The organism is Actinoplanes palleronii, assembly GCF_016862315.1.
In the GTDB taxonomy this organism is placed as follows: domain Bacteria; phylum Actinomycetota; class Actinomycetes; order Mycobacteriales; family Micromonosporaceae; genus Actinoplanes; species Actinoplanes palleronii.
The window spans coordinates 1-108621 of sequence record NZ_BOMS01000045.1; the positions used below are offsets into that span (position 1 = coordinate 1).

The 108621-nt window shown below is 72.9% G+C and carries 116 protein-coding genes and 1 riboswitch; of the genes, 56 read left to right on the forward strand and 60 right to left on the reverse strand.

Annotated features, from left to right (window positions below; translation table 11 throughout):
* Nucleotides 1-334 precede the first annotated feature (334 nt).
* Both Apa02nite_RS16110 and Apa02nite_RS16115 read right to left on the reverse strand, forming a co-directional pair.
* Nucleotides 335-1297, reverse strand: coding sequence for a LacI family DNA-binding transcriptional regulator (locus tag Apa02nite_RS16110; protein WP_203825663.1), 963 nt, complete (start codon nucleotides 1295-1297; stop codon nucleotides 335-337).
* Between the two features lie 22 nt (nucleotides 1298-1319).
* Nucleotides 1320-2051 (reverse strand): AAA family ATPase, encoded by a 732-nt coding sequence (locus Apa02nite_RS16115; RefSeq protein ID WP_239164346.1) that lies wholly within the window; start codon nucleotides 2049-2051, stop codon nucleotides 1320-1322.
* 65 nt (nucleotides 2052-2116) lie between these two features.
* Here Apa02nite_RS16115 and Apa02nite_RS16120 point away from each other — a divergent pair, with 65 nt between their 5' ends.
* Nucleotides 2117-2512, forward strand: a complete 396-nt coding sequence (locus tag Apa02nite_RS16120) for a MarR family winged helix-turn-helix transcriptional regulator (protein ID WP_203825664.1) — start codon at nucleotides 2117-2119, stop codon at nucleotides 2510-2512.
* Between the two features lie 18 nt (nucleotides 2513-2530).
* Here the strand turns inward: Apa02nite_RS16120 and Apa02nite_RS16125 are convergent, their stop codons facing one another.
* Nucleotides 2531-3499, reverse strand: a complete 969-nt coding sequence (locus Apa02nite_RS16125; protein WP_203825665.1) for an aldo/keto reductase — start codon at nucleotides 3497-3499, stop codon at nucleotides 2531-2533.
* Between the two features lie 62 nt (nucleotides 3500-3561).
* On the opposite strand from Apa02nite_RS16125, the gene Apa02nite_RS16130 reads away from it, so the two are divergent.
* Genes Apa02nite_RS16130 through Apa02nite_RS16150 form a run of 5 tightly spaced genes read left to right on the forward strand, consistent with a single transcriptional unit; the run spans nucleotide 3562 to nucleotide 7042 of the window.
* Nucleotides 3562-4515, forward strand: a complete 954-nt coding sequence (locus tag Apa02nite_RS16130; RefSeq protein ID WP_203825666.1) for an ArsR/SmtB family transcription factor — start codon at nucleotides 3562-3564, stop codon at nucleotides 4513-4515.
* A gap of 2 nt (nucleotides 4516-4517) precedes the next feature.
* Nucleotides 4518-5204, forward strand: a complete 687-nt coding sequence (locus tag Apa02nite_RS16135; RefSeq protein ID WP_203825667.1) for a hypothetical protein — start codon at nucleotides 4518-4520, stop codon at nucleotides 5202-5204.
* Entirely contained in the window at nucleotides 5201-5782 is a 582-nt protein-coding gene (locus Apa02nite_RS16140) for a hypothetical protein (protein WP_203825668.1), read from the forward strand. The genes Apa02nite_RS16135 and Apa02nite_RS16140 overlap by 4 nt, the downstream gene beginning before the upstream one ends.
* Nucleotides 5779-6225: a DUF3995 domain-containing protein gene (locus tag Apa02nite_RS16145; RefSeq protein WP_203825669.1), complete on the forward strand. Its 447-nt coding sequence runs from the start codon at nucleotides 5779-5781 to the stop codon at nucleotides 6223-6225. Before Apa02nite_RS16140 ends, Apa02nite_RS16145 begins: the two co-directional genes overlap by 4 nt.
* Before the next feature lie 4 nt (nucleotides 6226-6229).
* Entirely contained in the window at nucleotides 6230-7042 is an 813-nt protein-coding gene (locus Apa02nite_RS16150) for a CPCC family cysteine-rich protein (RefSeq protein WP_203825670.1), read from the forward strand.
* Between the two features lie 16 nt (nucleotides 7043-7058).
* On the opposite strand, the gene Apa02nite_RS16155 is transcribed toward Apa02nite_RS16150, so the two are convergent.
* Nucleotides 7059-7370, reverse strand: a complete 312-nt coding sequence (locus tag Apa02nite_RS16155) for an EthD family reductase (protein WP_203825671.1) — start codon at nucleotides 7368-7370, stop codon at nucleotides 7059-7061.
* Between the two features lie 168 nt (nucleotides 7371-7538).
* Between Apa02nite_RS16155 and Apa02nite_RS16160 the strand changes: the two genes are divergently transcribed.
* From Apa02nite_RS16160 to Apa02nite_RS16185, 6 genes are all read left to right on the forward strand, one after another.
* Nucleotides 7539-7826 carry a winged helix-turn-helix transcriptional regulator gene (locus tag Apa02nite_RS16160; protein WP_239164347.1) on the forward strand — a complete coding sequence of 96 codons (288 nt, stop codon included), beginning with the start codon at nucleotides 7539-7541 and terminating at the stop codon, nucleotides 7824-7826.
* A 98-nt stretch (nucleotides 7827-7924) separates the two neighbouring features.
* Complete coding sequence (locus Apa02nite_RS16165) at nucleotides 7925-8488, forward strand: carboxymuconolactone decarboxylase family protein (RefSeq protein ID WP_203825673.1); 564 nt, start codon at nucleotides 7925-7927, stop codon at nucleotides 8486-8488.
* 32 nt (nucleotides 8489-8520) lie between these two features.
* Nucleotides 8521-8781, forward strand: a complete 261-nt coding sequence (locus Apa02nite_RS16170; RefSeq protein WP_157441565.1) for a hypothetical protein — start codon at nucleotides 8521-8523, stop codon at nucleotides 8779-8781.
* A 45-nt stretch (nucleotides 8782-8826) separates the two neighbouring features.
* Entirely contained in the window at nucleotides 8827-9303 is a 477-nt protein-coding gene (locus Apa02nite_RS16175; RefSeq protein ID WP_239164348.1) for a nitroreductase/quinone reductase family protein, read from the forward strand.
* Nucleotides 9304-9352: 49 nt separating this feature from the next.
* Nucleotides 9353-10198 carry an NAD-dependent epimerase/dehydratase family protein gene (locus Apa02nite_RS16180; protein WP_239164349.1) on the forward strand — a complete coding sequence of 282 codons (846 nt, stop codon included), beginning with the start codon at nucleotides 9353-9355 and terminating at the stop codon, nucleotides 10196-10198.
* Nucleotides 10199-10326: 128 nt separating this feature from the next.
* Nucleotides 10327-10500, forward strand: a complete 174-nt coding sequence (locus tag Apa02nite_RS16185; protein ID WP_203825675.1) for a hypothetical protein — start codon at nucleotides 10327-10329, stop codon at nucleotides 10498-10500.
* A 182-nt stretch (nucleotides 10501-10682) separates the two neighbouring features.
* On the opposite strand, the gene Apa02nite_RS16190 is transcribed toward Apa02nite_RS16185, so the two are convergent.
* The 4 genes from Apa02nite_RS16190 to Apa02nite_RS16205 form a co-directional block, all read right to left on the reverse strand.
* Entirely contained in the window at nucleotides 10683-11060 is a 378-nt protein-coding gene (locus tag Apa02nite_RS16190; protein ID WP_203825676.1) for a hypothetical protein, read from the reverse strand.
* A gap of 155 nt (nucleotides 11061-11215) precedes the next feature.
* Nucleotides 11216-12073 carry a PHP domain-containing protein gene (locus Apa02nite_RS16195; RefSeq protein ID WP_203825677.1) on the reverse strand — a complete coding sequence of 286 codons (858 nt, stop codon included), beginning with the start codon at nucleotides 12071-12073 and terminating at the stop codon, nucleotides 11216-11218.
* 5 nt (nucleotides 12074-12078) lie between these two features.
* A complete protein-coding gene (locus Apa02nite_RS16200) occupies nucleotides 12079-12708 on the reverse strand; it encodes a 3-oxoacid CoA-transferase subunit B (RefSeq protein WP_203825678.1) in 630 nt (209 codons plus the stop codon).
* Complete coding sequence (locus Apa02nite_RS16205; protein WP_203825679.1) at nucleotides 12705-13367, reverse strand: 3-oxoacid CoA-transferase subunit A; 663 nt, start codon at nucleotides 13365-13367, stop codon at nucleotides 12705-12707. Before Apa02nite_RS16205 ends, Apa02nite_RS16200 begins: the two co-directional genes overlap by 4 nt.
* Before the next feature lie 161 nt (nucleotides 13368-13528).
* On the opposite strand from Apa02nite_RS16205, the gene Apa02nite_RS16210 reads away from it, so the two are divergent.
* Complete coding sequence (locus Apa02nite_RS16210) at nucleotides 13529-14728, forward strand: RNA-guided endonuclease InsQ/TnpB family protein (RefSeq protein WP_203825680.1); 1200 nt, start codon at nucleotides 13529-13531, stop codon at nucleotides 14726-14728.
* On the opposite strand, the gene Apa02nite_RS16215 is transcribed toward Apa02nite_RS16210, so the two are convergent.
* Complete coding sequence (locus Apa02nite_RS16215) at nucleotides 14725-15900, reverse strand: thiolase family protein (RefSeq protein ID WP_203825681.1); 1176 nt, start codon at nucleotides 15898-15900, stop codon at nucleotides 14725-14727. The two genes, Apa02nite_RS16210 and Apa02nite_RS16215, sit on opposite strands and share 4 nt — an antisense overlap.
* Before the next feature lie 71 nt (nucleotides 15901-15971).
* On the opposite strand from Apa02nite_RS16215, the gene Apa02nite_RS16220 reads away from it, so the two are divergent.
* Nucleotides 15972-16859 (forward strand): LysR substrate-binding domain-containing protein, encoded by an 888-nt coding sequence (locus Apa02nite_RS16220; RefSeq protein WP_203825682.1) that lies wholly within the window; start codon nucleotides 15972-15974, stop codon nucleotides 16857-16859.
* 527 nt (nucleotides 16860-17386) lie between these two features.
* On the opposite strand, the gene Apa02nite_RS16225 is transcribed toward Apa02nite_RS16220, so the two are convergent.
* The 4 genes from Apa02nite_RS16225 to Apa02nite_RS16240 all read right to left on the reverse strand — a co-directional run bounded on the left by Apa02nite_RS16225 (nucleotide 17387) and on the right by Apa02nite_RS16240 (nucleotide 22461).
* Nucleotides 17387-18583, reverse strand: coding sequence for an MFS transporter (locus Apa02nite_RS16225; protein WP_203825683.1), 1197 nt, complete (start codon nucleotides 18581-18583; stop codon nucleotides 17387-17389).
* 17 nt (nucleotides 18584-18600) lie between these two features.
* Nucleotides 18601-19389, reverse strand: a complete 789-nt coding sequence (locus Apa02nite_RS16230) for a discoidin domain-containing protein (RefSeq protein ID WP_203825684.1) — start codon at nucleotides 19387-19389, stop codon at nucleotides 18601-18603.
* A 92-nt stretch (nucleotides 19390-19481) separates the two neighbouring features.
* Nucleotides 19482-21218 carry a putative bifunctional diguanylate cyclase/phosphodiesterase gene (locus Apa02nite_RS16235; protein ID WP_203825685.1) on the reverse strand — a complete coding sequence of 579 codons (1737 nt, stop codon included), beginning with the start codon at nucleotides 21216-21218 and terminating at the stop codon, nucleotides 19482-19484.
* Nucleotides 21219-21264: 46 nt separating this feature from the next.
* Nucleotides 21265-22461 (reverse strand): FIST signal transduction protein, encoded by a 1197-nt coding sequence (locus Apa02nite_RS16240; RefSeq protein ID WP_203825686.1) that lies wholly within the window; start codon nucleotides 22459-22461, stop codon nucleotides 21265-21267.
* A gap of 82 nt (nucleotides 22462-22543) precedes the next feature.
* Here Apa02nite_RS16240 and Apa02nite_RS16245 point away from each other — a divergent pair, with 82 nt between their 5' ends.
* The 4 genes from Apa02nite_RS16245 (at nucleotide 22544) to Apa02nite_RS16260 (ending at nucleotide 25377) form a co-directional block, all read left to right on the forward strand.
* Nucleotides 22544-22921: a VOC family protein gene (locus tag Apa02nite_RS16245; RefSeq protein ID WP_203825687.1), complete on the forward strand. Its 378-nt coding sequence runs from the start codon at nucleotides 22544-22546 to the stop codon at nucleotides 22919-22921.
* 360 nt (nucleotides 22922-23281) lie between these two features.
* On the forward strand, nucleotides 23282-24028 hold the full coding sequence (locus tag Apa02nite_RS16250; RefSeq protein WP_203825688.1) for a hypothetical protein: 747 nt from the start codon (nucleotides 23282-23284) through the stop codon (nucleotides 24026-24028).
* Entirely contained in the window at nucleotides 24025-24918 is an 894-nt protein-coding gene (locus Apa02nite_RS16255; protein WP_203825689.1) for an alpha/beta fold hydrolase, read from the forward strand. Before Apa02nite_RS16250 ends, Apa02nite_RS16255 begins: the two co-directional genes overlap by 4 nt.
* Nucleotides 24919-24999: 81 nt before the next feature.
* Nucleotides 25000-25377 carry a hypothetical protein gene (locus Apa02nite_RS16260; RefSeq protein ID WP_203825690.1) on the forward strand — a complete coding sequence of 126 codons (378 nt, stop codon included), beginning with the start codon at nucleotides 25000-25002 and terminating at the stop codon, nucleotides 25375-25377.
* A 302-nt stretch (nucleotides 25378-25679) separates the two neighbouring features.
* On the opposite strand, the gene Apa02nite_RS16265 is transcribed toward Apa02nite_RS16260, so the two are convergent.
* From Apa02nite_RS16265 to Apa02nite_RS16275, 3 genes are read right to left on the reverse strand one after another with little or no spacing between them, the layout of a single operon-like run.
* Complete coding sequence (locus Apa02nite_RS16265; protein ID WP_203825691.1) at nucleotides 25680-26912, reverse strand: RNA polymerase sigma factor; 1233 nt, start codon at nucleotides 26910-26912, stop codon at nucleotides 25680-25682.
* Nucleotides 26909-27262, reverse strand: coding sequence for a YciI family protein (locus Apa02nite_RS16270; protein WP_203825692.1), 354 nt, complete (start codon nucleotides 27260-27262; stop codon nucleotides 26909-26911). The genes Apa02nite_RS16265 and Apa02nite_RS16270 overlap by 4 nt, the downstream gene beginning before the upstream one ends.
* A 44-nt stretch (nucleotides 27263-27306) precedes the next feature.
* The gene (locus tag Apa02nite_RS16275) at nucleotides 27307-28194 is read right to left on the reverse strand and encodes a metallophosphoesterase (RefSeq protein WP_203825693.1); all 888 of its coding nucleotides are present in this window, start codon (nucleotides 28192-28194) and stop codon (nucleotides 27307-27309) included.
* A gap of 65 nt (nucleotides 28195-28259) precedes the next feature.
* Here Apa02nite_RS16275 and Apa02nite_RS16280 point away from each other — a divergent pair, with 65 nt between their 5' ends.
* Entirely contained in the window at nucleotides 28260-28640 is a 381-nt protein-coding gene (locus Apa02nite_RS16280) for a hypothetical protein (RefSeq protein ID WP_198170979.1), read from the forward strand.
* A gap of 9 nt (nucleotides 28641-28649) precedes the next feature.
* Here the strand turns inward: Apa02nite_RS16280 and Apa02nite_RS16285 are convergent, their stop codons facing one another.
* Nucleotides 28650-29912 (reverse strand): erythromycin esterase family protein, encoded by a 1263-nt coding sequence (locus Apa02nite_RS16285; RefSeq protein ID WP_203825694.1) that lies wholly within the window; start codon nucleotides 29910-29912, stop codon nucleotides 28650-28652.
* A gap of 348 nt (nucleotides 29913-30260) precedes the next feature.
* On the opposite strand from Apa02nite_RS16285, the gene Apa02nite_RS16290 reads away from it, so the two are divergent.
* On the forward strand, nucleotides 30261-30800 hold the full coding sequence (locus tag Apa02nite_RS16290; RefSeq protein ID WP_203825695.1) for a hypothetical protein: 540 nt from the start codon (nucleotides 30261-30263) through the stop codon (nucleotides 30798-30800).
* A 1079-nt stretch (nucleotides 30801-31879) separates the two neighbouring features.
* On the opposite strand, the gene Apa02nite_RS16295 is transcribed toward Apa02nite_RS16290, so the two are convergent.
* Nucleotides 31880-32911: an aminoglycoside phosphotransferase/kinase family protein gene (locus tag Apa02nite_RS16295; protein WP_203825696.1), complete on the reverse strand. Its 1032-nt coding sequence runs from the start codon at nucleotides 32909-32911 to the stop codon at nucleotides 31880-31882.
* 113 nt (nucleotides 32912-33024) lie between these two features.
* Here Apa02nite_RS16295 and Apa02nite_RS16300 point away from each other — a divergent pair, with 113 nt between their 5' ends.
* Both Apa02nite_RS16300 and Apa02nite_RS16305 read left to right on the forward strand, forming a co-directional pair.
* Complete coding sequence (locus Apa02nite_RS16300; RefSeq protein WP_203825697.1) at nucleotides 33025-33432, forward strand: YciI family protein; 408 nt, start codon at nucleotides 33025-33027, stop codon at nucleotides 33430-33432.
* Nucleotides 33433-33442: 10 nt separating this feature from the next.
* Nucleotides 33443-34582: an RNA polymerase sigma factor gene (locus Apa02nite_RS16305; protein ID WP_203825698.1), complete on the forward strand. Its 1140-nt coding sequence runs from the start codon at nucleotides 33443-33445 to the stop codon at nucleotides 34580-34582.
* Nucleotides 34583-34591: 9 nt separating this feature from the next.
* Here the strand turns inward: Apa02nite_RS16305 and Apa02nite_RS16310 are convergent, their stop codons facing one another.
* Nucleotides 34592-35179 (reverse strand): hypothetical protein, encoded by a 588-nt coding sequence (locus tag Apa02nite_RS16310; protein ID WP_203825699.1) that lies wholly within the window; start codon nucleotides 35177-35179, stop codon nucleotides 34592-34594.
* A 104-nt stretch (nucleotides 35180-35283) separates the two neighbouring features.
* Between Apa02nite_RS16310 and Apa02nite_RS16315 the strand changes: the two genes are divergently transcribed.
* Both Apa02nite_RS16315 and Apa02nite_RS16320 read left to right on the forward strand, forming a co-directional pair.
* Nucleotides 35284-35709 carry an Rrf2 family transcriptional regulator gene (locus tag Apa02nite_RS16315; RefSeq protein ID WP_067695088.1) on the forward strand — a complete coding sequence of 142 codons (426 nt, stop codon included), beginning with the start codon at nucleotides 35284-35286 and terminating at the stop codon, nucleotides 35707-35709.
* Complete coding sequence (locus tag Apa02nite_RS16320) at nucleotides 35706-36317, forward strand: NIPSNAP family protein (protein WP_203825700.1); 612 nt, start codon at nucleotides 35706-35708, stop codon at nucleotides 36315-36317. The genes Apa02nite_RS16315 and Apa02nite_RS16320 overlap by 4 nt, the downstream gene beginning before the upstream one ends.
* A gap of 33 nt (nucleotides 36318-36350) precedes the next feature.
* Here Apa02nite_RS16320 and Apa02nite_RS16325 read toward each other — a convergent pair whose 3' ends face one another.
* From Apa02nite_RS16325 to Apa02nite_RS16345, 5 genes are all read right to left on the reverse strand, one after another.
* Nucleotides 36351-37859, reverse strand: a complete 1509-nt coding sequence (locus tag Apa02nite_RS16325) for an FAD-dependent monooxygenase (protein WP_203825701.1) — start codon at nucleotides 37857-37859, stop codon at nucleotides 36351-36353.
* Nucleotides 37860-38011: 152 nt separating this feature from the next.
* On the reverse strand, nucleotides 38012-39148 hold the full coding sequence (locus Apa02nite_RS16330) for an alanine racemase (RefSeq protein ID WP_203825702.1): 1137 nt from the start codon (nucleotides 39146-39148) through the stop codon (nucleotides 38012-38014).
* Nucleotides 39141-40682 carry an IucA/IucC family protein gene (locus Apa02nite_RS16335; RefSeq protein WP_203825703.1) on the reverse strand — a complete coding sequence of 514 codons (1542 nt, stop codon included), beginning with the start codon at nucleotides 40680-40682 and terminating at the stop codon, nucleotides 39141-39143. The genes Apa02nite_RS16330 and Apa02nite_RS16335 overlap by 8 nt, the downstream gene beginning before the upstream one ends.
* A complete protein-coding gene (locus Apa02nite_RS16340) occupies nucleotides 40679-42052 on the reverse strand; it encodes an IucA/IucC family protein (RefSeq protein WP_239164350.1) in 1374 nt (457 codons plus the stop codon). The genes Apa02nite_RS16335 and Apa02nite_RS16340 overlap by 4 nt, the downstream gene beginning before the upstream one ends.
* Before the next feature lie 67 nt (nucleotides 42053-42119).
* Nucleotides 42120-42692, reverse strand: coding sequence for a TetR/AcrR family transcriptional regulator (locus Apa02nite_RS16345; protein WP_203825704.1), 573 nt, complete (start codon nucleotides 42690-42692; stop codon nucleotides 42120-42122).
* A gap of 83 nt (nucleotides 42693-42775) precedes the next feature.
* On the opposite strand from Apa02nite_RS16345, the gene Apa02nite_RS16350 reads away from it, so the two are divergent.
* From Apa02nite_RS16350 to Apa02nite_RS16370, 5 genes are all read left to right on the forward strand, one after another.
* Nucleotides 42776-44440 (forward strand): FAD-binding dehydrogenase, encoded by a 1665-nt coding sequence (locus Apa02nite_RS16350; protein ID WP_239164351.1) that lies wholly within the window; start codon nucleotides 42776-42778, stop codon nucleotides 44438-44440.
* 46 nt (nucleotides 44441-44486) lie between these two features.
* Nucleotides 44487-45263, forward strand: a complete 777-nt coding sequence (locus tag Apa02nite_RS16355; protein ID WP_203825706.1) for an SDR family oxidoreductase — start codon at nucleotides 44487-44489, stop codon at nucleotides 45261-45263.
* A gap of 48 nt (nucleotides 45264-45311) precedes the next feature.
* Nucleotides 45312-46265 (forward strand): aminoglycoside phosphotransferase/kinase family protein, encoded by a 954-nt coding sequence (locus Apa02nite_RS16360; protein WP_203825707.1) that lies wholly within the window; start codon nucleotides 45312-45314, stop codon nucleotides 46263-46265.
* A 45-nt stretch (nucleotides 46266-46310) separates the two neighbouring features.
* The gene (locus tag Apa02nite_RS16365; protein ID WP_203825708.1) at nucleotides 46311-47123 is read left to right on the forward strand and encodes an MBL fold metallo-hydrolase; all 813 of its coding nucleotides are present in this window, start codon (nucleotides 46311-46313) and stop codon (nucleotides 47121-47123) included.
* A gap of 214 nt (nucleotides 47124-47337) precedes the next feature.
* On the forward strand, nucleotides 47338-47697 hold the full coding sequence (locus tag Apa02nite_RS16370) for a PNPOx family protein (RefSeq protein WP_203825709.1): 360 nt from the start codon (nucleotides 47338-47340) through the stop codon (nucleotides 47695-47697).
* A 427-nt stretch (nucleotides 47698-48124) separates the two neighbouring features.
* Here Apa02nite_RS16370 and Apa02nite_RS16375 read toward each other — a convergent pair whose 3' ends face one another.
* From Apa02nite_RS16375 to Apa02nite_RS16385, 3 genes are all read right to left on the reverse strand, one after another.
* On the reverse strand, nucleotides 48125-49087 hold the full coding sequence (locus Apa02nite_RS16375; protein WP_203825710.1) for an NAD-dependent epimerase/dehydratase family protein: 963 nt from the start codon (nucleotides 49085-49087) through the stop codon (nucleotides 48125-48127).
* Nucleotides 49088-49149: 62 nt separating this feature from the next.
* A complete protein-coding gene (locus tag Apa02nite_RS16380; RefSeq protein WP_203825711.1) occupies nucleotides 49150-49623 on the reverse strand; it encodes a heme-degrading domain-containing protein in 474 nt (157 codons plus the stop codon).
* Nucleotides 49623-50384, reverse strand: coding sequence for a sulfite exporter TauE/SafE family protein (locus Apa02nite_RS16385; protein ID WP_083971635.1), 762 nt, complete (start codon nucleotides 50382-50384; stop codon nucleotides 49623-49625). The genes Apa02nite_RS16380 and Apa02nite_RS16385 overlap by 1 nt, the downstream gene beginning before the upstream one ends.
* A gap of 172 nt (nucleotides 50385-50556) precedes the next feature.
* On the opposite strand from Apa02nite_RS16385, the gene Apa02nite_RS16390 reads away from it, so the two are divergent.
* Nucleotides 50557-53805, forward strand: a complete 3249-nt coding sequence (locus Apa02nite_RS16390; protein WP_203825712.1) for a hypothetical protein — start codon at nucleotides 50557-50559, stop codon at nucleotides 53803-53805.
* 42 nt (nucleotides 53806-53847) lie between these two features.
* Nucleotides 53848-54618 carry an endonuclease/exonuclease/phosphatase family protein gene (locus Apa02nite_RS16395; RefSeq protein WP_203825713.1) on the forward strand — a complete coding sequence of 257 codons (771 nt, stop codon included), beginning with the start codon at nucleotides 53848-53850 and terminating at the stop codon, nucleotides 54616-54618.
* A 189-nt stretch (nucleotides 54619-54807) separates the two neighbouring features.
* On the opposite strand, the gene Apa02nite_RS16400 is transcribed toward Apa02nite_RS16395, so the two are convergent.
* On the reverse strand, nucleotides 54808-55305 hold the full coding sequence (locus tag Apa02nite_RS16400; RefSeq protein WP_203825714.1) for a GNAT family N-acetyltransferase: 498 nt from the start codon (nucleotides 55303-55305) through the stop codon (nucleotides 54808-54810).
* 79 nt (nucleotides 55306-55384) lie between these two features.
* Here Apa02nite_RS16400 and Apa02nite_RS16405 point away from each other — a divergent pair, with 79 nt between their 5' ends.
* Nucleotides 55385-55843, forward strand: a complete 459-nt coding sequence (locus tag Apa02nite_RS16405; protein WP_203825715.1) for a MarR family winged helix-turn-helix transcriptional regulator — start codon at nucleotides 55385-55387, stop codon at nucleotides 55841-55843.
* On the forward strand, nucleotides 55840-56259 hold the full coding sequence (locus tag Apa02nite_RS16410) for an organic hydroperoxide resistance protein (protein WP_067695030.1): 420 nt from the start codon (nucleotides 55840-55842) through the stop codon (nucleotides 56257-56259). Before Apa02nite_RS16405 ends, Apa02nite_RS16410 begins: the two co-directional genes overlap by 4 nt.
* A gap of 43 nt (nucleotides 56260-56302) precedes the next feature.
* Here the strand turns inward: Apa02nite_RS16410 and Apa02nite_RS16415 are convergent, their stop codons facing one another.
* From Apa02nite_RS16415 to Apa02nite_RS16435, 5 genes are all read right to left on the reverse strand, one after another.
* Nucleotides 56303-57244: a PH domain-containing protein gene (locus Apa02nite_RS16415; protein WP_203825716.1), complete on the reverse strand. Its 942-nt coding sequence runs from the start codon at nucleotides 57242-57244 to the stop codon at nucleotides 56303-56305.
* Nucleotides 57241-57606 (reverse strand): PadR family transcriptional regulator, encoded by a 366-nt coding sequence (locus Apa02nite_RS16420; RefSeq protein WP_203825717.1) that lies wholly within the window; start codon nucleotides 57604-57606, stop codon nucleotides 57241-57243. Before Apa02nite_RS16420 ends, Apa02nite_RS16415 begins: the two co-directional genes overlap by 4 nt.
* Nucleotides 57607-57668: 62 nt before the next feature.
* Nucleotides 57669-58373, reverse strand: coding sequence for a hypothetical protein (locus tag Apa02nite_RS16425; protein WP_203825718.1), 705 nt, complete (start codon nucleotides 58371-58373; stop codon nucleotides 57669-57671).
* Between the two features lie 118 nt (nucleotides 58374-58491).
* Nucleotides 58492-59082, reverse strand: a complete 591-nt coding sequence (locus Apa02nite_RS16430) for a MerR family transcriptional regulator (protein ID WP_067695026.1) — start codon at nucleotides 59080-59082, stop codon at nucleotides 58492-58494.
* A 70-nt stretch (nucleotides 59083-59152) separates the two neighbouring features.
* A complete protein-coding gene (locus Apa02nite_RS16435) occupies nucleotides 59153-59950 on the reverse strand; it encodes an alpha/beta hydrolase (protein ID WP_203825719.1) in 798 nt (265 codons plus the stop codon).
* Nucleotides 59951-60168: 218 nt separating this feature from the next.
* On the opposite strand from Apa02nite_RS16435, the gene Apa02nite_RS16440 reads away from it, so the two are divergent.
* The gene (locus Apa02nite_RS16440; protein WP_203825720.1) at nucleotides 60169-61080 is read left to right on the forward strand and encodes a MarR family winged helix-turn-helix transcriptional regulator; all 912 of its coding nucleotides are present in this window, start codon (nucleotides 60169-60171) and stop codon (nucleotides 61078-61080) included.
* Here the strand turns inward: Apa02nite_RS16440 and Apa02nite_RS16445 are convergent.
* Nucleotides 61025-61594, reverse strand: a complete 570-nt coding sequence (locus tag Apa02nite_RS16445) for a DUF1349 domain-containing protein (RefSeq protein ID WP_203825721.1) — start codon at nucleotides 61592-61594, stop codon at nucleotides 61025-61027. The genes Apa02nite_RS16440 and Apa02nite_RS16445 overlap by 56 nt on opposite strands.
* Before the next feature lie 36 nt (nucleotides 61595-61630).
* On the opposite strand from Apa02nite_RS16445, the gene Apa02nite_RS16450 reads away from it, so the two are divergent.
* Nucleotides 61631-62557: a phosphotransferase gene (locus tag Apa02nite_RS16450; RefSeq protein WP_239164352.1), complete on the forward strand. Its 927-nt coding sequence runs from the start codon at nucleotides 61631-61633 to the stop codon at nucleotides 62555-62557.
* 144 nt (nucleotides 62558-62701) lie between these two features.
* On the opposite strand, the gene Apa02nite_RS16455 is transcribed toward Apa02nite_RS16450, so the two are convergent.
* From Apa02nite_RS16455 to Apa02nite_RS16475, 5 genes are all read right to left on the reverse strand, one after another.
* Nucleotides 62702-66730, reverse strand: coding sequence for a serine protease (locus Apa02nite_RS16455; protein WP_203825722.1), 4029 nt, complete (start codon nucleotides 66728-66730; stop codon nucleotides 62702-62704).
* Nucleotides 66731-66734: 4 nt separating this feature from the next.
* On the reverse strand, nucleotides 66735-67124 hold the full coding sequence (locus Apa02nite_RS16460; RefSeq protein ID WP_203825723.1) for a CU044_2847 family protein: 390 nt from the start codon (nucleotides 67122-67124) through the stop codon (nucleotides 66735-66737).
* A gap of 132 nt (nucleotides 67125-67256) precedes the next feature.
* Entirely contained in the window at nucleotides 67257-67571 is a 315-nt protein-coding gene (locus Apa02nite_RS16465; RefSeq protein ID WP_203825724.1) for a hypothetical protein, read from the reverse strand.
* Between the two features lie 87 nt (nucleotides 67572-67658).
* The gene (locus Apa02nite_RS16470) at nucleotides 67659-68423 is read right to left on the reverse strand and encodes a lysophospholipid acyltransferase family protein (protein ID WP_203825725.1); all 765 of its coding nucleotides are present in this window, start codon (nucleotides 68421-68423) and stop codon (nucleotides 67659-67661) included.
* A gap of 36 nt (nucleotides 68424-68459) precedes the next feature.
* Entirely contained in the window at nucleotides 68460-69164 is a 705-nt protein-coding gene (locus tag Apa02nite_RS16475; protein WP_203825726.1) for a DinB family protein, read from the reverse strand.
* Between the two features lie 33 nt (nucleotides 69165-69197).
* Nucleotides 69198-69265: riboswitch (guanidine-III (ykkC-III) riboswitch) on the forward strand.
* A gap of 20 nt (nucleotides 69266-69285) precedes the next feature.
* Between Apa02nite_RS16475 and Apa02nite_RS16480 the strand changes: the two genes are divergently transcribed.
* Complete coding sequence (locus Apa02nite_RS16480) at nucleotides 69286-69603, forward strand: DMT family transporter (RefSeq protein ID WP_203825727.1); 318 nt, start codon at nucleotides 69286-69288, stop codon at nucleotides 69601-69603.
* Between the two features lie 138 nt (nucleotides 69604-69741).
* On the forward strand, nucleotides 69742-70290 hold the full coding sequence (locus tag Apa02nite_RS16485; protein ID WP_203825728.1) for a GNAT family N-acetyltransferase: 549 nt from the start codon (nucleotides 69742-69744) through the stop codon (nucleotides 70288-70290).
* Between the two features lie 67 nt (nucleotides 70291-70357).
* Here the strand turns inward: Apa02nite_RS16485 and Apa02nite_RS16490 are convergent, their stop codons facing one another.
* The 4 genes from Apa02nite_RS16490 to Apa02nite_RS16505 form a co-directional block, all read right to left on the reverse strand.
* On the reverse strand, nucleotides 70358-70732 hold the full coding sequence (locus Apa02nite_RS16490) for a hypothetical protein (RefSeq protein ID WP_203825729.1): 375 nt from the start codon (nucleotides 70730-70732) through the stop codon (nucleotides 70358-70360).
* Between the two features lie 21 nt (nucleotides 70733-70753).
* Nucleotides 70754-71296, reverse strand: a complete 543-nt coding sequence (locus Apa02nite_RS16495; RefSeq protein WP_203825730.1) for a GNAT family N-acetyltransferase — start codon at nucleotides 71294-71296, stop codon at nucleotides 70754-70756.
* A gap of 61 nt (nucleotides 71297-71357) precedes the next feature.
* Entirely contained in the window at nucleotides 71358-71714 is a 357-nt protein-coding gene (locus Apa02nite_RS16500; RefSeq protein WP_203825731.1) for a GntR family transcriptional regulator, read from the reverse strand.
* Entirely contained in the window at nucleotides 71714-73093 is a 1380-nt protein-coding gene (locus Apa02nite_RS16505; RefSeq protein ID WP_203825732.1) for an MFS transporter, read from the reverse strand. The genes Apa02nite_RS16500 and Apa02nite_RS16505 overlap by 1 nt, the downstream gene beginning before the upstream one ends.
* Before the next feature lie 242 nt (nucleotides 73094-73335).
* Here Apa02nite_RS16505 and Apa02nite_RS16510 point away from each other — a divergent pair, with 242 nt between their 5' ends.
* Complete coding sequence (locus tag Apa02nite_RS16510) at nucleotides 73336-73785, forward strand: hypothetical protein (RefSeq protein ID WP_203825733.1); 450 nt, start codon at nucleotides 73336-73338, stop codon at nucleotides 73783-73785.
* Nucleotides 73786-73890: 105 nt separating this feature from the next.
* On the opposite strand, the gene Apa02nite_RS16515 is transcribed toward Apa02nite_RS16510, so the two are convergent.
* Genes Apa02nite_RS16515 through Apa02nite_RS16525 form a run of 3 tightly spaced genes read right to left on the reverse strand, consistent with a single transcriptional unit; the run spans nucleotide 73891 to nucleotide 77704 of the window.
* Nucleotides 73891-74376, reverse strand: a complete 486-nt coding sequence (locus Apa02nite_RS16515) for a hypothetical protein (RefSeq protein WP_203825734.1) — start codon at nucleotides 74374-74376, stop codon at nucleotides 73891-73893.
* Nucleotides 74373-76181, reverse strand: a complete 1809-nt coding sequence (locus Apa02nite_RS16520) for a dynamin family protein (protein ID WP_203825735.1) — start codon at nucleotides 76179-76181, stop codon at nucleotides 74373-74375. Before Apa02nite_RS16520 ends, Apa02nite_RS16515 begins: the two co-directional genes overlap by 4 nt.
* Complete coding sequence (locus Apa02nite_RS16525; RefSeq protein WP_203825736.1) at nucleotides 76169-77704, reverse strand: dynamin family protein; 1536 nt, start codon at nucleotides 77702-77704, stop codon at nucleotides 76169-76171. Before Apa02nite_RS16525 ends, Apa02nite_RS16520 begins: the two co-directional genes overlap by 13 nt.
* A 176-nt stretch (nucleotides 77705-77880) precedes the next feature.
* On the opposite strand from Apa02nite_RS16525, the gene Apa02nite_RS16530 reads away from it, so the two are divergent.
* From Apa02nite_RS16530 to Apa02nite_RS16560, 7 genes are all read left to right on the forward strand, one after another.
* On the forward strand, nucleotides 77881-80388 hold the full coding sequence (locus Apa02nite_RS16530; RefSeq protein WP_203825737.1) for a LuxR C-terminal-related transcriptional regulator: 2508 nt from the start codon (nucleotides 77881-77883) through the stop codon (nucleotides 80386-80388).
* The gene (locus Apa02nite_RS16535; protein WP_067694961.1) at nucleotides 80385-80924 is read left to right on the forward strand and encodes a LuxR family transcriptional regulator; all 540 of its coding nucleotides are present in this window, start codon (nucleotides 80385-80387) and stop codon (nucleotides 80922-80924) included. Before Apa02nite_RS16530 ends, Apa02nite_RS16535 begins: the two co-directional genes overlap by 4 nt.
* Nucleotides 80925-81117: 193 nt before the next feature.
* The gene (locus Apa02nite_RS16540) at nucleotides 81118-82248 is read left to right on the forward strand and encodes an FAD-dependent oxidoreductase (RefSeq protein WP_203825738.1); all 1131 of its coding nucleotides are present in this window, start codon (nucleotides 81118-81120) and stop codon (nucleotides 82246-82248) included.
* A gap of 123 nt (nucleotides 82249-82371) precedes the next feature.
* Nucleotides 82372-82707, forward strand: coding sequence for an ArsR/SmtB family transcription factor (locus tag Apa02nite_RS16545; RefSeq protein ID WP_203825739.1), 336 nt, complete (start codon nucleotides 82372-82374; stop codon nucleotides 82705-82707).
* A complete protein-coding gene (locus tag Apa02nite_RS16550; protein WP_203825740.1) occupies nucleotides 82704-84422 on the forward strand; it encodes a SulP family inorganic anion transporter in 1719 nt (572 codons plus the stop codon). The genes Apa02nite_RS16545 and Apa02nite_RS16550 overlap by 4 nt, the downstream gene beginning before the upstream one ends.
* Nucleotides 84423-84519: 97 nt before the next feature.
* A complete protein-coding gene (locus tag Apa02nite_RS16555) occupies nucleotides 84520-85140 on the forward strand; it encodes a hypothetical protein (protein ID WP_203825741.1) in 621 nt (206 codons plus the stop codon).
* Nucleotides 85140-85370, forward strand: coding sequence for a helix-turn-helix domain-containing protein (locus Apa02nite_RS16560; protein WP_203825742.1), 231 nt, complete (start codon nucleotides 85140-85142; stop codon nucleotides 85368-85370). Before Apa02nite_RS16555 ends, Apa02nite_RS16560 begins: the two co-directional genes overlap by 1 nt.
* A gap of 63 nt (nucleotides 85371-85433) precedes the next feature.
* Here the strand turns inward: Apa02nite_RS16560 and Apa02nite_RS16565 are convergent, their stop codons facing one another.
* Nucleotides 85434-86021 carry a TetR/AcrR family transcriptional regulator gene (locus Apa02nite_RS16565; RefSeq protein WP_203825743.1) on the reverse strand — a complete coding sequence of 196 codons (588 nt, stop codon included), beginning with the start codon at nucleotides 86019-86021 and terminating at the stop codon, nucleotides 85434-85436.
* A gap of 123 nt (nucleotides 86022-86144) precedes the next feature.
* Here Apa02nite_RS16565 and Apa02nite_RS16570 point away from each other — a divergent pair, with 123 nt between their 5' ends.
* Nucleotides 86145-86879, forward strand: coding sequence for an SDR family NAD(P)-dependent oxidoreductase (locus Apa02nite_RS16570; RefSeq protein WP_203825744.1), 735 nt, complete (start codon nucleotides 86145-86147; stop codon nucleotides 86877-86879).
* Between the two features lie 38 nt (nucleotides 86880-86917).
* Nucleotides 86918-87529, forward strand: a complete 612-nt coding sequence (locus tag Apa02nite_RS16575; RefSeq protein WP_203825745.1) for an NADPH-dependent F420 reductase — start codon at nucleotides 86918-86920, stop codon at nucleotides 87527-87529.
* Between the two features lie 13 nt (nucleotides 87530-87542).
* On the opposite strand, the gene Apa02nite_RS16580 is transcribed toward Apa02nite_RS16575, so the two are convergent.
* Together Apa02nite_RS16580 and Apa02nite_RS16585 are read right to left on the reverse strand one after the other, a co-directional pair.
* On the reverse strand, nucleotides 87543-89060 hold the full coding sequence (locus Apa02nite_RS16580; RefSeq protein ID WP_203825746.1) for a carboxylesterase/lipase family protein: 1518 nt from the start codon (nucleotides 89058-89060) through the stop codon (nucleotides 87543-87545).
* Nucleotides 89057-89212 carry a hypothetical protein gene (locus Apa02nite_RS16585; RefSeq protein WP_203825747.1) on the reverse strand — a complete coding sequence of 52 codons (156 nt, stop codon included), beginning with the start codon at nucleotides 89210-89212 and terminating at the stop codon, nucleotides 89057-89059. The genes Apa02nite_RS16580 and Apa02nite_RS16585 overlap by 4 nt, the downstream gene beginning before the upstream one ends.
* Nucleotides 89213-89438: 226 nt before the next feature.
* Here Apa02nite_RS16585 and Apa02nite_RS16590 point away from each other — a divergent pair, with 226 nt between their 5' ends.
* Complete coding sequence (locus Apa02nite_RS16590) at nucleotides 89439-90128, forward strand: fibronectin type III domain-containing protein (protein WP_203825748.1); 690 nt, start codon at nucleotides 89439-89441, stop codon at nucleotides 90126-90128.
* Between the two features lie 79 nt (nucleotides 90129-90207).
* Here Apa02nite_RS16590 and Apa02nite_RS16595 read toward each other — a convergent pair whose 3' ends face one another.
* Complete coding sequence (locus Apa02nite_RS16595) at nucleotides 90208-91227, reverse strand: Glu/Leu/Phe/Val dehydrogenase family protein (RefSeq protein ID WP_203825749.1); 1020 nt, start codon at nucleotides 91225-91227, stop codon at nucleotides 90208-90210.
* 100 nt (nucleotides 91228-91327) lie between these two features.
* On the opposite strand from Apa02nite_RS16595, the gene Apa02nite_RS16600 reads away from it, so the two are divergent.
* On the forward strand, nucleotides 91328-91795 hold the full coding sequence (locus Apa02nite_RS16600) for an Lrp/AsnC family transcriptional regulator (RefSeq protein ID WP_203825796.1): 468 nt from the start codon (nucleotides 91328-91330) through the stop codon (nucleotides 91793-91795).
* A 594-nt stretch (nucleotides 91796-92389) separates the two neighbouring features.
* Here the strand turns inward: Apa02nite_RS16600 and Apa02nite_RS16605 are convergent.
* Entirely contained in the window at nucleotides 92390-93445 is a 1056-nt protein-coding gene (locus Apa02nite_RS16605) for a hypothetical protein (protein WP_203825750.1), read from the reverse strand.
* Between the two features lie 112 nt (nucleotides 93446-93557).
* On the opposite strand from Apa02nite_RS16605, the gene Apa02nite_RS16610 reads away from it, so the two are divergent.
* A complete protein-coding gene (locus Apa02nite_RS16610) occupies nucleotides 93558-94577 on the forward strand; it encodes a tyrosine-type recombinase/integrase (RefSeq protein ID WP_203825751.1) in 1020 nt (339 codons plus the stop codon).
* A gap of 68 nt (nucleotides 94578-94645) precedes the next feature.
* On the opposite strand, the gene Apa02nite_RS16615 is transcribed toward Apa02nite_RS16610, so the two are convergent.
* A complete protein-coding gene (locus tag Apa02nite_RS16615) occupies nucleotides 94646-95593 on the reverse strand; it encodes a helix-turn-helix transcriptional regulator (protein WP_203825752.1) in 948 nt (315 codons plus the stop codon).
* Between the two features lie 63 nt (nucleotides 95594-95656).
* On the opposite strand from Apa02nite_RS16615, the gene Apa02nite_RS16620 reads away from it, so the two are divergent.
* The 4 genes from Apa02nite_RS16620 (at nucleotide 95657) to Apa02nite_RS16635 (ending at nucleotide 98349) form a co-directional block, all read left to right on the forward strand.
* Nucleotides 95657-96616, forward strand: a complete 960-nt coding sequence (locus tag Apa02nite_RS16620) for an alpha/beta fold hydrolase (protein ID WP_239164353.1) — start codon at nucleotides 95657-95659, stop codon at nucleotides 96614-96616.
* Nucleotides 96617-96692: 76 nt separating this feature from the next.
* Entirely contained in the window at nucleotides 96693-97151 is a 459-nt protein-coding gene (locus Apa02nite_RS16625) for a GNAT family N-acetyltransferase (RefSeq protein ID WP_203825754.1), read from the forward strand.
* Nucleotides 97152-97164: 13 nt separating this feature from the next.
* Nucleotides 97165-97677, forward strand: coding sequence for a MarR family winged helix-turn-helix transcriptional regulator (locus Apa02nite_RS16630; RefSeq protein WP_203825755.1), 513 nt, complete (start codon nucleotides 97165-97167; stop codon nucleotides 97675-97677).
* Between the two features lie 3 nt (nucleotides 97678-97680).
* Nucleotides 97681-98349 carry a maleylpyruvate isomerase family mycothiol-dependent enzyme gene (locus Apa02nite_RS16635; RefSeq protein ID WP_203825756.1) on the forward strand — a complete coding sequence of 223 codons (669 nt, stop codon included), beginning with the start codon at nucleotides 97681-97683 and terminating at the stop codon, nucleotides 98347-98349.
* A 77-nt stretch (nucleotides 98350-98426) separates the two neighbouring features.
* On the opposite strand, the gene Apa02nite_RS16640 is transcribed toward Apa02nite_RS16635, so the two are convergent.
* Both Apa02nite_RS16640 and Apa02nite_RS16645 read right to left on the reverse strand, forming a co-directional pair.
* On the reverse strand, nucleotides 98427-99107 hold the full coding sequence (locus Apa02nite_RS16640; protein ID WP_203825757.1) for a response regulator transcription factor: 681 nt from the start codon (nucleotides 99105-99107) through the stop codon (nucleotides 98427-98429).
* The gene (locus Apa02nite_RS16645) at nucleotides 99104-100600 is read right to left on the reverse strand and encodes a sensor histidine kinase (RefSeq protein WP_239164354.1); all 1497 of its coding nucleotides are present in this window, start codon (nucleotides 100598-100600) and stop codon (nucleotides 99104-99106) included. Before Apa02nite_RS16645 ends, Apa02nite_RS16640 begins: the two co-directional genes overlap by 4 nt.
* A gap of 202 nt (nucleotides 100601-100802) precedes the next feature.
* Here Apa02nite_RS16645 and Apa02nite_RS16650 point away from each other — a divergent pair, with 202 nt between their 5' ends.
* Nucleotides 100803-101927, forward strand: coding sequence for a serine hydrolase domain-containing protein (locus Apa02nite_RS16650; protein ID WP_239164355.1), 1125 nt, complete (start codon nucleotides 100803-100805; stop codon nucleotides 101925-101927).
* Nucleotides 101928-102165: 238 nt separating this feature from the next.
* Here Apa02nite_RS16650 and Apa02nite_RS16655 read toward each other — a convergent pair whose 3' ends face one another.
* The 4 genes from Apa02nite_RS16655 to Apa02nite_RS16670 form a co-directional block, all read right to left on the reverse strand.
* Entirely contained in the window at nucleotides 102166-102906 is a 741-nt protein-coding gene (locus Apa02nite_RS16655; protein WP_203825758.1) for a VOC family protein, read from the reverse strand.
* On the reverse strand, nucleotides 102903-103820 hold the full coding sequence (locus Apa02nite_RS16660; RefSeq protein WP_203825759.1) for a quinone oxidoreductase family protein: 918 nt from the start codon (nucleotides 103818-103820) through the stop codon (nucleotides 102903-102905). The genes Apa02nite_RS16655 and Apa02nite_RS16660 overlap by 4 nt, the downstream gene beginning before the upstream one ends.
* A gap of 40 nt (nucleotides 103821-103860) precedes the next feature.
* The gene (locus Apa02nite_RS16665; RefSeq protein WP_203825760.1) at nucleotides 103861-104595 is read right to left on the reverse strand and encodes a metallophosphoesterase family protein; all 735 of its coding nucleotides are present in this window, start codon (nucleotides 104593-104595) and stop codon (nucleotides 103861-103863) included.
* A gap of 82 nt (nucleotides 104596-104677) precedes the next feature.
* On the reverse strand, nucleotides 104678-105430 hold the full coding sequence (locus Apa02nite_RS16670) for a metallophosphoesterase (protein ID WP_203825761.1): 753 nt from the start codon (nucleotides 105428-105430) through the stop codon (nucleotides 104678-104680).
* Between the two features lie 75 nt (nucleotides 105431-105505).
* Between Apa02nite_RS16670 and Apa02nite_RS16675 the strand changes: the two genes are divergently transcribed.
* Entirely contained in the window at nucleotides 105506-106099 is a 594-nt protein-coding gene (locus Apa02nite_RS16675) for a class I SAM-dependent methyltransferase (RefSeq protein WP_203825762.1), read from the forward strand.
* A 319-nt stretch (nucleotides 106100-106418) separates the two neighbouring features.
* Here the strand turns inward: Apa02nite_RS16675 and Apa02nite_RS16680 are convergent, their stop codons facing one another.
* Together Apa02nite_RS16680 and Apa02nite_RS16685 are read right to left on the reverse strand one after the other, a co-directional pair.
* Nucleotides 106419-107150: a dienelactone hydrolase family protein gene (locus tag Apa02nite_RS16680; protein ID WP_203825763.1), complete on the reverse strand. Its 732-nt coding sequence runs from the start codon at nucleotides 107148-107150 to the stop codon at nucleotides 106419-106421.
* Nucleotides 107151-107401: 251 nt separating this feature from the next.
* Complete coding sequence (locus Apa02nite_RS16685; RefSeq protein WP_203825764.1) at nucleotides 107402-108460, reverse strand: recombinase family protein; 1059 nt, start codon at nucleotides 108458-108460, stop codon at nucleotides 107402-107404.
* Nucleotides 108461-108621: the final 161 nt, after the last annotated feature.

Consider the following 108621-nt stretch of genomic DNA (forward strand, 5'->3'; position numbering starts at 1 on the left):
GAACCGTCCCCCTGGCGGCCGGGGAGGCCTGGCGGCCGGGGAGGCCTGGCGGCCGGGGAGGCCTGGCGGCCGGGGGTGAGGATGTGCGCGGGCCGGGTGGCTGGGGTGCCGGGTGTGTAGGGGAGCGGGGTGGCTGCCGCGACTCGGGGGCTGCGCGGGGTGGGGGTTTGGGTCGGGACCACCCACGGACATTGCCCTGGAGGGGCGAGCGTTTTGGACGCGCCAGCGGCCAGCTCGGCCCGGAAGGGCCCTCGGCGGGAGCGGCGGTCTGTACCCGCCGCCCACCTACGACATCACGATCTTGATTTTGATCTTGACCGAAAGAGACCACGCGTCAGCTTGATCCCCGCACGGTCAGAAGGGTCGGCAGGCGGCCCGGGGCCGGCAGGGCCGGGTCCAGCAGGTGGTGCACGGCGGCCGCGGCCTCGTCCTCGACCGGCATGTAGACCGAGGACAGGTCCGCGGCCTCGGCCAGGGCGCTGCCGTCGAAGCCGACCACCGCGACGTCCTGCGGGACCCGCCGGCCGGCCTCGCGCAGCGCCTGCAGCACGCCCATCGCGGTCACGTCGCACGACGCGAACACCGCGTCCAGCCCCGGGTCCCGGGCCAGCAGCTCCTGGGTCGCCGCATACGCCCGGGCGTGGGTGAAGTCGCCGTCGACGGAGAGCACGGCCCGGGCCACGCCGTCCATCACCCGCAGGAAACCGGCCTTGCGCTCCTGCGCGCACGGGGTGGGCGGGCCGAAGACCGCGCCGATCCGCCGGCGGCCGGTGGTGACCAGGTGCATGGCGGCCTGGTATCCGCCGCCCTCGTTGTCCGGGGCGACGAACGCGACGCCGGGCGCGGACCGGCCCAGCGCGATCGTGCGGCTCCGCCGGGCGTACGCGGCACTCGCCGGGCCCGGCATGTTGATCAGGATCTGGCCGAACGGCGGGTCGGCGTCGACGGCCGGTGCGGTGGACACCCGGCGGACCTCGAGGGAGATGTCCTGGTCGCCGATGGCCCGCAGGGCGCCGGTCAGCACCCGGCCGTAGAACGGTTTGGCGGCCATCGCGTCCGGGTCCGGGTCGACGATCAGGACCTGGACGCGTTCGCGGCGGTTCGCGCTGGTGCGGCCGGTGGCCAGGGCGCGGGCCACGGCGTGCGGCTCGAAGCCGAGCTGGGCCGCGACGGCGCGGACGTGGTCACGGACCTCTTCCGAGGTGCCGTACCGGCCGTTGATCGCCCGGGACGCGGCGGCGCGGGACACTCCGGCCACCCGGGCGACGTCGGCGAGGGTGGTACGCCGGTTCTCCATGGGGGAACGATATCGCCGGCACTCAATCGGCGAGCAGGTGGCGCAGGGTGCGTTGCGGGTCGGACAGGAAATTTCTGGTGACCTGGACCGCGTCGGCCTCGTCGTACGTGACGCGGCGCAGCCGCCCGTCGTCCTCGACCTGCAGGATCGTGGCGCCGGGCAGCGCGAGCAGGATCGGCGAGTGCGTGGCGATCAGCATCTGGGAGCCGGCCTCGGTCAGGTCGTGCAGCCGGGCCAGCGCGATCAGCAGCCCGCGCGGCGACAGCGCCGCCTCCGGCTCGTCCAGCAGGTAGAGCCCGCCGGGGTGGAAGCGGTTCGCGATCAGGTCGAGGAAGGACTCGCCGTGGGAGCGTTCGTGCAGGCTGTGGCCGCCGTAGCCGTCTGCGACGCCGAGATTGTCGATCTCGGTGACCACGTTGTAGAACGACTCGGCGCGGAAGAAGAAGTTGGAGCGTTCCCGGCGTCCGGCCTGCCGGCCCACGGTCAGGTGCCGGCCGAGCGCCGACTCGGTGGACTGGGTGGCGAACTGGAAGTTGCGGCTGCCGCCCTCGGCGTTGAAGCCGGCCGCCACCGCGATCGCCTCGACCAGCGTGGACTTGCCGGAACCGTTGTCACCGGTGAGGAACGTGACGCCCGGGGCGAGATCCAGGTGACCGGTCGCGATCAGGCCGCGCACGATCGGCAGGCGGAAGGGGTACGCCGTGGTGTCGACGTCACGGTCGACCGCGATGTCGCGCAGGAACCGGCCGGTCACCCGCCGAGTGTAGGAAGGATCCACTGGCCGGGAACGGCCGGGGCCCTCACGAGTAGGGTGAGGCGGTGAGCACGACGGACGCGCTGGTGCAGCTCTCCTTCCAGATCCAGCGGATCCTGGCCGAGGCCGGCGCCGAGCGCGACCTGTCGATCGCGCAGTTGCGCCTGCTCGGCATCCTGCGCGACCGCCAGGCCGGCATGCTCCACCTCGGCGGCCATCTCGGCCTGGACCGGTCGGCGATGGCCGGGCTGGTCTCCCGCGCCGAGGAACGCGGCCTGGTGCGCAGCCTGCCGTCCGCGCGCGATCCCCGGGTGGTCCTGGTCGAGTCGACCCCGCGGGGGCGCCGGGTCGCCGAGGAGTGCGCCCGTGAGATCGCGCGTCAGGTCGCCGAGGTTGTCGCCGGGCTGTCCGCGACCGATCAGGCCCTGCTGTCCGCGCTGGCGGCCGGCCCGCTGACCTGACCCGGCCGGGTCATCGGGTCACCAGGCCCACGCCTCCGGGGCCGGGCCGCCGGTGCCGATCGGCGGGAAGATGTCGTCGAGGGTGGCCAGCACCTCGCCGGTCAGCGGCTCCAGCGGCAGGTCCAGCTGCTCTCGGGTACGCGGCCCGAGCACCGTCGCGGTCACCTCCGGGCGGGACAGCAGCCAGCCGATCGCCACCGCGGCCGGGTCCGTGCCGAGCTCCGCGCAGAACTCCTCGAACCGCTGCAGCGCGGCCCGGTGCGGCTCCACCCGTTCCGGCGCGTGCAGCACGCTGCGGCCCGGCACCCCCTCACGCTGTTTGCGCAGCGCACCGGAGAGCGCCCCGAAGTGCAGCGGCGAGTACGGCAGGATCCCGATGCCCAGCTCCGCCGCGGCCGGCAGCACCTCCAACTCGGCGTGCCGGGTGAGCAGGTTGTACTTGCACTGCTCGGACACCACGCCGAGGAAGTTCCGCTGGTCCGCGACGTCTTGCGCCCGGGCCAGGTGCCAGCCCGCGAAATTCGACGATCCGACGTACCGGATCTTGCCTTGCGCGGTCAGGACCTCCATGGCCTGCCAGATCTCCGCCCACCCGGTGCGGCGATCCACATGATGCATCTGGAACAGATCGATCCGGTCGGTCCCGAGCCGGCGCAGCGACGCCTCGCACGAGGCGATGATGTTGCGGGCGGACAGCCCGCGGTCGTTGGGGTCGTCGGACATCGGCGCGTAGACCTTGGTGGCCAGCACGGTCCGGTCCCGGCGGCCGGACGTCGCCAGCCAGGAACCGATGAACCGCTCGCTGAGGCCGTCGCCGTCCTCGCGGCCGTACATGTTCGCGGTGTCCACGAAGGTGATGCCGATCTCGGCGGCGTGGTCGAGGATCGCGTGGCTGTCGGCCTCGCCGAGCTGCCAGCCGAAGTTCATGGTGCCGAGACAGAGGCGGCTGACGGTCAGGCCGGTCCGGCCGAGACGGGTGTATTCCATGACGTCTTTCTGCCACGCCGCCCGGATGGCCCGAAGCCGTTCGACCGTGCTCGAATGGTGGCGTGATCGCCTGGGAGTTCGGGCCGGCCGACGTGGCCGGGTTGCGGTTCGCCCACTCGCCGATGGCCGAGCTGGTGGCCAGCGTGTTCGTGTTGCGCGCCCGGTCGGCGTGGCTGCGTCCGCAGTGGTCGGCCCGGGTCGGCGCGGCCCTCGCCGGGTGGCCGACGTTCCGGGCGGTGCTGTGCGGGCCGCTCGGCTACGCGCCGGACTTCCTCACCCCGGTGCCGCCCGTCGCCCGCCCGCGCCTCGACGACGAACTCGCCCTGATCGCCGCGACCGCGCCGGACCGGGTCGTCGACCAGGTCCTCGCCGGCTGGGCCGGGCACACCGCGCCGGCCGAGATCAACCGGTTCGCGCACGCGCCGGCGGCCGCCCTGGCGGTGCTGCTCGGTGAGATCCGGGCGTACCACGCGACCGCGATCGCGCCGCTCTGGCCCCGTCTGCGTGCCGTCGCCGACGCCGAGATCGCCACCCGGGTCCGGGTCGCCGCCGACCACAGCCCGCGCCGCATGATCGACACCCTGCACCCGCGGCTGGGCTGGGACGGCGCCGCACTGCACCTCCGCTACCCGCACAAACAAGGCAGTTGGTCCGGCGGCGGGCAGGATCTGACGTTGCTGCCGACCGGCTTCGCCGGATCTGAGGTGTACGCCATGACGACCGGCCGCTCCCTCTGGTACGCCCCGGCCGGCTACGGCACCCTGTGGTCGCCGGCCCCCGCCGCACCGGCCGCCGCCCTCTCCGCCCTGCTCGGCCCGACCCGCGCGACCGTGCTGACCCTGCTCGCCGCCCCGCACAGCACCGGCGACGTCGCCACCCGGCTCGGCCTGGCCCCGGCCACCGCGTCGCACCACCTGACCACCCTGCGCGACGCCGGCCTGCTCACCGCGGAACGTTCCGGCCGACGCCTGCTCTACCACCGCACCCACCTGGGTGACCACCTCACTAACCTGTGAGCATGCGGATGCGGTTGCCCACGCCGGCCCTCGGCGTCCTGCTCGTCGCCGGGGCGGTCGCCGTCGTCGGCGCGCTGTTCTCGCTGCCCTGGCCGCTCGGCGCCGGATGGGTGGTGGCGCTGGCCGTGCTGGCGCTGCACCCGCTGCTGGCCCGCCCGGTCCTGCCCGGCCCGCCGCGCCTGCTGCTCGGCGCCGGCCTGCTCGGTCTCGCGCTCGCGGTGCTGTTGCAGGCCTGGACGTTCGCGGCGTTCCGTTCGGCGGTCGACGCGGCGACGCTGGCCGAGCTGGTCGCGCTGGACCACGACCCGGGCCAGTACCGTGCGCAAACGCTGCGCGGGCTGGCCAGCGCGGGTTGCGAGGTGCTGGCGTGCGCCGCGTTCGCCGTCGCGCTGACCAAGCTGCGGCGGCCGGTGCCCGGGCCGGTGCGCACCGGTTTCGCCACCCTGGCGGTCGTCGCGGTGGCCATGACCGGCTTCGCGATCTCGGCGTGGGCCACGACTCCGGAGCCGGTGATGACCGTGCCTGCGGACCTGCCGCCCGAGCTGGCCGCGGAGGTGGCGACCGTGGTGCCGGGCCAGATGATGAGCCTGGACCCGTTCGGCGCGGTCATCATCGGCGTCATGCTCTACGCGACGTTCCAGCTCATCGACGGCTATGCTCGGCCGCCCTTGCTACCGTCCGCCGGGTGAAGACCGATGACGAACTCCTGGAGCTGATCCGGCATGACCAGGACCTCGCCGACCTGCTGGGGCAGACGTGCGAGTTCGACCTCTCGCGCGGGGATCACGGAGCGACCGTCAGTCTGTCGTCCGGCGCTGCACTGGAAGCCGTAGCCGGGGATTTCACCGGTGGAACGTTCTTTCTTTGCGGCGAGCGCCGGCCGGCACGACCGGTGCTGTACGCCAGCTCTGAGTGCCAGGCCGGCCTGATCGGCCGTGACCTCGCCGATGCCCTGGCGATCATGATCGGGCTGCCGTCCTGGTCGGACTGCTTGGGGTTCTCCGGCGACGGTAACCTGGCCGTCATGCGGTCCGCTGCCGAATACCTACGCCGCGACGAAATTGAGAGCCGCCCGGGCGCGGATGCCGAGCGCGAGCGGCTCGCCACGGCGTTGTCACTGACTCTGGCGCCCATTCCGGTCCTGCTGGGTCGGTTGCACGAGACGGTCACCGCCACCGGGCCCGACTTCGTCCTGGCCGAAGGCCCATATGAGTACGAGTCGCTGTTCGGCCCGTTTCTGCCGAGCCGCAATCCGCTGTGGCGATGAGTCATGGCGCGCGGTTCGGGTGGGTGGCGGCGGCCTGGGCGGTCGCCTTCGCCGGGCTGCATTTCTTCTGGGGGCTCGGCGGTGACCTCGGCCTCGCGGTCTCGGCCGGGCCCGACCTGGCCGCCGAACGCCCGGCCTGGTTCGTCGCCGGCGGCCTGTGGGGTGTCGGCCTGCTCTGCCTGATCGGCGCGCTGGTCGGCCGCGCCCTCGCGCGCGGCCGGGCCGGACGTCCGATCCGGATCGCCGGCTACCTCGCCGGTCTGATCCTGCTGGTCCGGGCGGCCACCGTGGAGTTCCTGCTGCTCGGCGGCTCGACGCTGAACGACACGGTCGGCCCGGACCACCGCTTCTGGACCCTGACCGTCTGGAATCCGTGGTTCGCGCTCGGCGGCGTCAGCTTCCTGGCGGCGAGCCTCGCCTACCGGACCCGCCGCGATGCCTGACGCGATGCGCCCCATCGGGCCGGACGATCTGGCACGGGCCGTCCGAGCGCTGGGCGAGACCCTCGAACCACTGCTTGACCGCGACTGGTCAGTCCCGGCCGGCACCCTCGACTGGTCCTGCCGGCAGACCCTGGCCCACATCGGTCACGACCTGCTCGCCTACGCGCTGCAGGTGGCCGGCCAGGCCCAGCACGCCTATCTGCCGGCCGATCTGACGATCCGCGACGAGGCCACCATGGCCGAGGTGCTGACGATCGTCGAAGGCTGCGGCGCCCTGCTCGTCGCCACGCTCCGGGCCGCCGGCCCGGATGTCAGAGCCTGGCATTTCGGACCGTCCGACACCTCCGGGTTCGCCGCGCTCGGCGTCGCTGAGATCATCCTGCATCTGTACGACATCAGCCGCGGCCTGCTGGCCCCGTGGTGGCCCCCGGCGAAGTTCAGTTCGCGGGTGCTGGCCCGGCTCGCCCCGGACGCCACCGCCGAACAGCAGCTCGCGACCGGCCGGCGGCAGCATTCCACGCAGGTGCTGCTCCGCTACACCGGCCGGGTCGGCGATCCGGTCCCGTGGCGCTGGCAGGTGCCCCCGGTTCCTCCGCTGGTCGCGGCGCCGCGCTGCACCTGCCCGTGCTGCGGCCACGTCACCCTGATGGCTCGTGGCGCGTTCGAGATCTGCGACGAGTGCTGGTGGGAGGACGACGGCCAGGACGACCACAACAGCGCGGACGTCCACGGCGGCCCGAACGGCTCGTTGAGCCTGGACGAGGCCCGCCGCCAGTACGTCGCCAAGGGCCGGGGCCGGGCGCTGCGCCCGCGGTAGTGCACCGGGCCCGGGCTCAGCCGGTGCCTTCCTGCGCCGGATAGTTGATGACGACCGCACCACCGGTGGCGTAGTTGGCGACATCGGCGGACACCCGCCGGCCCTCCGGCGACGCCATCGCCGCGCCCATCGCCGCGGCGTCGGCGAACTCGGCCTCGAAGACCGCGAAGTACGGCGTCGGCCCCTGCGCCGCTGCCACGTCGAAGCTGTAACGCCACGCGAGCAGGCCGGGCAGCTGCGTGACCAGCGGGAGATGGGTGGTCACGTAGTAGTCGCGGAAGTGGTCGGGATCGGTGGGCTCGGGATACAGAACCACCAGCTTGTGCATGCCAACCTCCGTGCCAGCACTCGAGCCCGCCGGGTGCTTCGGAATTCGAATCGGTCGACTCGGAAGTTACTGTGTCGGATACCGAATCATCAAGTGGGGCGGGATGACGCGATGACGACACCCCGGCCGGGACGGCCGGTACGAGGATCGAGTACCGGCCGTCCCCTGATGGCCGCCCTCGATCTGTTCGGGCGCCGCTGGAACCTGCGCATCATCTGGGAGCTGCAGCACGGGCCGGTCGGCTTCCGCGCGTTGCAGCAGCGCTGCGACAACATGTCCTCCAGCGTGCTGCGGCAGCGGCTGACCGAACTGCTCGACGCGCACCTCGTCGCCCAGCAGCCGGACACGACCTACGGTCTCACCGAGCTCGGCCACGACGCCTGTCTGGCGCTGCGCCCGCTGGCCCGGTGGTCCGGCCGATGGGCCGGCGTCATGGCCGAGGACGGCGAGGCGTAGCAGCCCTGGTGCTTCGTAGCTGTGGTGCTTCGTAGCTCTAGTGCTTCGAAAAGAGAATCGCTATGGTGCTTCTGAATCCGAATCACCGGAGCGTGGCCATGGCTCGTCTACCCGCGTTGGAACCGCCGTTCACCACCGACGTCGCCACCCGGCTCGCCGCGATGATGCCGCCCGGCGCGCCGCCGATCGGGCTGTTCCGCACATTCGCCAAGAACCTGCCGATGACCGCCGCCATGAGCCCCTGGGGCGGCTACGAACTCAGCCGGCAGCTGTCCCTCACGCTGCGCGAGCGCGAGATCGTCATCCTCCGCACCTGCGCCCGCTGCGGCTGCGAATACGAGTGGGGTGTCCACGTGATGGTCTTCGCCGGCCGCGCCGGACTGACCCGGTCCGAGATCGCCTCGCTCACCCACGGACACGCGGACGACTCATGCTGGACCGCCGGTCGGGAACGAGCGCTCATCCAGGTGGCCGACGCCCTGCACGACGCATCGGACATCAGCGACGAGCTCTGGGACTCCGCCCGTGCGGTTCTGGACGAGCCGCAGCTGCTGGACCTCCTCATGCTCTGCGGGTGGTACCACGCCATCAGCTTCGCCGCCCGGGCCACCCGCGTCGACCTCGAGCCCGGCGCGCCGCGCTTCGCCGACGTCACGCCCTGACCGGCCGCCTACTGGTCGATAGGCTGCCGGGCGTGATGGAACCAGCGGAGCGGGCCAGGCGGGTCGGGGTTCTGACCACGATGGCGGGGACCATGCTCGCCGCGGGCGCCGACCCCGACCAGATCGCGCGGGAGCTGCTGCGGCGCACCGACTCCCCGATCTCGGCGATCAAAGCCGTCGCCGATGCCACCGGGATGGGTCTGGGTGACGCCAAGGAGGTGGTGCACCGGAACCTGGCTCCACCGGTCCGGGAGGCCGCGGAGCAGCTGTGGCGGGACCTGCTCGACTCGTAGGGCGGGTGCTTGCCGCGGCTTCCGTCGTACGGAAAAGTCTGTGTCATGGCGGATGAACGCTCACCTGGTGCCGGCAGAGCCCAGACCCTGGCCCTGCAGGGCGTCGCCAATGCGATCGTGCGGGTGTTGCTGCGGGTGCCCGTGGTGTCGCGGGGGATCGGCAAACGCCTGGTCACGCTGTATGTGGTCGGTCGCAGGTCGGGCAAGCGGTACACCGTTCCGGTCGCCTACACCCGGCACGAGGGCGCGCTGCTGATCGGGACGCCGTTCGGGTGGGGCCACAACCTGCGCACCGGGGAGCCGGTGGAGGTCCGGTTCCAGGGCCGCCGGCGGGTGGCGGACGTGGTGGTGCACACCGATGAGGACGCGGTGGTCCGGGACTACGCGGTCATCGCGCGGGACAACCGCAACTTCGCCGGCTTCAACAAGATCGGCTTCGCCGCGAACGGCGACCCGGACCCGGCCGACCTGCACCTCGCGTGGGCCGCGGGAGCCAGGTCGTTCCATCTGCGACTGCGCTGATCTCTCCTCTCTCGGTGGAGCGTTGACAATGACGGTCGGGTTGGTCGCGGTGACAGGGACTTCGGGCCGGGTCGGCGATGCCGTCGCGCGAGCCCTCGAAGCCGTCGGCTGGACGATCCGTGGCGCCGACCTCGCACCCGGCCCGCGAACCGCCATCGTCGGTGACCTGCGAGACCTGCGGGTCCGTCGCGCCCTCGTGCACGGAGCCGACCTCATGATCCACGCGGCGGCCCTGCACGCCCCGCACGTCGGCCGGGTCGCCGACGCGGAGTTCCGGTCGGTCAACGTCGACGCCACCGCCGCCCTGCTCCGTGATGCCGAAGCGGCGGGCGTGCGCCGGGTCATCTACATCAGCAGTACGAGCGTCTACGGCAACGCCTTGGTCCCGACCGACCGGGCGGTCTGGGTCGACGAGCAGCTCCCGCCGCAGCCCCGGGACATCTACGACGAGACGAAGCTCGCGGCCGAGGCGTTGGTCGCCGCGGCCTCGATGCCGTCGGTGACCCTGCGGATCGCCAGGTGTTTCCCCGAGCCGCTGCCGGTGCTGGCCACGCGTCTGCTGCACCGCGCCGTGCTGCTCACGGACGTCGCCGCCGCGGTGGTGAACGTGGCGGCCCAGGACACGGTGACCGGCGTGTTCAACATCGCCGGCCGTTATCCGTTCACCCGAGCTGATGGTGTCGCCCTGCATGACGACGCAGCGGCGGTGATCGCCGAACGCGCTCCGGAGGTCGCGGCAGAGTTCCAGGCGCGGGGCTGGCCGTTGCCCAAGACCATCGACCGCGTCTATGACTCCGGGGCGGCGATGGCCGCTTTCGGATATCAGCCCACGGAGGCCGTCCTGCGACTGCTTCGTGAGCCCAGGAACGGTGAAGCCCCCACCCCATCGCCGTAAGCAAATGAGAATGGCGCCAAATTCATCGGATCCACCGTGTCGAGCGGGGGGACTCGAGGCGGGTAGCTCGCTCCGACATCGGCTATATCGTGTCGGAGTATCAAAGCCACTGAACCAGGAGTCACCCTGTGTCCGATAGCCCTGCTCCGTGCGGCGACGACGTCCCGGACAACGTCGACAACCTCATGCTTCTCAGTCCCGAGCAATATGAGGCGTTGCTGGAGGCGCGCGAGGGACAGCAGCACGATTTGAGCCGCGCGCAGGTGGAGGCGGTACTGAAGGCCGCCAAGGAACGATCCTGAAACGGGCCGTTCCATCAGCCTCATCAGGTGAAAGAGGCGTGCGGGCTGTTCGGCGACCCGGCCCGGCGGGAAGAGACCCGGCCGGGTTTGCTCGACTTGCTCGAATCCGAGATTCCCGTGGATGACCGCGTGGACGCCCTCATCCGGTCGTACGGCGACGCGTTGTTCGAGCGCGGACGGCTTCAGCCGGAGAAGTCGAAGCCGACGTATTCGCGGCCCTCGGCCTTCATGTAGAGCTGCCACTGATCCCCGGAGGAGACGTGGGGGAGCAGGCGGTTCCAGGCGCCGCCGTCCTCCAGGTACACCCATGGGCCGCAGCGGTAATTGCGGCCCGAGCTGTACTCCAGGCACGCCTTCGCGTACGTGATGTACTCGACCTCGGTCAGTTTCATCCAGATCGAGGTGCAGCCGTCCGGCACGAAGTTCGGGGCGCCGGAGTTGCTGCGGGACGCGCCGAGATAGAGTCCGCCGGTGTTCGAGTTACTCTGGCATTCGTAGTCGCCGGGGCTGGCGGCGCTTGCCGATGATGGCACGGTCAGCGCCATTCCCATTCCGGTCACCGCGACTGCCATAGCGCTGGAAAACAGTTGTCGCATCCCCATGTCGTACCGCTCCCGATCGCCTGTTGAAGCGCCGAATTCCTAAGCGCCAACATACGGGCTACGTGTGATCGACAGGCGATTGTCACCCGTCCGGTCAAACGTCGTCACCCGGGTCAGGCGCTGCGGCGGGAGGCGCGTCCCCACAGGTCGTAGGCGGTGCGGCCGGGGCGGAAGCCGTGCGCCTCGGCCATCGCTACGGCCTCCGGGAAGCCGTTGGCGACCAGGTCGGGGCGGTGGGCGTCGCTGCCGAAGCTGACCGCGTCGCCGCCCTCCTCGTGCCACCATTTCAGGATGGTGGCGTCCATCGGGATGCGCGTGTTGATTTCCAGGGCGCGGCCGGATGCGGCGGTGGTGCTCAGGGCGTACCGAAACTCTTCTTCGAACAACGCCGGGTTGAACGGCCCGGACCGGTCGGCGGGCCAGGACCGCAGCGGATAGTCGATGTGCGCCAGAATGGCGAACGGCTCATTGCCGGCGACCATGCGCGGGATTTCGGCGAGGTATTCGCGGACCAGCTCGAAAGGGTCGCGGTGCGGGTAGAGCGCCCACGGCTCGCCGTAACCGTCGCCGTCGGGCAGGCAGTGCAGCGAGCCGAGAACGCGGTCGAACTTTCCGGCGGCCAGGATCGCCGCGACCTGCTCGGCGTGCCAGTGCGGTTCGCCGACCTCGAGGCCGCTGAGGATCCGCAGGCCGGGGAAGCGGTCCCGGCACTCGTCGACGGCGGCGAGGTAGCCGGCCACGTCGAAGGGCGGCGGGTGGACCAGGCCGTCCGGGTCGGCCGCGGCGGTCAGCTCGGCACTCATGTACGGACCGGACGTCGGCGCGGGCCAGCTGATGTGGTCGAGGTGCTCGGTGAACGCGATCACCGGCAGCCCCACCGCGACGGCGCGCTCGCACGAGCCCACCATGTCCCCGGCCGTGGTGTCCCAGGACCATTCGGTGTGGACGTGACTGTCCGCCGGTAACGCCATGCCGATCATGATAGTAGGGGCACCCCGAGCCGCTCGCGGAGCTCCTCGCGGGAGATCCCGTACGTCTCCCGCACCACCACCCCGCCCGCCGTGATCAGGAACGTCGCCAGATCGGTGTAGACCCGGTCGACGCAGCCCAGCCCGGTCAGCGGATACGTGCACTCCGGCACCAGCTTGGCCGACCCGTCCTTGGCGAACAGCGTCATCATCACGTACACGCTCTTCGCGCCGACCGCGAGATCCATCGCGCCGCCCACCGCCGGGATCGCGTCCGGCTCGCCGGTGTGCCAGTTGGCCAGGTCGCCGCGGGCCGACACCTGGAACGCGCCGAGCACGCAGACGTCCAGGTGACCGCCGCGCATCATCGCGAACGAGTCCGCGTGGTGGAAGTACGACGAGCCGGGCAGCTCGGTCACCGGCACCTTGCCGGCGTTGGTCAGATCCGGGTCGATCGCGTCGCCGGTCGCGGCCGGGCCCATGTTGAGCATGCCGTTCTCGGTGTGCAGCACGATCCCGGCGTCGGCGGGCAGGTGGTCCGCGACCAGGGTCGGCTGCCCGATGCCGAGGTTCACGTACGATCCGGGTTCGATGTCCCGGGCCACCAGGGCGGCCATCTCGTGCTTGTTCAGGCTCATGCGGCCACCACCCGGTCGACGTAGATGCTCGGGGTCACGATCACTTCGGGGTCCAGCTCGCCGGTCGGGACGATCTCGTTCACCTGGGCGATCACCAGGCCGGCCGCGGTCGCCATCACCGGCCCGAAGTTGCGGGCGGTCTTGCGGTAGACGAGGTTGCCCATCCGGTCCGCGCGGTGCGCGCCGATCAGCGCCACGTCGCCCTTGATCGGGAATTCCAGGACGTACGTCCGCCCGTCGATCTCCCGGGTCTCCTTGCCCTCGGCGAGCGGGGTGCCGGCGCCGGTCCGGGCGTAGAACGCGCCGATCCCGGCACCTGCCGCGCGCATCCGTTCGGCCAGGTTGCCCTGCGGCACGACCTCCAGTGCGATGCGCCCGGCCCGGTACAGACCGTCGAACACCCACGAGTCCGCCTGGCGCGGGAAAGAGCAGATCATTTTTCGTACGCGTCCCTTGGCCAGCAGCGCGGCCAGCCCGGTGTCACCGTTGCCGGCGTTGTTGGACACGACGGTCAAGTCGCCGGCGCCCTGCTCGATCAGCGCGTCGATCAGGTGCACCGGCATCCCGGCCATCCCGAACCCGCCGATCAGCACGGTCGAGCCGTCCCGGATCCCGGCGACCGCCTCGGCGGTGCTGTCACAGATCGTCGTGGCGCTCATGCACTTCCTTCCATGGAGGCCCTCGCCCTTGGTCGTGAGGTGAAAGTGGAACTCCTGCGCAGCAGGTCAGGTGTAACTCATCCACCATTGAATGAGGATGTCATTAGACGAGATGTCGTGCGACTAGACTTGTGCTACTGCCCCGAGGTAGCTTGTCCGGCATGTCCAACGAGACGGTGCGCTACACCTATCGCTTGCGGCCCAGCCGCATGGCGCAGACGGCGCTGCTCGCGGAATGGGGCCGCTGCCGTTGGCTGTGGAACGAGGCGGTGCACCAGCAGAGGACCGGGTGCAAGCCGACCCTGTGCAAGCTGTCGAAGCTGTTGACTACATCCCGGGGGCGAAACGCTTGGTTGCGTGAGGGATCGCAGGTCGCCCAGCAGCAGGCGCTGCGTACCTACATGAGCGCCCTGCACTCCTCGTTCACCGTCAAAGGCCGCGGTCGGCCGAAGGTCAAGAAGCTCAAGAAAGTGCTGCCGAGTTTGGAGTACACCACTCGGGGTTTCCGGATTAAGGACGGCCGGTTGTGTCTGCCGGCCAAGGTCACGATCCCGGTGGTGTGGTCGCGTGAGTTGCCGTCCGAACCGAGCAGTGTGCGGGTCTACCGGGACAACCTGGGATATTGGTACGCGTCGTTCGTGGTCAGGCGCGAGGCGGTGCTCCCGGCCGGGGCGGACGGCGCCGCGATTGGTATTGACTGGGGTGTGAAGAGCACTGCGACGACCACGGATGCCCGGTTCGATCTTCCACACCTCGGGCACCGGAAGCGCTGCGCGGCGCAGCGGGCGAAGGCGCAGCGCCGAATGGCCCGTCGTCGGCGTCCGGAGGGTTTGCCGCTGTCGAAGGGTTATCTGCGGGCGAAGCGGCAGGCGGCCCAGATCGAGAAGAAAGCCGCCCGGCAAAACAAGCACGATGCCCGGCAGTGGGCGGCCCGTGTGGTCGAGGGGCATCATCTGATCGCGGTCGAGGACTTCAAGCCGAAGTTCCTGGCCAAGACCCGGATGGCTCGCAAAGCCGCCGACGCAGCAATTGGGGCGTGCAAACGAGAGCTGATCTACATGGGTGTGCGGGCGGGCCGGACGGTGGTGCCGGTGCCGCCCGCATATACCACGATGACCTGTTCCGCGTGCGGTGCGAGAGCCAAGCAGCGCCTCGGACTGGGTATCCGTGTCTTCGTCTGCGCGGTCTGCGATTACACCGCAGACCGTGACGTCAACGCCGCGAGGACGATCCTCGTCACGGCTGAGCGTATCCGTGCCAGTGCCGACGACATCAGACATGCGATCACCTTCTTCCGAGACGGTGGATCGGGTGCAGTCCGAGCTGGGAAGCCCCCGGATTTATCCGTAGGGCGCCGTTAAGCCACGTTCTCCAGCACCACGGCGAGGGCCTGGCCGACGCCGATGCAGATCGCCGCGACGCCGTAGCGGCCCTGGGACTCGATCAGTCGCGCGGCCAGGGTGCCGAGGATCCGGCCGCCGGACGCGCCGAGCGGGTGTCCGATAGCGATCGCCCCGCCCTTGGCGTTGACGATCTCCGGGTCGATGTCCCAGGCGTCGACGCAGGCGAGCGACTGCACCGCGAACGCCTCGTTCAGCTCGACCGCGGTGACGTCGTCCCAGGTGATCCCGGCGCGGGCCAGGGCCCGGTCGGCGGCCTCGACCGGCGCGTACCCGAACATCGGCGGCTCGACCGCGGCCACCCCGCGCCCGGCGATCCGCGCCAGGGGCGCCCGGCCGATCCGGTCCGCGGCCTGCGCCGAGCCCAGCACCAGCGCCGACGCGCCGTCGTTGAGCGGCGACGCGTTCCCGGCGGTGATCGTGCCGGTGGCCCGGAACGACGGCTTCAGCCCGGCCAGCTTCTCGGCGGTGCTGCCCGGCCGGATCCCCTCGTCCCGGTCCAGGTCACCGACCGCAACGGTCAGGTCGGCGTAGAACCCCTCGTCCCACGCCTTCGCGGCCAGCACGTGCGAGCGCGCGGCGAACGCGTCCTGCCGCTCCCGGGAGATCGAGAACTTCTCGCCGAGCATCTCGTTCGCCTCGCCCAGCGAGACCGTCCACTCCTTCGGCATGTTCTCGTTGATCAGCCGCCAGCCCAGTGTGGTCGAGACCGCGGTGACGTTGCCGGCCGGGAACGCCCGCGACGGCTTCGGCAACACCCACGGCGCCCGGGTCATCGACTCGACGCCGCCGGCCACGATCACGTCGGCGTCACCGGACTCGATCGCCCGGGAACCGATCATCGCGGCGTCCAGCGACGAGCCGCACAGCCGGTTGACCGTGGTCGCCGGCACCGACACCGGCAGCCCGGCGAGCAGCACGGCCATCCGCCCGACGTTGCGGTTGTCCTCACCGGCCTGGTTCGCGCACCCCCAGACCACGTCGCCGATCGCTGCCGGGTCCAGGTCGGGGATTTTTTTCAGTACGCCCTGGAGCGCGGCCGCGGCCAGGTCGTCCGGTCGCTCCCCGGCGAGGGCGCCGCCGAAACGACCGAACGGGGTGCGCGCCGCGGCGTAGAGGTAGGCGGAGTTCATGCCGTTCACGGTAGGCCGCCCGTACCGATTGACTCCAATACTGAATCACGCGCCATTGATAACCTCAGTGCATGGAACTGCGGCACCTGCGGTCGTTCGCCGCCCTCGCCTCGGAACGGCACTTCGGCCGCGCCGCCGAACGCCTGCACATCGCCCAGCCCGCGCTCTCCCAGCAGATCAAGCAGCTGGAGCGGGAACTCGGCGTCGAACTGGTCACCCGCACCACCCGCCGGGTGGAGCTGACCGAAGCCGGTCACCGCTTCGCCGACCACGCCCGCACCGTCCTCGGCTCGGTCGACCGCGCCGCCTCGGAGATGGCCCTGGTCGCCGCCGGCCAGGCCGGCCGGGTGTCGGCCGGCTTCATCGGCACCGCCACCTACGACCTGCTGCCCCAGGCCACCCGCTCGGTCCGCCACCAGCTCCCGGACATCCGCCTGGAGCTGCACGGCGAGCTCCTGAGCCCGGTGTTGCTCGAGGGCCTGCTCACCGGCACCTACGACCTGGTGGTGCTGCGCCCGGACGGCATCACCCGCCCCGAGGTGAACGTCCGGACCCTGCGCTCGGAACCCTTGGTGGCGGTCCTGCCCGACCGTCACCCGCTGGCGGCGCGCCCGTCCATCGACCTCGCCGAGCTGTCCGCGGAACCGTTCGTGACCCACCCGTCCGGCCATCGGTCGTCCATGCACGACCACGTCCTGACCGCCTGTGCCGCCGCGGGCTTCCACCCCACGTCGATCATGGAGGTGGGGGAGACGGCGACGCTGGTCGTCTTCGTGGCGGCGGGCCTGGGGGTGGCGCTGGTCCCGGCCCCGGTGCGGAGTCTGGCCCTGGAGGGCGTCGCCTACGTCCCCCTCACCACCCCACCCACGATCGACCTGGCCCTGATGACCCGCGCCGACGAGACCTCCCCAGCAGTCCACCAGGTAGCCACCATCATCACCCAACTGAGCCACCCCTGACCCACCAGCGAGGCCCATGGACGATGACCGCTCGCCGGTGTTTGTAGCGGTCGTGAGGCGACCGTGGCCGCTCACCGGTTCGGCCGGGCGACGTGATGCCACGACACGCGCTCGCCCGCCGTGATCAGCCGGTGTCAGCAGCCCAGCTGGCCGTGACGGCCGTTATGGAGCCGGATAAGGGCCGTCACGCCCAGCTGATGCTGCCCGGCTGGGCCTGGTGGCCGTTGTGGCGGCGGATAAGGGCTGTCACGGCCAGCTGAGGTTGTTCGGCTGGTGCTGAGGGCCGTTAAAACGGCCGTGAGGGGACCGTGAGGACCAGCCGGGGCCGCAACGCGCGCTGCTACCGCCCCGGAGCGCGGCACCGCGACGTACCGTGTGCGCTCACCGCCCCCAGAAGACCCGGACCAGCCCACTTGCCGGGACCACCGCCCACGTTGCGGGACGACCGCGCCCCGGCTCGGCCGCGACCGACGTGTCAGACCGCGCCCGGCCACCGCGACTGGCGCATCAGGCCCCGGCCGCGCGCATCAGCCGAACGGGGCCTTGGCTGCCGGGGAGCGGCGCCGGACCGCCAGCCCGACCGCCAGCCCCAGGCCCACCGTGCACACCCCGGACAACAGCAGTGTCGTCCGGCCGCCCAGCACCGCCACCATCGGGCCGCCCAGCAGCGTGCCCACCGACGTCGCCGGAACGGTCAGCGCCGCCCGCGCGGCCAGCACCCGGCTCAATGCCTCCGGTGGCGTCCCCCGCTGGAACAACGCCGTGGAGATCGCCGTGTACGGCCCGTAGATCAGCCCGCCGAACGCCAGCCCGAGCATCCCCGGCAGCACCGCGTCGGTGAGCCCGAGAGGCAGCAGCGCCGCACCCCACCCCACGATGATCACGACGACGACATAGGCCGGCGGGAACCGGGACAGCAGCCCGGAACCGAGCGCCCCCACCGTCGCGCCGACGCCGAACACCGTCCAGTACAACCCGAGCAGGCCCGCCGAGCCGTGCAACTCCGTCGCCACGTGCACCGGCAGCGCCACTTCCACCGGGCCGTACAGGAAGAAGAAGATCATGGTGACCACGAGCAGGCCGAGCAGTCGCGGACGGGCCCGGACCAGCTGCCACACCCCGGTGGCCGACTCGGCGGGCGGCGCGACCTGCTGGGCGCGCCGCGACACCGACCAGGCGGCGACGGCGAGGACCGCGAAGCTGAGCGCGTCCGCGCCGATCACCCAGCCGGGGCCGGCGAGCCCTGAGACCAGACCGGCGATGGCCGGGCCGACCACGATCGAGGCTTGGGTGAACGTGGACAGCAGCGCGTTGCCGGCCACCCGCTGCTCGTCCGGCAGCAGCTCGGCGACCAGGGTGTATGCCCCGGCGCTGCCCCAGGCGTGCAGCAGCGAGGAGACCGCCAGCAGCACGACGTAGCCGACCGGGTCGAGGAGGCCGGTGATCGCGAGGGCGCTGATCGTACCCAAGCAGATGGCTCTCAACGTGGCATCGGTCGCGACCAATCGGGCGGCCCGCAAGCCACGCATGAAGCGGGACAGCAGGGCCGCGCCGATCGAGGCGGGCAGGGCGTAGGCCGCGACCGCGAGCCCGGTCCACACGCCGGCCTGCCCGGGCGGGGCGATCCGCACCGCCAGCCAGGCGACCGCGACCAGGCTCATCCCGTCGCCGAGCGCGGAGACCAGCAGGCCCGGCACGACGGGGTGCCGCAGCAGTTCACGCATCCGCTGATCGTCTCAGCTCAGCGGACCTGGAATTCCAGCAGCGAGTAGCCGTATGCGCTGAGCCGCTGCAGGCCGAACACCCGCACGTAGCGGGCGACCCGGTTCTTCGCCGGGATCGTCACGGTGCCGCCGGTGCCGTCGGCGGTGCCGTAGAGCTTGGTCCAGGTCCTGCCGTCCAGCGACGTCTCGACCCGGTAGCGCACCGCGTAGGAACGTTCCCAGCTCAGCGTGATCGTGGTCAGCTTCCAGCGGCGTTTCAGGTCGGCGCGCAGCCACTGCTTGTCGGTGAAGGCGCTGGACCAGCGGGTCGCCGGGTCGCCGTCGCACGCGTATCTCGGCAGCCACGGGTCGCCCTCGACTCCGGAGGCGGTGCAGGTGCCGGCGAGCGCGAGGTTCGTACCGGAGGGGTTGGCTTTTCCGGTCGGACTCTTGCTGGCGGCCGGAGCCTTGCTCGGCGCCTGCGCCGCCTCGGACGTCTCGGTCGCCTCAGCCGGTTCCGACGTGTCCGTGGGGGACGGGGGCGCGAGGGTGGTTGCGGTCGGCGTGGGAGTCACGGACGCGTCCGATTTTGATCGGTACGCCACGGCGCCACCCGCCGCGAGCCCCACCACGAGCAGCCCGACCAGCCAGCCCCGCCCTCGGCGCTTCCGCGCAGGCTCCGGCGCTGGCGGCGGGGGCACCGGAGTCGGTACGGGCAGCACCGGCACCCCGGACGCGCCAGGCCTCGGTGGCCGTGGCGGCATCCGGGTCAGCCGCAGATTGTCCGCTCGCGACGGCACGCGCCGCTGGTTGTCGAACTCCGCCACCCACGCCCCCTGATACTCACCTGTGGAGGCATATCTTGGCGTACGCATCGCCCGGTTCCGGAACCGGGCGATACTTATCGGTCAATGGCAGGTCAGGCGGCCAGGGGGGTCGACAGCGACGCCAGCAGATCCTCCGGGTGCACCGGCCGGCACAGGTGGTAGCCCTGACCCAGATCGCAGCCGAGCAACCGCATGGCGTTGCGCTGCGCCTCGGTCTCGATCCCCTCGATCACGGTCCGCAGCCGCAGCGTGCGGGCCAGCTCGACGATGGTCCGGATCACCGCGAGGTCCGCGGTGGTCGGTTGCCCCTTGCTGATGAACGCCCGGTCGATCTTCAACTCGTCGACCGGCAGCCGCTGCAGGTACGACAGCGACGAGTACCCGGTCCCGAAGTCGTCGATGGACACGTCCACCCCGAGGTCCTGCAGGTCGCGCAGGCAGGCGATCGCCGTGCGCGGGTCGCTCATCAGCACCGACTCGGTCAGTTCCAGGGTGACCGCCTGCGGTGGCAGCCGGGTGTCGTTGAGCATCCGCTCCACGTCCGAGGCGAACTGCGGGTCGGTCAACTGCCGCCCGGACACGTTCACGTTGATCCCGAGGTCCGGCCGGATCCGCCGCCACAGCGCGGCCTGACGTCCCGCGGTGTTCAGCACCCACCGCCCGAGGTCGCTGATCAGGCCGGTCTCCTCGGCCATCGGCACGAAGTCGGCGGGGGAGACGTAGCCGCGTTCCGGGTTCTGCCAGCGGACCAGCGCCTCGACCCCGACCGGCTCGCCGGTGTCCAGGGAGATCAGCGGCTGGTACTGCAGCCGGAACTCGCCGAGCGTGAGCGCCCGCTGCAGGTCGCCGTTGAGGGTCAGCCGGGCCAGCGCCTCGGCGTGCATCTGCGGCTCGAACAGCACGACCCGGCCCGGGCCCTCCTGCTTGGCCCGGTACATCGCCACGTCCGCGTTGCCCAGCACCTCGCCCGGCGCCGGACCGGGACCGGCCGCGATGCCGATGCTGGCGCCGATGAACACCTCCTGGCCGCCGACCACGAACGGCTGCTTGATCGCGTCGATCAGCCGCTGCGCGACCGGGACCGCCTGGTCGGCCGGGCACGTGTCGAGCAGGATGGCGAACTCGTCGCCGCCGATCCGGGCCGCCGTGTCGGCCGGGCGCAGGCAGGCGCGGACCCGTCCGGCGACCAGGCCGAGCAGTTCGTCGCCGGCCCGGTGCCCGAGGCTGTCGTTGACCGCCTTGAACCGGTCCAGGTCGATGAAGAGCACGCTGGTCGGGTCGTCGCCGGCGAGCTTCTCGGCGAGCATCTCCAGGAACAGCACCCGGGTCGGCAGGCCGGTCAGCGAGTCGTGCCGGGCCTCGCGCAACGAGTCGATCAGGGCGAGGCGTTCGGTGGCCTCCCGTTCGCGTTCCTCGCGCAGCCGCCGCTCGGCGGTGAGCAGACCGATGTTGGCCAGGGCCAGCCCGATGGTCTGCGCCATCGCCTGCAGCAGCTGGCGCTCCTCCGGGTCGAGAGGATCGCCGGCCCGGGCGACCAGCAGCGCCCCGTTCGGGTCGCCGCTGAACCGGGCGCTCGTCACGTGCAGCTCGTCCAGTCCGGGCACGGTCAGCGTGGCCGGGCGCTGGTCGCCGGCCAACAGGGTGTCGAGCTGCTCCCGGCCCAGGCCCCAGGCGACCTGGACCCGGCCGTCGCGCAGCACCGCGCCGATCTCGGTCTCCAGCACCTCGGCGGCCCGTTCGACGGCGACCATGACGGCGGAGAGCTCCTCCTGCGGCCCGCAGACCGCGGCGAAGAACTCGGTGAGCTGATGGGTGGTCCAGTGGTTCATGCCGCTTCCCCCGCTTTTTCCTCGCGCCGGTTCAATGGGGGCGCCCTCAGGCCAATGCCAGCGTGACGAGCGTGAAGTGGTGCATGCCGAGCGCGCCGCGGACCCGGGCGATCTCGCCGGTGCTGTAGAAGCCGCCGTACGGCACCCCGTCGAGCCGCTTGCCGAACTCGGCGTTCTCCTGCTCCACCCCGGCCGGGCCCAGCTTGATCCACCGGCCGGCGCAGTCGAAGACCAGCATGCCCAGCGCGGGCGCGCCGCCGAGCGCGTCGAGCGCCTGCCCGGACGCGTCGGCCGCCCCGTTGATCAGTGACTCCTGATCCGTCTCCATCAGCCAGATCAGGGCGCCCTGCGGCACGTCGGCGAGGCAGAACAGCGACCTGTCGCCCCGGTCCCCGTCGTGGATCACCCGGATGTCCTCACCGCTGCGCCGGGACAGCCCCAGCGGATGGTGGAACGCCAGGTCCCGGAACGCGGTGATGTCGTCGAGCGCCGAGTCGTCGACACCGAGCCGGCGCAGGAACACGTCGAGGGCCGGCTCGCCGTCGAGCTCCAGGATCCGCCCGCCGTTGCTGCTGGTGACGACGAGGGCGTCACCCTCCTTGCGCCAGCCGTGCGCGATGCCGACGCCCATCGGCCCGTCCGACCCGATCGCGATCCCGATCACCGCGTCCGACATGATCTCCACGCCGTCGCGGCCGCCGTGGAACTGGTAGGTGCGCACGTAGGTCAGGTCGTCGCCGGCGTACCCGCCGACCAGCGGGATCGCGGCACCGACCACCGAGAACGCGCCCCGGACGATCTCGTGCTGGGTTCCGGTCAGCCCGTCGCCGATCATCAGCAGCGCCTTGTGCTCGCCGTCGAGGCCGGCCAGGCAGGCCGCTGCTTCGGCGCCGGCTTCGCGGAGGCGACCGGTCACTGCACGAGCGATTTTCGTACGCACGGTGAAGCCCGCCCCGCCCCACGCCGTGATCGCGACCCCGGCCCGGCTGACCCGGCCGTCGGCGAGCTGCCCCGACGTGGTGCAGCCGACGATCACGGTGTCCGCGCCGGCCTGGGCCCGCAGCGCGTCGAACAGCTCCGGCACGTGGTACCCGACGGAGCAGAACACGAACACCACGGCCGCGTCCCGCCCGGCCAGCGCCGCACCGGCCGCCTCGGCACCGGCGGCGGCGGGGTCGGTCAGGGTGCTGTGGCCGGTGCCGAACCAGCGGGTGGCCGTCCCGGTGCTGCTGACGTGACTCATGCCCGTGGTCATCGGCCGCCGACCCGCCGAGTTGAGCTCCGACGCCGCGATCGGCCCCGCATCGACCGCTATCGTGCGACGGGTGACCGCCTTCATCCGCAACGTCTCGTTCGACGCCGCCGACCCGTATGTGCTCGCGGTCTTCTGGAGTGAGGTGGTCGGGCATCCGGTGCACCCGGACTGTGCGCCCGGCGACCACGAGGTGGTCATCGAGCCGCCCGGCGGGCCGCGCCTCTACTTCCAGGCGGTGCTGGAGTCGAAATCGGTCAAGAACCGGGTGCACGTCTGCCTGCAGCCGGCCGACCTGTCCCGGGACGCCGAGATCGACCGGCTGCTCGCGGCCGGCGCGACCCTGTTCGCCGACCACCGCACCCCGGACGGCGCCGGCTGGGCGGTCCTGCAGGACCCGGCCGGCAACGAGTTCTGCGTGACCCGCGCCGACTCCGAACGCCACCCGTGACCCGGCGCCCCCGCCGGGCGCCACCCGTGATCCGGCGCCCCCGCCGGGTCCCACGCTTGACCCGCGCTGGCGCTGAACCCCGCGCCTGACCTGCGGGCGGACGGCCGCGACGCGCGTCACCGTCCTCGGCTGGTTGTCAGGGGTGCCTCCGGCCTCTCGAGACACCCCTGACAACCAGCCGACTGCCGTGAGCTGGCTGCCAGCGGTGTCTCCGGCGTGCGGAGGCACCCCTGACGGCCAGCCGGGGATCCGCGGCTGGTGCCGGCGGTGGTGTCGGCGGGGTTGAGGCTGCCGTGCGGGCCAGCTGGAGTGGGGACGGCGTTGCTGTCCGGGTTTGATCGTGGTCGATAGGCTGCGGGGGTGTCTGCTCGTGCTGCTGCGCTCTGGGCCATCCCGTTCGCGATCGTGGGTCTGCTGCTGCGGGTGGCCGCCCACCTGACCGACTTCACCCTGCTGGTCGATCCGTTTCCGGCCGGGATTCTGCTGGAGCTGCTGGCGTTCGGGCTCAGCGTCGGGCTGCCGCTGGCCGCCTACCTCCTGCTGACCCGCCGGGACCGGGTGGCGCCCGCGACCTGGGTGCTCGACCCGGCCGGACGCCGGATCGTCGCCGGGCTCGCGCCGCGGCCGGCCGGGCTGACGCTGATCGGCGTCGCGCTCTGGGCGCCCCTGGTCCTGGACACCGAACGGGTGGCGGGCGAGAGCTACCGGCAGTTCGCCGGGTTCGACCCGCTGGCCGTGGTCAGCCTGATCGGCGCCGCGCTGCTGTTCACCGCGCTCGCGGTCTCCGTGGCGACCGGCCGGCCGTGGGTGGCGCTGGACCGGGACGGCATCGTCCGGCAGGACCTGTTCCGGCGGGACCGGGTCGGCTGGGACGAGCTGACCGCGGACCAGCCGACGTGGTGGACCCGGCTGCGGACCAGGGCGCTGCAGGTCGGCCGGATCAAGCTGCCGGTCTCGTCGCTGCACATCGACCCGACCCTGATGGCCTTCACGATCCGCAACTACCGCCGGGTGCCCGAGCTCCGCGAGCAGATCGGCACCGCCGAGAGCCTGGCGCTGCTGCACGATGCGTACCGCAGCAGTTTTGTTGATACACTTGCACCATGAAGAACGTTGACGGCATCAGCGCCTTCACCACCGACGAGGCCGAGCGTCGCTTCGCCGCGGCCTATCGGCAGGGGTTCGCCGACCTCTGGCCGGAGCCGGCCGTGCCCATCCCGGTCGCCACCAGTTATGGCGAGGCGGTCGCCTATCGTCTCGGCCCGGCCGAGGGGGTGCCGATCGTGCTCCTGCCCGGCTCGGGTGGCAACGCGCTGACCTGGTATCGCTATGTCGAGGCGCTCGCCGACCGGCATCCGGTGATCGCGCTCGACCCGATCGGCGAGCCCGGCGGCGCGACGCAGACCCGGCCGATCCGCGACGCCGGCGACGTGGCGGCCGCGCTCGAGGAGACCCTGGCCGGGCTCGGCGTCGAGCGCGCCCACCTGGTCGGCATGTCCTATGGCGGCTGGGCACTGCTGCGCCACGAGCTGGCCTTCCCGGGGCGCGCGGCGAGCCTGACCCTGCTCGATCCGGGCGGTCTCGGCCGCCTCGGCGCGCGGTTCTGGATCTGGTTGGTGGGCGGTGCGGTCGCCGGTCTCACTCCCGGCCCGCTGAGGCGGCGGCTTTCCCATCTCGTACGCAACGCGGTGCTCCGTGACGACGCCCTGATGGTGTTCCTGCCCCTGATCATGAAGTTCCGCCGCCGTCAGCCGATGCCGGACGCGCTGACCGACGCGGATCTCGCGGCGCTCACCGTGCCGACGCTGATCATGATGGGGGAGCACAGCGCGCTCTACCGTCCCGAGGCGGTCGCCGAGCGGCTGCGGCGTGTCCTGCCCGCCGCCCGGGTGGAGATCGTGCCGGGCGCGTCGCACGACCTGCCGGCGCACTCGCCCTACGTGGTCGCGGCCCGGATAGCCGAGATGGTTTCGCCTGCTCAGCGCCGGGGTAATTGATCACCATACCTCCGGTTTGGGACGACACTGCGGCATCGCCGTGTCGTGTCGGCCCGTCCCGCGGAGGTAACAATGCACAGCATGGTTCCGCTCGCCCTGATGGCGACGACGATCGGGTTCGCACCGACCGCCCAGGTGTACGACGCACGGATCTACGACCGGGACAGCCGGCTGCTCGCCGAAGCGCGCTTCGACGCCGCCGGTGACACGTTCACGGTGACGAAGCGGTCCGCCGACGGCGGCCGGGCCTATCTGGAGTTCCGCTACGTCCGCGTGGACGGCACGGTGCAGACCGGCAGGCATCAGGGCCCGGCCACGGCCGACGCGAGTGTCAGTTTCGGTCACGATTTCGGCGAGGGCCGCCGGCTCACGTTCCGGGTGTGTGTCACCGAGGAGCACGGCTTCAACCCGTGCAGCGGCACAGCCGACGGCGAGAACTGGACCGTCGCCTACGCCTGACCAGCGGGGGTGCCCATGCGACCGGCCGGGCCCGCGCGGGCCGTGCTCCGTGTGACTGGCCTGGCCGCGCCTGGCCGCGCCTGGCCGCGCCTGGCCGCGCCTGGCCGCGCCTGGCCGCGCCTGGCCGCGCCGGGCCCCGCCGCGCCGCGCCGGCCCCGCCTGGCCGACCCGCAGCCAGGGGCCGGGCAGGTCGTTCGTCACCGGGCCAGAACGGTCCGGCCGGCCGCGCCCGGCAGCCGGTCTCCGTCCGGGCCGGTCTCCGTTGGTCCCATCCGCGCATTCGGGCAGCTCGCGGCCGTCGCCTAGGCCCGGCCGCGCACCTCGGCCAGCCGGTCCAGCAGGAACGTCCGCTCCCGGTGGTTGCCGGTCAGGGTCAGGGCTTCCTCGTACGCCGACGCCGCCTCGGTCCACCGCTCCAGCCGGCGCAGGAAGTCGGCGCGGGCCGCGCTCAGGTACGCGTACGTCGCCAGCGCCGGGTCACCGAGCAGCGGGTCCAGCGCGGTCAGCCCCGCGGCCGGCCCGTCGCGCAGGCCGATCGCCGCCGCGCGGTTCAGCCGTACCACCGGCGAGCCCGGCCACAGCCGGTCGAGCACCCCGTAGAGCGCGACGATCTCACCCCAGTCCGTCTGCTCCCAGCGGGGCGCCTCGGCGTGCACCGCGGCGATGGCCGCTTCCACCGCGTACCGTGTCGGCGGCCTCCTCCGCAGCGCGTCGGTGAGCAGACCGGTTCCCTCGGCGATCTTGCCCGCATCCCACCGTGACCGGTCCTGGTCAGCGAGCAGCAGCATCCGCCCGTCCGCGCCGACCCGGCTCGCGGATCGCGCGTCGATCAGCAGGAGCAGCGCGAGCAGCGCGCCGACCTCGGCGTCGGCCGGCATCAGCAGGTGCAGCAGCCGGGCCAGGCCGATCGCGCAGCCGGTCAGGTCGGTCCGGATCAGGTCATCGCCGGCCGCCGCGGTGTGCCCGGTCGTGAAGATCAGATGCACCACCGGGAGCACCGCGCCGACCCGCTCGCCGAGTTGGTCCGGCCCCGGCACCCGGTACGGGATCCGCGCCGTGGCGATCTTGCGTTTGGCCCGGGTGATCCGCGCCGCCATGGTCGGCTCCGGCACCAGGAACGCCCGGGCCACCTCGGCCGTCGACAGCCCGCAGACCAGCCGCAGGGTGAGCGCCACCTGGGTCTCGCGGGCCAGCGCCGGATGGCAGCAGGTGAAGATCAGCCGGAGCCGGTCGTCGGTGACCTCGTCCGGCCCGGGCGCCACCTCGTCCGCGACCAGCAGCGGCAACCGCCGGCGCAGCGCCGACTCACGGCGCAGCACGTCGAGGGCCCGGTTGCGGGCCACCCGGGTGAGCCAGGCGCCGGGCCGCTCCGGGACACCGGAGCGCGCCCAGACCTCGAGGGCCTGGGCGTACGCGTCCTGGGTGCACTCCTCGGCCAGCCCCAGGTCCCGGGTCAGTCGCGCGGTGGCGGCCAGCACCCGGGCCCAGTCGCGGCGGTGCGCGGCCGCCACCGCCGCGCCGGCCTCCCCGGTCATCCGCGGGTCACGACCGGGCGGATCTCCACACCGCTGTGCGACGCGTGCACCTCGGGCAGCAGATCGACCAGCTTGAGCACCTCGTCGAGGTCAGCGGCCTCGATCAGGTAGAAACCGCCGAGCACCTCCTTGGTCTCCAGGAACGGCCCGTCGGTGATCAGCTGAGTGTCCGATCCCGATCGGACGGTGGTCGCCGTCGAGGACGCCTCGAGCTGCTCGCCGCCGAGCACGCGCGCGCCGGCGGCGTCGTTGAAGGCCTGGTGGGCGGCGCCGTGCGCGGCCCACTCCGCCGGGGTCATCGCGTCCCAGCGCGCCTCGTCGCCGTGGATCAGGAGCATGAACTTCGCCATCGTGTCGTCCCTCTCGCCTCCGGCCCGGAGCCGGGCCACTGAACCTACGACGAACGGCGGCCGTACCGGATCGACAACTCAGCGATCCGATCCGCGCCGACGTCGTACGCGGGCTGCCCGGCCCGTGGATCCCGGGCGTGCAGGGTGTGCAGCACGGGGGAGTGCGGCCCGCCGAGGTCGACCAGGCTCGCCGACGCGCCGCGGACCGCGCGCACGGTGTCCGGCGCGGCGGTCAGGTCGATCCGGTTGACCACACCCGGCGTCACCCACACCGGCACGCCGGCCAGGAACCCGGACACCTGCGAGTGAAAGTGTCCGCAAAGGATCAAGCCGACGTCGGTCCCGGCGATCACCGCGGCGAGGTCGTCACCGTCGCGGAGGCCCATGGCCTCCTGCGCCAGCACCCCCGGGACGGCGAGAGGTGGGTGGTGGAAGGCGAGAATGCTTCGGTACGGCGTGCGCGCCAGCACCCCACGTAGCCAGTCCCGTTGCACGGGGCTGATCCACCCGTACGGCTCGCCCGGCACCAGCGAGTCCAACGTGATGATCCGGTACCCGCCGACGACCGTCACGGCAGCGCGCTCCCCGCCGGCCGAGCGCAGCCACTCCACCGCGCCGTCCCGGCCGTCCGCGCCCAGGTGGCCGCTGCCCAGCACCTCGGTGAACGCACCCCGCTCGTCGTGGTTCCCGGTCGTGAAGACCACCGGCACCCGCCGCTCCCGCGCGAACCCGCCGACCATCGCCAGCACGTCCCGGTACGCCGTCACCGACCCGTCGTCGGCGACGTCCCCGGTCACCAGGACCACGTCGAGGCCGGGGACCTCGGCGCAGTCGAGCAGCATCCCGCGCAGCGCCTCCCGGGCGTCGATCCCGTCCCGGTTCACCCCGGCGGCCGCGGTGACGTGCGTGTCCGACAGGTGCAGGATCCGCATCCCGACACGCTATCGGCTGACTCCGCCGGTAGCCGCCCGCCGTCCGCCTTTGCCACAATCGTCGCGTGACAGCCGATGAGCTCGTGACGATCGAACTGACCGAAGAGGAACGACAGGTGCTCTCCCGGGCTCTGCACGAATGGGCCGGCCCGGCGCACTGCACCGAGGCACTCGCCGTCGCGATGGGCTTCGGTGGCGTCGCCGACCTGCTCGCCGAGGGAAGCAGGATGCGCCCCCTGATCCGCGCCGGCGAGCCGCTCAGCCGCCGCGACTGGCGCCGGGCACTGATCTCCGCCGAGATCGTCTTCGCCAGCGACGTGTTCGGCTCGGGCATCGACTGGTCGATCGCCACCGGCCTGAGCGACGAGGAGACCATCCAGATCCTCCGCCCGCTCCAGCGCAAGATCGCCCGGGTCGCCCGGATCCACCAGCTCAGCGAGGCCTGACCGCCGCGGTCAGGTGAGTTCGGGCAGGACGGTGACCAGGTCGAACGCGTCCGCGACCGGCAGGTCCAGGTAGCCGTCCAGGTTGCGGTAGCGCTGCGGGCCGCCGGCGCCCCGCAATGGCCGCAGGTCGGTGACCCGGGGCGCGCCCGGCGCCGTGAGGAACGCCTCGACGCTGCCCGGGACCGGTGCGGTCAGGTCGACGGTGAGGACCTCGACGCCGGTCTCGGTGCCGGGCGCCGCCCGCCGGGTCGGGGTCCGTCCGCCGGTGCAGGTCAGAGCAATGCAGACGTACGCGTCGGCCAGCTCCGCGGCCAGGTGACTGCCCATGACCGGGACCTCGGCGGTGCCACCGAGCAGGATCGGTATCCGCTGCAGGTGGGTGTTGGCCGCCGAGATCACCAGCTTGCGGCCGTCGCGGAGCAGGTGCCGGGCGGTCTCCGCCATCGCCGCGTCCCGCACGTTCACCGCGGTGTGGATGCCGGAACCGCGCACGGCGTGCAACTGGGCGCGCAGCATCTGGTCGAGCAGCACCGCCAGGCGCAGCTCGTGGCGCGCGGTGGCGTACCCGTCGGCGCCACCGCCGTGCCGGTCGGGCCCGGTGTGCCCGGCCGCGCCGCCGTGCCGGGCGTACTGCGGGCGCAGGACGTCGACCCGGGCGGCCAGCTCGGCCAGCAGGACGGTCAGCGCGTCACGGTCGGTGGCCGGCGCCGCCGCGTAGGCCCGGAACGCCGGCATGGTGTGCGGGCTCGCCCACTTCCCGGCGTACGTCCGAATCTGATCGATGATCTGACCCGCCTCCGGATCGACTGCGGTGAGATAACCGGCGACCCCGTCCACCGCCGGCAGCAGCGAGCCGAGCTGGGCCGGCAGGTCCAGCCCGGCGAAGCGCACGTCCCCGCCGCGCCGGTGCTGGTCCCGCAGCCAGCCGAGCCAGCGCCGGGTCTCGGCGGTGTGACCGAATCCGTAGGTCAGGCCCCGCTCGGCGATCTCCGCGACGTCGCCGGGCTCCTCGCCCCGCACCCACCGGCCGACGGTCAGGCCCTCGCTGAAGCCGGACTCCAGGGCCACCGCGGAGAATCCCATCCGCTCCACGAGGAACCGGGTCATCCGGTTCCTGACCTGCTGGTATTCGCGGACGTTGTGTGCCGACTCGCCGATCCCGACCACCTGCGCGTCCCCGAGGAGCTGCCGCAGCGGTTCCAGGTCGTCCAGCCCGGCATCCGGGTCCAGCGTCGCCATCGTGAACGCGTCAAGCTCGGTCGCTTTGATCACCGGTGATCCTCCGTGTCCGATTCAGGCAGGGACCGCCACCTTAGCGGACACCCCGGGCTCCTAGAGTCCTAGGACGCTCGAGGGGTTGCGGTCGCAGCCACGCCGACTTTCGCCGGGGCTGATCGACGATCCCGGCCCGGTGCAGCGCCGCCGGGCTCGGTGCCCGCAGGCCGGGTCGTGCTCGGTGGACCGCGTCCGCGGGTCGTGCTCGGTGGACCGCGTCCGCGGGTCGTGCTCGGTGGACCGCGTCCGCGAGGGGAAGGACCTGGCTGACCGGCAGACGGGCGTGGGTAGGCTCGCCCATGCTGATCACGCACGTCAGCGGTGTGCCCGTGGCAGGGGGAGTTCGTGGAGTTCTCGGAGGCGGTCGCGAGCGGCGCGGGGATGTTCGGGCTGTGGTCGCCGCCGGCGTTTCGCGGGGTGGTCGACTACGGGACGTGGGAGGCGGAGCTGCTGGAGGACCAGGACATCGACCGGCACATCCGGTCCGGCGCGTTCGTCCCGATCAACATTCACAGCGACGGCGAGTTCCAGTTCCTGGTTCGCATCGGGTCCGCGGGCCTTCCGGCGGCTCTGACCGTACGGGAGCGGGCCTACCTGGTCGTCGCCTCGGAGCCGTACCTGTTCGTCGCGACGGACGGCGCCCTGCTCAGCGGCATCGAACACGCCGGCGCCAAGCCCGGACCGGCCCTGCGCGTGCCACTGCCACCCGGCCGCTGGCAGGTGTGCATCTTCCTGCTCGACTGGACCGCCGAACCCGGCCACCAGGACCGGGAGGGCGCCCCGCTGCCAGGAGCCCTCCCGGATTTCACCCTGCTGCTCAACCCGGCACCCCCGACCGCCGTCTTCCGCACCAGCATCGAAACCTTCCCCCGCGCCATGCGCTGACCAGCAGGTTCCGCACCAGCGGCCACCCGCGCTCCCGCGCACCAGCGGTCACCCGCGCTTCCGCGCACCAGCGGTCACCCGCGCTTCCGCGCACCAGGGGTCACCCGCGCTTCCGCGCTTCCGCGCTTCCGGGCTCCCGGGCTCCCGGGCTCCCGGGCTCCCGGGCTCCCGGGCTCCAACGGTCACCTGCGTACCCGCGTGCTCTCCGGCCGAGGGGCCTTGCGGTGCGCGTTGTCGCCACCGCAAGGGCGGTAGCAGTCCGCGGTGCCGCGACGCGTGCGCGGACCGCCCCCCTGAGGGCTGCAATCGCCCGCGATCGGCCATTGCGGACCCGCACCGCCCTCTTCTCACCCCTTACCCGCCCCGAAACCCTCGCCCGCTGCCGCAGAGCGACGCTTTGGTCCCGGCCGTCCAGCCCAGCCCGGCACCTTCCAGCCCGGCCCGGCATCGCTGGCCCGCCACTTCACCTCACCCGGACCGCCAAACCACCCACAGCCGGCCCGACCCGAGCCGCTCGCCGACCCTCACCCCGCAGTCACAGGAATTCGGCAAGCACAAGCGGCCGGCTGGTCCTGGGGGGTGTCAAACGGCGTCGGAGGCACCCCTGACCGCCAGCTGGGCGCGGCCGGCTGGTCCTGAGATGTGCAAAAACGTGCCGGAGGCACCCCTGACGGCCAGCCGGGCGCGGCGGGCTGGCCCTGGGGGGTGGGGGGTCAACCGTCCGGAGGCACCCCTCACCGCCAGGCGGGCGCGGCCGGCTGGTCCTGGGAGGTGCCAATCGCGCCGGAGGACACCCCTCGCCGCCAGCTGGGCGCGGCGGGCTGGTCCTGGAGGGTGTCAAACGGCGTCGGAGGCACCCCTGACCGCCAGCCGGGCTCGTGGGGCTGGTGCTGGCCGCTGTGTCAGCGGCCTTGACACGACCCTCAGCGCCAGCCGCGTGCGGTGGCCGCCCCGCTGGGTGGAACAGCGTGGGGACATGAGCCGCGCACTGCCCCTCACCGCCAGGGCCGGTCCGCCTGCCGGGAGCTCCGGCTACCTGATGAGACAGACCCGCCGTCGCGATCCCCGCAGGCGCTGCGTTACGCGCTCTCGGCCCACTCCGCGACCACCTCGAAGATCGGGGCGCGCCCGGCGAACCGTTCCGCCATGTCCCGGCCGTCGTAGCTGTACCCGTTGGTGCCCGCCGCCGTGCCCGCCGCGGCCACCATCCGGGGCGCGAACCAGAAGAACCGCGCCGCGCCCGTCACCCGGATCGCCCGGCGCACCACGTCGGGAGCCACCGCGCCGCGCATGCCCCGCACATACGCCGAGGTGACCGTCTCCAGGACCTCGTCCAGCAGTTTCACGTCGAGCAGGCCGTCGAAGAACGCGTCCAGCGCCATGTTCGCGGCGTCGCCGCCGATCGCGCCCGGGCCGACGAACGTCCAGTCCAGCAGCACCGGCCCGCGGTCGGCGTCGATCAGGTTCATCGCCCACAGGTCGTGGTGGCACATGGTCTGCGGCAGTGCCCGGGCCGCCGCGAGCACCTCGAAGCGCCGCTCCCACAGCCGCCGTAATCCGGTCCGCAACCGCGGTGACCAGGCCGCGGTCACCACCGGGTGATCCCAGTCGAGGTGGTCCGGCACCGGCTGGGCCAGGGTCGCGTCGGCCAGGAAATCCCGGGGCAGCCAGGCCGCTTCCAGGTGCGGGCGGGTGGTCCATCCGGCTTGGGCAAGACCGATTTTGTACGCGAGGTCGCCCATCTCGGCCGGTCCCCACGTCGAGCCGGGTGTGCCCGCGACGTCCTCGAGCCACATCGCGACCGAGCCGTCCGCGCGGTCGTGCGTCGACAGGCACTCCGGCGCGGAGAGGCCGCCCTCGGCGAACAGGGTGGCCGGGACTCCTGCCTCGTACGCTGAAGGCTCTCGCCTCCAGTAGTTGAAGTGACCTGGATCCGCGCTCGCGGCCATGTGTGCCGCGGCCCCCGCGCGCCGGGGTGTAGCGATCTTGAGGATCGCGGTCCGGTCGTCGCGGCGGACCCGCCACACGCCGCCGGTGGTCTCGTTCGCCGACCCGTGTTCGAGCTCCTCGGCGACCCACCCGTCCCGCACGAGATCGATCGGCACCGTCATGATCCAAACGTACCGAAAAAAGTTCTGGCGATGATGTCGAGAACGGGCGGGCGGCTCCGTCCCCGTGGCGAAGGTGACGACAATGGGTCGCACCGGAACCGAGGAGAATCATCATGGCGAAGTATCTGCTGCTCAAGCACTACCGTGGCGGCCCGGCTCCGTGCAACGACGTGCCGATGGACAAGTGGACGCCGGAGGAGGTCACCGCGCACATCCAGTACATGAACGACTTCGCGGCGCGGCTCGAGGAGACCGGCGAGTTCGTCGACGGGCAGGCCCTGGCGCCGGAGGGTGAGTGGGTCCGGTACGACGGTGAGGGCCGCCCGCCGATCACCGACGGGCCGTTCGCTGAGACCAAGGACCTGATCGCCGGCTGGATGATCATCGACGTGGACAGTTACGAGCGGGCGGTCGCGCTGACCGGGGAGCTGTCGGCCGCGCCCGGCGCCGGTGGCGAGCCGATCCACGAGTGGATCGAGCTGCGGCCGTTCCTGGCTCACCCGCCGACGATCACGGAGTGACCTGCTGACCATGGATGACGCGCTGCTCCGGAGCCTCACCCCGGGCGTGCTCGGTGTTCTCGTCCGCCGCGGAGCCGACTTCGCGGCGGCCGAGGACGCCGTCCAGGACGCGCTGGTCGAGGCGGTCCGCACCTGGCCGGCCGACCCGCCGCGGGACCCGAAGGGCTGGCTGGTCGCGGTCGCCTGGCGCCGGTTCCTGGACGCGACCCGGGCCGACGCGGCCCGCCGCCGGCGCGAGGACCTGGTCGACGACGAGCCGGCGCCACCGCCGGTGTCCGGGCTGGACGACACGCTGCACCTGTACTTCCTGTGCGCGCACCCGTCGCTGACCCCGTCGTCGGCGGTGGCGCTCACGCTGCGGGCGGTCGGCGGGCTGACCACGCGGCAGATCGCCCAGGCGTACCTGGTGCCGGAGGCGACGATGGCGCAGCGGATCAGCCGGGCCAAGCGGACGGTCGCGGGGGTCCGGTTCGACCAGCCCGGCGACGTCGGCACCGTGCTGCGTGTGCTCTACCTGGTGTTCAACGAGGGCTATTCCGGTGACGTCGACCTGGTGGCCGAGGCGATCCGGCTGACCCGGCAGCTGGCGGCGGCGATCGACCATCCGGAGGTGGCCGGGCTGCTGGCCCTGATGCTGCTGCACCACGCCCGCCGGGCGTCACGGACCGCGCCGGACGGCAGCCTGGTGCCGCTCGCCGAGCAGGACCGGACCCGCTGGGACACCGCGGCGATCGCCGAGGGGGTGGGGATCCTGCAGATCGCGCTGTCCCGGGACCGGCTGGGTCAGTTCCAGGCGCAGGCCGCTGTCGCGGCACTGCACGCCGACGCGCCGACCGCCGAACAGACCGATTGGGTCCAGATCGTCGAATGGTACGACGCGCTGGTGCTCCTGACCGACAGCCCGGTGGTACGACTGAACCGCGCGGTGGCGGTCGGCGAGGCGGACGGCGCCCGGGCCGGTCTGGCGGTGCTGGCCACCCTGGACGACACGGTGCCCCGCTACGCGGCGGTGGCGGCGTACCTCCACGAGCGCGACGGCGACCCGGCCACGGCGGCGCGGCTCTACGCGGAGGCGGCCCGCAAGGCCCCGAACGCGGCCGAACGTGATCACCTGACCCGCCAGGCGGCCCGCCTGAACACCGGTCGGTGACGGCTCCGGTCAGCCGGCGGGCCCCGGCCGGCTCGCCTCGGCGATCAGGCGCAGGACCCAGCGGGAGCCGATTTCAGCGCCCGGGCCGGCGAACCGGAGCTGGAGGCGCCGCTGCTCCTGCCGCCCGGCGGCGTCGAGGTGCCCGCCGCCAGCCAGGCAGGTGGCCGCCAGCCGCACCACCTCGGGGTCGGCGTCCGCACCCCGAATGGGCCGGCCCTTCGCCCGCAGCCGGAGCAGGTAGCCGAGGGCGGTCAGTGCCGCGGCGCGGCTGTCGCCGTACCAATGGGCGGGTTTCATCGGGAAGCGCCCGGAGGCGGACGGCGTGCGGTGACCGAGGCGTTTCGCCGTGCTGCGCCGGGTCGCATAGGCGCGGACCTCGGCCAGCCACCGCTCCCGGCTGGCCGAGAGCAGGTCGACGGCCCGCAGCAGCGCCGCCTCGTCGTGGCGGAACGGCCCGGCCACCTGTTCCAGATGGACGAACGTCGCCTTGAAGCCGACCGGTTGGTAGTGCTGCACGCAGCCCGCGAGGGCGGAGACCCGTCGCCCGTACGGGAGCGCGGGGTCGCGCACCCGGCGCGCGTAGGTCCCGAAACTCATCCGGGCAGGCTAGTGCCTTGTGGTCGCTTGCCTTCCGTATGCTCGCCGGTTCACGTTCATGTTCGGGTTGCGAAGCGCGGCGGGTTGTAATAGGAATGGTTACGATGGCATCGAACAGCAGAGTGACGATCGCGGCGCACGCGCTGGCCTGGCTGGAGCTGGCCCGGCGGCGCGGGCAGGGCTCGCTGACCTCCGACGAGGTGGCCGCGAGTGTCAATACGAACCCGGTGATCCTGCGGCGCAGTCTCGGCGACCTGAAACGCGCCGGCCTGGTCACCGCCCGGCGCGGCACCCGGGCCGGTTTCTCGCTGGCCCGCCCGGCCGAGGAGATCACCATGTACGACGTGTGGATGGCCGTCGCGGCGGAACCGCTGCTGGCCCTGCACCGCTCGGAGCCGAACAAGGAGTGCCCGGTCGGCAACGGCATCCAGCCGGTCCTGACCGATGTGTACGACGAGGCGTCGTCCGCGTTCGGCACCGCGCTGTCCCGGCGCACCATCGCCGACATGCTCGACCGGATCCTCAAGTGATCGTCGAGCTGCGGCGGTACACGCTGCGCCCGGGCCGCCGCGACGAGCTGATCGAGCTGTTCGACCGGGAGTTCATCGCGTCGCAGGAGGCGCTCGGGATGGCCGTGCTGGGCCAGTTCCGCGACCTGGACCGGCCCGACATGTTCGTCTGGTTCCGCGGCTTCCCCGACATGGCGGCGCGCTCGCGCGGGCTGCGGGAGTTCTACGGCGGCCCGGTCTGGAAGCAGCACGGCCCGGCGGCGAACGCCACCATGCTCGACTCCGACGACGTCCTGCTGCTGCGCGCGACCGTGCCGCCGCCGGTGTCACCCCGCGACGGCGACGGTCGGCGCGAGGCCGCGGTGGTGACGGCGACCATCTGGTACGCCGATCGGCCGTTCGACGACACGTTCGCCCAGTGGTTCGCCGGCCAGGATTCCGGGGCGGTGGCGGTGCTGTCCACGGAGTATGCGGAGAACGACTTCCCGGCCTTGCCGGTCCGCGAGGGCGAGCACGCGTTCGTCTGGCTGACCCGCGACGGCCGCGAGATCGACGTGCCCGCCCGGTTCGCGGTGACCCGCACCGAGCGGCTGCGCCTGACCCCGACCACCCGGTCCGCCCTGTACTGAGAACGGACGCGGGTGGCGGTCGCCCGGGTGGGGTCAGTCGGTGGGCCGGCCGAACCAGCGGGTCAGGTGGGTGTCGAGGTCGTGCTGGTCGTCGCCGATCCAAGCCACGTGGCCGTCCGGGCGTAGCAGGAGGGCCGGAGCGTCCAGGGCCGCGGCCGGATCGCCGAGCTGGTCGACCCGGTCCGCCCAGCCGCCGACGGTCAGGTGCTCGGTGCGGTCCAGCAGCAGGGCGCGGCCGTCGTGCAGCTGGTCGTACAGATGACCGGTTTTGATTTCCAGGTCGGGCAGGCGGCGGCCGAGTAGATCCGGGCCCGGGCCGAAGTCGTAGCGGATCCCGATCGCGGTGATCTTCTCGAGCAGGCGCCGGTTCACCTCGTCGAAGTCCATCAGCTCGATGAGCAGCCGGCGCACCGCCTGCGGGCCCGGGCCGGCCGAGAGCAGCTCGGCCTGGGCGCGGGTGTTGTCCAGCACGTCGGCGGCGACCGGGTGGCGTTCGGCGTGGTAGCTGTCCAGGAGGGTGTCCGGGGCCCAGCCGTGGACCTGCGCGGCCAGTTTCCAGCCGAGGTTGACGGCGTCCTGGATGCCGAGGTTGAGGCCCTGGCCGCCGATCGGCGGGTGGATGTGCGCGGCGTCGCCGGCCAGCAGGACCCGCCCGACCCGGTAGTTCTCGGCCAGCCGGGTGGCGTCGCCGAACCGGGACATCCAGCGCGGCGAGTGCACCCCGAAATCCGTGCCGGCGACGGCCAGCAGCTGCCGCCGAAAATCATCGAGAGTGGGCGGCGCGGCGCGATGACCGGCTTCCGCGCGGCCGTCGGCTTCCGGTTGATGACCGGCTCCCGCGCGGTCGGGGAAAGCAGGCTCGGGGGAAGCCGGCTCAGGGAAGGGCGCGTCGGGGACGACGATGCGGTAGGCGCCGGGGCCGAAGGGTTGCACGCTGAACCGCTTGTCGGTCCGGTGGATCTCGCGCACGACGGTGGCCACCTCCTCGGGTGGCACCCCCACCGCCATCTCGCCCATCAGCGTGGCGTTGCGGGACGGCTCGCCGGGGAAGCCGACCCCGAGCAGTTTGCGCACCGTGCTGCGGGCGCCGTCGCAGCCGACCAGATAGCGCGCCCGCAGCCGCTCCCCGTCGGCCAGTTCGACGGTCACCCCGTCGTCGTCCTGCTCGACACCGGTCACCGCCACGCCGCGCCGGACCTGCGCGCCCCGGTCGATCGCGTGCTGCTCGAGCTGCTGGACGACGACCGGCTGCGGGATGCCCAGCAGGTAGGCGTGCGCGGAGTCCAGGCCGGCCGGTGCGGGTTTGTCGATGGCGGCGAAGTAGCTGCCTGCCGGCCGCTGCCGCCCGCGGTCGCGGAGGCGGTCGAGCAGGCCGCGCATGGCCATCAGCTCGAGGGTGCGGATGTGCAGACCGACGATGCGGACGATCGACGTGGGCTCGGTGTCCTTCTCCAGGACGAGTACGCGTACGTCGTGCAGCCGCAACTCGGCGGCCAGCATCGCACCGGTCGGCCCGCAGCCGGCAATGATCACGTCAAACATGGTGAAACCTCTCGGGAGTATGGGGCACTCCCGGCGACGCCTACGTCAGTCGCCCGCCCGTGACGGCAGGGGGAGCACCCACTTCGCTGCAACAGTCATGGGTCTCACCTCCTCGGGCCGTGTCACGGTCTAGCGGCAAACTACACGTCCGGTCACAGGATGACGAACGCGGGTGGCTCGTGGCGGAGGAAGTCGTGGTGCGAGATGTCCCAGCCGTACGCGCCGGTGCGGGCGAACACCAGCAGGTCGCCGACGCGCAGCCGGTCCACGTGCCGGCCGCGGGTGAGCACGTCGCGCGGGGTGCACAGCTCGCCGACCGCGTCGACCGGAGTGCCGGTGACCTGCGGGCGCGGGTACGGGCGGTCCCACGTGTCGACCGGCAGGACGGTGAACGGGTGGCTGTAGCCCCACGCGGCGGGCAGCCGGAAGTGGTGGGTGCCGCCGCGCAGCACCGCGAACGTGCGTCCGTGCGTGGTCTTGAGGTCGATCACCTCGGCGGCGTAGTGCCCGGCGTCGGCGGCCAGGTAGCGGCCCGGCTCGACGATCAGTTCGACGCCGTCCGGGACGGTCACGGCGGCGAGCGGTGCCACGTCCATCGACGCGTCCGACAGGTAGTCGACGCCGAGCCCGCCGCCGGCGTTGACGATCCGCAGCGGCACGCCGTACCGGAGACTGGTTTTGATCGACCAACTGATCGCGTCGGTGAGGAACGCGGCGTGGGCGGCGCCGTCGAGATTGTTGGAGACCGCGTGCAGGTGGAAGCCGAGCACGGTGAGGCCGGCCGGCAGGGCGGCGAGGACGTCGCCGAGCTGGGACTCGTCGATACCGAACGGGGTGGGTGTGCCGGTCATCGCGTGGCTGCCGGTGACGCCGACGCTGGCGCGGTTGACCCGCAGGCAGATGCCGGCGCGCAGGCCGAGGGCGGCGAGCCGGTGCGCCTCGAACAGGCTCTCCACGTTGATCAGGGCGCCGGCCCGGACCGCGGCGGCCAGCTCGGTGTCGGTCTTGGCGGGGCCGCCGAAGACGATCCGGCGGGCGCCGGCGGTGACGGCGAGGGCCAGTTCGCCACCGGAGGCGACCTCGAGGCCGTCGCACGCGTCGGCGAGAGCCTGGACGACGGCGGGGTGGCCGTTGGCTTTCACTGCGTACACCATCGTGGTTCTCGGGGGGAGGGCGGCCCGCAGCGTGGCGGCTCTCGTGCGCAGCGCGGTCGTGTCGTAGACGTAGGCGCACGCCGGCGTCGGCAGTGCGCGCAACGCGGCGGCGACGGGCGCGGGGACCTCAGCCATGCAGGGGATTCTCCACCGGGAGGTAGATGTCGCCGTCGCCGGCCAGCCGCATCCGGACCAGGGCTTTGTGCGGAACGGCCGGTGCGGTGAACGCGGCGTGGTCCTCGGCGGCGGCGGGCGACGTCAGGGTCGCGTAGGTCTCGTCGACGACGTCCCGGACGATCCGCCACGCCGCGGATTCATCGAGGGGCAGGTGCAGGACGATCTCGCCGAGGTGGGCCTGGAACGCGGTGTAGCCGAGCTTGGCGCGCATCACCGCCGGATCGTCGGTGCCGACGACCGATCCTGGCCACAGGTCGACGTGGTGTCCGGCGGCGGCCAGCCGGGGCAGGTGCAGGCGCAGGCCGGCGAAGTCGCGCAGCGCGAGGCGGTGGGGCCGGCCGTCGACGAAGGTGGGCAGGCAGTTCTGCAGGTGCGCTTCGAGGGCGACACCCTGGACGGCCAGGCGCAGTAACGGCGGCAGGATCAACCGGCTGTAGTCGTGCAGCCAGGCGGCCGGGTCACCGCCGTGCCGGCTCAGCAGCTCCGGCAGCCGGTACGGCAGGGCGCTGCCCGGGATCGCCTCCTCACCGGGTGCGAGCCGCCCGGTCAGCCCCTCGCGCAGGATCGCGGAGAAGTCGCGCCCGGACCCGGCGGGCACGGCGGCGCCCGCGGTCTCGGCCATCAGCAGCAGCGACGGCTCGTCGGCGGCGAGGCGGTGCAGCAGCGTGGAGACCGCCGGGCCGTTGCGGGTGCTGGCCACGCTGATGCTGCGCCGGGTCGAGGTGACCTGGATGTCCAGGGCGACCTTGAGGTAGTGCCGGGTGCCGTCGGCGGCCGCGGGCAGCAGCAGGGTGCGCAGCGCGGCGGTGGGGATCGCGTCCAGATGCCCGTCCAGGTGACGCAGGGTTCCGTCGGCGAAGAGGTGTGCGTAGCGCTGGGTGACCATGTCGTGCTGCCAGGCATGCAGAGGTTGCGCGCGGTAACCGGCGGGCGTTACCGGCACATCGATGAACGCCGCAAGATCATCGCCGAGGTGGGCGGCGTCGCGTACCGCCACGAACCGGATCTGCGTGCCCCCGGACTCCAGGTCGTGCTCCAGGACGTCGCCGGTGTCCCAGCCCAGCCGGGTCCGCCCGCACGGATGCAGGTTGTGACCGGAAATGGCCAGCCGCTCCCCGGCGATCGCGGCCTGATCGGCGTCCCCGCCGGGCACCGGGCCGGGCCGGGCCAGCGCGATCGCCAGGTTGATCACCGCGTTGCGCAGCTCGGCCGCGAACGCCGGCGCGTCGATCCCGGCCAGCAGCTCCACCGGGTCGGCGACCCCGGAGCGGGCGAACTCGACCCGGTGGAAGGCGTGCCGGGTCCCGCCGGCCCGGTCGTCGGAGAGCCCCTCGCGGGCCAGGGCACCGCGCAGTCGCCGCCCGACCGTGTCGGCGGCCTGCGGCAGCCGGTCGAGGAAACCCTCGACCAGCTGCGGCGCGTGCACGGCCAGGGCGGCCTGGGTGTGCGCGACCGCCGCGGCGAGCCGGCCGGTGGTGAGACTGGAAGTCATGCGTGCACCGCCATCGGGTTGGGCTGATGGGTCCAGATGTCGTCGAGCGGGTCGGCGGCGAGGCGCATCGCGGTGGTCGCCTTGATCGGCAGCGGTGCGGTGAGCAGCCGCGGTTCGGCGCGCAACCCGGCCGCGACGATCGCCCACAGCCGGTCCGGTTCCGCGCCGTGCCGCTCGGCGAACCCGTCGACGAGCTGGGTGGCGACCGTGCCGAGCGCGGCCGCCGCGACCTTGACGCGCAGCACGTCCGGGTCGTCGGTGGGCAGGTCGCCGTGCAGGTCGAGGCCGAGGCGCCGGTCGACCCGGACGCCGCCGAGGTCGCGGTAGAGGGTCCGGACCGGGTGACCGTCGCGGAGCACGACGAGGGTGTTCTGCCCGTGCGCCTCGAGCGCGACACCGCGGCCGAGCACGGTGGTCAGCGGCGCGAACAGGACCGCGGTGAGTTCCTCGAGCCATCGGTACGGGTCGTCGACCGTGCCCAGCAGCGTCGACGCGAAGACCCCGAGGGGCACGGCCTGCTCGCCGGGTGCCAGCCGGGGCGCGCGCCGGACCAGGTGGGCCAGCCGCCGGTCCGGCCCGTGCTCGGTGATCACCGCGCCGGCCTCGGTCTCGGCGAGGACGTCGATCGGCAGGTCCGCGGTGAGCCGGGTGAGGAACGCCGACAGGATCGGGCCGTTGTGCACCGCGGCGGGGGAGACGGTGCGCACCGCCGAGGTCATCTGCACGTCGACCGCGGTCTTGAGGTGCGGCCCGCCGCTGACCGGGGCGACCGTGCGCAGCGACATCAGCGGGCGCATCGGCCGGGTCGGGCCGGCGTCGGTCAGCCACGGGTACTCGCGCAGCAGCCGGGCGGCCTGCCACGGGTGCGCGTACAGGACCGGCTGGGCGGTGCCGTGCCAGCGCTCGGGCGGCACCCGCAGCCGGCGCAGGCGGATCACCGGGCGGTGCTCCGGGGCGTACGCGAGCACGTCGGCGACGGTCATCCCGGCGCGGGTCCGGCAGCACGGGTGCAGCGGGTGCCCGTCGGTCTCCCACTGCTCGATCCGGCCGAGATCGGTCTCGGTCACGGTGGGGGCGACGGCGTTCGCACGGGCCAGGGCGAGGTTGGCGACGCTGTTGGCGACCTCGGTGACGAACGCGGTGCCGGGCCAGAGCTTCGCGGTCAACTCGATCGGGTCCGGGCCTGCGATCTCTTCGCCGAGCTCGACGCCGGGCAGTGGCTCTCTGGACAGAGCCAGCCGCAGCCGGCGCAACACGGCCGCGCGGGCTCCCGGCAGCGCTGCGTCGTAGCGTTCGACCAGGTCAGGCCGGAGGTTTTCGAGATCGATCCGGGTCTGCGCCGGGTCGGCGGTGGGAGTCGGCAGCGGCACCCCACCATTGTCGCGTTGATCCGCGGCAGTGTCCTTTCAGGGCGTGCCGGGGCGAGAAGGGCCACATTCACCGTACGAGCAGGGCGTTCAGCAGCTGGGTGAGCCAGGTCCGGGCGGCATGCGCGTCGGCGTCAAGCAGTAACTGGACAGTCACGCCGTCGTACGCGGCGATCACGGCGCGGGCCGCGGCCGGGACGTCCGGCAGCGCGGCCGGCAGTGCGAGCGGGGTGCTGGCCAGCCGCTGCTCGATGGCCTCGCGCAGCCGGGCGCGGTGCTCGGCGAGCCGGCCGGCGACGTCCGGGTGGCGCGCGGCGTGCAGCAGGAAGTCCGTTTTGATCAGCAGCCAGTCGCGGTCGAGCAGCAGGGTCGACGCGGCCCGCTCGACGGCGTGGTGGAACGACGGGTCGGGGTCGGCCAGCGCCGCGGTGACCTGGGTCGCGATCAGGTCGGCGCGTTCGTCGTAGAGCGCGAAGAACAGCTCGTCGAGGCTGTCGAAGTTCGAGTAGAACGCGCCGCGGGTGTACCCGGCCGCGTCGCAGATCTCCTCGATCCGCACCTGGCCCCAGCCCTTGGCGGCGAAGACGCGCAGGGCGGCGTCGAGGAGCCGGCCACGGGTCTCGGCTCGGCGGCGGGTGACCATGGGGCGAGCATAGCCTTTGCATACATTCGTGTATCGGATACATTCGTGTATCGGAGTGGTGCAGGTCACCGTTGGAGGTAGCTGTGGACGTCATCGTGGTGGGCGCCGGACTGGCCGGTCTGGCCGCGGCCCATGAGGTCACCAGCGCCGGCAAGCGGGTGATCCTGATCGACCAGGAGAACGCGGCGAACCTCGGCGGGCAGGCCTGGTGGTCGTTCGGCGGGCTGTTCTTCGTCGACAGCCCCGAGCAACGCCGGGCCCGGATCCGCGACAGCGTCGAGCTGGCCTGGAGCGACTGGCGCGGCTCGGCCGGGTTCGACCGGATCGGCGACGAGGACTCCTGGGCGGTCAAGTGGGCCCGGGCGTACGTCGAATTCGCCGCCGGCGAGAAGCGGTCCTGGCTGGCCGGGATGGGGTTGAGCTGGCTGCCGTTCGCCGGCTGGGCCGAGCGCGGCGACCTGCGCGCCGGCGGGCACGGCAACTCGGTGCCGCGCTTCCACATCACCTGGGGCACCGGCACCGGCGTGGTCGAGCCGTTCGCGGCGTCCGCGCAGCGTGCTTTCAGTGATGGACTTCTCGAGTTCCGGCACCGGCATCGGGTCGACGAGCTGATCGTCGAAGGCGGTGTGGTGGTCGGCGTCCGCGGCCGGGTTCTGGCCGATGACGACGCCGCGCGCGGCGTGTCCTCCAACCGCGAGGAGGTTCGCGATTTCGAGGTACGCGCGCAGGCCGTGATCGTCACGACCGGCGGCATCGGCGCCAACCACGAGCTGGTCCGGCAGTACTGGCCGGCCCGGCTCGGCACCGCCCCGAAGGAGATGATCACCGGGGTGCCCGCCTACGTGGACGGGCGGATGCTCGGCATCGCCGAGGAGGCCGGCGCGCGCCTGGTCAACCGGGACCGGATGTGGCACTACACCGAGGGCATCCGCAACTGGGACCCGATTTGGCCGTCGCACGGCATCCGGATCCTGTCCGCGCCGTCACCGATGTGGTTCGACGCGCTCGGCCGCCGGCTGCCGCAGCCGTACTACCCGAGCTACGACACCCTCGGCACGCTGCGCTACCTGCGCACCACCCCGGAACTGGCCGAGCACGACCACTCCTGGTTCATCCTCACCCAGAAGATGATCGAGAAGGAGTTCGCGCTGTCCGGCTCCGAGCAGAACCCGGACCTGACCGCGAAGGATCGCAAGGCGTTCCTGCGTGACCGGCTGGTGGGCAAGGGCGCGCCCGGCCCGGTCGAGGCGTTCAAGCAGCACGGCGCGGACTTCGTGGTGGCGTCCACCCTCGAGGAACTGGTCGCCGGGATGAACAAGCTGACCGACTCGCCGCTGCTCGACCCGGCACACGTGCGCGGCCAGATCGAGGCGCGCGACCGGCAGCTGGCCAACAAGGTCACCAAGGACGCGCAGATCCAGGGGATCTACAACTCGCGGCGCTACATCGGCGACAAGATCGGGCGTACGTCGACGCCGCACCGGATCCTGGACCCGGCGGCCGGCCCGCTGATCGGCGTCAAGCTGCACATCCTGACCCGCAAAACCCTCGGCGGCATCCAGACTGATCTGGATTCCCGCGTCATCGGTACGGAAGGGCAGGTCCTGCCGGGGCTCTACGCCGCCGGCGAGGTCGCCGGGTTCGGCGGCGGCGGGGTGCACGGCTACAACGCCCTGGAGGGCACGTTCCTGGGCGGCTGCCTGTTCAGCGGCCGCGCGGCCGGCAGGCACGCGGCCGCGGCGGTCTGATCTTTTTGCCGGGTTTCCGAGAGCCGGGCAGTCCGGGAGGTAGCGGGTGGCAACGGTTCTGATCACCGGGGTCGGGCGGCAGCGCTCGATCGGCGCCACCCTCGCCGTCGGCCTGGCCGCAGACGGCTGGGACCTGGCGCTGAGCTACTGGTCGCCCTACGACGAGCGGATCGGCCTGGAACGCGGCGGCCACGACCCGGAGGACGTCGCCGAGCGGTGCCGGGCCCTGGGCCGCCGCGTCGACCTGCTGCCCGCCGACCTGACCAGCGTCACCGAGCCGGGCCGGCTGGTCGCGGCGGCCGCGGCCCACGGTTACCTGCGCGGGCTGGTGCTGTCGCACGCCGAGAGCACCGACAGCTCCGTGCTGGACACCACCGTGGAGAGCTGGGACCGGCATTTCGCGGTCAACGCCCGCGCGTCCTGGCTGCTGATCAAGGCATTCGCCGAGCAGTTGCCGCCCGCCTCTCCGGCCGCCTCCCCGGCCGGCGCGGTCACCGGGCGGATCGTCGCGCTGACCAGCGACCACACCGCGCACAACCTGCCGTACGGCGCGAGCAAGGGCGCCCTGGACCGGCTCGTGGTGGCCGCGGCGGTCGAGCTCGGGGCGCGCGGCGTGCGGGCCAACGTGGTCAATCCCGGCCCGATCGACACCGGCTGGATGACCCCGGAGATCCGCGAGTCCGGGATCCGGCAGACCCCGGCCGGCCGGCTGGGCACCGCGGACGACACCACCGACCTGGTCCGCTTCCTGATGTCCGACGCCGGCGGCTGGATCACCGGCCAGCTGCTGCACAGCAACGGCGGCTTCAAGACCAGCGGCTGACCGTTATCCGCTTCTCGCCAGGCGACCCGGATTGTTAGCGTTCCGTGCATGCTGTCCGATCCGGCCCAGGAGCTGGCCACCGCGTTCGCCGCCGGCTCGGCGACCGGGCCGCTGACCCCGGTCGCCGGTGGCATCTCGCACGAGCTGTTCGAGCTGCGTACGACCACCGGCCGCTACGCCGCCAAACGCCTCCACGAGGTGCCGGAACGGTGGTGGTGGGACGAGTACCACGCCGCGGCCCGGATCGAACAGGCCGCCGCCGCGGCCGGGGTGCGCCTGCCCGCCCGGCACGCCCCGCTGGTCGTGGCGCTCGACTCCGGCGCTGGTCCGCGGCACTGGCAGCTGCACGACTGGTGCGACGGGCACCACCCGACCGGCCCTGGTGACGAGGTCGCCGACTGGACCGGCGCCACCCTCGCCCTGTTGCACCAGCGCCCCGGCGGCGACCTGCCCGCCCTGGCCGCCCTGCACCCGGTCGACGCCTGGCACGACTGGCTGGCCGGCCACGAGACCGCCTTCGCCCAGCAGGTCCGCGAGCAGTTGCCGACCGTCGCCGCGGTACTGGCCTACGTCGCCGAACCCGGGCCGCCGCTGACCGCGGTCGCCTCACACCGCGATGTCAAACCCGACAACGTGCTGATCACGGCCACCGGTCCGGTCCTGCTCGACTGGGACAGCGCCGGCCCGGAGACCGCGGAACACGAGGTCCTGCGGTCGGCTCTGGCCATGGGCTTCCTCGAAAAACACCATTTCGTACGGACGATCGCGGCCTACCGACGAGCCGGCGGTCGTGCCCTCCCGGCGGACCCGGCCCTGTTCCACGGCATCGTGGAAGCGCAACTGCGCACCGCGGAGTGGCTGCTGTGGCGCGCTCTCGGGCACCGCGACGACGACGCGCCCACCCGCGCCCGGTCCGCAATCGCATGCCTGGCCCGGCTCCGCGGCGCCGCCAAGAACCTGCGGCTCATCCCGGAGTGGGCCGGCTGGCTCAAGGGCACCTGAAAGTGCCTTCTGTCCGGTCGGGACACGCCGCCATAACGTCGGATCATGACCGAACACCGGATCCACACGTACACCGCGGCCGAGGCGGGACTGTTCGTCAACAGCTACCTGGTCGAGACCGCCGGCGGGGTCGTCCTGGTCGACGCGAGCCTGTTGTTGTCCGACGCCCGCGCGCTCGCCGACCGGATCACGGCGTTGCGCAAGCCGCTGCTCGGCGTGTTCGTCACGCACGCGCACCCGGACCACTTCAACGGGCTGCCGACCGTGGCCGGCCCGGACGTCCCGGTGTACGCGGCCGCCGAGGTGGCCGCCACGATCGCCCGGATCGCCGACGAGAAACGCGCCCAGTGGCAGCCGGTCTACGGCGACGAGTGGCCCGACCGGCACCGGGTCCCGGAGCACCGGCTCGCCGACGGGGAGGCGGTGGAGCTGGGCGGGCTGCGGTTCGTCGTGCACACCGTCGGCGCGGCGGAGAGTCACGCGGACTCGTACGTCGTACTGGAAAATCGGGTCTTCCTCGGCGATCTGGCCTTCAACGGTGTCCATCCGTATACCGCTGACGGGCACACCGGCGCGTGGCTCGCCGGCCTGGACACGCTCACGGCCGCCCTCGACGGTCGCGAGCTGCTGCCCGGGCACGGCGCGCCGGGTGACGTCGGCATGCTGCGCGATCAACAGCGCTACCTGCTGAAATACCGCGAGACGGTCACCGACCTGGCCGCCGGCGCATCGACCGTGACCGACGACCAGCGCGAGCAGCTGACCAAGGTGATGACCGGCTACCTGCCCGACGCCCCGCTGACCTGGATGATCGGGCTGGGCGCCGACGCGGTCGCCGCCGAGCTCGCCACCCGCTGACGCCACCGCCCGGCTGGTGCTCACGGCTGTTTCGGCGGCCGTGAGACGGCCGTCAGCGCCAGCCGGGGCCTGCTGTCGCCGGTTCGTTCGTTCGCTCGTTCGCTCGTTCGTTCGTTCGCTCGTTCGCTCGTTCGCTCGTTCGGGAGTGAGGCAAATTTCGGCGGGCTGTTCCACTTCGGTGGAGCGGGGCCGGTGGGTCACTACCGTGCGGATCATGAAGCAGGGATTGTCACGGTTGCGGTTCGTCCAGCTGGTCAACCGGGGTGTCACCCGGTTGACCCTGTCGCCTCGATGGGGGCGGCTGGTCGGCCGGGGCATCGCGATGCTGACCTACACCGGGCGCAGGTCCGGGCGGACCTTCACCATCCCGATCGGGTACCGCCGCACCACCGGCGGCATCCTCATCGCGGTGGCGCTGCCGGACGCCAAGACCTGGTGGCGCAACTTCCTCGGCGACGGCGGCCCGCTCTCGGTCAAGCTGGACGGCGTCGACCGCGCGGGGCACGCGACCGCCCACCGCGACGACCGCGGCCGGGTCACGGTCGCCGTGCGCCTCACCGACGTCCCGGGGTAGGTGGGCACGGCCACCCCGCCGCTCCCGGCCGTCCCGACCCCCGATGCCGCACATCCCCGGGTACGCCGCAGCGCGCGCTCCTCCCCGCTCCCGGGCGACAAAAATAGGCACCCGCCGCAGCCGGGCTGGCGCTCACGGCCCCCTCAAGTGCCCCGAGGCAGCCGTCAGTACCAGCCGGACGAGTCGCACCGCGCCCAGCCGCCGGGTCCCGGCTGGCTACCAGGGGTGTCTCAGGTACCCGGAAGCACCTCTGCTGCCCAGCCGGCCCGCGCTGGCTGGGCGGCAGAGGTGTGTCGAGCGTTCGGACACACCCCTGGCGCCCAGCCGCCCCGTGCGGGCTGGCTGCCAGGGGTGCCTCGAGCGCCGCGACACACCCCTGACGACCAGCCGGGACCGGGACCGGGACCGGGGGCTGTTGGGGGTGGGGCTAGGGCAGCAGCAGCTTTTCCTCTGCTGCGGGTTCGAGGCCCACCGACGGCCGGTCGGTGCGCTGCGGGGCCGCGCCCGGCAGGGACGACAACCACGCCCACGTGTCCGCCACCGTCTCCCGCACCGGGCGGCACCGCAGGCCCGCCGCCAGGGCCTTGCTCACATCGGCGCGGTGCATGAAGTCGTGGCTGTCGCCCGGCGGGAGCCAGATCGGCAGGTCGGTCCAGGGTTCGACGCCGGCGGCCAGGATCCGGTCCGGGTCGGTCCAGCGCAGGTCCGCGTGGTCGCCGGTGACCTCGTTCGCGGTGTCCAGCAGGGAACCCATCGTGGCGTGGCCGGACTCGCTGACCACGTTGAACGCGCCGGTCACCCCGACGTTGGCCAGGAGGAACCGGGCCAGGTCGCGGGCATCGACGTATTGCAGGGGCAGGTCGCGCGGGCCGGGGGCCAGGGTCGGGCCGCCGCGGTGCAGGCGGTGCAGCCACCACGGGAGCCGGCCGACGTCCTCATGCGGGCCGAGAATCAGGCCGGCCCGGGCGAACAGCACCGGGCCGCCGAACGCCGCGGTCGCCTGCTCGCCGCGCAGCTTGTCGCCGGCGTAACCGGGGTCGTCGAGGTCGGTGAGCGGGGCGTCCTCGGTGAGCACGTCGGTGGACAGCCAGCGGTAGACCGAGCGGCTGGAGACGTACGCGAAATGGCCCGCACGGCCCGCCAGCAGCGCCGCGGCCGTGCCCACCGCGGACGCCTGCGCCGACCAGGTGTCGACGACCGCGTCCCAGGTGCCGGTCGCGAGCGCGGCCAGACCGCCGTCGGTGAGCCGGTCACCGAGCAGCGTGGTGGTGCCCGGCACCGGATCGCGCTGACCGCGGTTGAACACTGTCACGTCGTGGCCGGCCGCGAGCGCCTCATGAGCGAGCGCACGACCGACGAAACCGCTGCCGCCGAGGATCAGAATCCGCATGGGCCGAGCCTGCCCCGAGGAACCGGCCCGGCCCACAAAGATCTGCTGACGGCAGAGAGAAATCAGCTGCCCAGGAACGTCGAGATCGCCTCGACCACCAGCGCGTGGTCCTCCGCCTGCGGCAGGCCGGAAACGGTCACCACCCCGACCACCCCGACCCCTGCGATCCGCACCGGGAACGCGCCACCGTGCGCCGCGAACAGCGTCGGGTCGACCCCCATGGCCGGCCCCAGCTCCCGGCCCTTGGCCGCCAGTTGCCGCCCGATCAGGAACGACGAACTCGCGAACCGGTACACCACCCGGACCTTGCGCTCGATCCACGCGTCGTTGTCGGCGGTCGAGCCGGCCAGCCCGGCGTGGAAGAGTTGCTGCTCGCCGCGGCGGATGTCGACCGCGACCGGGAGGTTCCGCTCGGTGGCCAGCGTCACCAGCAGGGACCCGAGGGCCCACGCGTCGGCCTCGTCGAAGTGCGGGAAGACCAGCCGCTTCTCCTGGTCCTCGATCTCGGCGATCAGTTGCTGCGCTTCGTCGCTCATCACATCATTCTGAACTGATCGACGCCGAGCTTGATGATCAGGGCGAGGACAACGATCAAGAGCACTATGCGTACGAACCCGGAGCCCTTGCGCAGCGCCATCCGCGCACCGACCACCGCGCCGGCGACGTTGCAGACCGCCATCCCGGCGCCGAGCAGCCACGCCACGTGCCCGGTCGCGGCGAACACGATCAGCGCGCCCAGGTTCGTGCCGGTGTTGACGAGTTTCGCCATCGCGGAGCCGTGCACGAAGTCCGCGCCGACGATCGTGGTGAACGCGAGCACCAGGAACGTGCCGGTGCCCGGCCCGATCAGCCCGTCGTACGTGGCGACCAGCCCACCGGCGACCGCCACGGCCAGCCCCCGCCGCAGCGTGGTGCGTTTCTCCGCGTGCTCGGTCAGGCCCATCGCCGGGCGCACCGTCACGAACACCGCGACCGCGATCAGCACCGCGAGCACCACCGGCCGGTACGCGCTCGCCGGGATCTGCCCGGCCAGCAGCGCTCCGCACCCGGCGCAGAGCAGCGCGAGTCCCGCGGACGGCCCGGCCACCGCCCAGTCGATCTTCGTGCGGCGCGCGTAGGTGACCGCGGCCGTGCTGGTGCCGCAGATCGCGGCGAGCTTGTTGGTGCCGAGCGCGGTCGGCAGCGGCAGTTGCGGCGCGGCGACCAGCAGCGCCGGCAGCAGCAGGAGCCCGCCCCCGCCGACGACCGCGTCCACCCACCCGGCGGCCGCGGCCGCGATCAGGAGCGTGACGATCACTTCCGGCCACGGTGCTTCTGCAGCCACATCCCGAACATCGCGACGGCGATGAACACCATCATCGTGCAGCAGAGCGCCTTGGTGAACATCCACACGTCCCGTCGATAGCCGCGTCCGTACCGGTGGAGGCTACCTGCCCGGCCGCGTTGACCTTGTGCGGCACAATCCCCGGGTGCTGTCCGACGCGCTCGACCAGGTGCCCTACCCACAACGGATCTCCACCCTGCTGCGTCTGCTGCGCGCGCAGGACGATCCCGGTGCGCGGATCGCCGAGCTCGCGACCGGCGGACCCTACGAGCGGCACCTGGCGGTGGTCGCGGCCGCCGCGTTCGACTTACGACCGATGGTGGTCACTGCCCTGCACGATCCAGATCCTTCGGTACGGGCGGAAGCGACCCGGCAGGCGCTCCGGCTGGGCTGGGCGACCGGGAGTGAGGTGCTGGCCGAGGCTCCGCCCGTACTCCGGAAGTTGATCCTGAAGTTGCTGCGGCAGCGACCCGGCAGCGGTGACGCGGTGATCGGTCTGGTCCGCAGCCGTCACGGCGACCACGAGGCGGCGGCCCTGCTCGCGGCGTGCACCCCGGAGACGGCCGCGCGGCTGCTCCCGGACCTGGCGCCGTCGATCGCCGGGTGGAAGGTCCTCGCCCGGCGGCACAGCGGTGTGGTCCTGGACTGGGTGGACGCCCGGCTGACCGCGACACCGGACTGGGCGGCGGTGCTGGCCCCGGTCCGGGCATGTCTGCACGCTGAGCCGGCCCGGGTGCTCGACCTGCTGGAACGCCACGCCCTGGGCACCCTGCCGGAGGTGGACCTGGCCCCGCTCGCCGCCCGGTTCCCGGCTCGGGTGCTGACCCTGCTGACCACCCGGGACCTGGGCGGTCACGCCTACCGGTACGTGACGCCCCGGGTGCGCCGGCACCTGAGCGCCGGGCTGGGCCTCGACGGCCTGGTCGTCGTCGATGCGCTCGACTACCAGTTCCTGCGGATGTTGCCGCCGGCCCGGCGCGACGAGGTCTTCGCCGCGGCGCCGCAGGCGGAGCTGCCGTGGGAGGGCCGGATCGAGGTGCTGCCGGAGCGCACCCGGGTGCGGGAGGTGCGCCGGGTGCTGGCGCTGCCGCAGATCGCCGCGGACCCGCACGCCACGCTGCGGTGGAGCCGCTACCTGCCGGCCGCCGAGGCGCTGCCGCTGCTCGACGGGCAGTTGAGCTCCGCCGACGCCCACGATCGGGGTCAGGCGTACGACTGGATGGTCGGGGTCGCCTGCCGGGAGCCGGCCGCGCAGCCCGAGGTGATGCGGCGGCTGCTCCGGATGCGCAACGAGCGCGAGGCGGTCTGGCGCCCCATGCTGGAGGAGCTGTCCTTGCTGATCCCGCACCTGGTGCCGGCCGTGGTGCCGGCGCTGACCGAGCTCACCGACGCGGTGCTCGAGGCCCGGGACCTGTCCTCGCGCACCCGGACCGTGCTGGCCGAGCTGGCCTACGGGGCGCTGACCGACCCGCTTCCCGGCGCCGAGGTGACCGGATGGGTGCTCGGCATGATCGCCCGGCTGCCGATCGAGTCCTGGGTCGACCGGCCGCTGCGACCCGGCGCCGAGCACCTGCTCACCGCGACGCTGCGTAAACGGATCACCGCCGACCCGGCCGAGCTGTTCCGCCTGGTCGACCTGCTGCAGACCCGGGCCCGGCACGTGCCCGAGCTGCAGGACCTGCTGCGCCGTGCGGCGGCGCCCACGTCCCCGCCGGAGATCCGCGCGGAGGCCGTGAAGTGGTGGCTGGACGATCCGCACACCCGCGCCGCCCGGGTCGCCGAGCTGCTGCGCGAGGACCCCGCGGCGATCCGGTTCGCCCCGGTGTGGCGGGAGGTGACCGGCTACAGCACCACGCTGCTCGACCCTTTGGTGACCGGCCCGCCCACGCACGTCCGCCGGTGGACGCCCCGGCAGCAGCGGGTTTATGCCACGGCGTCGGCGGCCGTCGCCGCCGACACGGATCTGCAGGTGGGCCCGCGCGTCGCGGCGCTGAAGCACCTGGCCCGGGTGCCGGTGGCCGGCCGTGAGCTGCTGGCCGGTTTCCTGGACGCGCCCGATGTGCCGATCGCGGAGGCGGCGCTGGGTGCGCTGCCGTGGACGGATCGGCCTGACGAGGCGCTGCCGGTGCTGCTCGGTTATGCGGGCGGCCCCCGGGCCCGGGTGGCACTGCCGGCCGCCGAGCGCGCGGCCCGGTTCGTGAGCGCCCCGACGCTGCTCGCGCTGCTGCGCGGCGTCCTGCTCGCGCCACAACCCGATACTTCGGTCGTGCCGCAGGCCGGGCCGGTCGGGGTGACCAGCCGGAAGGCCGCGATCCGGATCCTCGCCCGGTATGGCCCGCCGGAGGCCACCGGCCTGCTCGCCGAGGTGTGGCACGCACCCGGCGCCCACCCGGACGTGCGGGCCGTGGTCCTCACCGCCCTGCGGACCGCGACGCCGATCCCCTGGGAGATCTTCACGGAGGCGGCGCACGCCACGGTCCCCGTCGAGGTGCGGGCGCTGCTCGCGGTCACCCCGGCGGAGCTGACCGAAACCGATCGGCCCCGGTTCGCGGCGCTCGTCGTCGCGGTCTGCGCGAGCCCGGACCGGCAGATCTCCCGGGCGGGGTTCGACAAGCTCGGGCAGTGGCTCCGCTGGGCGCCCGGGGCGACCGCCCGGATCGTCGACGTGCTCGGCGATCCGGATCGGACCGGTCCGCAGGCGTCCTGGTACGGCGACGGCCCGAAGTCGCTGGTCGAGGCGCTGCTGGACGTCCCGCAGGACCCGGAGTACAGCGCGCTGGAGACCGTCGTCGACCGGCTGGCCGCCCGCGACCGGCAGGACCCGGAGCCGGGCACCTGGGATCACGACCGCCCGGCCCGCCGCTGCGTGATCCGCATCGTCGCCGACGTGTCGACCTGGGCGCAGGCCCACCGCCCGGCGCGGGACCAGGCCGCGGCGCGGGGCCACGGCCCGGCGCACGCCGCGGGCGAGCGCGGCCCGGCCGGCTTCGCGTCGCTGCGTGCTGTCGCGCGCCGGCTCGCGTCGCACCCCGGGTTCCTGGGTGAGGGCGCCGAGCTGCTGCTCACCCTGGCCGACCTGGACCCGGCCCGGCTCGCCGAGGTCGCCGACCTGGCCGCCGCCCGCCCCACCCTCGCGGTCCGGCTGGCCGCGCAGCTCGCCGGCACCCGCCCGGAGCGCGCCCACGCGGACGAGCACCTGGCCACCGCCCGGCAGCTCGCCGACCGTGGCGACCTGGCCGGTGGTCTGTTCGCGCTGACCCTGGTCACCACGCTGGGTGAGACGTCCACGCCGTCCCGCTGGAACGACGCGTGCCAGCGGGAGATGCGGCACCTGCGCGGCCGCCCGCACCCGGAGGTCGCCGAGGCGGCGCTGCGCCAGGCCATGGTCCGGTAGGCCGGGCGGCCCGGCCGTGCCCGTGTTGACTAGGGTCGGCGTGTGCGTCTGGCCACCTTCAATCTGTTGCACGGCAGGTCGCTGTCCGACGGCGTGGTGCACGCCGACCGGATCCGGGCCGCGGTCGCCGACCTCGACGCCGACGTGCTCGGTCTGCAGGAGGTCGACCGGGCCCAGCCGCGCTCCGGCAACCTCGACCTGACCGCGCTGGCCGCCGAGGCCCTCGGTGCGTCCGTGCACCGGTTCGCCGCCGCGGTGGTCGGCACCCCCGGCGAGATCTGGCAGCCCTGGCACGCCGAGGCCGACACCGCCCACCCGCAGTACGGGATCGCCCTGGTCACCCGCTATCCGGTGCAGCGCTGGCAGATCACCCAGCTGCCGGCCGCGCCGGTGCGGTCGCCGGTGCTCACCCCGCAGGGTCTGCTGCTGCTCAAGGACGAACCGCGGGTGCTGCTCGCCGCGGTCCTGGAGACTCCGCACGGGCTGCTCAGCGTCGGCACCACGCACCTGTCGTTCGTGCCCGGCTGGAACGTGCGCCAGCTGCGCCACGCGGTCCGCGCCCTGCGTGCCCTGCCGGCGCCGCGGATCCTGCTCGGCGACCTGAACATGCCGTCCGGCCCGGTGCGCGCGTTCACCGGCTGGCGGCCGCTGGCCCGCGCGGCGACGTTCCCGAGCCCGTTCCCGCGCACCCAGCTCGACCACGTGCTGGCCGACCCGCGCGGCAACAAGGCGCTGGGCCGGGTGGTCCAGGTCCGCACCCCGCACCCGGCGGTCTCCGACCACCGCCCGCTGGTCGTCAGCCTCGACCGCTGACCGCCGCCAGGTTCCCGGCTGGTTCTGAGGGGTCCTTCGGTACGGGTGAGGCACCCCTGGGAGCCAGCCGGCGCGCGGGAGGCGCGCCGCGGTCCGGAGTGGCAGCGGTGTCGCGCGGCCTCACGGGCGGGACGTGGCTCGTAGCCTACGGACGGGCGCTCCGTATGCGTACCACATAGGGGTTGGCGGTCAGGGGCGGAGATAAACGTCTTCGAGGCCGTCCTCCGGGTCCCACTGCTCGCCGATCTTGCGGAAGCCGAGGCCGCGGATGGTGGCGCGGGAGCCGGCGTTGTCCGGGCGGATGCTGGCGCGGACGCCGGTGACGCGGGGATCGGCGTCGGCGCGGTCGAGCAGGGCCCGCAGGATCGCGCGGGCGTAACCCCGGCGGCGGTGTTCCGGATCGACCGAGTAGGCGACCTCGACGATGCCGTCGGCGTCCGGGGGACCGTGGAAACCGCCGTGGCCGACGACGACACCCTCCGGGTCGGCGAGCACGGCGCGGGCGATCCAGTCGGCGGCTTCCGGGTCGGCGTGGATGTCGTCCAGGCGGATGCGCCACAGCCAGTTCTCGTCGACCAGGAACTGACTCAGCGGCGTCTCGGCGGCTTTGCTCGCGGCGTCCAGGTCGCCGTCGATGAGAGCGGTCAGGACAGCGGGCGAGAGCTTCAGGAAGCGGATGACCGGCATCTCGCGATGATCACATGGGGTGGTGGCCCACGCCACCATTCAGTTGTGCACAACTGAATTGCGCGCTACTGTTCTGGGCATGGCGGAGAGCACGGCACTGGACGAGATGATCTGCTTCCAGCTCTATGCGGCCAGCCGATCCATGACCGGGCTGTATCGGCCGCTGCTGGACCCGCACGGCCTGACGTATCCGCAGTACCTGGTGTTGCGGGTGCTCTGGCACGACGGTTCGACCACGGTCCGTGACCTCGGCCGCACGCTCCAGCTCGACAGCGGCACCCTCTCGCCGCTGCTGAAACGCCTCGAGGCGCAGGGCCACCTGGTCCGCACCCGGGGCGCCGACGACGAGCGCACCGTCCTGATCACCCTCACCGGCGCCGGCCAGGCGCTGCGCGACGAGATCGGTGACCTCACCCAGGCTCTGCTCTGCTCGATCAACCTCACGGTCGACGAGCTGACCCAGCTGAACCAGCTGTTGCTCCGCGCCCGCGGAACCTCGGCGCTCGACGAATCCCCTAGAAAGGTGACCCCCGCATGACCGCGATCTACACCGCCTCTGCCACCGCTACCGGTGACGGCCGCAACGGTCACGTCCGCTCCAGCGACGGCGTGCTCGAGTTCGACCTGGCCATCCCGAAGGAGATGGGTGGCCCCGGCGGTGCGCTGACCAACCCGGAGCAGCTGTTCGCGGCCGGTTACGCCGCCTGTTTCCACAGCGCCCTCAAGCGGGTCGCCAGCGCGCAGAAGGTCACCCTGACCGACACCGCGATCACCGTCGACGTCGGCATCGGCCAGCTGCCCAGCGGCGGTTTCGGCCTGTCGGTCGAGATCGAGGCCGAGCTGCCCGGGCTGAGCGAGGAGCAGGCGACCGCGGTGCTCGAGGCCGCGCACCAGCTGTGCCCGTACTCGAACGCGACCCGCGGCAACGTCGAGGTCAAGCTCACCGTCGCCTGAGACGTGTCTGTGGCCCGGAGCCCCTGGGGGTTCCGGGCTGTTCTCATTCGTCGAGTTCTTCGGGGTCGTCGTCCTCGTCGAGGTCGAGCAGCGCCGCGAGGGCCTTCAGCTGTCGCTCCGGGAGGTGCTCGAGGTGGTCGATCAGCCGTTGCCGCAGCTCGGCGGGCGCTTCGTCGATTCCCAGCCGAGCCTCGACGGCGGCCGGCTCATACATCTCCTCTACCACACGCAGGTAGATTTCCGACGGGTTCGGAATGTCCTTGACCGACCGCATCCCGCGGCCCCGCCCGGCGGACTCCAGGGTGAACGTGCCGTAGTCGAGCAGGCGTCCGGTCATCGACTGGGTGTATTTCATGTCGGTGACCCGCAGCAGCGGGAGCATCGACACTCGTCGGCTGAGCACGCCCGACGTCACCATCAGCCGCTTGTTCGTGATGACGAACCGGGCGAAACGCCAGTCCAGCACCCGGTGGCCGGCCCGCAGGACGAAGAGCACCGGGATCACGGTGACCGCGACCGTCTCGAGCGTTCCGTCCCACTGCCGGAATGCCGCCACGACAGCCAGCGTGGCGATGGCGGCAGCGGCCGCGATGCTCTTCACCGGGCGGATCCAGTGATGTGTCCACTCGCCGCGGTAGCGCTCGGTGGGGAAGAGCCGCATCGCCACCAGATCGCTCGGGTCGACCTCGTCGGCGTCCTCCGCATACGGCTGCACGGTCAGCTCACGCCGCAGCCAGGCGGGGATGGCCCTGACCAGAAAGCCAAGCGCGGTGATCAGCTTGAGCAGCTTGCCCGGCCGGTCGTCGGTGACCAGCGCCTGCAGCTCCTCGGCGCGGACCTCGGCGCGCGGGGTGTCGCCGTACCGCAGGTGCGCCGACTTGCGGATCACCACCCGGGCCAGCCACGGCGAGACATCGGACATCTCGTTGATCGCGAGGCCGGAGATCAGGCCGAGCACGGCCACCGTGATCCCGTTCCCGCTCATCGCGACCCGCCGCCGAACGCCGGTGACCAGCGGGACAACCCCAGCCGGGTGAGCACGGCGTGGATGCCGGAGGCTGCCGGGCGCCGCTCGGCGATCAGCCGGGCCGCCTCGATCCGGCCGTTGGGCGTCAGCCGGTACAGCCGCCGCCGGGGCCGGCCCGGAGCGGAATCCGGATCCCACTCGCCGGTGATCCACTCGGCGGTCTCGATCCGGTCGAGGACACCGTAGACGGTGGGACCGGACCGCTTCGTCTCTTTCATGATCGCCCAGCCGTGGACGCCGCGGTCGTCGTCCTGCCAGGCGCTCAGGAACACTTCCAGGACGTCCAGCAGCGGGCTCGTGACCCTCGTCGACGCTGCCATGGCGCTTATCTTAGCTATATCGGATAACGCCACGCCACGATTCGATCACTCAAGGTAGTTGATCACGTCGTGGCGGGCGGCCATCCAGGTCCGCGATTGTTCGGTACGGCGGGGGAGCCGCGGTCGGCGACCTGCCGGCGCGCCTCGCCGGCCAGGTGCGGGTAGGTGGCAGCGATCACCGCGTAAACGGTGTCGCGGATCGCGGCGGTGGCCTCGGCCCGGCCCACCCGGGCGTAGAGCCCGTCGAGCACCGCGTCGTAGACCGTGGTCTCCTGGCGCAGGTAGTCGACCATCCAGCGGTGCAGGGTGGCCGGCTCGACGGTGTCCGCGGTCGCCGGATCGGGGGCCTGGCCGAGGTCCGCCGACCGTTGCCGGTCGAGCCGGTTGCGGTGGGCGACCGCCAGCCGGGCCAGTTTCGCGGTGTCCAGGATCGGCACCCGGATGTCGAGCGCGGCGACCTCGGCCAGCAGCGCGGCCCGGCGGCCCTCGGTGATCGCCCGGCCGCGGGCGGCGCGCAGCACCGACTGCTCGCGCCATCGCCGCCACTGCTCGGTCTCCTCGGCCGCGACCACCCGGGCCAGATCGAACAACAGCATCGGGGCCGGGCGGAACACCGGGCCCGGCTCGGTGAGGTCGGGTGCGCCGAGGAACCGGCGGATCGCCGCCACGGTCCAGCCCCGCTCGGCGAGACCGCCCGCGCTGACGTAGTCGTCGTCGTCCGTCACCGGCGGGGGCGCCGGACGTCGTGGGGCATGCCGCAACTGCATGCCCGTCATCTTGTCGTCGGTCAATGCCGCCCTGCCAGACAGCTGGTCCGTCTGGGTGCTCCGGAACACCCGGACGGACCAGCCACGGCCGGTGCGGCACTCGGCCGGCCCGCGGCTCTCAGCCGGTCGGCGGCAGGTGGCGGGCGCGCTGTGCCTGCATCGCCTCGACCTGCTCCGGCGTCATCGCGGCCAGCGCCGCCGAGCGCCGTTCCCGCATGGCGGTCAGCTCCTGCGGGGTCAGCGTGGCGGCGTACTCCTGCCGCCGGCGCTGCATCTCGGCGAGCTGTTCCGGGGTGAGTGGCTGATCCATGGTGACCATCTCCTCGATCAACTGGACGAACTCGGACGTCGACGGCTCGGCCATCCGGTCGAGCGCGCCGAGCACCCCGTGCAGGCGGGCCCGCAGGCTCATCCCGCGCCGGATCCGTTCCTCGGTCTCGGCGAGCTGCCGGCGCAGCAACCCGACCGGGTCACCGGACGCCGCGCCGAGCGTGTCGCGGATCTCGGCCAGGCTCAGCCCGAACCCGCGCAGCGCCAGGATCACGTGCAACCGGCGCACGTCCGCGCCGGTGTAGCAGCGATGCCCGCCCGCGGTGCGGGCCGACGGCACGAGCAGACCGAGCCGGTCGTAGTGGTGCAGCGCCCGGACCGTCACACGGGTGGCCCGGGCCAGCTCACCGACCCGCCATTGGCGTGGGGACTCGTCCACCGAACCCTCCTTTCCGGGGTACGCCGTCGACGGTATGACCTGACGCGACGTCGGGTTCAAGCCCGGTTCGTCACGACGCCAGGAAACCCTCCGCGCTGAGCCAGGCCGCGCAGTTCTCCGCCCAGCGCGCGGTGTGCGGAATGTGGATCTCGCCGTGGTCGCCGTACGCGACACCGTTCGCCAGGCCCAGTCCGTGCTGCCCGTGCGGGTAGATGTGCAGCTCCACCGGGATGTCGGCGGCGAACAGGGCGGACGCGTAGGCCAGGGCGTTGGGGAACCCGGGCGGGTCCTCGGCGGTCGCCCAGAGGAACGTCGGGCAGGTCGCGGCGTCGATGTTCCGGGCCGGGGAGAGCTCGTCGCGCAACGCCATCCGCCCGTCCAGCACGAACGAGACCGGCGCGTCCGGCAGCAGGTGCAGATCCGCCACCGCGTAGGCGAGGATCGCGAAGTCCGGCCGCGGCGGCGCGGCGTCGAGCCGTTCCGCGGACATCACCGTGCCGGTCGCCAGCAGCCCGGCGATGTGCCCGCCGGCGCTGGAGCCGATCACACCGACGTGCTCGCCGACGTCGAGGCCGTGCTCGCCGGCCCGGATCCAGTCCAGGGCGGCGCGGCCGGCCTCCAGCGGCGCGGGGAAGCGGTGGTCGGTCATCAGCGGGTACCGCAGCACGAACGCGTGCAGTCCGATCCCGCTCAGCCAGCGGGCGTAGCCCTCGCCCTCGTGCTCGGCGTGGAACCGGTACCCGCCGCCCGGGAACACCAGCACGGCCGGGCGTGGCCCGGTGAAGCGCCGGTCGGCGGGGTAGGTGGTGATGTCGAGCGCACCGTCGGCGTGGTCCCGCCGGGCGGTGCTGGTGGTGTTGATGGTCATGCATTCCTCTCGTCGTCAGTGCGGACGACGGAGGCGGCAACAGCCCGGATACCAGCGCGGTGGGGAATGGGAGGCACAGAAATCCGGATAGGACCGACCGAGAGCGCAGCGCTCAGCGGTGGCGTGAAGTTGCCGCCTCCATCGTGTCGGCCCATCCGGGGCTCGCCGACACGGTAACACGCGGATTTCTCTGACCTGAGTCAACTATCGTGGGGCGGGTGGACGAGATCGAGCGGATCCGCGCCTTCAACCGCTTCTACACCCAGCACCTCGGCCTGCTCACCGACCGCTACCTGGACCAGGACCGCCCGCTCGGGCCGGCCCGGCTGCTCTACGAGATCGGGGACCGGGCCGACCTGCGGGACCTGCGCGCCCGGCTCGGTCTGGACGCCGGGTACCTGAGCCGGCTGCTGCGTACCCTCGAGGACCACAACCTGGTGCGGGTCGGCCCGCACCCGGCGGACGGCCGCGCCCGGGTCGCCGCACTGACCGAGACCGGCCGCCGGGAACGCGCTGACCTGGACGAACGATCCCGCCGGGCGGTCACCGACGCGCTCGGGAACCTCACCGCGGAGCAGCGGGCCGAGCTGGTCGCCGCCCAGGCGACGGTCCACCGGCTGCTGCGGCTGGCCGGCACGGTGATCGCTCCGGTCGATCCGGCCGCCACTCAGGCCCGCACAAGCCTGCTCCGGTACGCGGTGGAGCTCGCCGAACGGTTCCCGGAGGGCTATGACCCGGCGACGCTGACCGCGCCCGGCGACGTCGACGGCACGATGCTGCTGGCGACCGAGAACGATCACACGATCGGCTGTGGTCTGTGGACCCGGCTGGCCCCGGGGACCGCCGAGCTGCGCCACCTGTGGGTCGCCGCCGAGGCGCGCGGGCTCGGGCTCGGTCGTCGGCTGCTGGCAGCCCTCGAGGCGGATGCCGCGGCGCACGGGATCACCGCGGTGCGGCTGGGTACCCACGCGGCGCTGACCGAGGCGATCGCGCTGTACCGCGGGGCCGGTTACCTGCCGATCGACGACTACAGCGACTCGCCGTACAACCAGCTCGCCTTCGAGAAGGTGCTGATCACTCCAGGTTGGCGCGGGGGATCGGCGGGCCGATCCGGAAGTCGCGGAACATGACCTCGAGCCCGGCGCGCTCGGGTGAGCAGCACATGACGCCGACGTCGAGGGTTTCCGGCAGGTCCAGGTGTCCGAGACGGATCAGCTGCCAGATGCCGTCGGGTGCGGCTCGGTGCACGCAGACCGCGGAGCCGAAGCGGGTCAGGCGCAGGGCGAGCTCGTCGCGGTGCTCGGGCACCGGCACGACCGACAGGTCGGAGTCGTCGCGGGTCAGCACGGTGCTCAGCTGCACGGCGCCGGAGGTGACCTCGAGACCGGTCTTCAGCCAGGTGCGCTCGTCGGCGCGCAGCATCAGCCCGGCCTGGTCGAACAGCGCGGAGTGCCCGGCGGAGACCACCACCTCGGCGGTGAAGTCACCGGTGACCGGGCGGTGGTAGAAGTGCCCGTTGTCGGTGACGTAGCCGTAGAAGGTGCGGCGCCAGAAGTCCGTCTTCAACCCGGTGACGACGCGGATCACGCCGGCCTCGTCGGACCAGGACGGCGGTTCGTTGAGCCAGGACATGCGGTTCGGCATCGCGTCAGCTTATGGGCGTCCATACCATCTCGTCTCGTGCGGGACAGGCCGGTGGGGTTGGACGAGCGCGATCTGACGGCGGCGCTGCTCGACGGGTGGGGCATCACGGCCGGTGACCTCGCGTACCTGCCGGTGGGCGCGGGGAGCTATCACTGGGCGGCCGGTCCGTGGTTCGTGAAGGTCGACGATCTGGGCGTGGACTCGCCGTCGCGGGTGTTCGAGGATTTGCGCCGGTCGTTGACCGTGGCGCTGCGGCTGGGGCTCGCGTGTGTGGTCGCGCCGGTCGTGGCGGTGGACGGGTCGGTGGTACGGCGGCTCGGTGATCGTTTTGCGGTGGCGGTGTTTCCGCTGGTGGCCGGGGTGGCGGGGGAGTTCGGGCCGCACCGGGCGGAGGATCTGGGCGAGGTGGCCCGGGTGCTGGCGCAGGTGCACGGGGCGACGCCGGCGGTGGTGGATCTCGCGCCGCGTGCGGATCTGCGGCTGCCGGGGCGGGGTGGACTGGAGGAGGCGCTGCGGGTGGTCGAGGTGCCGTGGACCGGCGGGCCGTATGCGGAGCGGGGGCGGGCGGTGTTGCGTCGTCATGCCGGGCTGGTCCGGGACTGGCTGGCCGAGTTCGATCAGCTGGTGGCCGGGGTGCGGGGGACGTCGGCGGGGTGGGTGGTGACCCATGGCGAGCCGCATCCGGGGAACGTGCTGCGGACGGCGGACGGGTTGCGGCTGATCGACTGGACGACGGTGCAGATCGCGCCGGCGGAGCGGGATCTGTGGATGCTGGGCGAGGGGCTCGAGGAGTACACGGCGGTGACCGGTCAGGTGGTGTCGCCGGTGGGGATCGCTCTGTATCGGCGGTGGTGGGTGCTCGCCGATGTCGCCGCTTTCACCGCTGACCTTCGCGGGCCGCACGGTGCCGGGCGGGACTCGGCAGCGGCGTTGCGGTATCTCAGCGGTTATTTCGAAAGGTGAGGCGCTAAAAGGACGGTGCGGTTACATCCTAGAATCCTAGGATGGCCTAGGGGCAGTGCGGCGAGCCGCACCAACAGCAGAACGACGGCTTCGCCGACAGGCCGGACAATTGGTTTTGCGGGCCGCTGACCTGTCGCCGGCCCACTAGGTGTTGATCAGCGTGAGCAGCCGGGCGCACTCGGACCGGCCCGCGATGCGGGCGATCGCCTTGCGGTAGAGCAGCACGTCGGCCAGCACGTCGAAGCGGCTGCCGCGGGCGTGTTCGGTCAGCCACCGGTCGATCAGGGTCCACGTCTGATCGTCGCTCAGCTCGTCGAGGCGGCACGACAGATGCCCCCAGGCGTGTCCGCGCAGGGTCGCGGTGCCGAGGTTGCGGTGCACCTGCGCCGCCCACTCGACGATCTCCGACGGGTCGAGGAGGTAGAGCAGGTCGCGGATGAGCGGCCGGACGTCGGGGGCGAGGAGGCGGACGAGGAACGGGGTCCACCCGTCGGCGCTGCCGGCCAGCCAAGGGCTGTCCGGCGGGAACGGGTACACCGAACCGCGCTGCGACGCGATCTCGCGCAGCCGGCCGATCCGGGTCTGAATCTCGGCCAGCGCGGCGTCGCGGTGATCGCCGGGCGGCCGGCGGGTGACGGTGGCGAGCTGGCAGAGGGCGAACCACGGCCCGGATCCCGATCCGGGCTCCAGCCGGGGGCCGCCTGGCGGGTACCGGCGTTCCCCGCCGGGCGGCGAGGCTCCCCAGTACGCGGCGGTCCACCACGCGGTCAGCGGCGGCTGATCCGGCGGCTCGTCGAGGTGTTCCGCCGGAAGGTAGGTGTTCAGCAGCCAGCCCAGCTCGCCGGACACCTCGGAGGTGCGGCCGCCGTGGACCTCTTCGAGCACCACCTCCGCCTCCCGTGGGCTGGTGGCCGCCCGGCGGGCCAGCAGTTCCTTGCGGGCCCGATGGAATGTGGCGGCCGCGGCGATCGGCATGAGGTCGCGGGCCTGCTCGAGGGTGAGGTGCTCCGCGGCGGCGGCGACGAGCCAGGTCTCCGCGCCGGTGCGTTCGATCAGGTCGACGATCAGGTCGACGCAGCCCGCGCGGACCATCGCCGGCACGGCCGGTATCAGCTGGTTGAGACTGTCGGTGAAGGCCTTGAGATCCTGCGGCGCGGCTCCGGCGATCTCGGCGGCGGTGTCCTGCCGGGCCGGTGGGTCGAGCAGCGGGAGCAGCTGCGCGAGGCAGCACAGCCGATTCGCGCCGGTCAGCTCCGCGCGGACCCAGGTGGCGACCTCGTCGGCGTCGGCGGCGGGCAGCACGCTGAGCAGCCCGTCGTAGTTGATGCCCGGCAGGAGTGCCTGCTCCTGTTCGTACCGGCTCATTCTCGCCGCCGGATCGGGGCCGAGCCGATCGAAGAGCACCCATCGGATGATCGCGCTGACCTGGTCCTGCGGCATCCAGGGCGCGGCTGCGACGAATGCGTGGTGCTGCAGGTGGTTCAGGTAGACGAAGGGGGTGTCGCCGTACCCTTGCTGGCGGTACCGGTCCAGCGCGTCGATCAGGAAGGCCGCCGGCTCGGTGAGGCCGAGCCGTTCGGCGCGCTGCGGGTGCAGCGTCGCGGTGAGATGACCGATCGCGTACGTGTCGTCGTGCTCCTGATCCGACTCGGTGATCTCCCGGACCACCGTGGCGAGCGCGCCGGCGGCCAGGTCGTCGGGCATCCTCGCGATCAGTTCGGTCAGCGTCCAGATCGCGACGTACCGGCGGGAGTCGTGACCGTCGGGCAGTCGGAACGCCGCTTGCAGGGCTTCCGCGACGTGGCCGAGCTCGTGCAGGCGTACCGCCCAGGCGGAGATCGCGGCGGCGAGCTCCTCGGAGTACGTGTTGCGTTGTGCCTCGTCGAGCAGCTGTTCCAGCGCGGGCAGGTCCTCGACGGGGATGACCGGCGCGAGGGCGGCCACCCCGTACGCCCGATCGGAGAGCCCCGGGTGGGTGGTGGTCGCGAGGTAGCCGAGGGCTCGGCCGGGCCGCCACAGCCCGTGGCGGACCAGTGCGGCGGCGAGCCCCGCGGACATGCCGGTGCCGAGGGCGCGCTGTTCGGCGGCGATCTCGGCGGCGCAGATCACCCGTTCCGGAAGTAGCCGGGGTTGCTCGCCGCGGGTGCGGCGCTGCTGGTCGAGGCGGCGGGCGTGACTCGCGACCGTCTCCACGTCGGCGCGGAACGCCCCGATGTCGTCGCCGGCGGCGTCCTTGACCCGCCGCCACAGCGGACCGGCCAGCTGCGGCGCGTACGGATGGAAGGTGTCCTGCGACGTCAGGTGGCCGGCCAGGTGCCGGGCCAGGTAGGTGGGCACCTCGCCGGGGGACACCTCGCCGGTGTGCAACCGGTCGAGGGTGTCGACGCCCCACGACACGAACGCCTGCCGGTACTCCGTGGTGGAGCCGTCCTTCTCGAGACGGTCCCGGAGCATGTCGGTGATCACCTGGTGGGCGACGACCACGGTGCCACCGGTCCGGCCGGGGAGCACGAACCTGCTCAGCACGGTGAGGGCCGCGTCGACGCGTACCGCGTCCAGGGGTTGCCGCAGGCGGCCCGCGAGGGTGAGCAGGTCCGCGCGGGTGAGCGGCCCTTCGGCGATGACGAGGATGCGCAGCAGCCGCTCGGCGTCGTCGACGCGGCTCTCACCGTGCCCGGACCAGAGTGTGCGCTGTTCCTTCCACCAGGCGGCGAAGAAGCCGGCGAGCCCCGGCGGGGTCCGGGCGGCGTTCGCGGTCCAGGCGGCGAGCTGGCCGCCCGGCTCGGCGGGGAGCGCCTGCAGGTGCAGGGCGACGGTGACCGGCTCGCCGTCGGTGAGCGACCACAGCCGGGCCGCGGCCGCGTCGAGGTCGGCGGCCGGCGCGTCCGGCAGTGCCTGGCGCAGCAGCCCGGCCATGGCGGGCGCGCCGAGGCGGGACAGGGTGGTGGTGCGCGCGGCGGGCAGGCCGAGCTCACCGGTCCAGGCGGCAGCGTTCGGGTGTTCACCGGTGTGCCGGGCGGACAGCAGCAGCCGGACCCCGGCGCCGGGGTGCTGCGGGAAGAGCCGGGGCCCCGGTGTCCAGCCGGCCGCCTCGTCGAGCGCGTCGACGATCACCACGATCCGGGTGCCGGGCGGCGCGGGCCGGCTGAGCAGGGCACGGACGCTCTGGCGGGCGTCGGCGGCGCTCATGGTCCGGTCGTAGCTCTCCTGGTGCACCCGGCTGAGCCGGTGCACCAGCGCGAGCAGCGTCTCGCGGGCCTCGTTCGTCTCGTACCGGACGCTGATCGGGACCAGCACGACGTGCAGGTCGCGGCGGGCGGCGATCCGAGCGGCCCAGCGCACCAGCAGGGTGCTCTTGCCGATCCCGGCGGGTCCGCTCACCAGGTGGTGCGGCGGCGCGTCCGGCTCGGCGAGCCATCCGTCCAGGGCGGCGAGGTCGTCGTCGCGCCCGGCGAACGGCAGATCACCGCCGGGGCCGCGCAGCTGGGCCGTGACGAAGTCCTCCACCGCGAGCCGGGACGGGGCCTGCAGGTCACCGGCGAGGTCGAGCGCCGGTGCCGAGACCGGTCGCAGCGCCGGCCAGCGGGCGGTGATGTCGCTGACGCGGGTGGCGTAGACGACACCGCCGACCGCGGTCTCCGGGTCGTCGTCGGACTCCTGCATCCAGCGGGCGACGCCGACGGCGACCGGGCCGGCGGGGGTGCGGGCCAGCGCCGGTGCACCGCTGAACCCGCGGGGCCGGACCCCGCCGATCAGCTGGTCGGCGTAGAGCTGCAGCACCGTGGTGCCGGCGCCGATGACGCTCTGCTGTTCGACCCGGCATGGCAGGGTCCGCGCGGCCACCGCGGTGATCCGGTCCAGCGGCCAGCCGGTGACGTCCACCGCGGCCTCACGCGGGGCGTCGTCGTCGCGTCCCAGCGCCACCGGTGACCAGCCGGCGGGCAGCCGGAACGGCGGCCGGAAACCGAGCAGCGCCACGTCGGTGACCTCGTCGTCCTGCAGCAGGACGACGGGGGCGGTGAGGTCCGGCGCGAACCTGACGGTGATCGGGGCCCCGGCGGGCCGGTCTCGGACACAGTGCCGGCAGGTCAGCAGCAGGTCGTCGGTGACCACGAACGCGGTGCCGCGCGCGCGGCCGCTGATCCGCAGTTCACCGATGGCGGGCCCGGCCACGACGTCACGCCCTCGCGGTCCATTGGATGGCCACTTTGAACGCGGCGGCGGTCTTGCCCTTGCAGACCACGATGCCGGTCTCGGCCTCCAGGTTCAGGCCGAATTCCATGCTGACCTGCGACATCTCCCAGCGGCCCGGTTCCGGCGCCGGCGGGGTGTCGCGTTCCAGGGCGGCGCGCAACCGCTCGGCCATGCCGGCGACGGCGGCGCCGATCTCGTCGGCCCGAGTGCTGAAGCGTTCGAGGACGTCGACGGCGCCGATCTCGCCGCGCCGGTCGGGGCTCGCCTCGACCTCGATGCGGACCAGCTCCAGGGACTGCCCGCCGTCACCGGCGTCCGCAGTGCCGACGGCGGCGTCGGCGAGGATGCGGCGATAGTTGATCGGATCTGACATGTCGGCCACGGTTGTCAGCTATACCGCAGCCACCGTCCGTGTCCTAGCAGGAATGCGTCACCGTGCGCGGCGGGGCGATCCGCAGGCGGGCGCGGCCGGACCTGGGCGGTGTGCGGTGGCGGGGCGCGGGTGTCACGGGCCCCAGTCGAGCTGGGCTTCCGGGACGCCGACGGACCGGCCGTACGAGATGGTTTTTCGGCGGGCGGCGGTGTCGCCCACCGCGTACTGGAAGACGCGGCCGGCGAAGACCACGACGTGCCCGGTGCCGGAGCGGAAATCCGCATACCACCCGCCGTCGGCGGCGAGGCCGGCGCTGAGCGCCGCGGCCAGTTCCTCGGCGCGCTCGTCGGGTGCGGTGACGTCGAGCAGGGTCCAGACCGGTGGCTGGGCGGGGCCGGGCTCGGTGACGCTGACCCGGGAGACCCTGGTCAGTTCGAGGCCCGGCACCGCCAGCGCGGCGCCGGGACGAAGGCTTTTCGGCGATGATGCGTCCCTTGACCATGCCGTGGATCCTGCCACCGGGGTACGACGGTTTCAGGGGCGTGGCCGGACCCGGGAGGTGTCCGGGGGACGGGTCGTGTCGACGTACCTCGGGATCTGCATTTCGCCGGTGCGCAGCGGCGCGAGAGCCGCGTCGATCCCCTCCATGATCAGCCGCGTGGCGTGCATGGCCTGGGCGCCGGGCGTGCCGGTGGTCGCGGTGAGGTCCACCGGGGTGCCGAAGTGGACCTGGACCATCGGCCGGCGCAGCAGGGCGCGCAGCAGGGCGCGGCCCATGCCGGTCGGTGCCGCGTAGGGGAGCACCGCGTGGGCGCCCCATTGGGCGACCGGCAGGACCGGCGCGTCGGTCATCGCGGCCATCCGGGCGGCGCCGGTCTTGCCGCGTTCCGGCCACATCCACGGGTCGAGGCCGATCCGGCCCTCGGGGTAGACCAGCACCGTCGCGCCGTCCTTGAGGGCCTGCGCGGCGGCCGGGAGGGCGTCGGCGGCCCGGCTGTCGCCGCGGTCGACCCGGATGTGCTGGCAGGCGCGCATGGCGGCGCCGACGATCGGGGTGTCGAACACCCCGCCGGTGATCATGATGCGCGGGGCGATGCCGATCTTGTGGCAGGCGGCCACCATGATCAGCGGGTCGAACGGGCTGACGTGGTTGGCGGCCAGCAGGACCGGGCCGGCGCGTAACTCGGCCGGCACGGTCCCGGTGACCCGCAGGCGGCACAGTGGGAGGATCACCACGCGGGACAGGGCGAGCAGGAAGCGCCACAGCAGCGGCGGTCGCCAGGTTGTTGACGTCTCCATAGGCGGGCCATGATGGCACGCCGGTGCCACGGTCAGCTATCGGCCGGTCAGCGCGTCCAGGTCGCGTTCGGCGAACAGGCGGTGCTCCCATTCCTCGCTGAGGATGGCGCCCAGGCAGCGGGTGATCGGGTAGCCGGCCGGGTCGGGGTAGCCGGGGGCGTCCACCGGGGTGGTGGTGGCGCTGAGGTCCAGTGCGGGGTCGTCGAGAACCCGCCGGACGGTGGCCATCCGGTCGGCGCGCAGTGCGAGGATCTCGTCGAGGGTGGGCCGGGCGCCGGGGTCGACCGGGACGGTGCCGGCCGGCATCTCGTCGTGCGGCAGGCCGAGCGGGGACCACGGGGCCGGCTGGCCGAGGACGGCGCGCAGCACCCAGGCGTCGGTGGCGAACACCAGGTGGCGCAGTGTCTCGATGAACGACCATTCGCCGTCGACGCGTTCGTCGAGCAGTTCCGGGCGCAGGGTGCGGGCGCGCTCGACGGTGCCGGCCCAGAGTCGTTCCAGGATGGTCCAGGCCTCGCGGTAGCCGGCCGGGTCGGTGGGGGACATTTTGGCGCGGTCCGGGTAGCGGCGGTTGAGTTCCGCCTCGACCAGCGGCGCGACCTCGACACCGTTGACGGTCAGGCCGGTGATGTAGCCGTCGATGTCGGTGTTTTCGAGCACCGCGCCGCGGATCAGCGCGCCGCTGAGATCGACGTTGCGGAACCGGGCGTTCTGAAGGTTTTCATTGATGAACTCGATCACCTCGTCATCCTGCCGGTGGTGCTACCTTTTGTCACGGCGCCGCGACGCGGCTGCTCCGGACGAGTTGCGTGTCGTACCCGGCCTGACAAGACGACCGCCTTTTCATCGAGGTGAGTCAGTCATGGCATGGATGGTGCTCGTCGTCTCCGGTGTGCTGGAGACCGTGTGGGCGATCGCTCTGGACCGCAGCGCCGGGTTCTCCCGCCCGGCGCCGACCGCGGTGTTCGGCGTCGCGATCGTGCTGAGCATGCTGGGCCTGGGGTATGCGTTGCGGACGATCCCGGTCGGTACCGGCTATGCGGTCTGGGTCGGTATCGGGGTGGTCGGCACCGCGCTGATCGGGATGGTCGCGCTCGGTGAGAGTGTGTCGCTGCTGCGTGTCGTCTGCTTGCTGCTGCTGGTGGTCGCCGGCGTGGTGGGATTGAAGTACGCCCACTGACCGCTGTCCGATCTCGTCCTAGAATCCTAGGACGCTCTAGAGGTAGTGCGGCGAGCCGCACCGAGCAAACCCCACCCAAAGGACGGCTTCGCCGACATCCATAAAGATTTTGTTTTCGTACGGAGGTCAGGAGCCCCCATGTCGTTCACCCATCGCCTCGCCACCCGTGCCGACCTGCCGGACCTGCTCGTGGTGATCGAAGCGTCGATAGCGGAACTGCAGAAGGAGTTCCTGGACGTCGCGGAGATCACCGCCAGCCGGGCGATCATGGGGTTGGACACGGCGCTGATCGACGACCGGACGTATTTCGTGGTCGAGTCCGCGGGCCGGATCGCCGGCTGCGGCGGGTGGAGCCGGCGGGCGACGCTCTACGGCGGTGATCACTCGGCCGGGCGGGACGCGGCGCTGCTCGAGCCGGGCCGGGATCCGGCGAAGGTGCGGGCGATGTACACCCACCCGGACTTCGCGCGCCGGGGTGTGGGGCGGCTGGTGCTCGGGCTGAGCGAGGCGGCGGCCGCGGCGGAGGGGTTCACCGTCCTCGAACTGATGGCGACGTTGTCGGGTGAGCCGTTGTATCGGGCGGCCGGGTTCGTGCCGGTCGAGCGCCTGGTCGACGATGCCGGTGGCGCCGCGGTGCCGCTGGTCCGGATGCGCAAGCCGATCTCCGCGGATCTGCGCCGGGTGTGAGGTCGCTGCCGGGCCGCGCGTTGCGTTCGACCCGGTGGACGGTGCGTCCTCGCAGCAGCAGGACCGGTCACCAGTCGCGCCAGCTGTCGGTGAGCTCGGCGCGGTCGATCCCGCGGCGGGTGGCCAGGGCGGTGACGTCGATGCCGGCTCTGTCGAGGACGTGGTCGAGGTATTCGGCGAGCTCCTCGCGCTCGATGGTGTCGATGCCCTCGTCGGCCTGGTTGAGGGCGGTGACGACGTGCTCGACGGTGGCCCAGATCTGCTCGTCGGTGGCGGCCGGGGTGAGGGCGCGGACCTCGGCCTCGTAGCCGGCCAGGGCCTGGTCGACGGCGGCGATGAAGGCCGGGTCGATGTCGACGGCGTAGGACTCGCCGGGGCGCACACCGGCGGCCTCGGCCGCGGTTTTCGCGTTCTGCCAGGTCTGGCTGGGGCGTTCGGTCATGCCGGGAACCCTAGCGGTGCCCTACGACATTTCCGGTCGGCCGGGGATCAGGGCGGCGGTGTCCGGCCAGGCCATGCGCAGCACCTGCGGGGTGCCCTGCAGCACGCCGGCCGGGGCGCCGTCGAAGCGGGTGGTCTCCACGACCGTGGCGCCCATCGCCCGGTAGAAGCTTTGCGCGGGCTGGTTGACGGCGAACACCCACAGGTACAGCGGGCTGCCCGCGCCGATCGCGGTGGCGGCGCGGGTCAGCAGTTCCCGGCCGAGGCCGTGGCGTTGCCGGTCGTGCGCGATGTGGATCTCGTCGATCTCGGCGCCCCACTGCGGGTCGGAGCCGGCGACGAAGTGGACGAACCCGGCGAGGTGGCCGTGGTCGTCGGCGACGATGGTGCGGCGCGGGCCGGGGACGCTGAGCCGGCGGGCCCAGACCGGCAGGCGGTCGGCGAGCGGGTCGCCGTCGAGGAACGTGTCGGTGAAGCAGCCGCGGAAGTGGCGTTGCCAGCTGTCGGCGTGCAGGGCCGCGATCGCTGCCGCGTCGTCCGGTCCGGCGGGGCGATAGATCGTCATGAGGGGACCCTATCGGCTGTTTTCCGCTGTATGTCACCCGCGTCCGTTTGGCGGTGGCGGTTCAGATCCCCAGGGCCGCTTTGACCAGGGCGAGCGCGGTGTCCGGCGGGATGCCCAGGGCGCGGGTGCTTTCCGCGTACGCGATGGCGGCGGCCTGGGCCCGCCGCGACGTCCCGGTGGCGCGGGCGGTGACCACCGTGCCGAGCCGGCCTCGGGTTTCGACGAGGCCGGCCTGTTCGAGTTCCTTGTAGGCGCGGGCGACGGTGTTGGCGGCCAGCCCGAGTGTGGTGGCGAGGTGGCGTACCGGCGGCAGTTTGGTGCCGGCGGCCAGGGTGCCGTCGGCGGCGAGTGCCGCGATCTGGGTGCGGACCTGCTCGTAGGGCGGGTCGGCTGCGTCCGGGTCGATGGTGAGGTTCATCAGACCAGTGTCGGCGGGGTGTTGCCGGCCGCGACGATGGCGCGCCGGATCGGGACCAGGGCCAGCAGGACGCCGCCGACGAGGAAGAACACCACGAGCGAGACGATGCCGAGGCGGTAGCTGTCGGTGAGCTGGAAGACCAGGCCGAACAGCAGCGGGCCGAGCCAGCTGGTGCCCTTGTCGCTGATCTCGTAGAAGCCGTAGTACTCGCCTTCGCGGCCGTCCGGGATGAGCTGGGAGAACAGGCTGCGGCTCAGGGCCTGGCTGCCGCCGAGGACCAGGCCGATCCCGGCGCCGAGGATCATGAAGGGGATCGGGGCGCCGGCCGGGAGCCAGAACGCGGCGATGACCACGCCGAGCCACAGGGCGAGGCTGATCAGGATGGTGTTGCGGGCGCCGATGCGGGTGGCGAGCGCGCCGAGCAGCAGGGCGCCGCCGAACGCCAGGAACTGCACGATCAGGATCGTGATGATCAGGGTGGACTGTTCGAGTTTGAGTTCTTCGGTGCCGAACTGGCTGGCCAGGGTGATCACGGTCTGGATGCCGTCGTTGTAGATCAGGTATGCGCCGAGGAAGGCCAGGGTCAGCGGGTAGGTGCGCATGTGCCGGATGGTGTGCCCGAGCTGTTTGAACCCGTCGGTGAGTACGTTGGCGCCGGGGCTGGTGGCGGCGTCGGCGCCGGGGCGTTCGCGCAGCCAGAGCAGCGGCAGGACGGTGAACGCGGCCCACCACACGCCGGCCGAGACGATCGACCAGCGGGCCAGGTCGAGGGTGCGTTGCGGGTTGCCCTCCTCGCTGAGCGCGGTGACGGCGACGAGGTTGAGCAGCAGCAGCAGGCCGCCGCCGAGGTAGCCGATGGCCCAGCCCTTGCTGGAGACCCGGTCGCGCTGGTCGGGTTCGGCCAGGTGCGGCAGGAACGAGTTGTAGACCACGACGGCGGCGCCGAACGCGATGTTCGCGATCAGGAACAGGATCCCGCCGAGCAGGTAGCGCTGGCCGGTGACGAACCCCATGGCGATGGTGGCGGCGGCGCCGACGAACGCGGCGCCGGCCAGCAGCGGTTTCTTGCGCGGCGCCCGGTCGCAGATCGCGCCCATCACCGGCAGCACGAACACCGTCAGCAGTACGGACAGCGACACGACGTACGGGTAGAAGCTGCCCGCGGCCACGGTGAGCCCGAGCGGGTGCACCACGGCGTTGCAGTCGTCGGCGTCGATCGCGCAGCCGGCGGCCTGTTCGGTGACCGTGGTCAGGAACGGGCCGAGGAACACGGTGATGACGGTGGTCTGGAACGCCGAGTTCGCCCAGTCGTAGAGGTACCAGCCGTGCCGCTCGCGTTTACCGGCGGGTACGGGTGTCGGCGTGCCGGTGACGGCCATCGTGTGCGCTCCTGGGTGTGGGTCGGTGCGCGCACATGATGCCATCCGCGCGCCCGTGAGGGGACCCATGACGTGGTGCGGAATTCCCTAACGGATGCTCAGGTGCCTGGAATTCAGGCGGCGTTCACCGCCCGGTGGAACGTGCCCGTCGCATCGAAGGCCCTTGCGTGCAGCATTGCTCAATGACAAGGTGTCGTTAAGGCAGTGGCGCTGCGACTAGTCACGGAAGGGTGGGGTGGAACATGAAGGTCACCCGGATCGCCTATTCCCATCACCTGAACACCGGCAAGTACCTGGCACTGTCCGAGCAAGCCCGGCGCCTTGGACGGGTCCGTTCCGAGGTGTGGCAGCGGTACGGGTCGTTGGCGGGACTGGGGCGGACCGATCGTCAGATCCGCGACCAGTGGCTGGCCGACGGCACCTACCGTCAGTTCGGTGTTCTGACCACACCGTGGAAGGAAACCGTCCGCAGCGTCATGGATGACATCGCCGCTGCCCGGGCCCCGGCCGCTGGGCCACGGATCGATTCCTGGCCCGGCAGATGCGCAAGCATTGGCGGCGCGGTCACAACCGGACGTATGACCAGATCGTCGTGCGGGCTGATGACTGCACCACGAGGACCGATCCCTCCGGTCGACTGTGGCTCTCCGTTCCGGGTCTTCACCGTGGCCAGCGGATTCGCATCCCGTTGAACACCACCGTGGCACCGGCGGGAACTTTGCGACTGATCGTGGCAGCGGGCCGGGTCGAGGTTCACTACCAGGTCGATGCGGCGGCCATCCGGAAGCAGACCCGGATCACTGTTCACCGGGTGTCCACCAGCGAGCCAGGGCGCTGATCGCGGGGTCGTCGGAGGCGGCCAGGGTGGCCCACGGGTCGGCGCCGTCGGGGATCTCGACGCCGGCGTGCGCGGCCAGGGTCAGCGGGTCGACGGTTTCCAGCGGCGGGGTGTAGGTGTCGGCGCTGCCCAGGGTGGTGGCGTCGACCCAGGGGAAGCCGTCGACCGGTTCGGGCAGGTCGCCGACGTCGAGGGCGGGCGGGAAGTCGTCGGTGGCCGGGACGGTGTCGTGTGCGTCGTCGGGCAGGTCGTGGCCGTCGTCGTCGAGCGGGTCGTGGTGGGTGAGGTCGTGGTGGTCGAGCTCGGGCAGCTCGTGCAGGTCCGGGTCGTGGTCGGGTACCGGCACGTCGGGGAGTTCGTGGGTGTCGGGCAGGTCGTGGGTCTCGCCGAAGTCGGGCAGCCCGTCATCGTCGTGGTGGTCGAACCCGCCCCAGTGGTCGGTCATGATGACTGCCTTTCGTCGTCGATCGGTGCCGGTGTCAGGGCGCGTGCCCGCAGCAGGGCCTCGTCGGCCTGCCGGAGTCGTACGCGGACGGTGTCGAGTTCGTGCTGGGCTGCGGCGCGCCGTTTGGCGCGGCCGGACGCGTCCTCGGCGGCGGCCGCGTCGATCTCGGCGATCTGGGCGTCCAGGTCGCGCAGCCGGCGCTGGGCGGCGTCGTCGAGGGCGACGGAGAGCGCGTACTGCAGGTCGGTGAACCGGACGGTGATCTCGTCGGCGAGGGCGGCGCGGGCTTCGGCGAGCACGTCGCGCAGCCAGGTGCGGGCGTGCTGGCGGTCGCTGTGCACGCGGCGGCGGTAGAGCACGTAGCCGCCGGCGGCCAGGCCGAGGCCGAGGCCGGCGACCGGGACGAGCAGGCCGCCGGCGACGCCGAGCACGGACATGCCGAGGGCGGCGCCGCGGCCGGCCATGAACGCGATGCCGCCGGCGGACAGGGCGATGAGCATGTTGTCGCCGGAGCCGTCGCGCGGCGGGGTGGCGGCGAGCACGTGCCGCAACGTCGCGTTGATCTTGCCGAGGACGGCGTCGCGGTCGTCGGCGTCGACCGCGCTGGTCAGCACGGTCTCGGCGACCTGACCGAAGGTGATCTCGAGGCGTTCGGAGAGTTCGGCGGCCAGGGCCTGCAGGTGCAGGTCGAGGTCGTCGGGCAGTTTGGCCAGTTGGTCGCCGCGCAGTTTCTCGATCCGGACGCTGAGGTCCTGCTGGATCTCGGCGGCCCGGCTGCGCAGGGCGCCGACGGTGGCCACCCGGGCGCGCTGGACCTCGGCGTTGAGCAGCAGGGTCCACTGGCGGGCCTCGGTGCGTTTGCGGGCGCCGAGGTCGGCGCGGTCGGTGCGCAGCTGGGCCTGGCGGGCCGGGTCGGCGGTGGCGGCCTGCACCTTGGCGTCGGCGAGGGTGTCCAGGCGGGCGAGTTCGCCGCGGGCGGCGCGCAGCACGTTGGCCAGTTGCAGCTGGTGGCCGCGGCCGGCGAGTTCGATCAGGGCGTGTTGCAGGCCGGGGATCTGCGAGGCGTCGGCCAGTGTGCTCTGCTGGGCGCCGGTGGCGGCCAGGGCGAGTTCGGCGAGCCGGGCGGAGACCGGGAACCAGGGTGCGGCGGCGAAGCGGGGGGCGTGGGCCTGCAGCAGGGCGCGGTTGTCGTCGGCGATGCGCCGCCACTGCGGATACGCGTCGATCTTGGTGAGGGCGAAGACGACGGCGTCGACGCGGGCGGCGGCCTGGGCCAGGAAGTCCAGTTCGGGCTGGGACAGCGGGGCGGACGCGTCGGCGACGAACAGCAGGGCGGTGCCGCGGCGCACCGCGTCGAGGGCGACGGTGGCGTGCACCGGGTCGAGGCCGCCGGCGCCGGGGGTGTCGAGCAGGCTGAGGTACTGCAGCAGCGGCGCGGGGTGGGTGACCTCGATGCGGCGGGCGCGGCGCCGGCCGGCGGCCCAGTCGGCGAGGTCGTCGACCGGGACCGGTTCGCCGCCCTCGGGCAGCCAGGCGCGGGCGGCGAAGGCCGGGCCGGGCACGAAGTCGAGGAACGCGGCGGTGGTGACGGCGGCGTCGACCGGTGACAGCCCGGGCACCCCGAGCAGTGCGTTGACCAGCGAGCTCTTGCCGCGTTTGGTTTCGCCGACGACGACGATGCCGGGGCGGGTCAGCTGGATGCGGCGCAGTTCGGCGAGGTCGGCGGCGGCGTCCATGTCGGCGGTGCGCAGGTAGGCGAGGGTGTCGCGGACGGCGGCGTCCATGGTGGCGGTCAGGTCGCGCACGGCCGCGCCCCCTGCTCGTGCTGGTCGGATGCTGATCGGATCTCCTGGGCCAAGAGTTGGAAGCCGCGGTGTGCGACGTGGGCGAGGCGGGCCTGGGCGGGTCCGGCGCCGTCGACGGCGTACGCGCGCCAGCGCCCGGCGGCGGTGATCGCGGCGGTGGCCAGGTCGGTGTCGGCGGCCTGGGGCAGGTCGAGGATCCAGCGCGGGTCGGTGGAGGTGGCCAGCCGGACCAGTTCGGTCTCGCGGTCGGCGGGCAGCCGGACGGCGCCGGTGGCGGCGCGCTGGGCGGCGTCGAGCAGTCGCAGCCGGTGGTAGGCCGGGTCCTGCAGGACCTGTTCCATGCCGTCGCGGACCCGGGCGCGCAGCTGCGGTTCGCCGGTGTGCCCGGCGATGCGTTCGAGGCGGGTCAGCGCCCAGCCGGCTTTGATGGCGTCGGAGCGCCAGCCGAACGACTGGTCCAGGCGGTGCCGCAGCCGGGGCATGCCGGACGCGGCGAGCAGGCGCCGGACGAGTTCGCCGGTGCCGAGGCGCGGTTCGGCGGCCAGCTGGGCGCAGGCGAAGCCGATGCCGTACAGGTCGAGGCGGGTCAGCAGGCGTTCGCGGTGTTCGGCGCCGACCGGGGCGGGCTGGCTGCGGAACAGGTCGACGGAGATCAGCAGCAGGCTCAGTTCGGTGCCGGGCAGCGCGGCGAGCCGGGCCAGGGCGTCGCGGTCGGTGTCGGTGAGCCGGCCGGCGCCGGCGGTCTCGGCGAGCAGCCCGGCGATCGGGACGACGTCGCCGACGGTGCGGCGCAGCAGGTGCGCCTGGGACGCGGCGAGGGGCCCGGCGATCGGCCACGGGTCGTCGGCGCCGCCGGCCAGGGTGTCGATCTTGCCGAGGACGCCGATCGCGTTGATCGGGCTGGCCGCGAGGCGGGCCGACGCGTCGTGGAAGGCGTTCAGGGCGTGCAGGTCGTCGGCGCGCACGGCCTGGGTGAACACGTAGATGACGGCTTCGGCGGCGGCGACCTCGGCGGCCGAGCCGGCGTCGATGCGGTCGTCGAACGGGGCGTCGCCGACGACCTGCTGGGCGCGTTCGCTGGACGCGACGTCGGTGGAGGACAGCCCGGGGGTGTCGACGACGGTGAGGGTGCGCAGCCGGTCGTCGGTGAGGGTGACGTCGAGGTAGGCGATCCGGGTGGCCGGGGTGCCGAGCCGGGCCGGGATCATGCCGTCGTCGTCGAGGGGCAGGCTGTGCCGGGCGCCGTCGCGGGTGACCACGTCGATGCGGTCGGCGGGCCCGTACCGGAACCGGGTCACCACCCTAGTGCACTCGCCGGCGGCGGTCGGGGCGACGCGCCTGCCGATCAGAGCGTTTACTAGTGTCGACTTTCCGGCTTTCAGACGCCCGGCGATCGCGACGCGTAACGGCTCGTGGAGACGGTTTTCGATCTGTCGTAGCTGGCCACCAGCCTGGGAGCCGAAATCCGTGACGATCTCATGACACAGCGTAGCCAGTCTGGCGCTGAGGGGTCCGGTCACCACGACTCGTCAGCTGAGCACACCGTCAGCGACAATGTGCAGAACGCGGCAGTCGACGTCACGTACGGGGCCTTTCTCGCTGGGGAGCAGGATGCGATCACCTGCCCGCAGCACAGCCTACGGACGCGGATGCCACGTGCGGGATCCCGAGTTCGTGCCAGGCAACGAGGAGGACACTAGTGGCGGACGAGCCTTACCTGGCCGCATCCTCCACTCTGCGTCACGGCCCGGCCCTCGTCGTGCTGACCGGACCGCCCGGATGCGGGCGCAGCACCCTGCTGCACCGCATCGCCGCGGCGGCCGGCGGGCCGGTGCACGCCGGTGGTGGCCTGGCCATGCTCGCCACCGTGCCGGCGCTCGCGCTGAGCCGGGCGGTCCGGGCCCGGCTGCCCGGTGACGACGTGCACCTGCTCGCCGAGGCGGTCCGCTCCCGGGTCCGCGGCGGCCTGCTGGTCCTCGACGACCTGCAGCACTGCGACCCGGCCACCGTCGCCGCGCTGCCGCACCTGGCCCGCACCTGCCGGGTCCTGGTCGCGCTGCGCACCCCGCACCGGCTGCCCGACGACCTGCACGACGCGCTGCGCGCCGCCGCCACCGCGTGGGTGCCGGTCGCGCCGCTGAGCGCCGAGGAGGCCGCCGCGCTGGCCCGGCGCACCGCGGCCCGCCTGGACGAGGCCACCCTGGACGCGGTCACCGCCCGGGCCGGCGGCAACCCCCTGGCGATCATCGCGCTGGCCCGGCAGGCGGCCGCCGGTCGCGGCCCGGCCGCCCACGACATCGACCAGATCGCGTACGCGATCGCCACCGCCCTGGCCGACCTGCCCCGCCCGGCACGCACCGCGCTGGCCGCGCTCGGGCTGCTCGGCCGGCCCGCGCCGGCCGGGCTGCTCGGTCCCGGCGCCAGCGACCTGCAGGCGGCCGGGCTGGTCGACACCGAACCCGGCGGCGCGCTGTTCCCGGTGTCGGCGTACGTCGCCGAGACCGCGGCCGGTCTGCTGGATGCGGGCGCCCGCGCCGAGATGCACCAGCGCCTGGCGCAGCTGACCCCGCCGGCCGAAGCCGCCCGGCACCTGGCCGCCGCCGGCGACAACGCCGGGGCGTACCGGCAGGCGCTGCTCGCCGCCGACCAGGCCGGCGGCGGCGAACGCGCCGCGCTGCTGCTGTTCGCCTGCGGCCTGGACACCCCGGTCGACCTGCGGGTCCGGCTCGCCGCCGCGGACGCCGCCCTGATCGCCGGGCGCGCCGGTGACGCCGCCGCGGTGCTCGCCGCCGCCGGGGCCCGCCCGACCGGCGCGGCCGCCCCCCTCGCGCTGGAGGTCGCCGTGCTGCACGGCGAGGCGCTGCTGCAGGCCGGCCAGCCGGAACAGGCCCGCGCCGCGGTCCGCGGCGTGCCGGACACCGCCGCGGTCGCCGTGGTCGCCGCCCGTGACCGGGTGCTGCTGCTCGCCGCCCTGGACACCGCGCCGATGTCGGCCCTGGACCTGGCCGAGAAGGTCGCGGCCCGGCACCCGGCGCCGCTGCCCGGGGTCGCCGCCGCGCTGGCCGCGGTCCGCGCCGCGCACCGCACCCCCGGCTGGGACACCGCCCTGGAAGAGGCCGCCGACCCCGGCGGCGACCCGCTGATCACCCGGTGGAGCGCGTGGCTGCTGGTCGAGCACCTGGCCGCCGACGGCCGCCTGGTCGACTCGGCCGCCGCGGCGCTGCGGGCCGCCGACGCCGCCGCGACGGTGTTCGCCTACGGCTGGCACACCCGGTTCATCGCCGCCGCCGACTGGGCCCTGGCCCTGCACGGCCCGGCCCTGCCCGAGACCGGCCCGGACGCCGCGGCGGTCCCGCCGGCCGGCTGGGACGGCGTCGAGGGGGTGCTGCGGCGCGCCGCGAACCTCACCGACCTGGCGCTGCCCGACGACGCCCGCGGCTACGCCACCGCGGCGACCGCGCTGATCGAGGCGGACACCGGGCTGCTGGCCGCCGCCCGGGCCCGGCTGGCCGGGGCGCCGGCGCACCCGGCGGTGGCCTGGGTGGTGCGCGAGGCCGCGTGGCTCGACGGGCAACCCGACCGGGCCGACGCCACCGGCGCCGACCAGGAGAGCGCCGGGCTGCTGTCCGGGCTGCAGGCGATCACGGCGCGGTGGGCGGCGCACGACCTCGGCGTACGCGAGAATGCGCCGATCCCCACCGGACTGCCCGGACCGGCGCGGCGGACCTTGACCGCCTGGGCCGTCGGCCAGGGTTTCCCGGCCGCCGCGGACAGCTGGCAGCCGATCGTGCTGCGCGAGCAGATCCGCTGCCTGCTCGCCGCCGGGCTGACCGATACCGATCGGGACCGGGCGGTCGCCGCGCTGCTGCGCGCCGAGGACCTCGCCGACCGGGCCGGGCTGACCGTGCTCGCCGGGCGGGCCCGCCGCGGCCTGCGCCAGCACCGGGTGCACCGCGACACCCGCAGCCGCCGCTCGCACGGCGGGCTCACCCAGCGCGAACAGGACGTCCTGGCGCTGGTCGCGGCCGGTGAACCGACCCGGCGGATCGCCGGGCAGCTGGGCATCTCCACCGAGACCGTCGACACCCACATCCGGGCCAGCATGCGCAAGCTCGGCGCCCGGACCCGGACCGAAGCCGCCGCGCTGGCCTTCGCCGCGCCCCCGAGCCGACTCGATCCCAGCGACAACAGCGAGGATGGCCGGTGAACACACAGCCCGACGCACCACGCCACGTAGTTGCCACCGCGGCCGACGCCGACGCGGTGCTGCGCCGCCTGGCCCGGGAGGGCTGGACCGCCCGGGTCGGTTTCGCCCTGCCCGACCAGGCCTGGGACGTGGCCGCGGCGCACATCGTGCTGCACGGCCGGATCGGCGACGACGACACCGAGACCGTGCGCCTGGCGGTGCTGGCGGCGGCCCGCGGCACCGGCATCGTCGCGGTCTGTGACGCCGAGTCGCCGGCCGGGCGGGCGCTCGTCGACGACCTGGGGCGGATCGGCCCGGTGCGGCGCGGCGCGGACGCCCCGGAGACCGGCGGGGACCCGGTCGCCAGCCTCATCCCGGAGCAGCGCGCCCTGCTCGACCGGCTCGCCGCCGGGGACACCATCGCCGCCGCGGCCGCCGCCGAGTTCCTGTCGCTGCGCACCGCGAACCGGCGCATCGCCGAGGCCCGCACCCTGTTCGGGGTCCGCACCACCCGCGAGGCCGTCCTGGCCTACCTGCGCCAGCGCCAGCCGGAATAACCCCCGCCGTCGGCGTCCGGGCCGCTGCCGCCTGCGGTCACTGCTTTTCCGGTACGCCGTGAGCGCGCGTGCCGGTGATGCGACCATCGTCGAGGCCCCCTGCCGTGGCGCGCACCACGTTGACACCTCGTGGAACGCAGTTCCAGGATGGTTATGGAACGGCATTCCAGACGACTTCCCGAAGGACACGAAGATGACGACACCGGTCACGATCATCGGCGCGGGACTCGGCGGCCTCACCCTGGCCCGGGTCCTGCACGTGCACGGCATCACGGCGACGGTCTACGAGGCCGAACCGTCCGCGGACGCGCGCGCCCAGGGCGGGCAGCTCGACATGCACGCCCACAACGGCCAGGTCGCCCTGGAGGCCGCCGGGCTCACCGCAGCGTTCCGGGCGATCATCCACGAGGGCGCCGCCGCGTCGCGGGTGCTCGACAAGCACGCCACGGTGCTGCTCGACGAACCCGACGACGGCACCGGCGCGCGCCCCGAGGCGCTGCGCGGCGACCTGCGCCGGATCCTGATCGAGGCGCTGCCGGCCGGCACCGTGCAGTGGGGCCGCAAACTCACGGCCGTGACCGCGCTCGGCGCCGGCCGGCACGAGCTGACCTTCGCCGACGGCGCCACGGTCACCAGCGAGCTGCTGGTCGGCGCGGACGGCGCCTGGTCCAAGGTCCGCCCGTTGCTGTCCGCGGCCACCCCGTGGTACGTCGGCACGGTGTTCGTCGAGACGTACCTGCACGACGTCGACACCCGGCACCCCGCGGTGGCCGCGCTCGTCGGCGCCGGGACGATGGCCGCGCTCGCCCCCGGGCAGGGCATCACCGCGCACCGCGAGGCCGGCGGGATCATCCACACCTACACCCAGCTGAACCGGCCCGCCGACTGGGTCGCCGCGATCGACTTCACCGACACCGCGGCCGCGGCCGGCCGGGTCGCCGCCGAGTTCGCCGGCTGGGCCCCGGACCTGCTCGCGCTGATCACCGGCAGCGACACCCCGCTGGTGCCCCGCATGATCCACTCATTGCCGGACGGGCACCGCTGGGACCGTACCCCCGGGGTGACCCTGATCGGCGACGCCGCGCACCTGATGCCGCCGGCCGGCGAGGGCGCGAACCTGGCCATGCTCGACGGCGCGGAACTCGGCCAGGCCCTGGCCGCGCACCCCGGCGACCCGGAAGCGGCGCTGAGCGCCTACGAAGCGGTGATGTTCCCGCGCAGCGCCGCCGAGTACGAGGACGCCCACGAACTGCTCGACACGATCCTCGGCGACCGGGCCCCGCAGGGCCTGGTCGACTTCTTCGTCAGCGCCGGGCAGCACTGACCCGGCGGGCGCGGCGACAGGCCGCCACGACCCGGCTGCTCGGTGACGACTTCTCCAATTGCTAATGTCTGCAAGTCAGGGTCCGGCGCCGCGGTGGCGTGAACGTGCACAGAAGAGGTGGCCGTGTCGCTGCCGCTGTACCAGGTCAAGGCCGAACTCTTCCGCACCCTGGGTCATCCGGTGCGGATACGGGTGCTGGAGCTGCTGCAGGCCGGGCCCAGACCGGTGCGGGACCTGCTCACCGCGATCGAGGTGGAGCCCTCGAGCCTGTCGCAACAGCTCGCGGTGCTGCGCCGGGCCGGGCTGGTGACCTCGTCGCGGAGCGGCTCACGGGTGATGTACGCATTGAGCACCCCGGACGTGGCGGATCTGCTGGCCGCCGGCCGGCGCATTCTCGGATCGATGCTGACCGACCGCGGTGACCTGCTGGCGCAGCTGCGCACCCAGGACGAGCAGTGAACCGCGCCGCGGCGACGGCCCGGCTCACCGGCCTGCTGCCGCAGCGCGGTGACCTGGCGGCCGCCCGTCGCGCCCCCCGCGCCGACCTGCTCGCCGGACTGACCGTGGCCGTGGTGGCGTTGCCCCTGGCGTTGGCGTTCGGGGTCACCTCCGGCATGGGGGCGCAGGCCGGACTGGTCACCGCGGTCGTCGCCGGGGCGGTCGCCGCGGTGTTCGGCGGCTCCAACCTGCAGGTGTCCGGGCCGACCGGAGCGATGACCGTGGTCCTGGTGCCGGTCATCGCCGAGTTCGGCGCTCGCGGAGTGCTGATGGTCGGCGTGCTGGCCGGGCTGATCCTCATCGGGCTGGCGGTGGCCCGCTTCGGCCGCTACGTCCGCTACCTTCCCACCCCGGTGCTCGAGGGGTTCACCGCCGGCATCGCCGTGGTCATCGCGCTGCAGCAGCTCCCGACGGCGCTCGGGGTCACCGGCGCGCACGGCGACAAGGTGTGGGCGGTGGCGTTCGACGCTGTGACCCGCTTCGCCGGTGACCCGCACCCGGCACCCATCGCCGTGGCCGCCGGCGTCGCGGCGACGATGCTGCTCGGCGCCCGCTGGCACCCCGGCCTGCCGTTCTCCCTGCTCGGCGTCGCCGCCGCGACGGTCCTGGCCGAGACCACCCCGATCTCGCTGGCCCGGATCGGGGCGCTGCCCGCCGGTCTGCCGGCTCCGTCGCTGAGCTTTCTGGACGTCCACGCCGTGCGCATGCTGCTGCCCGCCGCAGCCGCGGTGGCCGCGCTCGCCGCGCTGGAGAGCCTGCTGTCGGCCACCGTCGCCGACGCGATGAGCGTGAACGAGCACCACGACCCCGACCGGGAGCTGTTCGGTCAGGGCCTGGCCAACCTCGCCGCGCCGGTGTTCGGCGGCATCCCGGCCACCGCGGCGATCGCCCGCACCGCCGTCAACGTGCGCGCCGGCGCCCGCTCGAAACTCGCCTCGCTGACCCACGCGGTCGTGCTGGCCGTCATCGTGCTCGCCGCCGGGCCGCTGGTCGCCCGGATCCCGCTCGCCGCGCTGGCCGGTGTGCTGCTGGCCACCACGGTGCGCATGGTCGAAACCGGCGCCCTGCTCGCCCTGGCCCGATCCACCCGTAGTGACGCGCTGGTACTCTTTCTCACCTTCACCGTGACCGTCGCGTTCGACCTGGTCACCGCGGTCGCCGTCGGTATCGGGGTCGCGATCGTGCTGGCCCTGCGCGCGGTCGCGCGGACGGCCCGCGTCGAGCAGATCCCACTGGAGAGCGGCGACCACAGCGCCGAAGAACACGCGCTGCTCGCCGAGCACATCGTCGCGTACCGCCTCGACGGGCCGCTGTTCTTCGCCGCCGCCCACCGTTTCCTGTTGCAACTGTCCGAGATCGCCGACGTGCGGGTGGTGATCCTGCGCATGTCGCGGGTCTCGACCATCGACGCGACCGGCGCGCACGTGCTCGGCGACGCCATCAGCCGGCTGCACCGCCGCGGCATCGTCGTGCTGCTCTCCGGCATCGTCGCCAGCCACGAGGAGGTCCTGACCACCCTCGGCATCGCCGAACAGCTACGCCGCGACGGGCACGTCTTCGCCGACACCCCCACCGCGATCACCCACGCCCGCACGCACGTCCCGGACAGCACCGCGGTGCCGGCGTCGCGCGAACCCGGACACGACGACGCCGCAGCCGACCGGCCGACCCGCTGACACGGTCCGGGCCGCTCCCGGAGTTCCCGCGCAGCGCCGCGGAGGACGAGCCCTTATCGATACTCGATGCATCGACTTTCGATAAGGAGCTCCTTTCGTGGCGCCATCCTCTCGTCGTTCCGGCGCCCTGCGCCCGTTGCGGGCCCTGCTCACCGTCACCGTCGTCGCGAACGTCGGATTCCTGGTCATCGCGGCCATCGACTGGATCATGGGTACCTGGAACCGGTCCGAGTTCTGGGCACCCGCCGACGCGCTGACCACCCCGGTGATCGACCCGCTGCTGCCGGCGTTCACCGTGCAGGCCGACAACGTGGCGGTGGTGGTCACGGTCGCCGACCAGACCCCCGCGCAGGCGGTGCTTGACGTCATCGCCGGGGGCACCCCGGGCGCGATCGCCTGGCTCGTGATCGCCGTCCTGGCCCGCCGGATCGTCACCGCGGCCCTGGGCCCGGGCGTGGATCCGTTCGCCGCCGCCACCGCCGGACGGATCCGCCGGCTGGGCATCGTCATCCTCACCGCCGGCGGTCTCGCCGAACTCATCAGCGCGGCCGCCGAGTACACGCTGTACCGCAGCGTGTTCAAGGACTCGTCGTTCACCGGCGCCGGCGCCGCGACCTTCAGTCTCTGGTGGCTGCCGCTGGGCCTGGCCGTGCTGGCGTTCGCCGCGGTGGTCCGGCACGGCAGCGCACTACGGGCCGAGCTCGACGAGGTCATCTGATGCCCCCCGAGGAGCAGCACCGCGTCGACATCCACATCGACCGGCTCCTGGAGGCCCGCGGCATGACCCTCACCGAGCTCGCCGGACAGGTCGGCCTGACCCTGGCCAACCTGTCCGTCCTCAAGAACGGGCGCGCCCGCGCCATCCGGTTCAGCACGCTGACCGCGCTCTGCGACGCTCTCGACTGCCAGCCCAGTGACCTGATCACGGTCCGGCGGCCGGAGTCCTAGCCGTTCCTGGCGTCGTGCCGGCCGGGCCCAGCGGCAGCGGGGCGAACGGGTGGGACTGCCAGATCAGCTCGGACAGATGGGTGCGGCCGCCGGCAGGGCGTTGTCGACCAGTACGGCCGCGATGGCCGCGGCGGTACTGAACGCCTCCGCGTCCAGGACCCGGCCCCGGGCCGCCGCGCCGTCCAGCAGTAACGCCAGCTGCTCGCCGAGCCGCTCCGGTTCGGCGGCACCGGCATCGCGGGCGGCCGCGGCCAGCCGGGCGGCGAACCCCAGCTTGTAGTCACGGGCGTGCACCCGGGCGGGATGACCCGGATCGGGCAGCTCGACGGCCGCCGCGATGAACGGGCACAACGGCGAGTGCACGTCGAACACCGCCAGGAGCCGCTCGCGGGGCGTCAGGTCGGCGCGGTCGAACACCTCGGGCAGGATGTCCGGGTCGAACCGGCGCAGACACTCGGCGATCAACTCGTCCTTGCCGCCGAAGTGCTGGTAGAGGGTGCGCTTGGACACCTCGGCCACCGTGCACAGCTGATCCATGCCGGTGTTGTTGATGCCCTGCTCCCGGAACAGCTGCTGGGACGCGCTGACGATGCGCTCGCGCGCGCCCCGGCCCCGGCGCAACCCCCGCGGCCCCTTCTCCACCTCTGTCACCGGCCCAGCCTAACCCACCCGGGTACCGACCGGTGTGCATAGCTTGCGCCGGGCGGGACCGGCCGCTACCTTAAGCACGCAGATCGGTGTACTTAACATCGGCGGAGCGAGAGCGGGGCAGTCGTGGGAAAGCTCGATGGCAAGGTCGCAGTGATCACCGGCGGGACGAGCGGGATGGCGCTGGCCGGCGCCCGCCGGTTCGTCGACGAGGGGGCATACGTCTTCATCACCGGCCGGCGCCAGGACGCCCTCGACGACGCGGTCGCGCTGATCGGCCGCAACGTCACCGGGGTGCGGGCCGACTCGGCCGACCTCGACGACCTGGACCGGCTGTACGCCACGGTCAAGCAGGAGAAGGGCACGATCGACGTGCTGTGGGCCAGCGCCGGCACCGGCGAGCAGGGCAGCCTCGGCGAGATCACCGAGAAGCAGTTCGACGCAGCGTTCACGCTCAACGCCCGCGGCACCCTGTTCACCGTGCAGAAGGCCCTGCCGCTGATCAACGACGGCGGCTCGATCCTGATGACCGGGTCGAACGCGTCGCTGCGCGGCTACCCCCAGTGGAGCGTGTACGCGGCGAGCAAGGCCGTACTGCCCGCCTACGCCCGGGTCTGGGTGGCCGAGCTGCGCGACCGGAAGATCCGGGTGAACGTTCTCACCCCCGGCCAGGTCGCCACGCCGATCCTGGCCGAAGTGATGGACGAGCAGACCAAGGCACAGTTCGAAGCGGTGATCCCGCGCCGGGAGATGGGCCGCCCCGAGGAGATCGCCGCGGTCGCGCTGTTCCTGGCCTCGGACGACTCGAGCTACGTCAACGGCATGGAACTGGTCGCCGACGGCGGCACCACGGTGATCTGAACCCACCCCGCATCCATCTGCAGTAAGGAAAAGACGTCATGAGCACCATCAGCATCATCGGCTCGGGCAACATGGCCGCCACCATCGGCGCCCGGGCGGTCAAGCACGGCCACACCGTCGAGGTCATGAGCCGCGACCCCGCCACGGCCCGGGCGCTCGCCGACCGGATCGGCGCCACCGCCGGCACGTACGGCGCGCGCCCGGCCGGTGAGATCGTCATCCTGGCCGTGCTGCACGCCGCCGCCGTCGAGGTGGTCACGCAGTACGGCGCGGCGCTGGCCGGCAAGATCCTCGTCGACATCACCAACCCGTTCACCGCCGACGCCAGCGGGCTCGTGAGCGCCCCGGGCAGCTCGGTGTCGCAGCAGATCGCCGCCGTGGCCCCGGAGGGCGCGCACGTCGTGAAGGCCTTCAACTCGATCTTCCGGGGTGTGCTGGCCGAGGATCGGCCGGTGGACGCGTTCTTCGCCGGCGATAGCGCCGAGGCGAAAACCCCGGTGGCGGCGTTCCTGTCGAGCCTGGACCTGCGGCCCCTCGACGCCGGTGGGCTCGCGATGACCCACGCCCTGGAATGGGCCGGCGTCCTGCTGGTCGGGGTGGCCGGCAACGGCGCGGGTTTCGACGTCGCGCTGGGCGCCGAGATCCGCTGACGACCCCCGGTGGTCAGGTCAGCGTCAGCGGGGCGAACGGGTGCGACTGCCAGATCTGCCGGGCGGCCTGCTCCGGGTAGGCGGTGACCGCGCCGGGGGTGTCGAACACCTGGGTGAGCTGCTCGGCCGGGGTGTAGGCGGGCCAGCCCGGGTCGCCGTCGCGGACGAACGCGATCCACGCGGCCGTCATCCGCGCCGACAGGGCGACCGCGTCCGGGCCGGGTGCGTCACCGAGCAGCTGGGCCGGCCCGGACCGGGTCAGGTTGCCGAACATCAGCGGCAGGTCCAGGCCGTGGCAGGCGCCCAGGACACCGCCCAGGCCCGGGGCCGGCCAGGTCAGCTCGTACAGATGGGTGCGGCCGCCGCCGGTGACGTGCGCGTCGGCCAGGCGTAGCGACGGCATCCGGAACAACCAGTCGGACAGGACCAGCTCGTAGAGGCGCTCCGGGCCCGCCTCGGGAAACGCGGCGCGGTAGCGGCCGGCGCCGTCCGGCCCGGGCGCGAACATGTCGAGGGCGGCCGCGGCCTGCTCCGCGGTGATCCGGCCGAGGAGCCCGGCCAGCATGGTGAGCAGCCGCTGCTCGTCGCGGGTGTGCCCGGCGAGCAGCGCGACGTCGCGGGCGGCACCGCCGGCCAGGGCCTGCCACGGGGTGGCGGGCAGGGTGTCGCCGTCGACGACCGGGGCGAACAGGACCTGCCCGGTGGCGGCCGGACCCCAGCGGCCGGCCGGCGCGGCGGTGACGGCGTCGCCGGCGGCGGCCAGCCGGGCCGGATCGACAGCGGACAGCGCCGCGGCGGTGGGCGTGCAATCCACCTGCGCCGCGACGGCGGTGGCGATGTCGGCGGCCAGCGCCGGGGTGAAGAACGGGCCCGGGACGCTCTGCGCGATCGCGGCGCGGAACAACCCGGTCGCGGCCGGCATGGCCAGCAGCGCGGCGACACAGCCGGCGCCGGCGGACTCCCCGGCGATCGTCACCCGGCCCGGGTCACCGCCGAACGCGGCGACGTTGTCCCGCACCCAGCGCAACGCGGCGACCAGGTCCAGCAGCCCCCGGTTGACCGGCGCGGGGTGGGTGGCTCCGCCGGTCAGGGTGGTTTCGCCGGTCACGAGGGCGAAACCCTCGACGCCGAGGCGGTAGTTGACGGTGACCACGACGATCCCGCCGGTGCGGGCCAGGTGGGCGCCGTCGAACTCGGGCCAGCTCGACATCCCGACGACGTAGGCGCCGCCGTGGATCCAGACCAGCACCGGCAGCCTCGCGGCCGGGTCGAGCGCCGGGGTCCAGACGTTGGCGGTCAGCCAGTCGTCGCCGGGCACCGCGGCGCCGCCGCCGAGCGCGTCGCTCTGCGGGGCGGGCGGGCCGAACGTGGTCGCCGGGCGCACCCCGTCCCAGGGGTCCACCGGCTGCGGCGCGGCGAACCGGTGCGCGCCGACCGGCGGCGCCGCATACGAGATCCCGCGGAACACCGTCAGACCCGGCTCCCCGGCACCGGACACCGCGCCACCGGTCACCCGGACGGTGGCGGTCACGACCGCTCCCCGGCCGCGGTGCGCTGGGTGTCCGCGCCGGCCGGGACACCGATCTCGTCGGAGTCGTGCACGACCGGGCCGTTGGGCGGCGCACCGGTCCGCAGCACGGTGCTCTCGGCCGCACCGCGCGGCCCGGCCAGGTTCAGCAACATGACGGCAGCCTGGCAGGCATCCCGGCGCACCACTACCGATTTTCCGCTGCCACCGCGGGGTGCGGGCGGCGGTTCCCGGTGATGGACGGCCTGACGCTGCTGGCCGCGAGCGTCGGGCATGGTCCGGGCCGATCGCTTTCAGCGCCGCGTCAGCCGTGTTCCAGGGGCGGGTGCGACGGTGCGTGTGGTCATTCGGAAACGGAGCCAGAGGGGAGATCCAACCGAAATGAATCGTTTCTCGACACACCTGCCGCGCGTCGGGCGCGTGCTGGCCACGGCCGTGGTGGCGGTCACGGCGTCGGTGACCCTGCTCGGCGCCGGTCCGGCGCGGGCGGCGGCCGACACGACGCCACCGACCGTGCCGGCCGGACTCACCGCGTCCCAGGTGTCGTTCACCTCCGCGACAGTGACCTGGAACGCCTCGACCGACAACTCGGGCTCGCTCTACTACGAGGTCACGATCAACCAGACGACCGGGCCGTACACGCAGATCGTGTCGGACCCGGCGGTGGAGTTCGGTGGCCTGACGGCCGGCCGTACGTACACCGTGTCGGTACGCGCGCTCGACTTCTCCGGCAACGCCTCGGCGTCCGCGTCGACCCAGTTCATGACGCCGGCGCGCCCCGGGCCGCCGCCCACGGCGCCGGCCAACCTGCGTGGCGTGCTCACCGGCGGCATCCTCACCGGCATCGCCTGGGACGCCTCGGTCTTCGACGGCCACGTCTCCTACCAGCTGTTCGCCAACGGCACCTGGGCGTGGGCCACGTCGAAGACCAGCGTGACCGTGCGCGAACTCGTCGCCTCCGAGGGGGCCACGGCGGGACACACCTACACCTTCACCGTTCAGGCCATCGGCACCGGCAACTACCTCTCCGACCTGAGCGCGCCGGTGACGCTCACGATCCCATCACGCTGACCAGCAACAACCGCCGGGCGGTGGAGGGCTGCGGCCTCCACCGCCCGGCCACGCCGGCGGCCGGGCGCGCCGCCGCGGGTCAGGACACCGGCAGGCGGCCGGCGGCGAGCTGGTCGGCGGCCGCGGCCGGGGTGATGCCGGTGCCGGCGGCGGTGTCCAGCAGGCCGGTCAGGGTGGCGCCGATCGCGGCGACCCGCTGGGCGGCCTGCTCCGGGGTCTCGTGCAGCAGTTCGCGGGCGGTGGCGTGGATCAGGCCACCGGCGCTGACCGCGATGTCCGGCGCCCACAGGATGCCGCGCTCGTGCAGCAGCCCGGCGGTGGCGGGCACGTCGAGCTGGTTGTTGGCCGGGCCGGCGATCGCGGCGCAGCGCAGCGTGGGCACCGTGGCCGCGGTCAGCAGCCCGCCGAGCGCCGCCGGGATCAGCACGTCGACGTCCGCGGTGAGGCAGTCCTGCGGGCTGACCCAGGTCGCGCCGTACCGGGTGGCCAGGTCGCGGCGGCCGGGGTCGACGTCGGCGGCGATCACGCGGGCGCCGGCGAGCATCCGCAGCACGTGCGCGCCGACGCGGCCCAGGCCCAGGACGGCGACACTGCGCGCGGACAGGTCGTCGCTGCCGAACCGGTGGGCGCAGACCGCGCGCAGGGCGGCGAGCACCCCGGTCGCGGTGTGCAGCGACGAGTCGCCGCTGCCGCCGGCCGACTCCGGGCGGCAGAACACGTAGTCGGTGCGTTCGCCGATCACCGCCATGTCGTCCGGGCCGGTGCCGACGTCCGGGCCGGTCGCGTACGCGCCGTGCAGGGAGGCGATCAGGTCACCGATGTCGCGCAACAGGTCGCGGCGGGCGGTGGTGCTCATATCGTACGAAAGAGGAAGTGACACCACGGTCTTCCCGCCGCCGAGCGGCAAACCCGCGATGGCGCACTTGCCGGACATCGCCTGCGAGAGCCGCAGCGCGTCGGTGACCCCGTCGCGCCAGTGCGGGTAGGCGGCGATCCGGCAGCCACCCGCGGCCCGGCCCCGCGCGGTCGAGTGGATCGCGACGGTGATCGGCAGCCGGCTGCGGCGGCCGCGCTGGGTGACGACGTGTTCGTGGTTCATCGGAAGGCCCCTGTCGTTCGCACGCTGTGATGCGCCGACGGTAGCCATCCGACCGGCCGTGATCGCCCGATTCCGTACGACGTTCGGCGGGTGCGCGATAATGCCGGTCGTGGACGAACTTGATTCGGCGATCGTGGCCCAGCTGCAGGCGGATGCACGGCAGACCAACCGGGAACTGGCCCGTTCGGTCGGGATCGCGCCGTCGACGTGCCTGGAACGGGTCCGGTCGCTGCGCGAGCGCGGGGTGATCACCGGTTTTCACGCCGAGGTCGCGCTGGGCGCGCTCAACCGCGGGGTGCAGGCGTTGCTGCACGTGCAGGTCCGGCCGCTGAGCCGGACGGTGATCGAGAGCTTCAAGGCGTACGCGATGACCCTGCCCGAGGTGCTGTCGGTGTTCGTGGTGGCCGGCGGCGACGACTTCCTGGTGCACGTCGCGGTCCCGGACGTCGACGGGCTGCACGGTTTCCTGATGGACAAGTTCACCGGCCGCCGCGAGATCATCGGGTTCCGCAGCTCGGTGATCTACGAACACGTCCGCAAGCCGGTGATCGAGGCGCTCGACCTGTGATGCGCTCGGACCGGCCCGCTCCTCGCGGTGAGCTCGGCTGACGCGGCCGGCCGTCATGACGGCCGGATAAGGGCCCGCACGACCAGCCGGGGTCGTCCGGCTGGCTCTGGCGGCCCGTATCGAGGGCCTATAACGGCCCGCAGGCCCAGCCGGGGTCATCGGGCTGGCTCTGGCGGCCCGTATCGAGGGCCTATAACGGCCCGCACGGCCAGCCCGGCTGGTGCTCAGGGCCGTTGACGCGGCGGTGGAGACGACCGTGCGGACCGGCCGGGCCGTGACGCGCGCCGCCAGCGGTCACGGACCGCGGAACATCGCGGAGACCCCGGCGTACCGTGTGCGCGGAGCGCCCCCCGAACCCGGACCGGACCACCTGCCACAGGCCACCGCCCACCTCGCGGGACGGCCGCGCCTCGCCGCGGTCGCGGGCGGCGCAGCGGATCGGGACCACCCGCCACCCCGACCATCCGCCTGCTCCGCCTGGCAACCCCCGGTCACCCCGGGCAGCGGGAGCGGCGTGTGGCCGACGGTGGCGCGCAGGTCGGGCCCGACCTGGGGCCGGTTGGCTGTTCCGGCACGCAGCGGGGCCGGGGAGGTTCACGCTGCCGGGCTGGTCTCTTCGGCGGTGGCCCCGCGCTGGGCGGTATCGGACAAGACGGTGAGCAGCTCGGTGTAGCGGGCCTCGGCGGCCGTGGCCCGGGCCTCCGCGGTCGCGGTGGCGACCCGGGCGTCGTGCAGGTGGCCGGTGAGCGCGGTGTTCTCCGCCCGCAGCGCGGCGGCGACCGCGGCCTGGTCCTTCTCCCGCCCGGTGGCCGCCTGGCGTAGTTCGGTCAGGTCGGCGAGCCGCTGCTGTTGGTCCTCGATCCGCTGGGTCAGCAGGCGGTGGTCGGTCTCCGCGGCCTGCACCCGGTGCTGCAACTGGGCGATTTCGGTCGCGGCCGCCGCGGCCTGCTCGCGCACCCGGGTGGCATCGGCGACGGCGTCCCGGGCACGAAGCTCGGCGGCCCGCTGGTGGTCCTCCGCGGCCTGTTGCCGGGCCGCGGCCTCGCCGTGCTCGCGTTCCACCGCGGCCAGCCGGTCGGTGGCGGCGGCGACCCGGGCCTCGGCGTCGGTGCGGGTCTCGGCCATCCGCAGCTGGGTCGCGCGGGTCTCGGCCTGCGCGGCGCCGGCCGCCGCGGTGGCGCGGGCCTCGGCGTGGCGGGCGGCCTGCGCGGCGCGGTCGGCGTCGGCGGCCCGGTCGAGGGCCTCGGCCATCTGGCGTTCGGCCTCGCCGACGCGGGTCAGCGCGCCGGTGCGGACCTCGCCGACCGCGGTCAGCACCGCGCTGAGCTGCGCGGCGAGCGGGCCCGCGACCGCCAGGAGCCGGTCGGTGGCCACCGCGTACTCCTCGAGCGGGGCGTCGAGGCCGGCGGCGCGGACCCCGTCGCGGTCGGCGGCGGCCATCTGCTTGCAGGTCTTGCCGCCGGGCCATGATCGGGTCGCGGGCGCACAGTACTCCGGCGGGCGGCCCTTGCCGTCGTAGGCCAGTTCGTTGCCGCACGGCGCATATCCGCACCGCCGGACGGCCGGTGCCGGGTCGCGGCCGTCGGCGAGGCGGGCAGGCCGGCGCGCACTGCCGGTCAGGTCGGTGGGCTCGGGTGGCACGTCGGTCATGATCGAAACCCTATCGTTTCGTTTCGACTTTACCGGTAATCGTTTCGGCGTTTCGATAACTCAGAAGTGGCCCGGTGGCAGGGCGTAAGATAATGACCGTTATCCTACAAACATGACTGGAGCCGAGCCGCCGTCCGACATCGCCGTCGTGGAGCCGGGCCTGCGCGCCGGGCTGCCCGAGCTGCCGGCCCCGGCGCTGAACCGGCTCGACGCGCTGACCGCGAGGTGGCTGGCCCGGCAACGCTCCGCGCACACCCGCACCGCCTACCGGCGCGACCTGTGGCAGTGGGCCGACTGGTGCGCGGCCGTGCGGCTGCACCCGCTGACCGCCCGGGCCGCCGACCTCGACGCGTGGATCATCGAGCAGCGCGCCACCGGCGCCCGCGGCCGGCCCGCCGCGGAGTCCACCATCGCCCGCCGGCTGTCCGCGGTCGCGTCCTGGTACGACTACCTGATCGACAACACCGCCGCCGACCCGGAGCCCCTGGCGGTCTACAACCCGGCGCGGACCGCGGCCCGCCCGCGCATCGACCCGGACGACAGCAGCACCGTCGGCCTCGACCGCGCCGAGGCCGACCGGCTGCTGCAGACCGCCCAGCACGAGTCGGTGACCAGCCAGGCGCTGATCGCGTTGCTGCTGCTCACCGGGGCGCGGGTGGGTTCGGCGATCGACGCGCGCGTCGAGGACCTCGGCACCGACCGCGGTCACCGGGTCCTCGACGTCACCGTCAAGGGCGGCCGGCGCCGCCGGCTGCCGCTGCCGCCGCCGCTGGCCTACGCGCTCGACCGGATGCTGGCCGAGCGCGGCAGCCCGCCGGCCGGACCGCTGTTCCTGACCCCGTCCGGGATCGGCATCTACGAGCTGTACGTCTACCGGCTGATCCGCCGGCTGGCCCGCCGCGCCGGGATCGCCGCCGCGGACACGATCAGCCCGCACTCGCTGCGGCACACCGCGATCACCGAGGTCCTCGACGCCACCGACGGCGACCTGCGCCGCGCCCAGGACTTCGCCGGGCACGCCGACCCGCGGACCACCCGCCGCTACGACCGGCGGCGCAACCAGCTCGACAACCACGGCGCGTACCTGCTCGCCGGCCGGTTCAGCATGGCCGACGAGCCGGCCGAGGACTGATCGGGATCGGCGCGCGGGGCGCCGGCGGGGTTCCCGGAATCCTGAGAGGATGGCGCCAGCAGAACCGGTCAGCCGTACCGCGCGGCGAGCGCGGCGCCGATCACGGCCAGGTGCTCGCGCACCGGCGGCGGGCCGGTCACCTCCAGCCATTCGACCAGCCCGGCGAGCTCACCGGCGAGCGCGTACGCGTTGTAGCCGCGGATCACCACCTCGATGCGGCCGTCGGCGGTGGACCCGCCCACCTCCAGCCGGCCACCGAGCATCATCCGCAGCAGGTACATCCCGTCAGGCCGGCACAGCGCCTGGGTCTCCAGCGGGGTGCGCCGCCGGTCGACCTCGTCGGCGATCTCGCGCCAGCTCGCGGCGAGGTCGAAGTCCGCGGGCCGGTACACCGGATCACCGGTCGCGACGGCGGACGCCACCCGGTCGATCCGGAAGGTGCGCCGGCCGGCCCCGGTGTGGGCGACCAGGTACCAGGACGGCCCTTTGGCGACGATGCCCAGCGGGTGGACCGTCCGCTCGGTGGCGGCGCCGGTGCCGTCGACGTACCCGAGCCGCACCTGCACGCCGCGGATCACCGCGTCCTGCAGGTCGTCGAGCCAGCGCGGCGCCTGCGGCTCGACCGGCGCCGACCCCCACCGTTGCGGGTCGCTGACCAGCGACGACGCTGCCGCCTCGGCCTGCGCCCGGAACGGTTCCGGCAGCGCCCGGACGAGCTTGCGCAGGGCGGCCTTCACCGCCGGTGTCGCCGCCGACGCCGGGCCGGCGACCAGGAACAGCGCGCGGGCCTCACCGGCGGTCAGCCCGGACAGGTCGGTGCGGGCACCGCCGAGCAGCCGCCAGCCGCCGCCGCGGCCCTGCGTGGCGTAGACCGGCAGCCCGGCCATGGCCAGGGCGTCCAGGTCGCGGCGGGCGGTGCGCTCGGAGACCTCCAGCTCCCGGGCCACCGCGGCGGCGGTCACCTGCTCGCGCCGTTGCAGCATGAGCAGGATGGCCACCAGCCGGTCGGTTCGCATGCCGGCAACATTGTCAGCTAAACCGGTCAGGAGGTGACCGGTTCAGCTCGGCAGGATGGCGTCATGACCTCACCGGTACTGTCTGATCCCGCCGATTTTCCCGAGCCCACCCTCATCGCCGTCAACGGCGTGGAACTGGAGGTCTTCGAAGCCGGCCGGCACCACGGCGGCACACCCGTCGTGCTCTGCCACGGCTGGCCGGAGCACGCGTTCTCCTGGCGCCACCAGATGTCCGCGCTCGCCGCCGCGGGCCATCACGTCATCGCCCCGAACCAGCGGGGGTACGGCAACTCGTCGCGGCCGGCCGACGTGACCGCGTACGACATCGCCCACCTGACCGGTGACCTGGTCGCGCTTCTCGATCACTACGGGTACGACGACGCCACCTTCGTCGGGCACGACTGGGGCGCCATGGTCGTCTGGGGACTGACCCTGCTGCATCCGCAGCGGGTGAACGCGGTGATCAACCTGAGCCTGCCGTACCAGGAGCGCGGGGAGCGGCCCTGGATCGCGGTGATGGAAGAGTTCCTCGGCGGCGACTTCTACTTCGTGCACTTCAACCGGCAGCCCGGTGTCGCCGACGCCGTGCTGGACGCGAACACCTCCCGGTTCCTGCGCAACATGTACCGCAAGAACGTGCCCCTGGCCGCGCCCGAGCCGGGCATGGTGATGATCAATCTGGCGACCGCGGAGACCCCGCGGGGCGAGCCGCTGATGAGCGACGACGAGCTGGCCGTTTTCGTCGACGCGTTCACCACGTCGGGGTTCACCGGCGGCATCAACTGGTACCGGAACCTGGACCGCAACTGGCACCTGCTGGCGGACGTGGACCCGATCATCCGGCAGCCCACGCTCATGATCTACGGCGATCGGGACACCATCCAGCAGTCGGCGAACCTGGCGGCGTTCGTGCCCGGGGTGGAGGTGGCCACCCTGGACTGCGGGCACTGGATCCAGCAGGAGAAGCCGGCGGAGACCACCCAGCTGATCCTGAAGTGGCTGGACCAGCGGCACGCCGGCTAGTCATGCGGTGGTGGCCACCTCGCCGGCTGGGCGAGGTGGCCACCGTGCGCAGATTCCGGGGTACGGACACGCCGGGGTGCTGTGGGCGCTGAACGCGTTGCCGAACATCGGCGACACGGCGGACCCGGGCGTCCCGATCCCGCTGCCGCCGGCCGCGGAACCCCCGGCCGGGTTTCCCGACCTCGCCGACGTGACACGCTCGTTCCTGGCCGTGGGCGGGGAGTTCCTCGTCGTGGAGCCCGACGGGCACCTCGTCGCGATGGGCGGGTACCGGCCGGACACCGGCGGCGGCGCCGAGATCCTGCGGGTCCGGGTGCACCCGGCGACCCGGCGGCGCGGGATCGGACGGGCGCTGATGACCGGGCTCGAGCAGCGCGCGGCAGGCAGCGGGCTCCGGACGGCGCGCCTGGACACGGCGACCAACCAGCCCGCGGCCATGGCGTTCTACCAGGACCTGGGCTACCGCGAGACCGGCCGGGAACGACAGCCCGGCTGGACGTGGACGCTGGTCTACTACACCAAGCCGCTGACATGACATCATTGTTGTCATGTCAGGGGAGCAGGGCGCGGCGCGCGGGGCGCGGATCTACGAGGTGCTGCGGCTGACCCGGCCGCTGGTGCTGAACTCGGCCCGGGTGGTCGAGGCGGCGCTCAAACCCGACGGGGTCAGCGTCGGGATGCGCGCGGTGCTGGAGATCCTCGCCGAGTGCGGGCCGCTGACCGTACCCGCCGTCGCCGACCGCCTCGATCTGGTCCGGCAGGGGATCCAGCGGCACGTCGACGACCTGGCGCGGCTCGGGTACGTCGGGACACGGGCGAACCCGGCGCACCGCCGGTCGGTGCTGATCCACCTCACCGGCGGCGGGCAGGCGCTGTTCACGCGGGTCCGGCAGGCCGAGCTGGCCCGGCTGGCGACCATGGCACCCGACTGCAGCACCGAGGAGATCACCGCGGCGCTCACGGTGCTGCAGGCTCTGCACCGCGACGTCCAGCAGCGCGTGAAGGAAGACCAGCGCGGACCAGCTTCCCGGCAGGACAACCCAACGGCAGCAGGGACCTGACCGATGCGCACCGACACCGAGATCTACGACCTGACCACCGAGAACCGGCTGATGATCGCCGACCTGCTGGACGGGCTCGACGACACGCAGTGGCAGGCCGCGACGCTCTGCGCCGGGTGGACCGTGCACCACATGGCCGCCCACCTGGTCCAGCCGATGCTGATCGGCTTCGGACGGTTCTTGCTGACCGCGATCCGCTACCGCGGGGACACCGACCGGACCGTCGACCACTGCACCCGCCGGATCGCCCGCCGCGACCGGGCCGAACTGATCGGGCTGCTGCGGGCGCACGCCGGCGACCGGGTGAACCCGGCCCGGGTCGGGCCGATCGGCCCGTTCGCCGAGACGTGTGTGCACCTGCGTGACATCGCCCGCCCGCTCGGCCTGACCGCCGACGTGCCGGCCGCGCACTGGCGGATCCTGCTCGACTACCTGACCGGCCCGCACCCGGCGCCGGGCCTGGTCGCCCCCGGCCGGGTGGCCGGGATCCGCTGGCAGGCCACCGACATCGACTGGTCCGCCGGCATCGGCCCGCTGGTCACCGGCACCGCCGAGGCGCTCGGCATGGCCCTCACCGGACGCACCGCCGCCCTGGCTGACCTGACCGGCCCGGTCCCACCGCCGCCCGGTCCCACCACCGCCCGGAACAAGCGGAGCGCCGGACACGGCTGAACCGCGATCAGGCCTGACCGGCCCGGTCTCGGCGCCGCGCGGGAACAAGCGGAGCGCAGGGCACGGCTGAACCGCGATCAGGTCAGCCCGCGGGTGGATGGGGTGGCGTTGGCGCTGAGGTAGCGCAGAACGGCGAGGACACGGCGGTTGTCGGCCTCGTCCGGGGGCAGCCCCAGCTTGTCGAGAATGCCGGCGACGTGTTTCTCCACGGTGCCGCCGGTCACCGTGAGCGCGCCGGCGATGCCGGCGTTCGACCGCCCCTCGGCCATGAGCGCGAGCACGTGGCGCTCGCGCGCGGTCAGTGCCGCCATGCCGTCGGCGCGGCGGCTGACCCGCAGCAGCTGACCGACGACCTCAGGGTCGAGGGCCGTACCGCCGGCGGCGACCCGTTCCAGCGCGTCGGCGAACTCGGCGACGTCGGCCACCCGCTCCTTGAGCAGGTACCCGGTGCCGGCCGCGCTGCCCGCCAGGAGCCGGGCGGTGTACCGGGTCTCGATGTACTGCGACAGCACCAGCACACCGGTGCGAGGGTGCCGGCGGCGGATCTCGAGCGCGGCCCGCAGCCCTTCGTCGGTGTGCGCCGGTGGCATGCGGATGTCCGCGACCACGACGTCGGGCTGATGCTCGGCCACCGCGGCCAGCAACGCGTCACCATCGCCGACGGCGGCGCACACCTGGTGACCGCGATCCTCGATCAGCCGGGTGAGCCCCGCCCGGAACAGCGCCGCGTCCTCGGCGATCACGACCCGCGCGGTCAAGCGCGCCACGGTAACTCGACGGTGATCGTGGTGGGGCCGCCGGGCGGGCTCGCGATGGTGAGCCGGCCGTCCACCACCGCGACCCGCGACGCGAGCCCGGACAGGCCGCTGCCGCGGGCCGGGTCGGCGCCGCCCGTGCCGTCGTCGGTGACCCGTAGCCGCAGCACGTCCCGCTGTCCGGCGGCCTGGACGGCGACCGTGGTGGCGAAGCTGTGCTTGGCCGCGTTGGTCAGCAGTTCGGCGGCGCAGAAATACGCGATGGTCTCGATCGCCGGGGTGGGCCGGACCGGGAGGTCGACCCGCAGATCGACCGGGATGGCACTGTCGGCGGCCAGCGAGGCGAGGGCGTCGGCCAGCCCGGTGTCGAGCACCGGCGGGTGGATGTCGCGGACCAGGCTGCGCAGGTCACCGAGCGCGTCCTTGGCACCGCGCAGCGCGGCGTCGACCAGTTCGCGGGCGCCCGCGGCGTCGGGAATCCCACCGTCGTGACCGAGCTTCTCCCGGGCCATGCCCAGGTTCATGGCCAGCGTGGCCAGCCGGATCTGCGCGCCGTCGTGCAGGTTTCGTTCGAGGCGCCGCAGCAGGGCGGCGGAGTCGTCCACGGCCAGCGCCCGGCTCTGCTCCAGGTCGTGGACCCGCTGCGCCAGCCGGCCGGGCCCGAGCAGGCCCCGGATGAGCCGGATGTCGACGCCGGTGACGGCCCGGGTGATCCACGGAGCGGCCAGCAGCATCGCCGCTCCCGCGGCGGCGGCCGCGAACGTGCCGGGCAGGTCCGCCACGCGGAACGTGCCCTCACCGAACAACCCGAACGGCGTGAACACCGGCACCGGATCCAGCCGGGTCCCCGGCGGGTGGTTGCGGAACGCTCCCCACAAGAGCGGATAGCTGAGGTTGACCAGCCCGCCGGCCCAGAAGAACACGGCGTACAGCTCGAGCAGGCCGACCGGCAGCGTGGCCAGCAGGTAGGTGACGACCCGCCAACCGGCGCCGTCGCGCAGGCCTGCCCCGGGCCAGGCCCGGCCGCCGGTGCCGCGCCACACCGGCGACGGCGTCCCGACGTGCACGCCGAGCAGCCGGGCCGCGAGCATCCGCTGCCATGAGCCGAGCGTGCGGGCCGCGCCCGTCGCGACTCCCAGCCCGAGCAGCAGCCCGCTGCAGACCGCGGCGACCGCCATGTCGGCTGAGGACGGGTTTCCCCGTCCGTCCCCGGTCAGCCACCAGCTCAGGTCCACCGCCAGGACGAACAGCACCACCGGGTTGACCACGAGGAGCGGCAGCCCGGCCACACCGAACAGCAGCTCGCGACACTGGCGCGCGGTGAACGGCGCCCTGACCACCGCGCGGGCCACGGCCCACGCGCCGCCTGTGGTCCGGCTCCGGCCGGCCGGCGGTGCGTCCGCGGTCGGCGTGGTCACCGCACGCCGAGGGACCCGACCGGGTCGTGGCCGGCTCCGGTCGTCACCACCGCTGGTGAGATGCCGGACCTCAGTCACCCGGACTCCTTCCGTCGTCGCACGTGTGCACCGGATCCACGCTAGGCATCCGGCAGCCCGGAATCGACCCGGCTGACCTCCGTCTTCGGGTGGGGGATATCCCCCAGGAAAAGACGGAGGTCAGCCGGGTGCCCTTCGGCCGGCTGCGTGCCTAGCGTGATTCCGGCGAACACCGAATGACGGATTCGCTCGAGGAGGTCCCATGAAGCCCGTGCTCCGGTCCATGACGATCGCGACGGCAGCGCTGGCGGTGATCGCGGTCCCGACCGCTGTCACCGCCGCGCCACCCCACCCGGATCGCGACGCACTGCAGAGCCGGCTGGACGATGTCGTGACCGCGGGAACGGTGGGGGCGCTGGCGGAGGTGCGTGATCCGCAGGGCACCTGGCAGGGCGTCGGCGGTGTCGCCGAACTGGGTACGACGCGGGAGGTCCCGGTCGACGGCCGCGTCCGGGCGGGCAGCATCACGAAGACGTTCGTCGCCACCGTGGTCCTGCAGCTCGTCGGCGAGGGGCGGCTCGGGCTGGAGGACACGGTCGACTCGCGACTGCCCGGGGTGGTTCCCGGTGGGGACCGCATCACCGTGCGCCAGTTGCTCAATCACACCAGCGGGTTGTTCGATTACGTCCAGACCCTGCCGATGCCGCCCGCGCCGGGGTTCCTCGCCAACCGGTGGCGGACCTGGACACCGGCCGAACTCATCCAGCGGGCGGTGGCCCACCCGCCGACGTCCGACCGGCCCGGTGTGGCCTTCGCATACTCGAACACCAACTATCTGCTGCTCGGCCAGATCATCGAGAAGGTGACCGGCCGGCCCTACGGGACGGAGATCGAACGCCGCGTCATCCGGCCGTTGCAGCTGCGCGGCACCACCGTGCCCGGGACGTCGCCACAGCTCGGCGGCCCACATCCGCACGGCTACGTGCCGACCCGCACCGACGGCGGGACGGAGCTGCTCGACTACACCCGGATGAATCCGTCGGTGTTCGGCGCAGCCGGCGAGATGATCTCCACGCCCACGGATCTCAACCGGTTCTTCGCCGCGCTGCTGGGCGGGCGTCTCCTGCCGGATCGCCTGCTCACCGCGATGACGACACCGGGAGTCCCGGGCGGTGACTACGGGCTCGGGCTGGCGTGGCGCGACACCACGTGCGGGACCCGGGTGTACGGCAACGACGGCGGCACCTTGACGTACCAGTCCTGGTCCTATGCCACCGGGGACCGGCGCCGTCAGGTCACGGTGGCGGTCACGCCCGACCTTCGCGCCGACTACGCCGTGGTCTTCGCCGCCGTCGACGCGCTGCTGAACAAGGCACTCTGCCCGTGACCGCCCTTGAGCGACAGCTGCGGCGGCTGGTCTCCGGCACGCCCTCGACCTGCCCTGCCCGCCCCGATCGTCGCCACCACGCTCGGCTGTCACCAGGCCACCACCACCCGCCTCGCGGAGCAGCGGGCACCACCTGGTCCTACGCGCCCGGTGACCACCGCGCGAGGAAAGGTCAGTCAGTGACCGGCCGTCAACGAGATGAGCAGCCGGCGCGCGAAGCAGCTCTCCTGATGAGGCGCTACGGGGCGAGGCCCGGCGCCCGGGCGGTCACGCAGTACTCCCGGCCCGCCGGATCCCGCAGCGTCGTCCAGTCCCCGGGGACCTCCCGCACCACCGTCGCGCCCAGCGCCACGTGCCGGGCCACCTCCGCCGCCACATCCGAGCAAGCGAGATCCACATGCACCCCAGCCGGACCAGCACCGTCGAGACGCTGCAGCAGCAACCGCACCGGGATCGGCGCCGGCGGGAACAACCGTTCGAACTCCGGGCAGTCCGGCATCGGGTCGTGGTCCCAGCCGGTCACCGCGCGCCAGAACCCGACCTCCGCGGCATAGCCGGCACCGGGAATGTCCAGGCACAGCTGATCCGCCAGGCTGCGGTGCCGGCCGGGCCACACCGGCGCGGCCGGGCCGGTGCGCTCGCCGTGCCAGGCGACCAGGCAGAACACGATCCCGGCAGGGGAGCGCAGCACCACCACGTCGTCCGCGCGGCCGGTCACCGTCGCACCCAGCGCCACCAGCCGGTCGGTCTCCGCGGCCAGGTCGCCGACGTGCAGGTCGAGATGCCCGCGGGCCGGGGCGTCACCGACCACCTGCACCCGCAGGCAGGCGTCCCCGGACGGCGGGACCAGGGTCGCGAACGCGCCGTCACCGCGCCGCGCCGACAGGCTCGTGCCGGTCACCGCCGGCCAGAACCGCTCGGACACCGGCGCGTCCGCGGCCGGCGTGTCCAGGAAACCGGTCACCCAGTGCACCGTCACGGCAGCAGCACCACCTTTCCGCAGTTCTCGCGCGCCGCCACGATCCTATGGGCGCGGGCCGCCTGCGCCAGCGGCACCGCCACGTGCACGCGCGGGGTGAGCGCGCCGGCGAGGGCGAGCTGCCACAACTCGTGGCCGTGCTCGGCGTAGCGCTGCGGGCGGGACCGGGCGAAGTGCGCCATCGCGAAACCGGTGATCGTCTTCGCGCCGGCCAGGAGGTCGTGGGCGGGGACCGTGCCGCCGCCACTGCTGAAATAGATCAGCCGGCCGCCGGGGCGGGCCGCGGCCAGCGCGGCGGGCAGCACGTCACCGCCGGCGCCGTCGAGCACCACGTCGACCGGCGCGCCCCAGGAGGCGTCCGCGTAGGAGTACACCTCGTCGGCGCCCAGGTCGTACAGGAAAGGGGCTTTGCCGGGGCTGGCGACCGCGACCACGCGGCCGGCGCCGCGGTGGCGCGCGGCCTGGACCAGCAGATGTCCGACGCCGCTCGCGGCCGCGGTGATCAGGACCGATTCATTTTTCTGTACGTTCGCGGCCTCCAGGACACCGAGCGCGACGTGCCCGGACCGCACCAGCGCGACACCCTGGGTGAAGTCCCCGCCCGCCGGGATCCGGTCGGCCATCATGGCCGGAGCGGTCACCACCTGCGCGTAGGAACCACCGAACGGCAGCGCCGTGACCCGCTCACCGACGGCCCAGCCGGACACGCCCGGACCGACACCGATCACCTTACCGGCGATCTCCCCTCCCGGCAGCGCCGGCAACGGCCCGACACCGGCGTCGACGCGGCGCACCGCGGGCAGCGTCACCCCGATCGCGTGCGCGCGGATCAGCAGCTCACCCTCGCCCGGCGCCGGCTCCGGCGCGTCCTCGACCCGCAGCTCACCGGCGGCATGCGACCGGACCCGCAGCATCAGCTCGCCCCGGCTCGCGGCGCGTGCGCCACCCGCGACATCAGTTGGTCCCCGTCCGCAGCGCGTGCGCCACCCCGAGCCGCCCGAAGCCCTCGGCCAGCGCGGCGGCCTCGTCCCACGGGTAGACGACCTGCCGGAATTCCGCCTCCCACCGCCCGGACACGTCGTCGACCAGCGCATACCGGGCGTGCGGGGTGCCCGCCGCGATCGCGTGCGGCAACGGCTCGTCGCTGGTGTACGCGGGCCAGCCGACACTGCCCGGGTTCACGATCAACCGGCCGTCGGCCAGCCGCAGCTGCCCGGCCAGGTGGGTGTGCCCGCACAGCAACAGCCGCGCCTGCGCGTCACCGAGCCGGTCCAGGACCTCGTCCAGGGTCGCGTCACGGGTGCCGGCCGCGTCGACGGTGTGCAGCAGATACTGCAGGTCGTCGGTGGGCGTGCCGTGAAACGCGAGAACACCCGGGGCCGGCGTCAGGGTCTTCGGCAGGCTCGCCATCCACGCGCGGTGCTCCGCGCCGATCAGCGAACGGGTGATCCGGTCGGCCAGGCCCAGCTCGTCCTCGGGCAGCGTCAGCACCTGCCGCTCGTGGTTGCCGGCCACCGTCGGCAGACCGAGCTCGATCAGCCGGTCAGCGGTCTCCACCGGCTGAACATAACCGGACAACAGGTCGCCGAGATTGACGGTCAGGTCGGCGCCGTCACCGGCGATCGCGTCCAGCACCGCCTCCAGAGCGGGCAGATTGCCGTGCACATCGGAGATCACCGCGATTCGCATGAGATCACCCTACGACGCGGGGAAACCGGTTTCCGGCCCGCGCGCACGACGTGGCCATCGAGGGGGAGCGCCCGGCCGGGCCTCAGGCGATCAGGTGCGCGTCGTGCAGCACCAGCGGCGCCCACCGCGGCGCGCCGCTGGTGCCGTGCTTCGGGTCGACACCGACGAACCGGCCACCGCTGACCCGGGTCATCGTGTGCCGGGCCGCCCAGTCGACAGTCGTCCGGGCCCGGATCCGCTCCTCGCAGACGTACCCCTCGGTGGTGAAGTCCACCACCGTGGAATGACCGTGCACCTGGGAGAACGGCAACGCCTCGATGTCGTCGAGCCAGGACGGGTACAGCCGCGACCCGGCCTCGGCCCACAACGGCCCGTCATAACCCCACAGCAGCGGCTCCGGCCGGGTGTTCAGCAGCCCCGCCGCGGTCGACGCGGTCACCGGCGCGCCCAGCTCCCGCCAGGTGTCCACGGTCAGCCCGGCGTGACACAGCAGCAACTCCTCACCGTCGGCGGTGCGCACCGCCGCGGCGACCCGCAACCACTCCCGCAACCACCAGGTGGTCAACCGCGCCGCGTCGTCGACGGCCAGCTCCTGCCGCCAGAACCGGGCGCCACCCAGATACTGCGCCTCGTGGTTGCCGAGCAGCTGGATCCACCGGCCGGTCGGCAACCGCTCCTCGACCAGCCGCAGCACCGCCGAGGAGTCCGGACCCCGATCGACCAGGTCACCGACCTGCACCACGACCGTGTCCGGATCGTCGGCCAGGGGCAGCACCACCCGCTCGAGCTGCTCCGCACAGCCCCCGACATCCCCGACGATCACGATCCGCGCCATGACGGCGAAGGTACCCGATTGGACATCCGCGCACCGTCGGGAACAATGCCCGGAAGACCAGACCGGGGGAGACCGATGATCGACTATGACGAGCTGTACCGCACCGGCACCGCGCCCTGGGAGATCGGCCGGCTGCAGCCCGCCATCGCCGCGCTGCTCGAACACGGCGTGCGCGGACCCCGGGTGCTCGACCTCGGCTGTGGCACCGGCGACCTCGCCGTCATCCTCGCCCGCCGCGGCTACCACGTCACCGGCGTCGACATCTCACCCGTCGCGATCGAGAAGGCCCGCGCCAAAGCCGACGGCCTGACCGCCACGTTCGAGGTCCAGGACGCCACCGCGCTGACGCTGCCCAAGGCCCACTACGACACCGTCTTCGACTGCGGCCTGCTGCACAACCTGCAACGCCACGGTGGCCTCGACGCCTACCTCACCCAGCTGCCCACCCTGGTCGAACCCGGCGGCTTCCTCTACGTGCTGGCCATCTCCGCCGCGGCCGGCGGCGACTGGGGCGTCACCCGGGAGCTGCTCACCGCATGGTTCGCCGCACCCACCTGGACCAACAACAGCATCAAAGACGTCGAGGTGCTCGCCACCGTCGGCGGCGAGCGCCTCACCATGCCCGGCTTCCTGCTCCGCACCTCTCGATCGGCAAAACCCGGCAGTTAACGTCCCGTTGAGGCTTTTCAGGTCAAAACCCGGGATTTTTCGTACGAACCTTCAAACACGCGGCGCGGGCTTCACGCTTCGAGGCACCGCCGAGAACCAGCGCCCACCCCCGGGGCTGGCTCCCAGCGGTGCCTCGGAGCCCGTGACACACCCCGGAGAGCCAGCCGCCGAAAGCCAGCTGGTCGTCAGGGGTGTGTCCGGGGCGGTGAGGCACCCCTGACGACCAGCCAGCCAGCCGGGCGGCCTCACGGGGCCGGGCGCGGCTTGTGGCCTGCGGGCAACCGGTTGACCGGAAGTGGACACCTGCCTCGCGCGGAGCTCAGCGACCGCGGAAGAACGACACCGCCTCAGCGAGGGCCAGATCGGTCAGCACCGGATCATGCCGGACACCCACATCCCGCATGAACGCGTGCTCACCGCCCTGATAGACGTGCACCTCCACGTCATCCAGACCCGCCGCATACAGCGCACCCACCACCAGCAACCGCGCATCCGCCGGCACATGCGGATCCCGCGACCCGAACACCACCATCAACCGGCCCTGAATGTCACCGGCCCGCGACAACGAATCCGCGACGTCGCCCCCCAGCCCACCGGTCTGCAACCCGGTCGGATAGAAACACACCGTCGCCGCCACCCGAGCATCGAACGCCGCCCGGAACGCCAGATGCCCGCCGATGCAGAACCCGGTCACCAGCAGCTGCGACACGTCCGCACGCTGCTCCAGATAGTCCAGCACCGCCACCCGATCCGCGTCGAACTGCGCCGTCGACGTCGACCCGGCACCCTCCAGGCCCCGCGCCTTACCCGCATCGTCGAACTCCAGCGCCACCCCGGCCAGCTCACCATGCGGATAGATCTCCGGCACCGCCACCACGAACCCGTCCGACGCCAGCCGCCGCGCCGTCCGCAACGTCGACTCGGTCAATTGGAAGATGTCGGTGTACAGCACCACCCCCGGCACCACCCCAGCACCGGCCGGGGCGATCACCACCGTACGAATATCGCCCGCCGGCGACGGCACCCGGACCTCGTCCTCACGCAGCTTCATGCTGATCAACCCTAGGGGGTGCCGCACCGGACCGTGGCGCAGCTCCCGGTCCCCAGCTGGTTCTCAGGGGTGCCTCCACGGCGTGAAGGCACCCCTGAGGCCCGCCCGTAGTTTCCAGACCAAAAACAACGCTAAGCAGTTGATCTAGGTCAGGACCTGGATTGATCGCCTAAGAGGTGGGCCGCTGGATGGCCACTCCCCGGTTTCTCGTCGTTCCGGCATGTGGGATGCGGGACCGGAGACTCACGCGGCTACTCGAGCCGGTTGAGGGGGCGGCCCTGGATCCGGGCGGCCAGCTCGGGGTCGGTCGGGTCGAGCACGCGTGCGGGCCGTGGGCGGACGATCGCCGGAAGGCCGTCCGCGCGTTGCGCGTGCTCGGCGCGAGCCTGCTCGACGGCGTCCGGGTACGCCCGGGCTTTCTCGTACGCTGCGAGCGCGCGGTAGATGCTGGCCACACTGGGGTTGCGGCCTTTGCGTTTACCGGTGGGGATGACCAGGTCGGGTTGGATCTGCTCGACGGTCTCGCCGGCCGCGCGCCGGCGCAGCACGGTGTGCAGCATGTCGTCGGTGATGACCGGGGGCCGGCCGCCGTGCTTGCCTTGGCGGGCGGCGGCGTCGAGGCCTTCGAGGGTGCCTTCGCGGATGTTGTCGCGTTCGGTCTCGGCGAGGGCGGCGAAGAACGCGAACAGGATCCGGCCCGGCCCGGTCGGGTCGTAGATGCCGGGTAGCGGGCCGGCGAGCATCTCCAGGACCAGGCCGTGCGCGACGAGGTGGTCGGCGAGGGCGGTGAGTTCGGCGGCGTCGCGGCCGAGGCGTTTCATCTCGTTGACGGTGAGGATGACCCGGCAGTGCGGTGCGTGGGCCTTGATCTCGCGGGCCAGCGCGAGCGCCGCCTCGAACTGCGGCCGGACCCGCAGCCGGGTGGAGATCTTCTCGGAGAAGATCTTGTCGCGGCCGATGCCGTGCGCGGCGAGCGCGTCCAGCTGCGACTGCAGCTCCTGGGTCAGGGTGCTGCACCGGGCGTATCCGATCCGGATGTCGGCGCTTGGGAGGTCGGCGGGCACCAGCGTCAGCGGTGGGGTGCCGGGCCGCCACGGCTGGCCCGGGCCGCGGTCGGCCGGGGTCAGCACCCGCAAGGCCTTGCTGAGCCGGCCGACCTTGGTGAACCGACCGGTGTGGTACGAGGTTGCGACCACGCCGGAGCGCGACCGACACGGCGAGCCGGGCTGCGCCAGACAGCGTGGGCAGGGGCGCCGCTCGACCTCGGCGGCGTCACGCGAGTCAGATTCGCGGTTCTCGGGCTCGACCATGCCGAAATGCTCGCACAAACATTTCTCAGAACCCCACCGCGACACGCTTGCGTGAGAACGTGTTGTGAGAACAGAACCGGCCCGAAATCGCGAGTCGGGGCCGGGCTGCGAGTGCTTTCTCAGAATGGACCGTTTGTGAGACCGGGAGCCCTGCCGATGGC

Coding starts and splice junctions, on each gene's coding strand:
- Apa02nite_RS16110 (WP_203825663.1), bottom strand. CDS start 1,297: ATGGAGAACCGGCGTACCACCCTCGCCGACGTCGCCCGGGTGGCCGGA.
- Apa02nite_RS16485 (WP_203825728.1), top strand. CDS start 69,742: ATGTCGTTCACCCATCGCCTCGCCACCCGTGCCGACCTGCCGGACCTG.
- Apa02nite_RS16275 (WP_203825693.1), bottom strand. CDS start 28,194: ATGCGGATCCTGCACCTGTCGGACACGCACGTCACCGCGGCCGCCGGG.
- Apa02nite_RS16470 (WP_203825725.1), bottom strand. CDS start 68,423: ATGGAGACGTCAACAACCTGGCGACCGCCGCTGCTGTGGCGCTTCCTG.
- Apa02nite_RS16615 (WP_203825752.1), bottom strand. CDS start 95,593: ATGCGAACCGACCGGCTGGTGGCCATCCTGCTCATGCTGCAACGGCGC.
- Apa02nite_RS16205 (WP_203825679.1), bottom strand. CDS start 13,367: ATGAGCGCCACGACGATCTGTGACAGCACCGCCGAGGCGGTCGCCGGG.
- Apa02nite_RS16365 (WP_203825708.1), top strand. CDS start 46,311: ATGACCGAACACCGGATCCACACGTACACCGCGGCCGAGGCGGGACTG.
- Apa02nite_RS16300 (WP_203825697.1), top strand. CDS start 33,025: ATGGCGAAGTATCTGCTGCTCAAGCACTACCGTGGCGGCCCGGCTCCG.
- Apa02nite_RS16165 (WP_203825673.1), top strand. CDS start 7,925: ATGGCTCGTCTACCCGCGTTGGAACCGCCGTTCACCACCGACGTCGCC.
- Apa02nite_RS16125 (WP_203825665.1), bottom strand. CDS start 3,499: ATGGAATACACCCGTCTCGGCCGGACCGGCCTGACCGTCAGCCGCCTC.
- Apa02nite_RS16235 (WP_203825685.1), bottom strand. CDS start 21,218: ATGAACCACTGGACCACCCATCAGCTCACCGAGTTCTTCGCCGCGGTC.
- Apa02nite_RS16380 (WP_203825711.1), bottom strand. CDS start 49,623: ATGAGCGACGAAGCGCAGCAACTGATCGCCGAGATCGAGGACCAGGAG.
- Apa02nite_RS16310 (WP_203825699.1), bottom strand. CDS start 35,179: ATGAGTTTCGGGACCTACGCGCGCCGGGTGCGCGACCCCGCGCTCCCG.
- Apa02nite_RS16575 (WP_203825745.1), top strand. CDS start 86,918: ATGAGCACCATCAGCATCATCGGCTCGGGCAACATGGCCGCCACCATC.
- Apa02nite_RS16325 (WP_203825701.1), bottom strand. CDS start 37,859: ATGTTTGACGTGATCATTGCCGGCTGCGGGCCGACCGGTGCGATGCTG.
- Apa02nite_RS16400 (WP_203825714.1), bottom strand. CDS start 55,305: ATGCCGGTCATCCGCTTCCTGAAGCTCTCGCCCGCTGTCCTGACCGCT.
- Apa02nite_RS16145 (WP_203825669.1), top strand. CDS start 5,779: ATGAGTCATGGCGCGCGGTTCGGGTGGGTGGCGGCGGCCTGGGCGGTC.
- Apa02nite_RS16260 (WP_203825690.1), top strand. CDS start 25,000: ATGGTTCCGCTCGCCCTGATGGCGACGACGATCGGGTTCGCACCGACC.
- Apa02nite_RS16460 (WP_203825723.1), bottom strand. CDS start 67,124: ATGTCAGATCCGATCAACTATCGCCGCATCCTCGCCGACGCCGCCGTC.
- Apa02nite_RS16160 (WP_239164347.1), top strand. CDS start 7,539: ATGGCCGCCCTCGATCTGTTCGGGCGCCGCTGGAACCTGCGCATCATC.
- Apa02nite_RS16150 (WP_203825670.1), top strand. CDS start 6,230: ATGCGCCCCATCGGGCCGGACGATCTGGCACGGGCCGTCCGAGCGCTG.
- Apa02nite_RS16505 (WP_203825732.1), bottom strand. CDS start 73,093: ATGGCCGTCACCGGCACGCCGACACCCGTACCCGCCGGTAAACGCGAG.
- Apa02nite_RS16200 (WP_203825678.1), bottom strand. CDS start 12,708: ATGAGCCTGAACAAGCACGAGATGGCCGCCCTGGTGGCCCGGGACATC.
- Apa02nite_RS16560 (WP_203825742.1), top strand. CDS start 85,140: ATGCCCCCCGAGGAGCAGCACCGCGTCGACATCCACATCGACCGGCTC.
- Apa02nite_RS16255 (WP_203825689.1), top strand. CDS start 24,025: ATGAAGAACGTTGACGGCATCAGCGCCTTCACCACCGACGAGGCCGAG.
- Apa02nite_RS16600 (WP_203825796.1), top strand. CDS start 91,328: ATGCCGGTCGTGGACGAACTTGATTCGGCGATCGTGGCCCAGCTGCAG.
- Apa02nite_RS16295 (WP_203825696.1), bottom strand. CDS start 32,911: ATGACGGTGCCGATCGATCTCGTGCGGGACGGGTGGGTCGCCGAGGAG.
- Apa02nite_RS16650 (WP_239164355.1), top strand. CDS start 100,803: ATGAAGCCCGTGCTCCGGTCCATGACGATCGCGACGGCAGCGCTGGCG.
- Apa02nite_RS16480 (WP_203825727.1), top strand. CDS start 69,286: ATGGCATGGATGGTGCTCGTCGTCTCCGGTGTGCTGGAGACCGTGTGG.
- Apa02nite_RS16425 (WP_203825718.1), bottom strand. CDS start 58,373: ATGCAGTTGCGGCATGCCCCACGACGTCCGGCGCCCCCGCCGGTGACG.
- Apa02nite_RS16195 (WP_203825677.1), bottom strand. CDS start 12,073: ATGGCGTTACCGGCGGACAGTCACGTCCACACCGAATGGTCCTGGGAC.
- Apa02nite_RS16445 (WP_203825721.1), bottom strand. CDS start 61,594: ATGCCGAACCGCATGTCCTGGCTCAACGAACCGCCGTCCTGGTCCGAC.
- Apa02nite_RS16240 (WP_203825686.1), bottom strand. CDS start 22,461: ATGAGTCACGTCAGCAGCACCGGGACGGCCACCCGCTGGTTCGGCACC.
- Apa02nite_RS16370 (WP_203825709.1), top strand. CDS start 47,338: ATGAAGCAGGGATTGTCACGGTTGCGGTTCGTCCAGCTGGTCAACCGG.
- Apa02nite_RS16265 (WP_203825691.1), bottom strand. CDS start 26,912: ATGACCGGGGAGGCCGGCGCGGCGGTGGCGGCCGCGCACCGCCGCGAC.
- Apa02nite_RS16375 (WP_203825710.1), bottom strand. CDS start 49,087: ATGCGGATTCTGATCCTCGGCGGCAGCGGTTTCGTCGGTCGTGCGCTC.
- Apa02nite_RS16670 (WP_203825761.1), bottom strand. CDS start 105,430: ATGGCGCGGATCGTGATCGTCGGGGATGTCGGGGGCTGTGCGGAGCAG.
- Apa02nite_RS16155 (WP_203825671.1), bottom strand. CDS start 7,370: ATGCACAAGCTGGTGGTTCTGTATCCCGAGCCCACCGATCCCGACCAC.
- Apa02nite_RS16635 (WP_203825756.1), top strand. CDS start 97,681: ATGCGCACCGACACCGAGATCTACGACCTGACCACCGAGAACCGGCTG.
- Apa02nite_RS16135 (WP_203825667.1), top strand. CDS start 4,518: ATGCGGATGCGGTTGCCCACGCCGGCCCTCGGCGTCCTGCTCGTCGCC.
- Apa02nite_RS16585 (WP_203825747.1), bottom strand. CDS start 89,212: ATGTTGCTGAACCTGGCCGGGCCGCGCGGTGCGGCCGAGAGCACCGTG.
- Apa02nite_RS16660 (WP_203825759.1), bottom strand. CDS start 103,820: ATGCTGCGGGTCCGGTCGCATGCCGCCGGTGAGCTGCGGGTCGAGGAC.
- Apa02nite_RS16590 (WP_203825748.1), top strand. CDS start 89,439: ATGAATCGTTTCTCGACACACCTGCCGCGCGTCGGGCGCGTGCTGGCC.
- Apa02nite_RS16225 (WP_203825683.1), bottom strand. CDS start 18,583: ATGCGTGAACTGCTGCGGCACCCCGTCGTGCCGGGCCTGCTGGTCTCC.
- Apa02nite_RS16210 (WP_203825680.1), top strand. CDS start 13,529: ATGTCCAACGAGACGGTGCGCTACACCTATCGCTTGCGGCCCAGCCGC.
- Apa02nite_RS16495 (WP_203825730.1), bottom strand. CDS start 71,296: ATGACGATCTATCGCCCCGCCGGACCGGACGACGCGGCAGCGATCGCG.
- Apa02nite_RS16270 (WP_203825692.1), bottom strand. CDS start 27,262: ATGGCGAAGTTCATGCTCCTGATCCACGGCGACGAGGCGCGCTGGGAC.
- Apa02nite_RS16435 (WP_203825719.1), bottom strand. CDS start 59,950: ATGACCATCAACACCACCAGCACCGCCCGGCGGGACCACGCCGACGGT.
- Apa02nite_RS16360 (WP_203825707.1), top strand. CDS start 45,312: ATGCTGTCCGATCCGGCCCAGGAGCTGGCCACCGCGTTCGCCGCCGGC.
- Apa02nite_RS16515 (WP_203825734.1), bottom strand. CDS start 74,376: ATGACCGACCACTGGGGCGGGTTCGACCACCACGACGATGACGGGCTG.
- Apa02nite_RS16490 (WP_203825729.1), bottom strand. CDS start 70,732: ATGACCGAACGCCCCAGCCAGACCTGGCAGAACGCGAAAACCGCGGCC.
- Apa02nite_RS16410 (WP_067695030.1), top strand. CDS start 55,840: ATGACCGCGATCTACACCGCCTCTGCCACCGCTACCGGTGACGGCCGC.
- Apa02nite_RS16220 (WP_203825682.1), top strand. CDS start 15,972: ATGGAACTGCGGCACCTGCGGTCGTTCGCCGCCCTCGCCTCGGAACGG.
- Apa02nite_RS16330 (WP_203825702.1), bottom strand. CDS start 39,148: ATGGCTGAGGTCCCCGCGCCCGTCGCCGCCGCGTTGCGCGCACTGCCG.
- Apa02nite_RS16610 (WP_203825751.1), top strand. CDS start 93,558: ATGACTGGAGCCGAGCCGCCGTCCGACATCGCCGTCGTGGAGCCGGGC.
- Apa02nite_RS16405 (WP_203825715.1), top strand. CDS start 55,385: ATGGCGGAGAGCACGGCACTGGACGAGATGATCTGCTTCCAGCTCTAT.
- Apa02nite_RS16540 (WP_203825738.1), top strand. CDS start 81,118: ATGACGACACCGGTCACGATCATCGGCGCGGGACTCGGCGGCCTCACC.
- Apa02nite_RS16335 (WP_203825703.1), bottom strand. CDS start 40,682: ATGACTTCCAGTCTCACCACCGGCCGGCTCGCCGCGGCGGTCGCGCAC.
- Apa02nite_RS16680 (WP_203825763.1), bottom strand. CDS start 107,150: ATGAAGCTGCGTGAGGACGAGGTCCGGGTGCCGTCGCCGGCGGGCGAT.
- Apa02nite_RS16665 (WP_203825760.1), bottom strand. CDS start 104,595: ATGCGAATCGCGGTGATCTCCGATGTGCACGGCAATCTGCCCGCTCTG.
- Apa02nite_RS16620 (WP_239164353.1), top strand. CDS start 95,657: ATGACCTCACCGGTACTGTCTGATCCCGCCGATTTTCCCGAGCCCACC.
- Apa02nite_RS16510 (WP_203825733.1), top strand. CDS start 73,336: ATGAAGGTCACCCGGATCGCCTATTCCCATCACCTGAACACCGGCAAG.
- Apa02nite_RS16215 (WP_203825681.1), bottom strand. CDS start 15,900: ATGAACTCCGCCTACCTCTACGCCGCGGCGCGCACCCCGTTCGGTCGT.
- Apa02nite_RS16595 (WP_203825749.1), bottom strand. CDS start 91,227: ATGAACCACGAACACGTCGTCACCCAGCGCGGCCGCCGCAGCCGGCTG.
- Apa02nite_RS16685 (WP_203825764.1), bottom strand. CDS start 108,460: ATGGTCGAGCCCGAGAACCGCGAATCTGACTCGCGTGACGCCGCCGAG.
- Apa02nite_RS16305 (WP_203825698.1), top strand. CDS start 33,443: ATGGATGACGCGCTGCTCCGGAGCCTCACCCCGGGCGTGCTCGGTGTT.
- Apa02nite_RS16500 (WP_203825731.1), bottom strand. CDS start 71,714: ATGAACCTCACCATCGACCCGGACGCAGCCGACCCGCCCTACGAGCAG.
- Apa02nite_RS16315 (WP_067695088.1), top strand. CDS start 35,284: ATGGCATCGAACAGCAGAGTGACGATCGCGGCGCACGCGCTGGCCTGG.
- Apa02nite_RS16675 (WP_203825762.1), top strand. CDS start 105,506: ATGATCGACTATGACGAGCTGTACCGCACCGGCACCGCGCCCTGGGAG.
- Apa02nite_RS16605 (WP_203825750.1), bottom strand. CDS start 93,445: ATGACCGACGTGCCACCCGAGCCCACCGACCTGACCGGCAGTGCGCGC.
- Apa02nite_RS16630 (WP_203825755.1), top strand. CDS start 97,165: ATGTCAGGGGAGCAGGGCGCGGCGCGCGGGGCGCGGATCTACGAGGTG.
- Apa02nite_RS16175 (WP_239164348.1), top strand. CDS start 8,827: ATGGCGGATGAACGCTCACCTGGTGCCGGCAGAGCCCAGACCCTGGCC.
- Apa02nite_RS16345 (WP_203825704.1), bottom strand. CDS start 42,692: ATGGTCACCCGCCGCCGAGCCGAGACCCGTGGCCGGCTCCTCGACGCC.
- Apa02nite_RS16415 (WP_203825716.1), bottom strand. CDS start 57,244: ATGAGCGGGAACGGGATCACGGTGGCCGTGCTCGGCCTGATCTCCGGC.
- Apa02nite_RS16420 (WP_203825717.1), bottom strand. CDS start 57,606: ATGGCAGCGTCGACGAGGGTCACGAGCCCGCTGCTGGACGTCCTGGAA.